The organism is Vibrio sp. 10N.286.55.E10, assembly GCF_002872555.1.
GTDB classification, from domain to species: Bacteria; Pseudomonadota; Gammaproteobacteria; order Enterobacterales; family Vibrionaceae; genus Vibrio; species Vibrio crassostreae.
Map to the genome: position 1 here is coordinate 57,672 of NZ_MCSD01000010.1, position 115,343 is coordinate 173,014.

102 protein-coding genes and 3 pseudogenes (2 of these 105 cut by a window edge) are annotated in these 115,343 nt (G+C 43.9%); 55 read left to right on the forward strand and 50 right to left on the reverse strand.

Annotated features, from left to right (window positions below):
• Positions 1 to 285, reverse strand: partial view of an ammonia-dependent NAD(+) synthetase gene (nadE, locus tag BCV39_RS07660; protein ID WP_055319374.1) — the 5' portion only. The gene continues 546 nt to the left of window position 1, outside the view; only the first 285 of its 831 coding nucleotides appear in the window; its start codon is at positions 283 to 285; its stop codon lies off the left edge, out of view.
• A 109-nt stretch (positions 286 to 394) separates the two neighbouring features.
• Between nadE and BCV39_RS07665 the strand changes: the two genes are divergently transcribed.
• Positions 395 to 916: a nicotinate-nicotinamide nucleotide adenylyltransferase gene (locus tag BCV39_RS07665; RefSeq protein ID WP_048662378.1), complete on the forward strand. Its 522-nt coding sequence runs from the start codon at positions 395 to 397 to the stop codon at positions 914 to 916.
• A gap of 22 nt (positions 917 to 938) precedes the next feature.
• Complete coding sequence (locus tag BCV39_RS07670; RefSeq protein WP_048661091.1) at positions 939 to 1,427, forward strand: hypothetical protein; 489 nt, start codon at positions 939 to 941, stop codon at positions 1,425 to 1,427.
• Between the two features lie 133 nt (positions 1,428 to 1,560).
• Here BCV39_RS07670 and BCV39_RS07675 read toward each other — a convergent pair whose 3' ends face one another.
• On the reverse strand, positions 1,561 to 2,187 hold the full coding sequence (locus BCV39_RS07675; protein WP_048661092.1) for a hypothetical protein: 627 nt from the start codon (positions 2,185 to 2,187) through the stop codon (positions 1,561 to 1,563).
• A 175-nt stretch (positions 2,188 to 2,362) separates the two neighbouring features.
• Between BCV39_RS07675 and BCV39_RS07680 the strand changes: the two genes are divergently transcribed.
• Positions 2,363 to 3,469 carry a 1-acyl-sn-glycerol-3-phosphate acyltransferase gene (locus BCV39_RS07680; protein ID WP_102433118.1) on the forward strand — a complete coding sequence of 369 codons (1,107 nt, stop codon included), beginning with the start codon at positions 2,363 to 2,365 and terminating at the stop codon, positions 3,467 to 3,469.
• 102 nt (positions 3,470 to 3,571) lie between these two features.
• Here BCV39_RS07680 and BCV39_RS07685 read toward each other — a convergent pair whose 3' ends face one another.
• Positions 3,572 to 4,171 (reverse strand): hypothetical protein, encoded by a 600-nt coding sequence (locus tag BCV39_RS07685; RefSeq protein WP_048662376.1) that lies wholly within the window; start codon positions 4,169 to 4,171, stop codon positions 3,572 to 3,574.
• Positions 4,172 to 4,272: 101 nt separating this feature from the next.
• On the opposite strand from BCV39_RS07685, the gene BCV39_RS07690 reads away from it, so the two are divergent.
• Positions 4,273 to 4,575 (forward strand): YnjH family protein, encoded by a 303-nt coding sequence (locus BCV39_RS07690; protein WP_102433066.1) that lies wholly within the window; start codon positions 4,273 to 4,275, stop codon positions 4,573 to 4,575.
• A 36-nt stretch (positions 4,576 to 4,611) separates the two neighbouring features.
• Here the strand turns inward: BCV39_RS07690 and BCV39_RS07695 are convergent, their stop codons facing one another.
• On the reverse strand, positions 4,612 to 4,911 hold the full coding sequence (locus BCV39_RS07695) for a YfcZ/YiiS family protein (RefSeq protein WP_017062761.1): 300 nt from the start codon (positions 4,909 to 4,911) through the stop codon (positions 4,612 to 4,614).
• A gap of 530 nt (positions 4,912 to 5,441) precedes the next feature.
• Between BCV39_RS07695 and BCV39_RS07700 the strand changes: the two genes are divergently transcribed.
• Complete coding sequence (locus BCV39_RS07700; protein ID WP_102433067.1) at positions 5,442 to 5,903, forward strand: TetR/AcrR family transcriptional regulator; 462 nt, start codon at positions 5,442 to 5,444, stop codon at positions 5,901 to 5,903.
• Between the two features lie 395 nt (positions 5,904 to 6,298).
• On the opposite strand, the gene BCV39_RS07705 is transcribed toward BCV39_RS07700, so the two are convergent.
• The 6 genes from BCV39_RS07705 to BCV39_RS07730 all read right to left on the reverse strand — a co-directional run bounded on the left by BCV39_RS07705 (position 6,299) and on the right by BCV39_RS07730 (position 11,190).
• Entirely contained in the window at positions 6,299 to 7,081 is a 783-nt protein-coding gene (locus tag BCV39_RS07705) for a heme ABC transporter ATP-binding protein (RefSeq protein ID WP_048661095.1), read from the reverse strand.
• Complete coding sequence (locus BCV39_RS07710; RefSeq protein WP_102433068.1) at positions 7,081 to 8,118, reverse strand: iron ABC transporter permease; 1,038 nt, start codon at positions 8,116 to 8,118, stop codon at positions 7,081 to 7,083. The genes BCV39_RS07705 and BCV39_RS07710 overlap by 1 nt, the downstream gene beginning before the upstream one ends.
• 104 nt (positions 8,119 to 8,222) lie before the next feature.
• The gene (locus BCV39_RS07715) at positions 8,223 to 9,113 is read right to left on the reverse strand and encodes an ABC transporter substrate-binding protein (RefSeq protein WP_102433069.1); all 891 of its coding nucleotides are present in this window, start codon (positions 9,111 to 9,113) and stop codon (positions 8,223 to 8,225) included.
• 150 nt (positions 9,114 to 9,263) lie between these two features.
• A complete protein-coding gene (locus tag BCV39_RS07720; protein WP_102433070.1) occupies positions 9,264 to 9,677 on the reverse strand; it encodes a biopolymer transporter ExbD in 414 nt (137 codons plus the stop codon).
• The gene (locus BCV39_RS07725) at positions 9,674 to 10,375 is read right to left on the reverse strand and encodes a MotA/TolQ/ExbB proton channel family protein (RefSeq protein ID WP_102433071.1); all 702 of its coding nucleotides are present in this window, start codon (positions 10,373 to 10,375) and stop codon (positions 9,674 to 9,676) included. Before BCV39_RS07725 ends, BCV39_RS07720 begins: the two co-directional genes overlap by 4 nt.
• Before the next feature lie 2 nt (positions 10,376 to 10,377).
• Positions 10,378 to 11,190 (reverse strand): energy transducer TonB, encoded by an 813-nt coding sequence (locus BCV39_RS07730; protein ID WP_102433072.1) that lies wholly within the window; start codon positions 11,188 to 11,190, stop codon positions 10,378 to 10,380.
• A gap of 161 nt (positions 11,191 to 11,351) precedes the next feature.
• On the opposite strand from BCV39_RS07730, the gene hutW reads away from it, so the two are divergent.
• From hutW to BCV39_RS07750, 4 genes are all read left to right on the forward strand, one after another.
• Entirely contained in the window at positions 11,352 to 12,761 is a 1,410-nt protein-coding gene (gene hutW / locus BCV39_RS07735) for a heme anaerobic degradation radical SAM methyltransferase ChuW/HutW (RefSeq protein ID WP_102433073.1), read from the forward strand.
• 58 nt (positions 12,762 to 12,819) lie between these two features.
• Positions 12,820 to 13,341: a heme utilization cystosolic carrier protein HutX gene (gene hutX / locus BCV39_RS07740; RefSeq protein WP_102433074.1), complete on the forward strand. Its 522-nt coding sequence runs from the start codon at positions 12,820 to 12,822 to the stop codon at positions 13,339 to 13,341.
• A gap of 141 nt (positions 13,342 to 13,482) precedes the next feature.
• Positions 13,483 to 14,013 carry a heme utilization protein HutZ gene (gene hutZ, locus BCV39_RS07745; RefSeq protein WP_048661102.1) on the forward strand — a complete coding sequence of 177 codons (531 nt, stop codon included), beginning with the start codon at positions 13,483 to 13,485 and terminating at the stop codon, positions 14,011 to 14,013.
• A gap of 162 nt (positions 14,014 to 14,175) precedes the next feature.
• The gene (locus BCV39_RS07750; RefSeq protein WP_102433075.1) at positions 14,176 to 14,736 is read left to right on the forward strand and encodes an ATP:cob(I)alamin adenosyltransferase; all 561 of its coding nucleotides are present in this window, start codon (positions 14,176 to 14,178) and stop codon (positions 14,734 to 14,736) included.
• 92 nt (positions 14,737 to 14,828) lie between these two features.
• Here the strand turns inward: BCV39_RS07750 and BCV39_RS07755 are convergent, their stop codons facing one another.
• Positions 14,829 to 15,743: a chemotaxis protein gene (locus BCV39_RS07755; protein WP_048662365.1), complete on the reverse strand. Its 915-nt coding sequence runs from the start codon at positions 15,741 to 15,743 to the stop codon at positions 14,829 to 14,831.
• A 281-nt stretch (positions 15,744 to 16,024) separates the two neighbouring features.
• Between BCV39_RS07755 and ppiC the strand changes: the two genes are divergently transcribed.
• Together ppiC and BCV39_RS07770 are read left to right on the forward strand one after the other, a co-directional pair.
• Positions 16,025 to 16,306 (forward strand): peptidylprolyl isomerase PpiC, encoded by a 282-nt coding sequence (gene ppiC / locus BCV39_RS07765; protein ID WP_258185064.1) that lies wholly within the window; start codon positions 16,025 to 16,027, stop codon positions 16,304 to 16,306.
• 282 nt (positions 16,307 to 16,588) lie between these two features.
• On the forward strand, positions 16,589 to 17,995 hold the full coding sequence (locus tag BCV39_RS07770; protein WP_055319368.1) for an alpha-amylase family glycosyl hydrolase: 1,407 nt from the start codon (positions 16,589 to 16,591) through the stop codon (positions 17,993 to 17,995).
• 112 nt (positions 17,996 to 18,107) lie between these two features.
• Here BCV39_RS07770 and BCV39_RS07775 read toward each other — a convergent pair whose 3' ends face one another.
• From BCV39_RS07775 to BCV39_RS07790, 4 genes are all read right to left on the reverse strand, one after another.
• A complete protein-coding gene (locus tag BCV39_RS07775; RefSeq protein WP_048661110.1) occupies positions 18,108 to 19,979 on the reverse strand; it encodes a methyl-accepting chemotaxis protein in 1,872 nt (623 codons plus the stop codon).
• 432 nt (positions 19,980 to 20,411) lie between these two features.
• Positions 20,412 to 21,782 carry a YjiH family protein gene (locus tag BCV39_RS07780; RefSeq protein ID WP_102433077.1) on the reverse strand — a complete coding sequence of 457 codons (1,371 nt, stop codon included), beginning with the start codon at positions 21,780 to 21,782 and terminating at the stop codon, positions 20,412 to 20,414.
• Positions 21,783 to 22,011: 229 nt separating this feature from the next.
• On the reverse strand, positions 22,012 to 22,686 hold the full coding sequence (locus tag BCV39_RS07785) for a YoaK family protein (protein ID WP_102433078.1): 675 nt from the start codon (positions 22,684 to 22,686) through the stop codon (positions 22,012 to 22,014).
• A gap of 150 nt (positions 22,687 to 22,836) precedes the next feature.
• A complete protein-coding gene (locus tag BCV39_RS07790; protein WP_170960871.1) occupies positions 22,837 to 23,319 on the reverse strand; it encodes a GFA family protein in 483 nt (160 codons plus the stop codon).
• Positions 23,320 to 23,351: 32 nt separating this feature from the next.
• On the opposite strand from BCV39_RS07790, the gene BCV39_RS07795 reads away from it, so the two are divergent.
• From BCV39_RS07795 to BCV39_RS07805, 3 genes are all read left to right on the forward strand, one after another.
• Complete coding sequence (locus BCV39_RS07795) at positions 23,352 to 24,005, forward strand: hypothetical protein (RefSeq protein WP_102433080.1); 654 nt, start codon at positions 23,352 to 23,354, stop codon at positions 24,003 to 24,005.
• A 126-nt stretch (positions 24,006 to 24,131) separates the two neighbouring features.
• A complete protein-coding gene (locus BCV39_RS07800) occupies positions 24,132 to 24,431 on the forward strand; it encodes an isoamylase early set domain-containing protein (protein ID WP_017630092.1) in 300 nt (99 codons plus the stop codon).
• A 277-nt stretch (positions 24,432 to 24,708) separates the two neighbouring features.
• Positions 24,709 to 26,001 (forward strand): peptidoglycan DD-metalloendopeptidase family protein, encoded by a 1,293-nt coding sequence (locus BCV39_RS07805; RefSeq protein ID WP_048662363.1) that lies wholly within the window; start codon positions 24,709 to 24,711, stop codon positions 25,999 to 26,001.
• 130 nt (positions 26,002 to 26,131) lie between these two features.
• Here the strand turns inward: BCV39_RS07805 and BCV39_RS07810 are convergent, their stop codons facing one another.
• Together BCV39_RS07810 and BCV39_RS07815 are read right to left on the reverse strand one after the other, a co-directional pair.
• Positions 26,132 to 27,976: a bifunctional diguanylate cyclase/phosphodiesterase gene (locus tag BCV39_RS07810; RefSeq protein WP_102433081.1), complete on the reverse strand. Its 1,845-nt coding sequence runs from the start codon at positions 27,974 to 27,976 to the stop codon at positions 26,132 to 26,134.
• A gap of 161 nt (positions 27,977 to 28,137) precedes the next feature.
• Positions 28,138 to 29,034: a LysR family transcriptional regulator gene (locus BCV39_RS07815; protein ID WP_102433082.1), complete on the reverse strand. Its 897-nt coding sequence runs from the start codon at positions 29,032 to 29,034 to the stop codon at positions 28,138 to 28,140.
• 108 nt (positions 29,035 to 29,142) lie between these two features.
• On the opposite strand from BCV39_RS07815, the gene BCV39_RS07820 reads away from it, so the two are divergent.
• From BCV39_RS07820 to BCV39_RS23425, 3 genes are all read left to right on the forward strand, one after another.
• Positions 29,143 to 30,348, forward strand: coding sequence for a multidrug effflux MFS transporter (locus BCV39_RS07820; RefSeq protein ID WP_102433083.1), 1,206 nt, complete (start codon positions 29,143 to 29,145; stop codon positions 30,346 to 30,348).
• A gap of 100 nt (positions 30,349 to 30,448) precedes the next feature.
• A complete protein-coding gene (locus BCV39_RS07825) occupies positions 30,449 to 30,799 on the forward strand; it encodes a hypothetical protein (protein WP_017057980.1) in 351 nt (116 codons plus the stop codon).
• Positions 30,800 to 31,084: 285 nt separating this feature from the next.
• Positions 31,085 to 31,219: a hypothetical protein gene (locus tag BCV39_RS23425; protein ID WP_004737777.1), complete on the forward strand. Its 135-nt coding sequence runs from the start codon at positions 31,085 to 31,087 to the stop codon at positions 31,217 to 31,219.
• A gap of 153 nt (positions 31,220 to 31,372) precedes the next feature.
• On the opposite strand, the gene BCV39_RS07830 is transcribed toward BCV39_RS23425, so the two are convergent.
• The 3 genes from BCV39_RS07830 to BCV39_RS07840 form a co-directional block, all read right to left on the reverse strand.
• Positions 31,373 to 31,990, reverse strand: coding sequence for a glutaredoxin (locus BCV39_RS07830; RefSeq protein ID WP_017062739.1), 618 nt, complete (start codon positions 31,988 to 31,990; stop codon positions 31,373 to 31,375).
• Between the two features lie 69 nt (positions 31,991 to 32,059).
• The gene (locus BCV39_RS07835) at positions 32,060 to 32,950 is read right to left on the reverse strand and encodes a DMT family transporter (RefSeq protein ID WP_102433084.1); all 891 of its coding nucleotides are present in this window, start codon (positions 32,948 to 32,950) and stop codon (positions 32,060 to 32,062) included.
• A 155-nt stretch (positions 32,951 to 33,105) separates the two neighbouring features.
• Positions 33,106 to 34,098 carry a porin gene (locus BCV39_RS07840; protein ID WP_102433085.1) on the reverse strand — a complete coding sequence of 331 codons (993 nt, stop codon included), beginning with the start codon at positions 34,096 to 34,098 and terminating at the stop codon, positions 33,106 to 33,108.
• Positions 34,099 to 34,475: 377 nt separating this feature from the next.
• Between BCV39_RS07840 and BCV39_RS07845 the strand changes: the two genes are divergently transcribed.
• Entirely contained in the window at positions 34,476 to 35,495 is a 1,020-nt protein-coding gene (locus BCV39_RS07845; RefSeq protein WP_102433086.1) for a succinylglutamate desuccinylase/aspartoacylase family protein, read from the forward strand.
• A gap of 315 nt (positions 35,496 to 35,810) precedes the next feature.
• On the opposite strand, the gene BCV39_RS07850 is transcribed toward BCV39_RS07845, so the two are convergent.
• The 4 genes from BCV39_RS07850 to BCV39_RS07870 form a co-directional block, all read right to left on the reverse strand.
• Complete coding sequence (locus BCV39_RS07850) at positions 35,811 to 36,530, reverse strand: DsbA family protein (RefSeq protein ID WP_102433087.1); 720 nt, start codon at positions 36,528 to 36,530, stop codon at positions 35,811 to 35,813.
• Positions 36,531 to 36,641: 111 nt separating this feature from the next.
• A complete protein-coding gene (locus BCV39_RS07855; protein WP_048661122.1) occupies positions 36,642 to 37,211 on the reverse strand; it encodes a protein disulfide oxidoreductase in 570 nt (189 codons plus the stop codon).
• Between the two features lie 3 nt (positions 37,212 to 37,214).
• Positions 37,215 to 39,278 carry a protein-disulfide reductase DsbD domain-containing protein gene (locus tag BCV39_RS07860; RefSeq protein ID WP_102433119.1) on the reverse strand — a complete coding sequence of 688 codons (2,064 nt, stop codon included), beginning with the start codon at positions 39,276 to 39,278 and terminating at the stop codon, positions 37,215 to 37,217.
• A 912-nt stretch (positions 39,279 to 40,190) separates the two neighbouring features.
• Complete coding sequence (locus BCV39_RS07870; RefSeq protein WP_017062732.1) at positions 40,191 to 40,439, reverse strand: hypothetical protein; 249 nt, start codon at positions 40,437 to 40,439, stop codon at positions 40,191 to 40,193.
• A gap of 252 nt (positions 40,440 to 40,691) precedes the next feature.
• Here BCV39_RS07870 and BCV39_RS07875 point away from each other — a divergent pair, with 252 nt between their 5' ends.
• From BCV39_RS07875 to BCV39_RS07900, 5 genes and pseudogenes are all read left to right on the forward strand, one after another.
• Positions 40,692 to 42,296, forward strand: coding sequence for a mechanosensitive ion channel family protein (locus tag BCV39_RS07875; RefSeq protein ID WP_102433088.1), 1,605 nt, complete (start codon positions 40,692 to 40,694; stop codon positions 42,294 to 42,296).
• Between the two features lie 204 nt (positions 42,297 to 42,500).
• Positions 42,501 to 43,334, forward strand: coding sequence for a RecX family transcriptional regulator (locus BCV39_RS07880; protein ID WP_102433089.1), 834 nt, complete (start codon positions 42,501 to 42,503; stop codon positions 43,332 to 43,334).
• A gap of 107 nt (positions 43,335 to 43,441) precedes the next feature.
• Positions 43,442 to 44,239 (forward strand): annotated as a pseudogene (locus tag BCV39_RS07890) (DUF3187 family protein); the annotation flags it as partial.
• A gap of 155 nt (positions 44,240 to 44,394) precedes the next feature.
• Entirely contained in the window at positions 44,395 to 45,426 is a 1,032-nt protein-coding gene (locus BCV39_RS07895; protein ID WP_102433091.1) for a porin, read from the forward strand.
• 192 nt (positions 45,427 to 45,618) lie between these two features.
• Positions 45,619 to 45,930: a hypothetical protein gene (locus tag BCV39_RS07900; RefSeq protein ID WP_102433092.1), complete on the forward strand. Its 312-nt coding sequence runs from the start codon at positions 45,619 to 45,621 to the stop codon at positions 45,928 to 45,930.
• Positions 45,931 to 46,023: 93 nt separating this feature from the next.
• Here the strand turns inward: BCV39_RS07900 and BCV39_RS07905 are convergent, their stop codons facing one another.
• On the reverse strand, positions 46,024 to 47,871 hold the full coding sequence (locus tag BCV39_RS07905) for a M3 family metallopeptidase (RefSeq protein ID WP_102433093.1): 1,848 nt from the start codon (positions 47,869 to 47,871) through the stop codon (positions 46,024 to 46,026).
• A gap of 252 nt (positions 47,872 to 48,123) precedes the next feature.
• On the opposite strand from BCV39_RS07905, the gene BCV39_RS07910 reads away from it, so the two are divergent.
• From BCV39_RS07910 to dbpA, 9 genes are all read left to right on the forward strand, one after another.
• Positions 48,124 to 57,294 carry an RTX toxin gene (locus BCV39_RS07910; RefSeq protein WP_102433094.1) on the forward strand — a complete coding sequence of 3,057 codons (9,171 nt, stop codon included), beginning with the start codon at positions 48,124 to 48,126 and terminating at the stop codon, positions 57,292 to 57,294.
• Between the two features lie 33 nt (positions 57,295 to 57,327).
• Entirely contained in the window at positions 57,328 to 59,487 is a 2,160-nt protein-coding gene (locus BCV39_RS07915; protein WP_102433095.1) for a type I secretion system permease/ATPase, read from the forward strand.
• Positions 59,480 to 60,805, forward strand: coding sequence for an HlyD family type I secretion periplasmic adaptor subunit (locus BCV39_RS07920; protein WP_102433096.1), 1,326 nt, complete (start codon positions 59,480 to 59,482; stop codon positions 60,803 to 60,805). The genes BCV39_RS07915 and BCV39_RS07920 overlap by 8 nt, the downstream gene beginning before the upstream one ends.
• A 34-nt stretch (positions 60,806 to 60,839) precedes the next feature.
• Complete coding sequence (locus tag BCV39_RS07925) at positions 60,840 to 62,153, forward strand: TolC family outer membrane protein (protein ID WP_102433097.1); 1,314 nt, start codon at positions 60,840 to 60,842, stop codon at positions 62,151 to 62,153.
• The gene (locus BCV39_RS07930; protein ID WP_102433098.1) at positions 62,153 to 62,791 is read left to right on the forward strand and encodes an OmpA family protein; all 639 of its coding nucleotides are present in this window, start codon (positions 62,153 to 62,155) and stop codon (positions 62,789 to 62,791) included. The genes BCV39_RS07925 and BCV39_RS07930 overlap by 1 nt, the downstream gene beginning before the upstream one ends.
• Positions 62,791 to 63,735, forward strand: a complete 945-nt coding sequence (locus BCV39_RS07935) for a substrate-binding domain-containing protein (RefSeq protein ID WP_102433099.1) — start codon at positions 62,791 to 62,793, stop codon at positions 63,733 to 63,735. Before BCV39_RS07930 ends, BCV39_RS07935 begins: the two co-directional genes overlap by 1 nt.
• Positions 63,736 to 63,946: 211 nt before the next feature.
• Entirely contained in the window at positions 63,947 to 64,534 is a 588-nt protein-coding gene (locus BCV39_RS07940) for a hypothetical protein (RefSeq protein ID WP_102433100.1), read from the forward strand.
• Positions 64,535 to 64,751: 217 nt separating this feature from the next.
• Positions 64,752 to 65,660, forward strand: coding sequence for an aldo/keto reductase family oxidoreductase (locus BCV39_RS07945; protein WP_102433101.1), 909 nt, complete (start codon positions 64,752 to 64,754; stop codon positions 65,658 to 65,660).
• A 148-nt stretch (positions 65,661 to 65,808) separates the two neighbouring features.
• Positions 65,809 to 67,188, forward strand: a complete 1,380-nt coding sequence (gene dbpA / locus BCV39_RS07950) for an ATP-dependent RNA helicase DbpA (protein ID WP_017064348.1) — start codon at positions 65,809 to 65,811, stop codon at positions 67,186 to 67,188.
• A 140-nt stretch (positions 67,189 to 67,328) separates the two neighbouring features.
• On the opposite strand, the gene BCV39_RS07955 is transcribed toward dbpA, so the two are convergent.
• On the reverse strand, positions 67,329 to 67,502 hold the full coding sequence (locus tag BCV39_RS07955; RefSeq protein ID WP_055319358.1) for a hypothetical protein: 174 nt from the start codon (positions 67,500 to 67,502) through the stop codon (positions 67,329 to 67,331).
• A 283-nt stretch (positions 67,503 to 67,785) separates the two neighbouring features.
• Here BCV39_RS07955 and BCV39_RS07960 point away from each other — a divergent pair, with 283 nt between their 5' ends.
• Entirely contained in the window at positions 67,786 to 68,622 is an 837-nt protein-coding gene (locus tag BCV39_RS07960; RefSeq protein WP_102433102.1) for a DUF6279 family lipoprotein, read from the forward strand.
• A gap of 85 nt (positions 68,623 to 68,707) precedes the next feature.
• On the opposite strand, the gene BCV39_RS07965 is transcribed toward BCV39_RS07960, so the two are convergent.
• The 4 genes from BCV39_RS07965 to BCV39_RS07980 all read right to left on the reverse strand — a co-directional run bounded on the left by BCV39_RS07965 (position 68,708) and on the right by BCV39_RS07980 (position 72,944).
• Positions 68,708 to 69,331 (reverse strand): 3'-5' exonuclease, encoded by a 624-nt coding sequence (locus BCV39_RS07965; RefSeq protein WP_102433103.1) that lies wholly within the window; start codon positions 69,329 to 69,331, stop codon positions 68,708 to 68,710.
• Between the two features lie 66 nt (positions 69,332 to 69,397).
• Entirely contained in the window at positions 69,398 to 69,802 is a 405-nt protein-coding gene (locus tag BCV39_RS07970; RefSeq protein ID WP_055319356.1) for a DUF296 domain-containing protein, read from the reverse strand.
• 111 nt (positions 69,803 to 69,913) lie between these two features.
• Positions 69,914 to 71,119 carry a DEAD/DEAH box helicase gene (locus tag BCV39_RS07975; RefSeq protein WP_048661141.1) on the reverse strand — a complete coding sequence of 402 codons (1,206 nt, stop codon included), beginning with the start codon at positions 71,117 to 71,119 and terminating at the stop codon, positions 69,914 to 69,916.
• A gap of 193 nt (positions 71,120 to 71,312) precedes the next feature.
• Positions 71,313 to 72,944, reverse strand: a complete 1,632-nt coding sequence (locus BCV39_RS07980) for an NAD(P)/FAD-dependent oxidoreductase (RefSeq protein WP_102433104.1) — start codon at positions 72,942 to 72,944, stop codon at positions 71,313 to 71,315.
• A 254-nt stretch (positions 72,945 to 73,198) separates the two neighbouring features.
• Here BCV39_RS07980 and fdxA point away from each other — a divergent pair, with 254 nt between their 5' ends.
• Entirely contained in the window at positions 73,199 to 73,522 is a 324-nt protein-coding gene (gene fdxA / locus BCV39_RS07985) for a ferredoxin FdxA (RefSeq protein WP_010431058.1), read from the forward strand.
• A gap of 97 nt (positions 73,523 to 73,619) precedes the next feature.
• On the opposite strand, the gene BCV39_RS07990 is transcribed toward fdxA, so the two are convergent.
• The 3 genes from BCV39_RS07990 to BCV39_RS23145 all read right to left on the reverse strand — a co-directional run bounded on the left by BCV39_RS07990 (position 73,620) and on the right by BCV39_RS23145 (position 76,078).
• Positions 73,620 to 74,354 (reverse strand): RNA methyltransferase, encoded by a 735-nt coding sequence (locus BCV39_RS07990; protein WP_102433105.1) that lies wholly within the window; start codon positions 74,352 to 74,354, stop codon positions 73,620 to 73,622.
• A gap of 184 nt (positions 74,355 to 74,538) precedes the next feature.
• Positions 74,539 to 75,591, reverse strand: coding sequence for an aldo/keto reductase (locus BCV39_RS07995; protein ID WP_102433106.1), 1,053 nt, complete (start codon positions 75,589 to 75,591; stop codon positions 74,539 to 74,541).
• A gap of 343 nt (positions 75,592 to 75,934) precedes the next feature.
• Positions 75,935 to 76,078, reverse strand: coding sequence for a hypothetical protein (locus tag BCV39_RS23145; protein WP_162884312.1), 144 nt, complete (start codon positions 76,076 to 76,078; stop codon positions 75,935 to 75,937).
• A 350-nt stretch (positions 76,079 to 76,428) separates the two neighbouring features.
• Here BCV39_RS23145 and pepT point away from each other — a divergent pair, with 350 nt between their 5' ends.
• From pepT to BCV39_RS08010, 3 genes are all read left to right on the forward strand, one after another.
• Positions 76,429 to 77,661, forward strand: coding sequence for a peptidase T (pepT, locus tag BCV39_RS08000; RefSeq protein WP_102433107.1), 1,233 nt, complete (start codon positions 76,429 to 76,431; stop codon positions 77,659 to 77,661).
• A gap of 76 nt (positions 77,662 to 77,737) precedes the next feature.
• Entirely contained in the window at positions 77,738 to 78,205 is a 468-nt protein-coding gene (locus BCV39_RS08005) for a DM13 domain-containing protein (protein WP_048662340.1), read from the forward strand.
• Positions 78,206 to 78,341: 136 nt separating this feature from the next.
• The gene (locus tag BCV39_RS08010) at positions 78,342 to 79,184 is read left to right on the forward strand and encodes a mechanosensitive ion channel family protein (RefSeq protein WP_048662339.1); all 843 of its coding nucleotides are present in this window, start codon (positions 78,342 to 78,344) and stop codon (positions 79,182 to 79,184) included.
• 90 nt (positions 79,185 to 79,274) lie between these two features.
• On the opposite strand, the gene BCV39_RS08015 is transcribed toward BCV39_RS08010, so the two are convergent.
• On the reverse strand, positions 79,275 to 79,718 hold the full coding sequence (locus BCV39_RS08015) for a cytidine/deoxycytidylate deaminase family protein (protein ID WP_004737813.1): 444 nt from the start codon (positions 79,716 to 79,718) through the stop codon (positions 79,275 to 79,277).
• 259 nt (positions 79,719 to 79,977) lie between these two features.
• Here BCV39_RS08015 and BCV39_RS08020 point away from each other — a divergent pair, with 259 nt between their 5' ends.
• The 3 genes from BCV39_RS08020 to BCV39_RS08030 all read left to right on the forward strand — a co-directional run bounded on the left by BCV39_RS08020 (position 79,978) and on the right by BCV39_RS08030 (position 85,298).
• Positions 79,978 to 81,114: an efflux RND transporter periplasmic adaptor subunit gene (locus tag BCV39_RS08020; RefSeq protein ID WP_048661148.1), complete on the forward strand. Its 1,137-nt coding sequence runs from the start codon at positions 79,978 to 79,980 to the stop codon at positions 81,112 to 81,114.
• An 11-nt stretch (positions 81,115 to 81,125) separates the two neighbouring features.
• Complete coding sequence (locus BCV39_RS08025) at positions 81,126 to 84,278, forward strand: efflux RND transporter permease subunit (RefSeq protein ID WP_102433108.1); 3,153 nt, start codon at positions 81,126 to 81,128, stop codon at positions 84,276 to 84,278.
• A gap of 333 nt (positions 84,279 to 84,611) precedes the next feature.
• Complete coding sequence (locus tag BCV39_RS08030; RefSeq protein ID WP_102433109.1) at positions 84,612 to 85,298, forward strand: MaoC family dehydratase; 687 nt, start codon at positions 84,612 to 84,614, stop codon at positions 85,296 to 85,298.
• A gap of 91 nt (positions 85,299 to 85,389) precedes the next feature.
• Here BCV39_RS08030 and BCV39_RS08035 read toward each other — a convergent pair whose 3' ends face one another.
• Complete coding sequence (locus BCV39_RS08035; RefSeq protein ID WP_102433110.1) at positions 85,390 to 86,205, reverse strand: phosphate ABC transporter substrate-binding protein; 816 nt, start codon at positions 86,203 to 86,205, stop codon at positions 85,390 to 85,392.
• 253 nt (positions 86,206 to 86,458) lie between these two features.
• On the opposite strand from BCV39_RS08035, the gene BCV39_RS08040 reads away from it, so the two are divergent.
• Positions 86,459 to 86,821: a DUF3024 domain-containing protein gene (locus BCV39_RS08040; protein ID WP_057623680.1), complete on the forward strand. Its 363-nt coding sequence runs from the start codon at positions 86,459 to 86,461 to the stop codon at positions 86,819 to 86,821.
• A gap of 112 nt (positions 86,822 to 86,933) precedes the next feature.
• Here the strand turns inward: BCV39_RS08040 and BCV39_RS08045 are convergent, their stop codons facing one another.
• Positions 86,934 to 87,764: an AraC family transcriptional regulator gene (locus BCV39_RS08045; RefSeq protein ID WP_057623678.1), complete on the reverse strand. Its 831-nt coding sequence runs from the start codon at positions 87,762 to 87,764 to the stop codon at positions 86,934 to 86,936.
• Between the two features lie 172 nt (positions 87,765 to 87,936).
• Positions 87,937 to 89,943, reverse strand: a complete 2,007-nt coding sequence (gene rnb, locus BCV39_RS08050) for an exoribonuclease II (RefSeq protein WP_102433111.1) — start codon at positions 89,941 to 89,943, stop codon at positions 87,937 to 87,939.
• A gap of 308 nt (positions 89,944 to 90,251) precedes the next feature.
• On the opposite strand from rnb, the gene BCV39_RS08055 reads away from it, so the two are divergent.
• On the forward strand, positions 90,252 to 92,312 hold the full coding sequence (locus BCV39_RS08055) for a DEAD/DEAH box helicase (protein ID WP_080967426.1): 2,061 nt from the start codon (positions 90,252 to 90,254) through the stop codon (positions 92,310 to 92,312).
• A gap of 686 nt (positions 92,313 to 92,998) precedes the next feature.
• Positions 92,999 to 94,192, forward strand: a complete 1,194-nt coding sequence (locus BCV39_RS08060; protein ID WP_048669127.1) for an acetate/propionate family kinase — start codon at positions 92,999 to 93,001, stop codon at positions 94,190 to 94,192.
• Positions 94,193 to 94,270: 78 nt separating this feature from the next.
• Here BCV39_RS08060 and BCV39_RS08065 read toward each other — a convergent pair whose 3' ends face one another.
• Positions 94,271 to 94,624: a DoxX family protein gene (locus tag BCV39_RS08065; RefSeq protein ID WP_102433112.1), complete on the reverse strand. Its 354-nt coding sequence runs from the start codon at positions 94,622 to 94,624 to the stop codon at positions 94,271 to 94,273.
• Positions 94,625 to 94,766: 142 nt separating this feature from the next.
• Complete coding sequence (locus tag BCV39_RS08070) at positions 94,767 to 95,666, reverse strand: SDR family NAD(P)-dependent oxidoreductase (RefSeq protein WP_102433113.1); 900 nt, start codon at positions 95,664 to 95,666, stop codon at positions 94,767 to 94,769.
• A gap of 98 nt (positions 95,667 to 95,764) precedes the next feature.
• Here BCV39_RS08070 and BCV39_RS08075 point away from each other — a divergent pair, with 98 nt between their 5' ends.
• Positions 95,765 to 96,655, forward strand: coding sequence for a LysR family transcriptional regulator (locus BCV39_RS08075; RefSeq protein WP_102433114.1), 891 nt, complete (start codon positions 95,765 to 95,767; stop codon positions 96,653 to 96,655).
• Between the two features lie 180 nt (positions 96,656 to 96,835).
• On the opposite strand, the gene BCV39_RS08080 is transcribed toward BCV39_RS08075, so the two are convergent.
• Positions 96,836 to 97,831 (reverse strand): AraC family transcriptional regulator, encoded by a 996-nt coding sequence (locus tag BCV39_RS08080; RefSeq protein ID WP_157933148.1) that lies wholly within the window; start codon positions 97,829 to 97,831, stop codon positions 96,836 to 96,838.
• A gap of 137 nt (positions 97,832 to 97,968) precedes the next feature.
• Here BCV39_RS08080 and BCV39_RS08085 point away from each other — a divergent pair, with 137 nt between their 5' ends.
• Positions 97,969 to 99,294 carry a membrane dipeptidase gene (locus tag BCV39_RS08085; protein ID WP_102433116.1) on the forward strand — a complete coding sequence of 442 codons (1,326 nt, stop codon included), beginning with the start codon at positions 97,969 to 97,971 and terminating at the stop codon, positions 99,292 to 99,294.
• Between the two features lie 301 nt (positions 99,295 to 99,595).
• On the opposite strand, the gene BCV39_RS08090 is transcribed toward BCV39_RS08085, so the two are convergent.
• Entirely contained in the window at positions 99,596 to 99,811 is a 216-nt protein-coding gene (locus BCV39_RS08090) for a hypothetical protein (protein ID WP_050648117.1), read from the reverse strand.
• A gap of 171 nt (positions 99,812 to 99,982) precedes the next feature.
• Between BCV39_RS08090 and BCV39_RS08095 the strand changes: the two genes are divergently transcribed.
• Entirely contained in the window at positions 99,983 to 101,032 is a 1,050-nt protein-coding gene (locus BCV39_RS08095) for a cysteine synthase A (protein WP_102433121.1), read from the forward strand.
• Positions 101,033 to 101,110: 78 nt separating this feature from the next.
• Here BCV39_RS08095 and BCV39_RS08100 read toward each other — a convergent pair.
• Positions 101,111 to 101,428, reverse strand: a pseudogene (locus BCV39_RS08100) (cupin domain-containing protein); the annotation flags it as partial.
• A 5-nt stretch (positions 101,429 to 101,433) separates the two neighbouring features.
• Here BCV39_RS08100 and BCV39_RS23335 point away from each other — a divergent pair.
• The 7 genes and pseudogenes from BCV39_RS23335 to BCV39_RS08120 form a co-directional block, all read left to right on the forward strand.
• Positions 101,434 to 101,553, forward strand: a pseudogene (locus tag BCV39_RS23335) (benzoate/H(+) symporter BenE family transporter); the annotation flags it as partial.
• A 23-nt stretch (positions 101,554 to 101,576) separates the two neighbouring features.
• Positions 101,577 to 101,873, forward strand: a complete 297-nt coding sequence (locus tag BCV39_RS08110) for a hypothetical protein (RefSeq protein WP_133146460.1) — start codon at positions 101,577 to 101,579, stop codon at positions 101,871 to 101,873.
• A gap of 192 nt (positions 101,874 to 102,065) precedes the next feature.
• Positions 102,066 to 102,236 (forward strand): hypothetical protein, encoded by a 171-nt coding sequence (locus BCV39_RS23055; RefSeq protein ID WP_157933149.1) that lies wholly within the window; start codon positions 102,066 to 102,068, stop codon positions 102,234 to 102,236.
• A 157-nt stretch (positions 102,237 to 102,393) separates the two neighbouring features.
• The gene (locus tag BCV39_RS23340; RefSeq protein WP_240698021.1) at positions 102,394 to 102,567 is read left to right on the forward strand and encodes a hypothetical protein; all 174 of its coding nucleotides are present in this window, start codon (positions 102,394 to 102,396) and stop codon (positions 102,565 to 102,567) included.
• Positions 102,568 to 102,578: 11 nt separating this feature from the next.
• On the forward strand, positions 102,579 to 102,785 hold the full coding sequence (locus tag BCV39_RS23345; protein WP_241910223.1) for a hypothetical protein: 207 nt from the start codon (positions 102,579 to 102,581) through the stop codon (positions 102,783 to 102,785).
• The gene (locus BCV39_RS23350; RefSeq protein WP_241910224.1) at positions 102,745 to 103,125 is read left to right on the forward strand and encodes an amidohydrolase family protein; all 381 of its coding nucleotides are present in this window, start codon (positions 102,745 to 102,747) and stop codon (positions 103,123 to 103,125) included. The genes BCV39_RS23345 and BCV39_RS23350 overlap by 41 nt, the downstream gene beginning before the upstream one ends.
• Positions 103,126 to 103,669: 544 nt before the next feature.
• Positions 103,670 to 104,056 carry a hypothetical protein gene (locus BCV39_RS08120; RefSeq protein WP_048606034.1) on the forward strand — a complete coding sequence of 129 codons (387 nt, stop codon included), beginning with the start codon at positions 103,670 to 103,672 and terminating at the stop codon, positions 104,054 to 104,056.
• A 104-nt stretch (positions 104,057 to 104,160) separates the two neighbouring features.
• On the opposite strand, the gene BCV39_RS08125 is transcribed toward BCV39_RS08120, so the two are convergent.
• Positions 104,161 to 105,093: a LysR family transcriptional regulator gene (locus tag BCV39_RS08125; protein WP_102433122.1), complete on the reverse strand. Its 933-nt coding sequence runs from the start codon at positions 105,091 to 105,093 to the stop codon at positions 104,161 to 104,163.
• Positions 105,094 to 105,292: 199 nt separating this feature from the next.
• Between BCV39_RS08125 and BCV39_RS08130 the strand changes: the two genes are divergently transcribed.
• Entirely contained in the window at positions 105,293 to 106,318 is a 1,026-nt protein-coding gene (locus BCV39_RS08130) for a zinc-binding alcohol dehydrogenase family protein (protein ID WP_102432965.1), read from the forward strand.
• Positions 106,319 to 106,395: 77 nt separating this feature from the next.
• On the opposite strand, the gene BCV39_RS08135 is transcribed toward BCV39_RS08130, so the two are convergent.
• From BCV39_RS08135 to BCV39_RS08165, 7 genes are all read right to left on the reverse strand, one after another.
• Positions 106,396 to 107,031 (reverse strand): CIA30 family protein, encoded by a 636-nt coding sequence (locus BCV39_RS08135; RefSeq protein WP_102432966.1) that lies wholly within the window; start codon positions 107,029 to 107,031, stop codon positions 106,396 to 106,398.
• A gap of 47 nt (positions 107,032 to 107,078) precedes the next feature.
• A complete protein-coding gene (locus BCV39_RS08140) occupies positions 107,079 to 107,345 on the reverse strand; it encodes a DUF3081 domain-containing protein (RefSeq protein WP_102432967.1) in 267 nt (88 codons plus the stop codon).
• 260 nt (positions 107,346 to 107,605) lie between these two features.
• Entirely contained in the window at positions 107,606 to 108,808 is a 1,203-nt protein-coding gene (locus BCV39_RS08145; protein WP_102432968.1) for a type III PLP-dependent enzyme, read from the reverse strand.
• A complete protein-coding gene (locus tag BCV39_RS08150; protein ID WP_102432969.1) occupies positions 108,801 to 110,666 on the reverse strand; it encodes an IucA/IucC family protein in 1,866 nt (621 codons plus the stop codon). Before BCV39_RS08150 ends, BCV39_RS08145 begins: the two co-directional genes overlap by 8 nt.
• The gene (locus BCV39_RS08155) at positions 110,638 to 111,855 is read right to left on the reverse strand and encodes an MFS transporter (RefSeq protein ID WP_102432970.1); all 1,218 of its coding nucleotides are present in this window, start codon (positions 111,853 to 111,855) and stop codon (positions 110,638 to 110,640) included. Before BCV39_RS08155 ends, BCV39_RS08150 begins: the two co-directional genes overlap by 29 nt.
• A gap of 6 nt (positions 111,856 to 111,861) precedes the next feature.
• Positions 111,862 to 113,673: an IucA/IucC family protein gene (locus tag BCV39_RS08160; protein WP_102432971.1), complete on the reverse strand. Its 1,812-nt coding sequence runs from the start codon at positions 113,671 to 113,673 to the stop codon at positions 111,862 to 111,864.
• The gene (locus BCV39_RS08165; RefSeq protein WP_102432972.1) at positions 113,670 to 114,881 is read right to left on the reverse strand and encodes a hypothetical protein; all 1,212 of its coding nucleotides are present in this window, start codon (positions 114,879 to 114,881) and stop codon (positions 113,670 to 113,672) included. The genes BCV39_RS08160 and BCV39_RS08165 overlap by 4 nt, the downstream gene beginning before the upstream one ends.
• A 241-nt stretch (positions 114,882 to 115,122) precedes the next feature.
• Between BCV39_RS08165 and BCV39_RS08170 the strand changes: the two genes are divergently transcribed.
• On the forward strand, positions 115,123 to 115,343 hold the 5' end (the start) of the coding sequence (locus BCV39_RS08170) for a TonB-dependent siderophore receptor (RefSeq protein WP_102432973.1). It continues 1,816 nt past the right edge of the window; the window shows 221 of its 2,037 coding nt (coding positions 1-221); its start codon is at positions 115,123 to 115,125; the stop codon falls past the right edge of the window.

Below are 115,343 nucleotides of genomic sequence, written 5' to 3' on the forward strand. Positions count from 1 at the left end.
CAGCGCAAGTTGCGCTTCGTCTTCATCTTTTTGTTCACCGTAAGGTAGGCGAACTGCGATGAATTGGTAGTCGTTGCTACCAGCAGTTTCATTAAGGCTATCAACGGCCATTTGTGCCAAGCGGCCACAGGTCGTTGAGTCTACACCGCCACTGATACCAAGGATCAGGGACTTGCAGCCAGACTGTTGAAGTTTCGTTTTGATAAAGTCCACACGACGAGTCACTTCGAAGTGAGGGTCAATTGAAGGTAGTACGCGCATTTCGTCACGAATTAACTGTTCCATTCGTATTCCTTTCCTGCAAGCAAATTAAAAATCTAGTGTTATCATACCTAAATCATTCGATTTAAAAACCTCTTTGCACAAGCTTAGAAAGAGAAGGCAGTAATTAATAATGGAAAAAATAGCCATTTTCGGTAGTGCGTTTAATCCGCCGAGCTTAGGGCATAAAAGTGTGATTGATTCACTGGCTCATTTCGACAAGATTCTTCTGGTTCCAAGTATTGCCCATGCTTGGGGAAAAGAGATGCTAGACTTTGATACGAGATGTCAGTTAGTTAACGCATTTATTAGTGATCTTTCACTGGATCAAGTGGAGCTTTCTTTGATCGAAAAGAGCCTATTTACCCCAGGTGAAAGCGTCACGACTTTTGCAGTGCTCAGTGAACTTCAAAAGTTACATCGTGACGCTGAACTGACGTTTGTGATTGGCCCAGATAACTTCTTTAAGTTCTCATCTTTCTATAAATCAGATGAGATTACCGAGCAGTGGTCTGTAATGGCTTGCCCTGAAAAAGTCAAAATTCGTAGTACAGACATTCGTAATGCGTTGATAAGTGGAAGCGATGTATCAAAACTGAGCACTAAGTCAGTTACAAAGATGTTGCAAGATAGTGGTCTGTATACAATAATGTAGATTCATTAATTCAAGAGGTCTGATGACTATGCTAAAGCGCGCGATACCAGCGACGTTGTTGATAACAGCATGCAGTATGCCTGCATACGCTGAATGTGACTTTTTTAGCTTAGATTCGATCATGCTGACTTCTAGTGACGATAATTGCTTGGACTTTTCTTCGAGTATCGAGTCTTTTGGCCAACGTATGATGGAAATCAGTGGGCTGAGCGATGATGAACCAGAAAGTACACCTGATTATTGGTCTGATTGGGTTCTTCAAAGTAAAGACGCACCACTACTGACACAAAGCATTGAATCAAACTATGTAGGTTTGGGGATGTGGTTTCCCGAAGATCTGGAAGACGAGCAGTATGATATGTCGACGGAAGAGTGGTTGATGAATCATGGTCTTCAACTCAGCATCGGTTTTGGTGAGAAAGTAGAAGGGCAGCCGCGTATGCGCTTTGATTATCGTTGGCATGACTCACGTGACGCCGACCTAATGATGCAGGTTGAATTGCCATTTTAGACAGGTAGTGACATAGATAGATTGCTATCTATGTAAAAACACTAAGAATTAAAAAAGCCGCAAAAACTCAGTTTTTGCGGCTTTTTAGTATCTGGCTTATTAGTTTAAATACCAACTCTCACTTACCGCCAAGCTATAAATCTTCACCAAAAACAAGCATACACAGTTGCTCGAACTCTTCCTCTTTACCTGAGAACAGATCATCAATCACAAGTGAACGTTTTTGGCCTGACTGCATACGTTTCTTTGCTTCTCGCATCACCATCACCAGAGTGTGCTCTTGTGGTAGGTTTGAATCATCAATGTTCCATTGATTGAATCGCTGAGAAAGCGCACTTTCGCAAAGCAGTGGTTTAAACGACAGCACTTCTTGCTTCAATACAGAAAGCATATCTTTAAACGCTTGTTCCGTATTATTGGCATTGGAAGCGCGAGCTTTGGTCTGCTCTAGCTTTTCTAATAGTGCCGAAGAGAGGTTAGTTTGCGTAATGTACCCCGCTTGTCTTGGGAATGAATCCGTCAAACGTACAGAAAAGTCGACACGGCTAATTTGAGTGTTTGGGAAGTAAGTCAACGAAGTTAAGCAGTCAAAGGGAATCCAAACGCTTTGGCCAGGTTCAACAGCGTACTCTTGCTTACCCAGTTTGATCAAAACCAAGCCACTTTGAACCGATACAAGGCTATGTTTTAGTACTTTCTTGCGTGGTGTGATCACCAAGTGTGAAAAGTAAGCCGATGTATATTCAATAGCGAAGTTCATAGATAGTACCTTAATTTTGGGGCGTCAAGATTACCGTTAATCTTAAAGAATGCCAACAATAACAGGGGATTTTCACTGTTTCTGGTCTGACCTTGTCAAAAGTATGGGCTCTGTAGCTGCGAGAAGTCAAAACAACGCGTAGAATGAGCCAGCTTTTTATTATATGAATGAAAAAATGACCTCTCCAACCGATCCATATGTTGATATTCGTCCTTACGGCGATGATGAAATTCCAGCGGCACTAAACCGTCTTATTAATGATGAAGAATTTATCAGTGCAATCTTGCACTATCGTTTTTCAAACCATGCGTCTTGGTTCAAAGCATTAATGAGCCCTATTTTACGTGTGTACTTAAAAATGAAGTGGAGCAAGCTGACCAGCGTTGAATCCATTCAAATTGAAGTGAAAAAGTACTTACGCGATACATTGGCTAAGACGACCCAAGGTGTGACATACACTGGCGTAGAGTCACTGGATGCGGATCAAGCTTACCTGTTTGTATCGAACCATCGTGACATTGCTATGGATCCTGCATTAGTAAACTACGCCCTGCATCAAAACAACCATCAGACTTGTCGTATCGCTATTGGTGATAACCTGCTGAAGAAACCATGTGCGACGGAGTTGATGCGTTTGAACAAGAGCTTCATCGTAAAGCGTTCTTTGAAAGGACCGCGTGAGATGATGAAAGCACTAGGGCAGCTGTCTTCTTACATTAAGCATTCTTTAGAAACGGGCAACTCAATCTGGATCGCTCAAAAGGAAGGTCGCGCTAAAGACGGTAACGATTTTACTGAGCCAGCAATCTTGAAAATGTTTCACGTTGAAGGACGTAAGCAAAAAATTGCTTTCCCTGAATATGTGAAGTCATTGAAGATCGTTCCTGTGGCTATTTCTTACGAGAACGACCCATGTGACACAGCTAAAGCGATAGAGCTTTTCGAAAAAGACGTAAACGGTAGTTACGAAAAGGGTGAGTTTGAAGATATCGAAAGTATCATTCAAGGCATCATCGGTAATAAAGGACGCGTTCACGTCGGCTTCGGTCAGGTTATCGACCAAGATTTTGATACGCCTGAAGCTCTTGCTGAAGAGATCGATCGTCAGATCCACGATAACTACAAGCTGTTCCCAGTTAACTTGCTAGCAGCGGAAAGAGAAGACGAGTCGATTACAGCTGCGGTTAAGCAAGAGTTTGAAGAGAAGTTATCGACTTTGCCACAAGGCGCTCGTCAATACTTGATCGATAGCTATGCGAACCCAGTGAAGAATATCGGCTAACGAGTGTTAGCAAACGAGTTCATTGATGGAACTGAAAAAGGAGCCTTAGGCTCCTTTTTTGTTGCTGACCATCTGCTTTTAAGACCTAAAGTTTGGGTTGAACTATCGAGCGACGGCGCCACCGAGTTCTAGGTTGGTTGGCCATGTGGTTACAGTGTTGCCGCCTAGATAGATGTTGCCTTTGACTGTCATGGTATCGGGAAACGTTGTGATCCCAGAACCACCTATATATAAGTCACCATCAATGATTATCCCGTTTGGTAGTTCTGTTAAAGGCGTACGAATCACGCTCAGATCGCCTTTCACTCTAAAGCCATTAGGTAGCCTCTGAAGTGGAGTATCAGTGAGGTTGATAAAACCACCCACTCTTACGCCTCTTGGCCAGCTGGTGATTTTGCTGCCAATTAAGTCGGCGTAGCCTTTTATCTTAATTCCAGTCGGAACTCGAGAGAGCTGGCTGTTAGAGCCTTTGAGGCTACCGTTAACTTCTAAGCCTTTAGGCAGGCGAGTGATCGCTGTGTTCTCTATATTTAGATTGCCATCAACAATTAACCCAGTGGGTAGTGATGTATAAGGCTTATTTCGTAGATATAAGTTTCCGTAATTGTCGAGATGGTTCAATATTTGATACTGATCGAGTGGTTCTGCAGTCACATTTGTTATGGTTAAAGAACCAATAATAAGTGCAATTATTCGGAGCATAACGAGCTTCTTATTACGATAGACGTTAACACTATAATGAAAAAATTATTCTCGCATAGTGTTTTACTCATTTGTTGGTAGGTAAATAGGAATCAGAGACAATGAAAGGTAAATCTATGATTCGAATAAAGCGTCAAATTCTGACAATTTTTGTGATTTTATCCGCGGTGCTTTGCTCAATATCAGCAAGTGCTAATGAAACAATATCAACGCCAGCAAAGGCGGCAGTCGTCGTCACTCAGAGTGGTTCACAGCAACGAGTTTGTTATTACAATGATAGGGCATATAGTGTCGGTGCTATCGTTGAGGTGTCGGGTGTTGTGATTAAATGTGCGGCTGAAAATGACTTTGAGACTAATGGTGCTCTAGGTTGGGTTGAAATAATAAAAAAAGACGAGCAATAAACTCGTCTTTTAATAGTGTGCGTGTAAGTGCTTATATTAGCGAGCTAGAGAGCGAGTCTTAAGTTCGAAAATAATCTTTTCAGCGCTTACTTCAAATTTAAAGCGTGCATGCAATTCTGTGCTTTCTTCAGTCATCTCTGACGCTTCAAATTCAACATTGCTAGACACTTGCTTTGCTAACTCAACGTACTTAGCGAATTCAGCTTCAATAAGGGCTTTAGAGTTACCGTAAACTGTTACCTCAGCAACATCGTCGCCTTCTTTGATGATGAACCCGATTTCGCCCGCGCAGCCGCAAGCTTCACATACGTCGTTGTTACCAATATCTTGGCTCATAAATAATCCTCTTACAAAATCTGAGGTTATTCTAACGAGCAATTTGAACTGTATCTACAAAAATTAAAATCTTTGAACTAATTTGCATTGGTATGCTATGTTGTTTGTTACGGGGTTAAATGAATATGTACATTCGCGCCGACAAATATGTATGTGATCTATCTCATGTTTTGTTGAAAAGCAGTGTCATTAATTTGTTAGAATATCATTCAGTTAGTTGCGTCGTGACTAATTTTATAAGACTATCTATTGCTTGATAGGTATTTATACAATGAATTTATTGTTGGGTATTTGATATTCTAAGTAGTTATTTTAGATTAACCACTTAGAGCGGTAAGGTTACTTTCGAAGAATAATTAGACAAAGTGCCCAAAGAGGCAGCACTGTAAAGTTGTTTATGCGAAGTACTGGTGGGTATTTTAATGGAAATACTTGCGAAAAAATGCCTTGCTCACATAATGCTGATAACAATTTTCATTCTGACTTCATTTGATTGAGTTAGATGGATTTACAAAGAGAAGAGCCTGAATATGCCAAAGCGTAGTAAAGAAGATACAGAAATCACAATCCAGAAGATCATGGATGCCGTTGTAGACCAGTTACTAAGGTTGGGTTACGACAAGATGTCATACACGACGTTGAGTCAACAAACAGGCGTTTCTCGTACAGGTATTAGTCATCACTTTCCAAAGAAAACGGATTTTACTGCTGCTCTAGACGGTCGTATTTTCAAGATGTTCATGGAACACATTGACTTCGAAAATGGCCTTGACGCATTTTCAGCTAGCTGGGTTGCAGCACTTGAAGACGCTGAGTTCCTAGCAATCTTACGTTTACTTTTCCATCATATCGTTACTGCTGAGAGCGCTCATGAGTTCGCTGCAAACGGTATTGATCGTCTATACAAGCTGACTGAAACTCAGTTTGGCGATTCTAGCGGTAAAGAACTTGAGTGGTTGATTGGTAAATCATTGATTCGAATGAGCCAATAATCAATACACAATGAAAGAAGCTCCTACGGGGGCTTTTTTTGTGCCTGCAATTTCATTTATCTCGCTCTTTTTCTCTTGCTCTCACACCGTTGCCGCTAACTGTATTTAGTTCCAAATGAAGTTATTTCTTTTCTTTTTAAATGCTTACGTTTGCCTCTTATATTCAATCTTAGTTGCAAAAAACTAAGCAACACTAACTGATACTGTTTATTTCTAGAGCCTCAAACGCTCGGAGTGAGACGTTGTGGGGTTCATTGCTATGGTTGCTAATAAAATTGAGTTTCAGGCGAGAGAGAGGCTATGAGCCAATAAAAAGCCTCGAGAAAATCGAGGCTTAGAATGACTTAACTGTTATTAGGAACGAATACTCAAAATGAGTGGGTTCTAAATCGAGTCTATTGGGCGGGGTGAACCTGAGGGAAGCTCATGGTTGGGTGCTTTTCTACTATACTTTTGTAGCCGTATACATCCTCAATCATTGAAGGTTGAAGTGCCTCCCAAGGGCTGCCATCACACACCAAGCTACCGTCTTTTAATACTACGAGTCGATCAGAATATTGAGCGGCTAGGTTTAGGTCGTGCAGAACCACGATAACGGCGGCATTGTGGTTGTCGGCTAGCTCTCTCGCGATCTTTAAGGTGTTGTGCTGGTGGGCAAGATCCAGTGCTGATGTGGGTTCATCAAGCATCAAGATACATTGATCGCCAGAGTGGTGGAGTTGAGTTAATACTCGAGCCAAGTGAACTCGCTGTTTTTCACCGCCAGATAGCGAAGGGTAGAGTCTTTCACTTAGGTGAGTCACATCAGCAACATCCATTTTTTGGCTAGCAATGCTGGTCAGCTTCTTGTTGGATTCTTGCAGAGGTATACCACCAAGCTCAACAACTTCATGTGCCAAAAAAGGGAAGGTCAAGGTACTGTGTTGAGGAAGCATAGCCAAATGTTTCGCCAACTTGCGTGAAGGCCACTTGTCTTTGACATGTCCAAAATACTGGATATCACCCGTGCTCGATATCTCCTGACATAAAGCTTTCAGCAGCGTGCTTTTTCCTGCGCCGTTTGGCCCAAGCAATGTGGTTACCTTTCCTGCTTCAATCTCAATAGAAACGCCATCTAATATCACTTTGCTGCCGAACTTCACTTCGATGTCGGTTGCTTTTAACGCTGCAGGAAACATTAAAGGATTCTCCCTTTCTGTTGGAATAGTAGATACAAGAAGAATGGAGCGCCGATGATAGCTGTGACAATACCCACTGGCAGCTCTGCTGGTGCCAGTACAACGCGTGAGAACATGTCTGCGGCTGTTAACAACAATGCGCCTAGTACCGCAGATAGTGGTAGAAGAACTCGGTGGTCAGGCCCTGCCAACATACGACCTAAATGAGGTATCACTAGGCCAATAAAACCAATCATGCCAGACAGGCTCACCGTGATACCAACGCCTGCGGCAGTCAGTAGAATCAGCTGTCGTTTCAGTTTTTGAACTGGAATGCCTAGGTGTTGCGCTTCTGATTCACCTAAGAGTAAGGCATTCAAAGACATTGCTTGGCGGTAAAAAACGACAAACAGACCAACGAGAGTAACTGCAGCGAGCAAGATACCCGACCACTTGGCACCTGCCAGAGAACCCATCGACCATAGCGACAGGTCACGTAGCATTTGATCATCTGCGATGAAGTTTAAGAAGCCAATCCCTGCACCTGAAAGTGCGCTGATCGCCACACCTGCTAATAGCATGATAGTTACTGAGGTGCCGAATTTGCCAGTACCAAGTTTGTAAACCAGCAATGTGGTTAGAGCGCCGCCCAAAAAGGCAAACACAGGCACTGCGGCAAAGTTCATGAATGCCGGGTATTGAAGTGAAAGCTCAGAAAACAAAACAATAGCTAGCGCTGCCCCTAAGGCCGCACCCGCAGATACGCCAATGATGCCAGGCTCGGCAAGTGGGTTTCTAAATAACCCCTGCATGACCGCGCCACATAAGGCGAGGATTGCACCAATCAACATGCACAAAATGGTTCTAGGTAAGCGGATCTCTTGGATCACTAAGTTGATGTGGGGGGCTAAGTCATTGTTTCGGTTAATTAAGCTTGTAGCGCTGTCCGCCAAGCTGATGTTCATTGGCCCAACAGTGATTGAGTACAGCGCGACAAAGGCTAGGGTTGCACCTAGGCCTAACATCGATGTTTTCAGTGGGACAGATCGTAACAACATAAAGGGCCTCAATATCTATCGCTAACTTTAATTCCTTGTACCAACAACGTGAGTCTGTGGATAAAGGGAAGTGGGATAGCGATAGCAGAAATAGGGTAGTCGAGTTATAGCGGATAGATAAGTGCGTTTAATCGCTTAGCTTCTGAGAGGCTTTCCAGACCAAGTCCGCCAACCAAAGCACTGCCATTTACGGTAATGATTTGCTTGTTCATGCCTGCTGGAGTCGACGCTAACATAGGTAATGATTTAAGGATGGCATCCGCGCCGCCCATTTTTTGGTAGCTACGACCACTGACTAAGATCACATCCGGCTGCATTTCTACCAGTGATTCCATTGAAAGCGGCTTGTAAGACGTTAGGCTCTGAGCGGCAGGGTTGATACCACCAGCTAACTCGATGATTGCGTTTGTCGAAGTCTCACCACCGGCAACGTTCGCAGGGCGACCTTCATGCAACAACAGGAAAAGCACCTTCTTCGTTTCGTTGCTTGATACTTGGTTCGCTTTCAGTGCAGTAATCTTCTGATTTACTTCAGCTTTAACTTGCTGTGACTGTTCTTCGGTATGGGTAATCTTGGCGATTTGGTCGATACGCTTTAACAGCCCTTCAACGTTTGCTTCAGTATTCACAATCTCGACATCAACGCCTGCCGATTTTAATTGAGAGATCGCGTTGTCTGGTCCCATTTCATCAGAACCAATCAGTGTGGTTGGCTCTAGGGCAAGTAAACCTTCCGCAGACAGGTTTCTGTGGTAGCCAATCTTTGGTAGGTTTTCAGACTGAGGGAAGCGACTGGTTACATCAATACCCACCAACTGTTCTTCTGCGCCAAGGGCTAAAACTAATTCTGTAACGGCACTGCCAGCACTGATGATGCGAGGTTGTTCAGCGTCGTTGGCCATTGTGGGTGATGCGCTAAGTGCCAGGCTGATTGCTGCTAATGAAAGGAAGAGTGTCTTGGTCTTTAATTTATTGAGCACGTTTAAGTTGTTCATAATATTTATCTTTATATTTTCTTCTTGTATCGCGAAGATACTCAGTGAGCAGTCCGTTCGCATTGTGAGTTCGAATCGATAGAGAGGTTTAGTTCTGGCTTTTTAGTCTCACCAATCAATAGCTAAACCTTCTGAAAATTGAGTGTTGTTCTAGCCATCGTCAGTGAGCAATTGAGTCGCTGGTATTCCGTTCTCTTGAAGGAATGAAAGCAACTTCACTAGGTTCTCCACGTTGGCAGCTTTATCTGCGCCAATGATGATCGGCTTTTTATCCGCAGAACCTGTCTCTTCTAACAAGGCTATCTTGAAATTTTCCCAGTCGATGTACTCTTGGCCGTTAATCGCCCAGTAGGGTTCGTGGTCTAAAATATTGACACTAATGGAATCTTTGTGGACTTCAGAAACGTTTTTGACATCCGAGCTTGGCAGCTCAACTTCTAGCGATTCCAGCTTTACCGATGCAGTAAGCAATAGGAAAACCATCACGATAAAAATGATGTCGAGTAACGGCGTTAAGTCAGGAGCCAGGCTCTGTGTGTTCGATGAGTGGGGCGTTTTAATCATGCTTGGCTCACATCACCGATAGAGGTTTTGTTGTCAGGCTTACCTTGAGTATCATCGGATTGATTCGTTTGAATCGACATGCCTTCTAGCCACACATTCACATAGTTCAGAGTATGTTCTAACTGAGCAAGCACTCGGTCAGCCCAAAGGCCTAATAGTTGTGCACCTGAAATAGCAGGAAGTGCAATCATCAAGCCTGCGGCAGTCGTTCTCATTGCTAATCCAAGACCGTCTGCCAAATCATTGGGCGTGATGCTGCCTGTTGTCGCGGCAACACCTTTGAACATTTCAATAAGGCCAAGTACCGTGCCAAGCAAGCCGATGAGTGGGCTGATCACGCCGATCAAACCAAGCAGTCTTAAACCTGCATGAAGCTGGTGGCGTTTTTCTTGTAGCCAAATGCCAGCAGCATCTTCACGCAACCCTTTTGAGAAAGAGTGGTGAGCAAGCAACATTGACACGCCCTTGTACAGTAGCGGGCGTTTATCTGAAATCGACTGAGCAAGCGCTTCAATCTCTTTACTGTTGGTTGGTGAGATTTGGTTTAGCTCACGACGAATGGCTCGTTTGCCCACACCAATGCTGAGCATGACTTGGAATACACGCTCTGCGATGATCATTGCTGTTAGTGCTGAACAGATAAGAAGAGGCCAAGCCATTAAGCCCAGCTGATCTTGTAAGTAACTGATTTGTTGCATGATTAATCCAACCTAAAACGAACAGGTATTTGTACTCGGTGAGCAATCGCTCGACCATTGACAGTATGAGGTGAGAATTTCCATTGTTTAATGGCGTCTAAAGCGGCGTTATCGAGCATTAGTGCGCCTGATGAATTTACTAATGCTTGTTTAATTTGTTTGCCTTCTGCGTCTAACCAGATCTCATAAGTTGCAACACCTTCAACGCCACGACGTCTGGCTTGGCGAGGATAATTCGGCGGTGTAGGGCGTGCAGAAAAAGAAGGCTTAGTGATTAGCACTGGCTCTTGGTTTGATACGCCTTGGTTTACTTCCTGAGGTTGGTTGGCAGACTCGTCCATATTCTTATCGACTTTCTTGTCGGCCAACTTCTCTGCTTGAGTGGCTGGTTTCAGCTCTGGGTGTTCTCTTTTAACTACCTTTTTCTCAGTCACTGGTTTCTTTTGAACTAGCTTTTTCTCGACGACCTTCTTCTCAATTACTTTTTTCTCAACTTTCTTTGACTGAGGCTTATTGGTGAGTGCTTTTTTCTTTGGGGTTGGCTTAGCTTGCTTTGGCTCAACCGTTTTTGGTTCGACTGGTTTAGGTTCGGCTTGCGAGACTGTTTCTTTTACTGGCTCTGGTTCAACAGGTTCTGTGATTGTTTTTTGCTGAGCTTGTGAAGGAATGCTCTTAGGAGTGAAGTTGATCGATACCGTGCTCGATTGGCTACCTGCAGGCATCGCAAATACTTTGGATTCTTGAGCGACAAACAACAACGCTGCATGAATCACTAACGATGCTCCGCCTGCAATAACATATCTAGGAACGTTCACAGTCAATCCTTTACCAAATCAAAATTCTGTATCGGATTATTGCTTAGAATCTAAATAAGATCAATTATCAATTGCATTATCATTTGCGTGTATCTATGCTTCTCTCAGTTTTTAGCGAATAGTCTTCCAGGCTTTGCTATGTAAGTGTTTAGAGAGATTATATGAGTCTTGATATTTATAAATTTGACGAATCAATCTTGGGTGTTTCTAGCCCTGATCCGCTTCGTTTTGCGTTTGCCAAAAAGCATTCTGCACACGCCGGAGGAAGTTCAATTCCGGTCGACCCCAGTAAGAAGTTAGAACTCTTTGATGAACTGATGCTAAGCGAAGGGGAAAAACAGGATAAACGTTGCCTGTATATCCACATTCCTTTCTGCCGTGTGCGCTGTACGTTCTGTAACTTCTTCCAAAATGCTGCAAGCCGAAAATTAGTGGATGAGTACTTCGATGCTCTGATGGTTGAGTTAAAGCAGAAAGCCAAAACGCCTTGGGCTCAGTCTGGATTATTTCATGCTGTTTATATCGGCGGGGGAACCCCAACCGATTTATCGCCTAAACAAGTCGAGTTATTAGGCAAGGCTATCCGCCAACACTTCCCACTCGCCAATGATGTGGAAATGACCTTAGAAGGGCGCATCAATCGATTTGGCGACGAGATGTTTGATCGTGCGCTTGAAGGTGGCTTCAATCGTTTCTCATTCGGTATTCAAAGTTTCAATACTCAAGTTCGACGCAGTGCTAAACGCCTAGATGACCGAGAGGTTGTGCTAGAACGTATCAGTTCACTAAGCCGTACTGAGCAAGCACCAATCGTTCTTGATTTGCTATACGGATTACCACACCAATCTATGGAAGTGTTCCAACAAGATTTAGAAGACTACATGTCTACTGGCGCACACGGCATTGACCTCTACCAACTGATTGTTGCGGGCAATGCACCTATGCTTAATCTTGTTGAGAAAGGAAAAATCCCACCGCCTGCGAATACGCCAGATAAGGCGAGTATGTACTTGGCGGGTGTGGAGTTCATGGCAAAAAATAAGGTCAAGCAACTGAGCGTAAACCACTGGACTCGTGATAACCGCGAACGCAGCATTTACAACAGCTTAGCGAAAACTTATGCCGAGGTTCTACCCATTGGTTGTGGCGCTGGTGGCAACATCGGCGGTCATGGTGTGATGCAGCATCGAACTTTAGACAGCTACATGGAGTCTATAAAGCAAGGTCAATTACCTATTGCCATGATGACGAAACAAAGCTCATTAGAGCCTATCTTCTCAACATTAAAGGCAGGTTTCGATTCTGGTGTTGTTAGAAGAAGTACGTTGCCGACCTTTATGGGACAAGACACGTTCGATTACTTGAAGCCTCTGTTCTCACATTGGGAAAAGAATGGCTTGGTTGAGCTTTCGGTAGATTATCTGAGCCTGACTGTTGCTGGCAGCTTCTGGGCAGTAAGCCTCGCTCAGAGTGTGATTCAAGTGCTTAACGCTGAATATCAAGCGATGCACCCAGCGCCGAAAGCGTCAGGTTCGGGCGTTCACCCGCATGCAAGCTTGAAGCACGCTTAATATCGAATTTTAAATTTAAAACTTACGTAAATTACTCGTTTATACGGAAATATATTCAATGACAGATACAACATTAGAAATGACAGAAACTCTAGAACAACGTGTCGCTCGCATTCTAGAAGAAGAACCAAAACTGCTTCCTACTGCGATTGCTGAGAAGCTAGGTGTTTCAGAAGTTGAAGTGGTAGCTGCTTTTCCAAACGACATGGCAGTGATGCTAGATGGCAGCCGTGCTCAAGAAATTCTAGAAGGATTAGTGGGTTGGGGCCCTGTGACCACAATCGTGCATTCATTCGGCTCAATCTTTGAAGTAAAAGCGCCGTTCCCTAAAGGTAAAGTAGCGCGTGGTTACTACAATCTGATGGGCAAAGAAGGCGAGCTTCATGGTCACCTGAAACTCGACAATGTCAAACAGATCGGTTTAGTGAGCAAAGCGTTCATGGGTCGTGAAAGTCATTACTTCGGTTTCTTCAGTGAAACGGGCGAGAATATTTTTAAGATTTACCTAGGCCGCAACGAAAAGCGTGAGCTGATTGCCGACCAAGTAGAACGCTTCAAAGCGCTAAAAGAACAAGCTTAAGCACAGTTAACGGCAAGCTTAACTAAGGTTGCCAACTGGCTTAAACAAGACATCAATGCTCGAGGATCGTTTAGTTCGCTAATGATCGCTCAACCTCGGGCAAAAATAATAAATCAGAGAAAGTGAATAAAGGAATTACCCATGGAACAGCAAGTAAAACAAGAACGTCTACAAGGTCGCCTAGGTCCAGAAATTAAAGAGTTTCGCCAAGAGCGCCGTACCCTTCAACTTGCAACGGTTGATGAAGAAGGCCGCCCAAACGTAAGTTACGCACCTTTCGTTCAGAACCAAGAAGGTTACTTTGTTCTAATTTCTGATATCGCTCGTCATGCTCGTAACTTGAAAGCAAACCCTCAAGTGTCTTTGATGATGATTGAAGACGAAGAGAGCTCGAAGCAGCTTTACGCACGTAAGCGTCTAACGTTTGATGCGCAAGCGAGCGTTGTAGAACGTGAAACGGAGCTTTGGACTCAAGTTATCGGCCAGATGCAAGAGCGTTTCGGCGAGATCATCGATGGTTTGAGCCAGCTTCAAGATTTCTCTCTGTTCAACCTTAAAGCAGATAACGGACTGTTCGTGAAAGGTTTTGGTCAAGCATATCAAGTATCAGGCGACGATTTGGTGGATTTCGTTCACCTGCAAGAAGGCCACAAAAAAGTGTCTAACGAGTAATCTCGTTTAACCTACTTCTTCAGGAGCCCTCCAATGTGAGGGCTTTTTGCTATCTCATTATCAAGCAGGGAAACTGCGGGTCTTTTAGCTAATAAACTCAGACTCAATCAAAGAGTTTGGTATATTGGCGTTTGATGATTATTTATGTGTAAGGATCGGTACGTGAAACCAGTAAGTCGAGATTGGGACGAGTTCTGTTACCCATTTATCTATGAAGACAGTCCTATCTGTGATTTTGAGATTTTGTCGGATGAACTTTGTTGCCGAGTTGGGCTGGTGTTGTCTTTAGAGCTAGAGCCTCAGGTTCGCGAGATCCTGCAACGCTTGCAGCCAAACATCTATCACTTGAATGGCTCTGTGCGCGGTAAGCTTGCCATCACCGAATTTGAATTGGTCGAGCTCAAGCAAGACTATCACCGTATCCGTGAGCAGCTAGAAGGTGGTTTTAAAGGCTTTGTTTTACCCGGTGGGCACCGAGTGTCTAGCGAGCTTCACTTGTGTCGTTGTCAGGCTAAAAAGGTCGTGCGAGCGCTAGTCAGTATTGAGCATCATGAAAGCAAAAAGTCACCAGACCCGATTCTTTTTAAATACGCAAACCTAGTCGCGAACACTCTCTATGCGTTGGCCTCTTTTACCAATCATGTCAATGAAGTCGAGGAAGTGGAATTTGTGAGTAAGAGCTATTCTATGCCAAAGAAGTCTATGCCAGAAAACAAAGACTAACGGTTGGCTCTATTCTCATTCAGGTTGGAATAAATAACAGACAAAGAAGCTAAACAACGAGTTGATACTTGGTTTAGCTTCTAAAACAGAGCCTAAGCAGCCGTAGAGGCGTCGTTTAATACTTTTGCGCCGCGTAACATGGCTTCGATTAATTCGCCCGCGTTAAACTTCTCAAGCGCTTCATGTGCCCCCACCTGATTGGCACGGTCAACACAGATTTCACTGGACAATGATGTGTGCAAAATACAGTAAGCATGACTCAATGCGCTGTCGTTCTGCACTTCAAACGCAAGCTCATAACCATCTAAACCTGGCATCTCGATATCACTCACCAGAAGGTCAATGGCATTGCCAGCGCTGGCTTGGCGTCGCATTAGGTCGATGGCGTCTAAGCCGTTGTTACAAATGCTGTAAGGGATGTTGATGCTGTCTAAGGCATCAGATAACTGTTTACGCGCAATCAAAGAGTCATCCACCAATAAGATGTTCAATGCTTTGAGGCGTTCTCTCTCTACATCGGTCAGCATCGGGATATGCGCATTTTCATAATCTGGGTAGATCTTAGAAAGCAGCAGTTCCACGTCGAGCATTTGTACAATACGGTCTTCAAAACGCGTAATACCCGTTACAAAAACATTGCGACCCACACTGGTGGGTGGAGATTCAATACTCTTCCAGTCGCATTCAATGATCTTATCAATCGAACGAACCAAGAACGCCACAACGGTTCTTAAACAGTCGGTGACGATGAGTACGCAATCTTGGTATTCAGCGGGTGTTATCGGACGGAAGCCAATCGCAGCGGACATATCAATCACAGGAACCGTAAGGTCGCGGATAGTCACTGTACCAATCACGTGATGATGAGAGTAGGGGATCTGAGTCATCGGCTGAAAAGGGACGATCTCTCTGACCTTAAGCGTGCCAATCGCAAAACTTTGAGTGAGGGATAACTTGAACATCAACATTCCCTGTGACTGACTCGCTTTACTGATCGGTTTGGCCATAAGTGGCTCCTACTTAATACGCGCTTAATTTATAAGGATTAATTTAAAGGGAAATGGAAGCCGCAGCAAGTCGCGATGCGGTTTTTAGTGGCCTTTAAGGCAGTTGTTTTCGCTTATAGAGTGAAGAATAGCGGTTCTTGGGTTAAAATCACGCTAAACGCTGGCTGTCGATGGATTTATGTCGATAAGCCGTTAGCGGCAAACAGATTTACAACAGTCAGTTCATTAGCGATGTTCAAAGCAACCGTCGAAAGTAAACTGGCAGCAACAAACTGAGAATTATCATGGCAAGAACAGCAGCAGCGCTTCATATTTTGGTGAAGCATAAAGAACTAGCAGAAGACATCATGACGCAGCTTAAAAAGGGCGCTAAATTTCAAACGCTAGCGAAGAAACATTCAACCTGTCCATCAGGTAAAAAGGGCGGCGACCTAGGCGAGTTCAAAAAAGGTCAAATGGTGCCTCAGTTTGATAAGGTTTGTTTCTCTGGCGAGACGCTAGTACCACACCTTGTGAAAACAAAATTTGGTTGGCATGTGGTTAAGGTTCTTTACAGAACTTAGCAATAAATATGTGATAGATTGAATAAAAGGAGCGTATATACGCTCCTTTTTTGTGACTTTTTTGCGCGTTTTAAAGCAATACGGTTGAGTGTTCATCCCAGACGTTATGCGATAATTAGCGCTACGCCCTTAACTATCCGCCGTGACTAATCGTTGGGAGGAGGAGGGTTTTTAATGAGTAACTCATATAATAAATGCCATTCTTAAGGAAATTTATGCAGCTTTGCCTTTTAGCCTTTGCCTTTTCTAAAAAGCTGTAAACGAGTTTGGTAGGAGAACACCATGGAGAGTTCAGCTATGTTAAGCAACCCAGCGACAGATGTCATATTGCATGCCTTTGACTGGTGCTACGCTGACGTAATGAAGAACGCCCCACTGATCCAAGAGTTGGGTTATAAATCTGTTTTAGTTTCACCAGCAATGAAGTCATTACGTGGTCCTAAAGGCTGCGATCGAGATTCTGGTACTCAATGGTGGCAACGCTATCAGCCGCAAGACTATCGTGTGATTGATAATCAGTTGGGTGACACACAAGATTTTAAAGCGATGGTCGACACGTTAAAGCAACATGGGCTTCGTACCTATGTAGACGTCGTGTTTAACCACATGGCCAACGAATCGGGCATCCGCGGCGATTTAACGTACCCCAACCAGCAAGACATGACGTCTTATCAAAAAGATGCTGACTATTACGAATCGATCCGCTTGTTTGGTGATCTTTCTAAGCCTTTATTTGATGAAAACGACTTCGTGGAAGCGTTTGGTATCAAGAACTGGAAAGACACTTGGGAAGTGCAAAACGGACGTATTACCGGTGGCGCTAGCGATCCTGGCCTGCCAACGCTGTTGGATAACGATAATGTGGTTGCGCAACAGCGAGCGTATCTAAAAGCCTTGAAAGCGATTGGTGTGAAAGGATTTCGCATTGATGCGGCAAAGCACATGACACTAGCACACCTACGTAAGGTGTGGACTGATGACATCTGCGAAGAAATGCACATCTTCGGTGAGATCATTACCGATGGCGGTGCGACAGAAGAAGAGTATGAGCTTTTCCTTGAGCCATACCTTAAACACACTCGTTTAGGGGCGTACGATTTCCCGTTGTTCAACACCATCTTCAAAGCATTTGAAGAGCAGGGCAGCTTTAAGTCTTTGATTAACCCTTACTGTTTTGGTCAAGCTCTGTCGAACATGCGAGCTATCACGTTTGCAGTAACTCATGATATTCCAAACAACGAGGTGTTTTTGGAGCATGTGATGGAGGAAGTGGACGAGCGATTGGCTCATGCTTTCATTCTTGGTCGAGATGGCGGTGTGCCACTGGTTTACAGTGAATTAAGCACCAGCGGTATTTTAGATGAGAATGGTCAGCCTCGTTGGCTTAACGATTGGCAAGCACCTTACATGAAAAACATGATTCAATTTCATAACCATGTTCATGGCGAAGCGATGCGTGTGGTTGAAGCGAATGATGATTTGCTGGTGTTTGTTCGTGGTGATAAAGGCATTGTGGTGATCAACAAGTCGAAACGAAGCAAAACAGCCTCATTAAATTGGACTGGTGCAGTGACCGATTTATTGTCTGGAAAAGTGTTCGACTGTGTTGGTAAGGACTTAACTATTAAGGTTGAACCCAACCAGTGCATGATGTTGACGACGAACGAATTGAAGCCTGTCATGAGTTAACTCGGATAGGCTAGAAAGAGAAGCCCCGCTTACTGGTAATCAGTAAGCGGGGCTTTTTATTTGAAGCTGTTTATTAGTTACTAAACAGAGTGCTAGTTTAACGGTAAGACGGTTAAACCGTAAACTTGTTCAATAGCTCGTCTTGTTGGCGAACATTGTCCGTTTGAACCTGCATTGCTGTGTTCGCTTCTTGAGCCGCGTTTGACACTTGTGTTGAAAGGTCTTTGATCTTAACTGTGTTGTTATTGATCTCTTCCGCTACCAAGCTCTGCTCTTCTGCTGCTGAAGCAATCTGAATGTTCATATCTGAGATGCGTTGAATCGCGTCACGGATGCGGTCAAGTGAAGAGTTGGCTTGCTGAGCGCGTTCAACGGCGTCAGTTGCGGTATCTTTACTTTGGTTCATCGCGTTCGATACCGAACTTGCACCCGCTTGGAGCTGCTCAATCATGTTGCGGATTTCAGTGGTCGATTCTTGAGTACGCTGCGCCAGTGTACGAACTTCATCGGCTACGACTGCGAAACCACGGCCTGATTCACCAGCACGAGCCGCTTCTATCGCTGCGTTCAATGCCAGTAGGTTGGTTTGGTCTGCAATATCATTGATTACCTTGAGAATCGTTTCGATGTTTGCTGTTGCTGATTCAAGTACTTGTACTTCAGCAACTGCTTGGTCGATGCGCTCAGATAGGTTATCAATCGCTTGAGTGGTGTCACTAACTACAGAAGTGCCGTCTAGCGTTGCTTCGTCAGCTTCACGAGCAGCCGCCGCCGCACCTTGAGCATTGTTGGCGACTTCTGTTGCCGTAACTGCCATCTCGTTCATTGCGGTTGCTAGTTGTTCAAGCTCTTGTAGTTGCGTATTCATCGCGTTTGCTGATTCGCCTGCACCTTTAACGGTGATTTCAGTGCCACGCTTAATCTCAACACCAATCGCTTTCGATTGAATGATTTGATTTTGCAGGTTTTCAGTAAAGGTGTTGAAGCCTTTCGCCAGATCAGAGAACTCTTGGTCGGTATTGGTATCTAGGCGCTTAGTTAGGTCGCCTTGTCCGCTCGCGACATCTTGAATTGCTTGGTTAAGCGCATCAAGTGGACGCATTAATACACGAATCAGAACAGTCAGGGCGATGATGCTAAGAATAACGGCAATCAATGAATAGATCATTGAGCTGTTTTTCAAGTCTTCAACGGTTTGGTAAGCGATCTCTTCGTCAAGGATGGCACCTATGTACCAATCTTCACTCGGAATGTGCGTGAAATTAACCAAGAACATTTTACCATCGACTTCAATTTCCTGAGAGCCTTCACGAATAGTCGCTTGAGGCATGTAGCTTGAAAGCGATTCACCGTTGTTTTTCGCATTCGGGTGAGCAATCGTGGTGCCGTCAGCAGTGACTAGGAATAGGTAACCCGCGTCAAACAAGTTTACTTGGTTGACTAAGGTCGCAAGGTTGGTCAGTTCTAGGTCGTAGAACATACCTGCAGTAAAGCGGCCGTTGTCTTTAACTGGCGTACCTACTGAGATGATGACTTTTTTGCTTGATGCATCCACGTAAGGAGCGGTCACGACTAAACTGTTTTTGGATTTAGCATCAATGTACCAAGGACGGATTCGCGGGTCGTAATCTGGACCTGCATCCCAACCATCGTCATTCTCAATAACGAAACCGTTTGCTTCATAACCAAAACCAACCGCTAGGAAGCTGTTTTTAAGCTTTGGCTTTTCTAAGATTTCTTTAACGTAAGCGCGATCTTCAGGGTTGATCTCGATGACTTCAGTCGTCGATTGAGCCAAGGCTTTCTTGGCGTTCATCTCTGATTCGACGGTGTTTTTAACGCCGGAGACCATCTCTTTTAGGCTCGCATTGACGTGGTTTTCTACAGCGCTTCTTACGGTGTAAAGTTGTTGTATTGAAAGCAATGATACTGTCACTAGCAGCAAGGCTGATGATGCAGCAACCACCTTATGGCTAAATTTCATTGAGTTTTCCCCTTCTTACAGGCTTTGCGAAGACTAAAGTTAATTGTGTTTTTGTAATTATATATATCGACTAGATTGAATTTTACTTGAATGTAATTTCACAAAATAGACTACAAAAATACAACAACCTAAACAATACAAAATTCACTAAATCACATATTGGTTACTTTTAGTATTTGGTTCAATGGGTTGAAGAATTGATCTGTCTGGAGGTGGAAGAAATTAATAATGTATTAATTTTGTGTTTATGTATGTAGTTCTCGATTTAAAAGAGGCCGGGGTAAAATTGATATGAAATCGAGTGATATGCCAGCTTTATATATTTCTGAGGTTTTGAGTTGACGTGTGAATGTATTCCGTACAAAAAAAAGCCCCACAAAAGTGAGGCTTATAATTCTTTCTGCTTATTTACTTATATAAGTAGCATCTAATTTAGAATATTAGGTGAGCTACACCAGCGATAACTGGAAGCGTAATTAACGTACGCAGAATAAAGATAATAAACAGTTCCAAGATGTTCACTGGGATCTTACTGCCTAGAAGTAGAGCGCCTACTTCGGACATGTAGATTAGTTGAGTTACCGACATTGCTGCAATAACAAAGCGAGTCATCTCGTTGTCAATAGAAGCTGCAAGGATAGCTGGGATAAACATATCCGCAAAACCAACAACAATAGTCTCCGATGCAGCAACGGCTTCAGGTACACCAAGTAACTCTAGGAATGGAATGAAAGGCTGGCCTAGGAACGAGAATACAGAAGTGTATTCCGCAATCACCAACGCCATGGTACCTAGACCCATAACCACAGGCAGTACACCAAAGACCATATCTACAGCATTGCGAACGCCTTCGCCAAATACAGATTTAGCCGACTTAACTTGTGATGCTTTGTTTACCGCTAGCTCAAGACCCCAAGAGAATGTTGAGTGACCCGCTGGGATTGCATCAGCGTCTTTGTGCGGCTTGCTACCGTCAATGAAGGTGTCTTTCTTCATGCTTAGTGGTGGAAGACGAGGGATGATTACCGCTGCCACAATACCCGCTAGACAGATTGCTGCGTAGAAAGGTAGGAACAAGTGCTCTAACTCTACTTGTGCAATTACCACAAGGCTAAATGTAATCGATACTGCCGAGAAAGTCGTACCAACAACTGCAGCTTCACGCTGAGTGTAGAACTTCTTCTCGTACTGTTTGCTGGTAAGAAGGATCCCAACGCTGCCATCACCTAACCAAGAAGCCATACAGTCGATAGCACTACGACCTGGTAGGTTGAAGATAGGGCGCATGATTTTACTTAATAGGGTGCCAAACAGCTCTAACAAACCGAAGTTAAGCAGCAGTGGCAGTAGTAAGCCAGCAAAAATAAATACTGAAAATAGAGTCGGTAGTAGCCCTTCTAAAACTAAGCCACCAGTGTTCTCTTCCCAAATAAATTCAGGGCCGACTTGGAAGAACGCCATGAACGCGGCTGCACCGCCAATTAAACGAACTAACAACCATAGTGGAGACGGGTTGAAAAGACCGTTTAAGAATGAATTCGATGTAATGAATGCAGGCTTGAAAATGGTGCTTAAAACGGAAGCTACAGACATGAAGGCAACGATTGCAGTGATAATAGCAACTAGAGACTCACCGAAAACCGCTTGAATTGATTTGGCTAGAATAGCGACAGGGATCGTTAGATCACCTTGGTAGCTGATTGGTGCCATGAAAAGGAATAAACCAATCAGAGATGGGATTAAGAAAACCCACAAACTGCCTTTAGATTTCTCTGGTTGAGCAGTATTCGTGTTGTTAGACATGTTAATTGTTCTCGTATTTCTACATGTAAAAAAGCCACATCCTTGGCGTTTTTATTCTCTAAACATCCGTATTTTCTCACTGGCTGCAAGATTACCCAGTATTGATAGCGCTTGCAATACTATTCATCAAATATCGCTAACTATTCACACTGGTTATTCTGCAACTCATTAAGAGTTTAGAATAAAGTGTTGCGAATGTTACGTAGTTTGAGGATATATTGCCAGATATTTATAAATTGATTGAAGTTTCAGTTCGATAAGTCAGGTAGAACCAGTAGCTAAGTGCGATAATGAAGGCGAAAGAGGCAGGGAAGGCCAGTGCCAAAATTTCGAAGCGTTGGAACAGACAAGCGCCACTTAAGCCGCCAAATAGGAAGCCAACGACAATGAACATCAGCAGTTTGGCCTTACGGCGGTCAAAAGGCATTCCTTTTAAGCGAGCGCCAATCATGATCCCAAGATCGGTAATGATCCCACTCATGTGTGTTGTTCGAATGATCGCCCCGCTGTAAGTGGTGATCATCGCGTTCTGCAGACCACACGCGGCTGAAGCGAAATACTGGCCTGAAGTGTAGCCTTGCAACAGTGCCCACAGCGCCAAGAACAGTAATCCACCCTCTATACATAAAGCAACACCGTAACGGCGGCCTAGCTTCAGGGCTTGGTTTTCAATAAAGAACCCACTGAAAGCTGCACCTAACATAAAGCTCATGATCACCAATAGGAGATGAATAGAAGCCGAAGTCGGTGTGAGCAAGCTACTGCCTAGTAAAGACATGGTGCCCGAGATGTGGGAAATGGCTTGATGCTGGAAACCAAGTAACCCAATAGCATTTACGCTACCAGCAAGGCCTGCTAACAGTAAGGCGCCGTATTCAACCCAGCGAGGTAGCTTAGAAATCATGTGGTTCACCCTGGGTTAGAAAGAGGAGCAGATTATAACGCTAGCGAAAAGATACGCTAGCGTTGTGGGGCGTTGATATTTGATCTTAGGCAACAGTATTGCAGTTTGCTCTAATACTGTTGCTATATAAAGATAACGGTCAATAACGAACTAGTTGTAATGGCTCATTTGGTGGTCGAACTTAACCCATCCATGTTTGCGTTCTTCATAAACCGAAAAGCTTGGCAGTGGGAAGTCTTGCTCTTTAAATAATCCGAGCGGGACGATATAAAAATCGGCGGCGGCAACCGACTGCAAAAGCATGGTGGTGCCACACTTGGGGCAAAACTGATAGGTGACTTCATTACCTGTATCGCTAATGCGTGAGAAAGAGGTCACTTCACCGCTGAGTGTGATTTGCTCCATTGGAAACCGAGCCTGAACACCGAATACACTTCCGGTGCGTTTCTGACACTCATAGCAATGACACATAGAGGTGCGTTGAGGTTCGCCTCGGCATACTAGGTTGACTGCTCCACAGCGGCATTCGCAACTTCTGATATTTCTATCTTTAATATGATTGATATCCATCCATGCTCCACTTCTGGTTAACCCTGTATTGATAATTATACTAAAGCCCTTTATGGTCTGCACAACTGGATGAAAACAAAAGAATATAATTGCTCATGAAAAAGAAAATCTTACCTATTCCTCTGATTCTACTGATTCCAATTGTCATGTTGTTTGTGGTGATAGTAGCGGGTATTTATCGCTTTAGCTTAAGTGATGAAGAGATCTTGGCGAAGTTTCCTTCTTCTCAAGTGAGTTATGACCCAGTTGTAGAAAACGTTTTTGATTTGAAGACGACCAACCCATGGACAATTAAAGTTCCAGAAACTAACGCCTACGCTTTTATCAATGAAGTCGATGAACCTAGAGCAATCGCGTTTGGACGCTATGACTCAGGGGTTGAGCGCGGTGTGATAACGGTAGACACCAATAACCTTTCAGCCGTCACGCTGGGCAAAGCGAGTTTCTTTGTCGCGCCGATGTGGATATCTAACCAAGGCAGTGGCGTATTCTATTACCTTGGTTTGTTTAAACATGATCAGCAACGAAGCCGTGTCGTGTTAGTTGACCAGCTTTTCTTAGGCGATCGCGTGCAAATTCAGACTTTGGATGTCACTCAACAGCCACATTCGCAATCACAGAAAAAACTCACAGGGGAAGGTTTTATCGGCTTTACTCAGCATTCTGCGGAACAATCCTTTGCAGAAGCCCCTTCTGAAAAGGTGTTGATGAGCTTTTCTTTTGATACTAAATCAATTGGTAAGCAATAGCGTTTTCGTTAGTGCAAGGATTTGTTGTTTATGTGAGCCAAATTACATATTATCTTAATAAGATGAATGAAATTTAGACACTTTTTTATGCTTGTGTCTGCTTACTTTTACAAATGGAGCTTGCGAATGATTAATAAACGTTTTTTTAAGACGAAAGATGAAGTGGAAGTGACCTTCGAGCTAGAAGCTCAAGAAGCGAACTCTGTATCCATTGTTGCTGACTTCCTTGACTGGAAAGCTACCCCAATGAAAAAACTGGCGAAAGGGAAGGTTTACAAGTTTAAAACTCGTCTACCTAAAGATGGCGAGTTTCAATTCCGCTACCTAGTTGATGATCAACAATGGGTAAACGATTCGAATGCCGACCGTTATATTCCAAATGAATTTGGTGAAGACAACTGCCTAGTGTCGACGGTTAACGCTTAACCACTTTATAATAATTAGCGACTAATTCGCTTTGTGTATTAATTAGTCGAAATGGAATAACGCCAACCTATCGAAAGCAGAAATTAGCCGTTTCTGCTTTTTTATTTTTAAATTTAGCGGTTAATTTTATTTCTCGTTAAATGGTACTACATCTACGGCAACTCAATGACTTAACCTGTTTTGGGCAGATTCACATCATATTATGACAATGCATTGATGATTTATGCGTTTGAAAAGCATATCCTATGCCTTTATATCGTAGAAAGACCTGTTTACCGTGTATTCAAAAATATTTTCCTCTCCGTTTGCCGAGCTTTCACCTGTAAAAAAAGTAGCTATTTTAGGACTGCCGCTTATTGCAGCGATTGGAGTTGCTCTGCAATCTTCACAATCAAATTTGACGAAAACGATCGAGCTTGATCTACCAGACTCAACGGTTATTGAGTCAATTCTGTCACCTTCTTCTGTTACCGTTATTGAGCCGCCGACATTTGAGTATCAAATTCAATCTGGTGATAACTTGAGTAGCATCTTCACTCAACTTGGATTTTCTTATAAATCGATGATGAGCGTGATGGAAACCGATTTGAACTTCCTTGCTTTAGATACGCTTCGTCCGGGTAATACATTACGCTTTTGGCGTGATGAAGCGACCGGCGACCTTTCTAAAATGGAACTTCAATTTAGCGTCGCGGACAAAGTGGTTTATCGACTGCTTGATGACGGCAGCTACGAATTCGAAGACATCTCTATTCCGGGTGAATGGAAGCAAAAGCCTTTAGTCGGTGATATTCAAGGCAGTTTTTCGATGTCAGCGAACAAGGTTGGCCTCAACAGTCTTGAGATTGACCATATTGTGACGCTTCTTAAAGACAAGTTGAACTTTAGCCGAGATCTGCGCGCTGGCGATCAGTTTGAAGTGCTTCAAAAAGCTCAATATGTTGATGGTGTTGCAACCGGCAAACGTGAAATTGAAGCGATTAAAATCATGAATCGTAACCGCGTTGTTTCTGCGTACTTACATACTGATGGGCAATATTACGATGCCAATGGCGATAGCTTACAACGTGCTTTCCAACGTTACCCTGTGAGCAGTGGTTGGCGTCAAAGTTCTCAGTTTAATCCTAAGCGATTACACCCTGTGACAGGTCGAATTTCACCGCACAACGGTACAGATTTTGCGACGCCAGTTGGTACGCCGGTTCAAGCAACGGGTGACGGTAAAGTAATTATGACGCGTAAGCACCCATATGCGGGTAACTACGTGGTAATTCAGCACGGTAGTACTTATAAAACACGTTACCTACATTTGAGTAAAATCCTCGTGCGTAAAGGGCAAACGGTATCTCGTGGGCAGCGTATTGGTTTGTCTGGTAAAACTGGCCGAGTGACAGGCGCGCATTTGCACTATGAGCTGATTGAACGTGGTCGTCCTGTCAATGCAATGACAGCAAATATCCCGATGGCAGATTCTGTGCCTAAAAAGGAAAAAGCGACGTTTGTAGCTGCAAGAGATGAAGCTGACAAGCTGTTAAAGGTCGCTTTAGAAGCCCAACCTAATAACAGCTAGTTAGGCTCTTTGAGATAACCCTGAATAAGGCTGTTATTTATCAAGCGCTAATTAAAACCGCGAGAGCATCACTCGGAGTAGAGTCATGTTCTCGCGGTTTTTTGATCCTAGCTCAATTAAAGGGAGCGCTTTAAGCCAAAGGCTCCGAATGAGTAACATAACTGACGATAGCTTCAGGTCGCATTGGTGGCGAGTAGAGGTATCCTTGGATCTTGTCACATCCCATTGCGTGCAGCTTTTCTAATTGCTCACGCTTCTCTACGCCTTCCGCAACCAATGACACATCGAGCCTATGAGCAAGCTGGATAATCAGCCAAACAACGCTCTCTGAGGTTGAGTTGGTTAACAAATTACGGATAAAGGTGGCATCAATTTTAATGCAATCTATAGGGTAGCTGTGAATGTAATTCAAACTGGAGTAACCCGTACCGAAATCATCGAGCGCAATGGTGAAGCCTTGTCCTCTAAGGAAGTTAAGTGCCGATTTTGTCTCTTGGGTTGGAGATAACAGGACCGTTTCGGTTAACTCAATAACAAACTCATCAGCTTTAAAGTGATGTTGTTCAATGGTTCGAGTCAGATAGGAAATATAGCGCTTAGAGTCGGTAAGCTCATGAGCAGAACAGTTTATCCCAAGCTTAACCTTGTAACCTAAGCCTTGTTCTAATGCGGTTTTCGCGCGGCACACTAATTCAATAATACGCTCACCAAGCTCGACAATTAGCCCAGACTCTTCAGCCACTTGAATGAACTCTACTGGCGATATGTCACCGTGTCTGGCGGTCTTCCAGCGAGTCAGTACCTCGAAATATTCCCATTGCGTCTCGCCTTGGCCCACAATGGGTTGCACAACTACGTACATTCCATTGCTATCGGGGATATAGCTTTGTGAAATCGGATTTTCCAGTTCACTTCGCAGCGCAGCGACTAGCTCGGTTTTTCTTTGGTAGCGAACTCTTAAGTGAGTGTCATAACATTGGATATGGGTATCTTGGCTGTGTTTGCACTCTTTAAGCGCCAAACTGGTGTTGAAAATGATTTGCTCAACGTCCTTGTTATCCCCATCTGAGCGGGCAATGCCGATACTAACGTCGAAATCGATTTTGATATCAACGTTACTATAACCTTGCTTTATCTTGTCCAGTATTTGCTCGCAAACGGCTATCGGGTCTGAATGATAGGTAATGAAAGCGAACTCATTGCCAGCAGTCCGGAAAGTCAGGTTGCTTTCAGGCAAGGTTCGACGCAAAGTCTCTGCTACATATTGGAGAACCTTATCGCCAATATAGTTGCCGTGCATGTCATTGATGGCCTTGAAGCTATTGATGTCGAGCAGAGCGAGTGAGAATGGAGTGACGCTCTGTTGAGTGATCGACTCTAGCGTATCCGATAAACAGCTTCGGTTTAGTAACCCCGTTAAACTGTCGTGTGACACTTCGTAACTGAGTTGATTCACCAGTTGCTCAGAACGGTCGTTGAACCACATTTCACGCAAGGTGTGGATGATGATATCGGCGAATAATTGGTGGTGTTTTATCACGGCTTGTTGTTGGTCTGGACTAAGAGGCGAGCTAAACGTAGAGAACAACACGCCCATCACTTCACCACTTTGGGTACGAGTAGGAATAGCGATCGAGTTCTGCGAGGTTACTTCCTGCCTAAATGCTGATGTCGGTAATGACTGGACGACGTACTGAGCGAAAGAGCAATCTGGGTGTCTTTGATTAACCGCTTGCTGGTAGATATGCCCATGACGAGCATTGATTTTGTCGTGCAGTACATGGTCCGAATGAGCAATTACCAGAGGAACAACTTGGTCTGGAAAGTATTTTTTCTCAATGATACTGGTGTATTGAGTACCAAAGGCTTGGTGCAAAGTAAGTACAGCCGACTCTAAAAGGTCGATACCTTCCAACTTCAGTAAACGTCCGATGCGCTCAGTGTCTATCATGCTGTTGTGCGTATGTTGAGTCATAGTCACCATCCCTAGTTAACCAGATTCAGTGTATAAGCCGTATGTGTATGCTCTTGTTTGTACGATCTTGTAACTGCGCAGTATTAAGTTTTACTATCAATATGCGTCTAGTTTATTATTGGTCGTGTTGTATAACTTTTCAAATTAAAATGTGACTTATTTCACAGAGCCTGAGTGCTGCGCTCTTTGTCCAATCTATCTTTCAAATGGTCCAAAAACAGCTTGGTTCGTGTATGTGAGTAGTCAAGCTTAGGGTAGTACGCGTAAACCATCACTTCGTCGGCTGTTATATTTGGTAATACTGGAACCAGTGTCCCTTGTTTAAGATCCTCTTTGATCATTGCTTTGATGGTTAACAGTACGCCCATTCCTTGCTTCGCGGCATGAAACAAAGCCTCAGGGTTGGTGGTCGCAAAGTTACCGTTCAAAGTGATGCGTTGTCCTTTAGTTAGTGTGACTTCACGGGTTGGACGCTCTCCCCAGATCAAGGAGTTGTGTTGTTCTAAGTCCTGTTCGCTTGTGGGGTAACCATGTTTGGCCAGATAACTCGGCGCAGCATAGAAACTGGCCTTGTGTTCAAACAGCGGTGTCTTCTTGAAGCTTAACGAGTTGAGTTGTTCCAGTTCACGACTGATCACCAGATCTAAGCCCAGTTCTGGTAATTGTCCTGGAGTGGTCGTGATCAGCTGCACCTTAATGTCTGGATACTTTTCTAAGAAGTCGTCCATGTATTGCACGAGAAACTTAGAGCCAACCGCAATTGTCGCACCTATCTTTAATAAGCCTGCAGGGGTTTGGTTAACCGAGCGAGTCTCATCAATAATGGACTGCCAATTGTCGAGCTGATCTTTGGCTCTCAGGTAAAAGAGCGCACCGGCTTCGGTTTGGCTAATTGAGCGTGTGGTGCGCTTTAAAAGTTGAGTGCCAATGCGCTCTTCCAACCAGTTTACTCTTTTGCTGATCGCTGAGCTGGTGGTATTGAGTTTACGTGCAGCGCCATTGAAACTGCCTTCTTCTACAACTCTAACGTAGCTCTTTACGTTGAGGATCCAATCCATATTGTTTCCTGTTAGGACTTAATTAAATTCCAATTTGGTTAATTATCAATTACTAGTTTTGAATATAAACTTATATCATGAATAAATATCACACGAATAGGGAATTTTTTGAGCCAATCGACCTTTAAAAAAACGCCGTTACTCTTAGCAATGATGATTATTGCCACGGGACAGGTGGGTGTGAGCATCTACTTGCCGTCATTGCCGTTAATTGCTGCTGACTTAAGTGTTACCCAAGTGGATGTGCAACTGCTCGTTACGCTGTTTCTTGTGGGTTTTGGCTTGTCTCAGCTATTTTACGGACCGATGTCCGATGCAGTGGGAAGACGACCTATTTTCTTGTTAGGTCAGGGTGTTTATTTGATTGGTACTGTCGTTTGTGTCGTGTTTTCTGACAATATGACGGCGCTAGAGGTTGGCCGCTTGTTGCAAGGTTTAGGGGCGGGCAGTGCCTCGGTGTTAGGACGAAGTGTGCTTCGCGACAGTTATGATGGCTCTCAGCTTACCAAGGCGCTGTCTTATATCTCGATCACCGCTTCGATCATGCCGATCATCGCGCCAGTATTTGGTGGTTGGATTTCATTTCACCTCGGTTGGCAGGCGGTGTTCCTGTTCGTTCTGATGTACTTATTGGCGATATTTACGCTAGGTTACTTTGTTCTTCATGAAACTTTACCATACGGAAAGAGTCGCTTTGATGCCTGCCAAGTGGTGAAGAACTACGGACGTTTGTTGACCAATCGCCAAGTGTTAACCAGCGCCAGTTACAACTGGATGAGCTATATGGCGAGTTTGGTTTCGTTGTCGTTGTTTCCATTCTTAATGCAAGAGCAATTAGGGCTGACCGCCGCTGAATATGGCTCATTGATGATTGTTCCTTCGGCGGGCTTATTGATCGGTAGCGTCGCTTTAAACTTACTCAATCGTAGGTTTAGTACGCCTCAATTGATGAGCCTAGCTATCTTGATCATCTTGGCTTCAGGAGCTTGGCTTCTTACTCATGAATTATCCATTTTTAACTTAGTTTGGGCGTTTACTTGGTTGGCGATAGCACAAGGGATTTCGTTCCCTCTATCGATCAGCATGTTATTAGAGCCTCATAAGAAGCAAGCGGGCGCCGTCTCTGCGTTGTCAGGCTCAATTCAGATGTGTTTGGCGGGTTTACTCGGTGGGTATTTAGTAGAGAGTTGGGTGACGACTCATCTACAGTTAGGCGCGTTCTACCTCATTATTGGTGCAGCTATGGGGGGAGTGCTTTGGTCTTCAACCAAAATGAACAAGAAAGGCGATACTGTTGAAATGAAATATAGCTAAATGTCAAATTCACTATCGTCTAACGCACCATCGTTAATACGTTGTATTTGTGCTGATGGTTTTCTACAATGCTTCGGTCCATTGAATAGGTAAAAACAAAATGCAGCAAAATGAATTTGAAGTACTGGTAAAAGCTATCTGCGCGCTAGATGGCCTGCCTCAAGCGCTTGAGCTATTGAAATCCAATGAGGATACAGAAGTCGCAGAGGCTGCTGCATCACTGACTGGTCAATTTGCACTAGCTGAAGTGGAAGGCGAAAAGCGTATTTACCACGTGACGCTTCAAGAAAATGAACAAGGCGAAGAGCAAGAGTACATCGAACATGTCATGAATGAAGGCGATGACTTAATCAAATTTGCAGCTTGGTTCTTTGAAACGATGTTTGAATTGAAGCAAAAAGACACATACCAAATTGCCGGTAAGACTTACAGACAGCCAAAGCGCAGCTAGGTTTCTCAGTAAAGTATTTTAGAAAGCAGCTCTCTTGAGCTGCTTTTTTTATGACTGTCTAGACCAATGTTTTGGATTGTTCATAGGGATAGAGCATTAAGGCCAAACCGGGCTTCACGTTAACTCATTGATATACTGATATAATCCCGGTCTGCGCAAAGACAAAAACAGGCTCACTGCAACTGCATTGATTATTTTGCAATAAAGTGTGATTTGGATCTTGTTTTTGGGCGTTTTAAGTGTAAAATCCGCGCTAAAGAAAGTTGATTAAGTGCGGAGATAAGCATGAATTACGAACTAGGCCACGCATACTTGGGTCAAATGGCAGCAAAAAACATGATGCACGAAGCAATGTACGGCAAGTCAAAGCCTAAAAAAGCATCATTTATCAAGCGAATGATGAAGAAAATGGCTAAATAAGCATTTTCAGAAACGGAATTTTAAAAGGCCTTAAACTCGATGAAGTTTAAGGCCTTTTTCGTTTTAGCGATTGGTGAAAGGTATCGCTTTGTTTTGTTGTGGATGGACACAAAAAACACAAATTACGCTTCTGACTAATGGCTATTAATTAATTCAGCCTGCAGATTGATTGGACAGGTCGACCACATTATTAGGAATGCTATCTAAGCCATTCTCTTTCATCCATGCTTCCAAGTTATCAGCCCCGCCGATGTACTTACCATCAAGCCAGATTTGAGGAACGGTGACCGGTGTTTTCTCACCGATGTGCGCTTTTACCTCTGGAATCATGCGATACAAAGCTGCGCTGTCTTTTACGACATCGTGGTATTGGTATTCGACACCCGCTTCATCAAGCATTTTCTTCGCCTTAACGCAGAATGGGCAGGTTGCTTTACCATAAACAATATTGCCTTTTAGGCTGTCTCTTTTGGTCCACTCTTTAATGACCGATTGAATCAGAACACCGCGATTTAGAGCTTCGCCTTGGCTTACTACCTTGCCTTCAACAACAAGGATCGGAGCATGCCAAGAACCCAGCTTTAAAGGTTCCCACCAGTGAGATAACCAATCTTTCACTTCTAGTTCGACATCAACGTCAGCCAATTCATTCTCAAAAGTGTCCTTAAGAATGTCTTTGGTAAGGGTACATTCTCCACATGGGATATTTACTTTAAATGGACCCCAGCTGCCTGCCCAACGGTATAGTGTAATCTTGACTGGTTTCTTCATGGTTACGACCTCGCTTAAAATTCTCTTATCAATATAGAACGGACAGTAGAACTATTTATTTCATCGACTCTAAACTTTCTTAACTTTCGCCGGTTTTTTTGTTTCCCAATGGGTAATGAACGCAACTGACGCAATGATAATCGCAGCCCCTAGCCATAAACGACCTGGTGGAACCCAACTGAATACCAGCCAACCAGCCAAGACATTTAGAGGTAATTTCGCGTGATCAAACGGTTGAACGAAAGAGGCATCTGCCACCGAGTATGCTTTTACAATAGCCCACTGAGCCAGTGCTGTCATAATACCGATAACGATTAAGATAGCCCAAATAGTTCCGCCACTTGGCATTTGCCAATCAGGAACGGCCAGCAAGATGTTAAATGGCGTAATCAATAGCAGAAGGTAAACCACCATGGTGGAAGGGCTGTCTTGTGAAGAAAGCTTTTTCACCATCAGTGAGTAGCATGCCCAAAAGAAAGCCGCACCAACGGGTAACAACGTCGCCCAGCTAAAGTCTTCAGCCCATGGCTCTAGAATCACCATAGCACCTGCGAAGCCTGCTAAGGTTGCACCCCAACGAGCTGCGCCCACTTTCTCTTTTAGGAAAAGACCAGAACCTATGGTTGCAAACAGTGGCGAAGTCATAAGAAGGGCTATGCCTTGCCAAATCGGCACAGGGTAAGCCAGCGCCCAAATCCAAAGTTGGATACCAATAACCGATAGGAAGACACGGAATACGTGTAGCTTGAGATTATCAGTTTTTAGTGCTCGTCGAATTCCCAATGTTTTTAGATAAGGAAGAATAGCGAACAATGCAATTGAATACTGAATGACGGCAACGGTAGTAGAAGTCAGTCCGAAATGAATGCTAGCGATTTGAGTTAGGCTGTTGATCAAAGCAAAGGCTAAACCAGCGGTTAGCATCCAGCTAGCGCCTTGAATCGGATGGTGTTGTGACATGATGCTTCTAATTATTTGATGTGGTTCACCTATGATACGGATTTAGCACAATGAAACCAGAAAAAGCATTGATGAAGTTAGTCAGAATATTTGAATATGAAAAAAGGTTGAGCCATTGCCCAACCTTTTTAGCCTTCATCTAAAGTAAATTTAGATTAGAAGTCGTAGCGTACACCTAGGCGAAGCGTATCTTCACCTTCAGTTGTTAGTCCTGTAGTTACGTCTTTCACTTCATCTAAGCCATTGATGTAGTAAGAAAGGTATGTACGGAAGTTGCTGTTTAGTTTGTAGTAGCCAACAAGCTCGATACCATCTACAGAGTCGGCTGTAGAACCGTTTGCCGCTTCATTTTCTTGGTATGTGTATACTGCTGCAGCAGAAACTTGCTTAGTGATTTTATATTGTGCTGCGAATTCCATTGCAGTGAATGACTCAGCGATAGGGCCAACGGCTTTATCGTTTAAGTCACCCGTTGAGTAAGTTGCTGCTAGGTAAAGGTTATCTAGTGAATATGCTAGGCCAGCAAGGATTTGGTTTGCGCTTCCGTTACCTGCACCTAGATCTTGACCAGAGTATGCAAGACCAAGGTCTAGACCGATTGGCAATGAATAAACACCAGAGATGCCGTAGCCATCAGTGTCTTTTGCACTGTTTGCTTGGTAAGTTGCTTCTAACTGAAGAGCATCAAAGCCACCGCGGTATGCAAATACGCTATCTTCTTTATCCGAAGCTGCATCGATTAATTGTTGAACACCAGAGAACTCAGTGATATCTGTAAAGTCAGATACGATGACTGAAGCCATGTCTTGGCGACCTACAGAGACTGCTTGTCCATCGAAATCCACACCAGCGTACATGTAACGGTTATCAAACTCGCTATCGCCAGTGCTTTGCTCTGCTTCGTAGAAACCGAATGCAGTAACAGTATCGGTAAGTTCTGTTTTACCGCCAAGGTTTAAACGGAAACGAGTTTTATCTTCCATTGTACCTTCAACTTCGGCACCACCTGAACCGATGAAGTCGCCACGGAATTCCGCACGACCGCCAATCTTAAGCTCAGTGCCGTCAGAGCTGTAAACTGTTGCTGCTAGAGAAGAACCTGAAACTAGTGCTGCTACCACTGAAGAAGCTAGAACTGCCTTTTTCATAATCACTTACCTTGTATTTTAAAATCCGTGAGCAATGCGCTCTCCGTTTCGATATGAAGCTAATTTAGAGCAGATAAATTAAGCTTTCATTTCCATAAAATTACATTTCCGTGAATAGGGAACTTATTTAGGCGTTGATTTTATTGCACTTCTATTTCATTTGGCTGAGAGGTTTTTGAATGATTATCTAAATTGGAAGTTTTAGAACAGCTATCTGTACGAGTTTTACTTTGAAAGAGATGAGGAAGTTATGAGTGAGTTCTATGGGCCGAACTGCAGCTGTTAAATCGATTAACTGCTTGTACTGGTTAAGATATCCTCTATGATGCAAAAACTTACGAGAGAATAGATTGTGCTCAACAAGATGGAGTGGTTGGATGAAAACAGAGTACTTAGGCGATGTTTTACAAGGTAGGCAGGTTATTGGCTCCTTGAATGTTGAAGACTTACAGGTAGGAGAGCATCAGTTTTGGTTTCAAGTGACCAGTGATGGACTCGGACAACCTAAAAACATGCCAGTTTCTGTTTTCAAAGGCAGCCAAGATGGTCCTAAGTTGATGATCACGGCCGGTATTCATGGCGATGAACTGAACGGTGTATTGGCTGCTCAGCAAATTATCAGAGACTTAGTCGGTAAAACTCTCAAAGGCACAGTAACCATTGTGCCCACAGTGAATCTGTCTGGTTTGCTAAACCATAGCCGTGACTTTATTTCTTCGGATCCGGGTTCTTGTCCTGCCAATCTCAATCGACTCTTTCCGGGTGATGAGAATGGTTTAGCGGCGGAACGCTTTGTTTCGTCTTTGTGGGAGCGTTTGCTTAAGCATAATGCCACCTTCGCCGTTGACCTCCACACTCAAACTCGTGGCGCAGTCTACCCACTTTATGTATTTGCTGATTATCGCATAGAGCAATGTTTGGATATGGCGAGGCTGATGCAACCCGATTGTGTGCTTAATGATCCTGGCGATCCTGGGATTCTTGAAACGGTTTGGAATCGCAGTGGTATACCGAGCATCACTGTCGAAGTAGGGATGGGTAAGTTTACTCAACCTGACATGATTCAAAGAGCGGTAGACGGTGTTTTGAACATGCTTTCCTATTATGAAATGCTTGAGGTCGATGGACAAGATCCGTTAGAAGTAAAGCAACTGCCAAGCATGGATTGGATTGAAGGCAACAACGTCGTGTCTATTCGTGCTGATATTGGTGGTTTTGTTCTGCCTCAGGTCGAGCTTTTGCAAAGCGTGGAGCAAGGTGATTTGTTAGCCATCCAATATGATGCTTTTGGTAATGAATGCCGCCGTTATCACGCACCGTCTGCTGGACGTGTCCTTAGCTATAACGTGGATGCGTTAAGGGAACCGGGTGCACTTGTTTGTCGCTTGCTAAGTTAGGGGGGCAGTCGGTTGGACGTTTCCGTATTAATACAGCGTGTCACCATCTAAAACACGCAAAAAAAGACCGAGCAGGGCTCGGTCAAAGGACAGTTGTCTAGAGTAAGCACGTCTTGGACTCATCGAGAAAACTGCTTTTAGAGTAGCGAGGCTAGATTAAGAATCTATTGCAAGATAGTGACACTTCGACTGCTTTTCTGTTTCAAAAATAATATTGAAAACATTATCTTAAGCTCATGAAAAAGCCTACTTCGAGTTTGCGTGAGTAGGCAATATAAACTTCACTTAAGAGGTTCTATTTCTTTCTAAGCTCGATTAAAAGGCGTCATCTACGATGTCTTTTAGTCGGTCGTAAGGTACATAACCTGGTAAAACATTTCCATTCATCATCATGGTTGGAGTGCCCGTTAAGCCGAGTGCACTGAACGTTTGATGGTTAGTGGTTAGAACTTGGTTTTGTTCTTGAGTTGTTTTTAGTTCCGTCTCTGTTCCTGTCTTCTTGGCAACCGCTTCTAATGAACTCTTTGTGTGAATACCGCTTTTTGCCATCAATAATCTATTAACCTCAGGGAACGCTTCTGGCTTGTCTTGCCATACTTTCATCGCATATAAAGCGGCATTGGTGTTGAGGCCGTCGACTTGCTGCTGTTTAAATGATAAGTACACATTGATCACTTTAATGTCGCTATTTTCAGAGACTAATTGAGCCAAACCTTTCTCTAAGCGCTTACAGTAAGGACAGTTATAGTCGGTGAAATTGATGATTACCGACTTGCCATCCGGGTTTCCTGTTATTGGATGAGCGTCATTGTTGTATAACCAATCATGGCTTTCTGCTTGGGCTTTCTTTGCTTGAGCTTGGCCCGCTACATATTGCTCTAAGCTGGTGTGTAACCCCGAAATACTTGAAGGGTTCTCTTTCAGAAACTGGTTAATTTCCTCAAGTTGTTGGGTTTGTTCTTTGCTTAGTTCTGCGAAGGCGTTGGTGCTCATTAGTGAGCCTAAAATTAGTGTGCTTATCAGAAGCTTTTTCATGTTATTTATCTCGAATTCTTAGTAATGGTGAGCGATAATTTGGTGGCGCTCGCACTAGTGTTCTTTGTTTAGTGGATTTGAAACGACTTACTTGCCCTGTTTTCCAATAGGCTAGGCAAAGTAAGTTCTCAACCACAGCCCTATAGGAGAAGTAACGCCTGTCGCGATACTGCTTATCTCTCCATCTTTAATGATGACAATGCTGGGTGTGACATTGATTCCCCAGTCTCTACTGATATGCCCTGAAAGATCATTGATCACCGGGAAGTCATACTCTTTGGCGTCCAAGTAGCGTTGCACTCGCTCATCTGGTCCTGATGAAAGGGCGACCGTAACGACTTGGTGAGAGTCATTGAAGCTATTGATGGTTGGGCTCACGAATTTGCACGCACCACACCAAGTTGCCCAAAAATAGACAATGACAGGCTTACCGTTTTTACTGAGCTCGATAACATCAATATCTTCGCCTTGTATTGACTGTCCAACGATTGGAACCGCATCTCCTTGAGGCATGCTTCTGCTGTGATAAAAATCCATCGCAAATGAAACCACACCAACGATCAGTATCATTGAAACGAGTTCCTTTCCCCATTTTTTAAGGCGACTTGGCTTTTTAGCCTCACCCTTTATAGAGTGCTCTTTGGTCGTGTTGGGCTTCTCTTCATTGTTGGGAGTCTTCATTAGTTATCTCGCAGCATCGATGGCTTGAACGACAGTGTCACTGTTGAGAATGACAGGCAGTGGAATACCACTTTTATAGCTCGGACCGTAGACGATATTAAATGGCACACCAAATCGTCCATTACTTTGTAAGTATTGAGTGACACTTTCACTTGGAGTGGTCCAATCGCCTTTCATTAGAACGATATTCTCTTGTTGCAGATGGCTATAAACAGGGTCTTGAAGAATGACGCCGATTTTGTTGGCTTTACAGGTGATGCACCAATCAGCAGTTACATCGACAAATACTGTTTTGCCTTCATCGATCAATTTTGGAATTTGTTTCGCATCCAGCTTTTGCCAAGCAAGGTCATCAACGATAGGTGTCGCCCAGTTATCTGCAGTGACACTACCTACGATAAGCGCTGCGCCAAATACTATTGTGGTGGTTGCCAAGATAGGAGCCAGCACCTTGGTGCCGAGCTTCTTGCCAATCCAAATCAATACTGTTGCTAGGATCAAAACAGAAAGCACGATCGTTGGGAACTTTCCAATGAATGGGCTCAGCAGACTCGTTAACCATAAGCTGGTAGCGAACATCATCAAGCCGAAAATCAACTTAACAGTGAACATCCAAGGGCCTGGCTTAGGCATTAGCTTGGTTAGGCGTGGGAAGGCAGAAAAAACCAGCCAAGGTGCACTCATACCTATGCCGAGTGCGATGAAGATAGCCCATAACTCTTGATAGCTAGCACCAAGTGCATAAGCGACGGCGGTTCCTAGGAATGGTGCGCTACACGGCGTTGCCAATAGCGTCGCAAACATACCTTGAACAAAGTGGCCTGAATGTGAATCATCCCCTTTAGTTGCCATCCAAGTGTTTAAACCTGAAGGCAGTCTGAATTCGAATAGCCCAAGCAGGTTAATCGAGAACAGCAAAGTGATGATCAGCATGAATCCGATGAACCAAACATTTTGGAACTGGATTCCCCAACCAATCGCATTGCCACCCATTTTTAGAATGGTCATACCAAGGGCTAACAGAGCAAATGACGTAATGACACCAGAAGCAGACGCTAAGAATGAGAGTCGGATATGACGATTAGATGCCCCTTGGTTTTGAATGATGCTGTTTAACTTCATTCCCAATACTGGCAACACACATGGCATGATGTTGAGGATCAAACCACCAATTAAGGCAAAACCGATCATCGCAGTAAAACCGTTACTGTTTTCTTGATAAGCGATTGGTTTTGACCCAACTTGAGCTGTCATCTCTTCGGCAAAGTTTGTGTCCGATACTGTAACACTCACCGTGCGATCGGTTAGATCGACCTCGCCAAGCCAGTTACTGACATCGAATACAGCAGTCATTGTATTGTCTGTTATGTGGACGCTTGGTTGAGAGAAGAAGTCATCAATCACTTCTTGCCCGTCAATCAACACCATTGGCTTATCCCAACCATCTTTGCTTGTCAGCTGAGTAACCAATTGCTGCTTGCTCTTATCCCAAAACAAACCGTTCACCGAAGTGCGGTTAGCTTCTCGTGGCGACTGGCTCATGCCTTGGTTGAACAAGAACATCGCTTCTTCATCAAGCGCTAAAGTTTTTGGGTCAATCGGCAGTTCGATATCGTAATCGGTTAACACACAGATATTGGTACACGACGGAAAGGTAAACGAGGCCCTGAATATTGCAGGCTTTGTGTTGTCTTTCAGGGTTAACGTGACAGGAAAGCTGACGTGCTTTTTGTAACCTAACGTCATGACGTCAAGCTGCTCGTAGTACTTAGGTATCGGCCAATGCCAATCTACTGACTCAATGTTTGTTGAACCAGACCAGTCCCAGCTTGGTGGTATGCCACCTTCACCAGGGCTGCGCCAATAGGTTTTCCAGTCGCCGTCGAGCACGACATCGAGCACGGTTTGAATCTTAGAACCGTCATCTGACTGTTCACCTGTCGACATCATTCGCATTTTGACTGGCGGGTGTTCAGGCACGCTGAGCCAACCTGTAGTCTGTGCTAAAGCAGTAAATGATGTCATGACCAAAAGGGCTGTGACTAGAGTTTTAGCGCATGTACGCATGCAGAATGCCAAAGAATCGACAAACTTAGTTAGTAGTGTGTTGTACACAAATGTATCTCCAAAAAATAAATAAAAGGGTGGAATAGCCCGGTTATTTACTCTCTAAATATACAGTGCTTTAGGTGTAAGCGGTGTTTTGTTGGTCGAGTAGAGCGATGGTTGTCTCTAGATAATCTCGATATGTGGGGAGGTAAGTTAAATGCAACCGCAATAATAAGTACGAATGGGATCATCCAGCCGGTTTTTGGGGCGGCAAAGGTCAGCATTTTCGAACTCAGACTGCATGAACTTGAATTGGGTGACGTTAACATTTTTGAGGCTTCTAAGCCGAAAACACTGGCGTATAGAGTGACCATTTTTTCTGAAGAAGCGATGTCAGTTTGAGGATTACTGTTTTCTGTATGAGTTTGCGCGCCAACTAGGACTGATTGACCATTAGCGGATGCAGATAACGATACTTTCTTTACGGCCAGAGTACTCGCCAGACAAGTTACGATAACCAGTCCGGTCAGGAAGAGCGCCCAAAGCGAATGCTTTTGTCGACGATTCTGTGTAGATAAGAAAAGTAGCGGTGTGTTCAGAAAATTAGTCCGTAATTAAATCAGTTAGTCGTTAAAACGAGCTCGTTGAATTGTGGCTAGCTTAGATAAGTTCTCTTCGCGCCACAAGTCATAAAATTGTTAAAGTGAAACTAGGTATAAACGAGGGAAACCGTAGGTATACGATAAACGACGCATAAACACTAATTCTCGCGAATACGACATTGCTCTGTCACTAAAGTTCACAATAACTGGAAGTTGCCACTAATTTATTCTGTATCGAGTAGTTTATTCATTATCAGGCTATACAAAAAAGCCCAATAGCTCGTCGATGAACGTATTGGGCTTTAACCATTGGCGCTATTGAAAAGGCTTAGTGAGTGCGGCGAGGGCCGTTACGTACCAAGTCTTTACCGTTATCAAACACTTCTTTGGTGATCCAGCGAGCAAGTAGAACTTTGTGGCTGCTGTTGAATACAGCAACGAAGTGACGACCATCTGAATTATTGGTTGCCATGCCTACACCTTCAACGCCTTCAAGGCCTAAACCGCCAGCTTCCACTGAAATTAGGAATTGCTCTAGTTCTTCTAGAGACTCAATGATGTCAAGTTCGTTGTTCATTTTTATGCTCTCTTGCAGTGAACCAACATCGTACTTAAGGCGCTTTAGTGCTTACCCTAAAATTAAGATATTGGCCGTTATTCTTTGTTGGATGCGTACTCTACAGGTCATAAGAGGGGATTGGAACTCTCAAATATTAGAAGCAGGCTGATAATTTGCGAATTTTTAACATAACATACGTTTAAATGCTTGTTATCCATGTTCTTTTTACTACTATTTATAGGGTCAATTTAGACAGTAATAGGAATTAATATGATGAAGGTTTGGCGTTGTCTATTGTTAATGTTGGCGTTTGTCGCATTTGGAAGTTATGCGCAGAGCGTTGAGAAAATCGCAGAAGTACAAGATCAGTTAATGATCGATCTAACAACATTAGAAACGGCGCATGATGCTGAGAAACCCTTTCTTGAAGATATATTAAGGCGTAAGAATCAAGGGCTACGTGAGGAGATTTTTACACAACTCTCTTCAGAGAAGAAGGAAGGGCTAGATGCCATTCTGGCTCAGCAGGTTGAACTTTTACAAAAATTGCTGACATTGAATGAAGGCAAAATCGTTTCAATGAGTAAAGAAAACCGTTCAGCTGAGGGTGACGCTAAGAAACGTCTTGAATTACGCATTCAAAAACGAATCGGAATGATGGATGTTTATTATCAACAACTAGCAAAGACACTCACTTGGTCGAAAGATCGTGGGGTCGATGTCGCTGTACCTGAAACAGCTCTAAAAGTAGACTTGGTGTCTCGCTCTAAATACTTGACTAATGCCATTCTTTACACAGACACACAGCGACAAGATCTAGAAGCGCGTTTGTCTTTCGTGAATGAAGAAGAGAAAGCGACCATTAAAAAGGAGCTTGAGCGTTTCAGCGAGCGTACTAGTGTAATGGTGGCGAGCTTAGAAGAAACCATCACACTAATGGAACCGTTTGGCGTAGATGTGACTTCATACAAACGTGTTTTGCTAGCGACGACAGGCGACATTAATGCCGATGTGTTGGATGTTGATGTTGCACTGGAACTGTTGGATGGTTGGCTTCGTTCGTTCAGTTCATGGGCTTTTGAAAATACGCCTTCTTTTATCGTTAAACTCGCTCTTTTTCTCGGTATTTTGTATGTCACTCGCCTTATTGCTAACGTGGCTCGTAAGACCGTTCGTAAGAGTGTTTCGCACTCTAAAATGGACTTCAGCGTATTGATGCAGGACTTCTTTGTATCCATCGCATCGAAAGCAGTCGTGTTTATTGGTTTGCTTATTGCGCTGTCGCAAATCGGGATAGAACTAGCACCGCTATTAACTGGTTTCGGTGTCGCGGGTGTGATCATTGGTTTTGCATTGCAGGATACGCTGTCTAACTTCGCCTCGGGCTTGATGATCTTGATTTACCGTCCTTATGATGTTGGTGACATGGTTAAAGTGGCGGGCGTGCAAGGCACGGTAAAAGACATGAGCTTAGTGTCGACCACGGTACAAACTATCGATAACCAACGTTTAGTGATCCCAAACAACAAGATCTGGGGTGACGTGATCAACAATATCACGGCAGAACGTGTAAGACGTGTTGATATGGTTTTCGGTATTGGTTACTCAGATGATATCGATAAAGCGAAAGCGGTATTGAATGACATCATTGTCGCGCACCCTCTAGTACTGAAAAAACCAGAGCACATGATCAAGCTTCATACCTTGAATACGTCTTCTGTAGATTTTGTCGTAAGACCTTGGGTTAAGACAGACGATTACTGGGATGTGTATTGGGATGTGACGGAAACCGTGAAGAAACGCTTCGATGAAGAAGGCATCACGATTCCATTCCCGCAACGAGATGTGCATATTTACAATCACGAAGATAACTAAGCGAAAGAGCTAATACGAAAAAGCTAATACGAAAAAGCTAAGTGTGGCTTCGAGCCATCATTCTTAATGTGATATTAAATGGACGCTGAACAAGCGTCCATTTTTTTGGCTGCGGTTTATATTGAGCTTCATTCCTTATATCACTCCACCCATCTTAGAATTACGTTATCATGGGGCAGGCTCAGTCTGGATAGTTGAAATCGAATGGATGATTCACAGCAAAACCCAAAAACGAGAAATACAACGGTAAGAAAAGCGACGCGAATCGAAAGTGTCATGAACTCTGCGATGTGGCATTTAACCCAGAGGGACATGACGGAAAGCGAGTTGATTGCGAAGTTGAAAGTGAAAACGGACAATCAAGATTGGATCAATGAAACCTTGAGCAACTTGAAAGGTTACGGCTATCTCAAATCCGACCAAGATTTTGCTGAGCAATTCGCAGAACAAGCCTTCTTTGGCGAATTTGGCTCGCGATACATCATTGAAAAGTTGAAGAAGAAAGGGCTAACCGACTCGGTCATTTCCGATGCGATTCATAAGGTATCTGCTGATAAAAACATCGATGAACAAATGATACTGATCGATCGAATCAATCATTACTATTCAGGCTTTACTATGAGCCGTGAAAAGCTTGTCGCGACACTGCAAAAACGTGGCTTCAGCTATCAACAAGTCAAAATCGCGATCGATCAGCATCCGCAAGCTCATGAGCTTAAGAGTAATATTCAGATCAAGGCCGAGAAAGCTGATTTGGAGAAGGAAGTGCTCAAGTACGCTCGTAAAGGGAAAGGCTTAACCGCTATCCAACAAGAACTAAAACAGCGACAAATCGATACCACTGAGCTTTCATCGTTGATTGACCGATTGATCAATGAAGAGCAATTGGACTTTTACGCTTCTTGTTTAGAACAGCTTCAGAAAAAATCTTATGACCTGAACGATCACAAGGAACGCTCTAAGGCTTACGCCATGTTGAGTCGCAAAGGCTTTTCTTCAGATGAGATAAAGTTCGCTTTAAGTGAAGGTAACGAGTAGGTTACGTGCTGAATCATAAGGATGAACAGGGCTATCGAATGGTGTTTTCATCCTCAGCAATACCTAACCCATTACGTAAAGCGAACTGAACAAGCTCATTGTGATTGTTTAAATCCTCTTACACGCAGGCCAGTATATGGGCTCATACGGAAGCCTACTCTCTAGACTACTACCAAAACCAATTCAATATTGCGGTTGAGTGGCAAGCGTCTCCCATCTGGAAAACAGAGCTGGATTATCGTGTAGTCACGGCAAAAGATAATGGTTTAGACAGCTTTGTAATGGGCTTTCATGATCTTTTTAGCATTGGGCAAAACGGTCGTGATGAGGTAGCAGAAGATCAATTCATCATGGACTTTCATAATGCTGGCGTTCATGCCTCTGATTTTGAAGGTGATGACTTAACCAATGCGCTGACTTTTTACAATGAATTGTTGTTGTATTCCAGGGGGCCTATATCGCTCTCTGCTGGTGGTTCTTTGTATTACAACAACGTAAGAAGTGGACAATTTGCGAGAACAAGTTTTGAGCAAGTCGTTCAACTTAACTACAGCTTTATCACACCCAAACACAGTATTTTTTCAACCGTCGGTTTAGTGCATCGACATGGCGATAACTCCTTTGTTGGCCTAGAAGACTTAAGTTTTGAAAACGTAAGCGCGAGTTGGGCGATAGGGTATGAGTATCGACTGAATCAGCGTCATAGTTTGCTTATTGAATCTCTCAACTATCAAGGTTGGGCGAGCAACGATCCCGATTTTTCTGAACCTTCCCATGAAGTGGTCGTGGGTTACCGTTATCGCCTACATCAACTTGCGATTGAGGCCCTAATGATCGAAAACATCCGTAACATGGACAACAGTACCGACATCGGGTTTACGCTCGGCTTGCGCTTCTCAATATAAAAGCCATATCAACATATCATTATGTAATTTAATTCATCAAAGCTATAAAGTTTCAGTAAATTTACGGTATATCAATAACGTGATTTTTTGAACAATAGCGCCACTCCAAAAGGCCGGACTAACAAGGCCGAATCAATATATAGGTAGTGGTAACCATGAAAAAAACATTAGTAGCACTTGCGATTGCAAGCATTTCAACTTCAGCATTCGCTGTAAACACAAGCAGCCAAAACAGCCAGAATGAAGAGATGTTTGCTTTTGATTCTATGCACAAAGATCAATTCTCAGTAGCAGGTTCTTTCGGTGTTGGTGGTTACTACGACACAGGTTCAAAAGCATTTTACGATGACTGGGCTACTGGTCTAACACTTGCGGTAAGCTACCGTAACAACCGTTTTGTTGGTTACTTCGAAACTGACATGATGGTGAACTACACAACTGACAATAACGTTGCAGCGAACGACGCAGCAACATCTGGTTGGGTGAATGGCATTGATACAGGCCCTGCGACAGACGTTGATAAAGCGTGGTTAGGTTTCGACACTGGTTACGGTATCGCTTCATTCGGTTGGGAAAACGATACAGCACTAGATAAAGTTGATGGCGCAGGTGACAACACATACGAGTTTGGTGCTTCTGCAGGCGATGCTTCTGATGCATTCAACGTGGTTAAGTTCCAAGGCGCAACCAACGGTATTGCTTACGCAATCTCTTACTTTGAGACTGATGACGACCATAACGATGCAGAGAAAGGCGTTAACGGTTACATCGGTATCGAGCAAGAAGTATTTAGCGTATACGCTGGTTACGAAGGTCGTGACGATGAGAAAGATTACGAAGTATACACAGTAACTGGCAGCATGCAGTTAGGTTCAATGAAGCTAGGTCTTAACTCTTGGATCGATCAAAACGATGAGATGAAGAATACAGGTTTCTACTTCTCTGGTGGTTACACATTGTCTGATGATCTAACCATTGCTGCAGGTTACGCTTTCAATACTAACGAAGAAGATAACCTATCAGATGTAGATTCTTCATACATCAACGTTGCAGCTATGTACCGTATTGCTGATAACGCAGACATGGGTATTGATATTAAGCAAGATATCGAAGGTGCACGCTCAATCGGTAACACGCAATACGACGAAGAAACACACGTATTCGCAGCAGCTTACTACTACTTCTAAGAGTAGTGTCGAGGCTTAGGTGCGCATAGAGCCTGAGCCTTTGAAACTCAAATATCGAAACTGAACATAATGGTGTAATTGCTGCCCGGTCTTTACACCATATTCTCTTCTTTGCGCAGCTTAAGCATCCACTGTTCGACATGTGGTATGCCACTCAAGCGGTACGAGTGGATTATTATCTGGAGAAACAAAATGGTTAAGAGCATATCTGGCAAGGGGGTCATTTATGGCAATGAGACTCTGTTTACGTGCAAACCTAATCGAAATGGATTGTTCGAATTGGCACGTAAACATGGAAGAGCTGCTGGTACTCGTCCACAAGACTCACAAAACAAAGTCTACGCAGAATCTTTAGATGAAGCATGGAATTTACTGAAAACTGAAAAGTTTTATATTGTTTTGACGGGGCAGGTATTCGGCATTCATCGAAAATCACTAAGAAGTGTTGATTCTGTTGATGTTGAGTTTAATAGCAAAATTCGCTCAGCATGTTTCACTATATAGATCCTAAGCTGAATCTAAAAAGGACGATAACTTATCGTCCTTTTTTCATTTTAGTTTTGAACTCAATTTTTGTTACAGAGGCTCAAACACAATCTATCGACCGTATTGCCCAACGATAAAGTGCTCAAACTCATCACACATCTGATGGTTTGATTTATCATTATTCGCCAACTCGGTTGACCCATCAACGATCGATATCTTCGCATTCAAATCAGCAACTGGTGCACGCTCTCTTGTCGACAGTTGTTTGATTTTTTGCTCTTCAATAGCCCATGCTTCCTCTGGCGATAAGTTGCACTCGTCAGCGAGGTATTTAGCATTAAAACCTTCTCCAGTAAGGCTTTCGATTGTCCCATTATGATTCACGCTATTGCCTTGGTACCAATAGTGCTTAGCTAACAAAGGGCCGATCTCTGGGTTATCCGTTAAGTAGCCAAATTTATCGGTAAAAAACGCACGAGTTTGATACACCGCCATATGAGCCAACAGGTAACCTTGATACGCGCAAGACGCTTCATCCGACAATAGATGTGGGATTGCCATTAATGGGCGAGGGCTACAAGCCAATCCAAGAATCGTTTTCTCACTATTACGAGCGAGAGCGGTGATCTTTTCAGGCGTCAGATCTTCATCTGCCAATTCGTAAAGTGCTCGCTCGAAATAGGGAACCACTAAAATGCTGCGTTCTTGATAAGCTCTGAAGGGTTGCTTGTTATCGATGATTGCTTTGATTAACTCGTCAGGTACTGCTTGGCCATCAGCATTAAGCGCGTATTGTTTGAGCCAGTCTGCGTCATTCAACAAGCTGTCACAGAACATAGACTGGGTTTCCGCATAAGCCATCGACGTAGGTGCAAACTCTTGAGAGAAACACGGCGCGTTCATTTTCACGTTAGCAAAGTGCGCAGCGTGACCACCTTCGTGAAACAGTGTGTTGATCCCATCATAGCCGCTGCCTACTTGATCGGGCTTAGCATTACTTGTGAAGTTGACTTGAGCAGGCACCCAAGTGTTTTGATCGTAGAAAGAAGGAATAGGGCCGTGACAAAAACCATTTGGGTATTTTCCTTTGCGATCAAGCAGATCCAACTTCAGTGTGGCTTGAGAGTATTCGATGTTGAGGCGACCAAAGGATTCAATCCAGCGTCTCAATGACTTTGAGAATGGAACATAAGGGTCCAAGTCATTCATCACGTCACCTGCAAAAGAGTAGGTAAAGTTATGGGCTTGGAGCGCATTCTCGCCTTTCTGCTCTGCCAAATGGGTTAGGCTTTGCTGATGGCTATCACGTGTACGTGCTTCGAAGTCGTCCAGAATCGTGAACAGTTGCTCTGTCGTCATCTGTTCGGTTTTAACCACCGAGTAATCAAAGAAGGTTTTAAAACCCAGTGATTGAGCAAATTGATTACGTTTTTTGATGAGCTCAATAAATCCGTTAGCCAGTAGCCATTGCTCTAAATCTAATAGTGCTTGGTGTGCAGAAAGCCTGACTTGTTCGTTGTTATTGCTTCTTACTGCTGAACCTAAAACTGGCAGTGATCCTTCTGTTTCATCACCCGTTTCATTTACGTAAGTCATCACATGGTTTTGTTTTTTCTCAAACAGTTCAGCTTCAAACTTGATGAGGTCTGCTTTTAGCGCCTGAGATTGTTGGGATTCGATAGCGTGAGATTTAAAGGTCGCTAACCAGCCATTTAGCCCTGTTAACGTGCTCTCTTTTTCTTGAGGATCTTGAATCTGGTCGATGGTATCTAATTGAGCTTCGATTGCCGCAATCTGTTCAGCTGAACTTAAAAACTCGGTCCACTGAGTTTGCGCTAGGGTTGAACCATCGTGGTCGTCACTGATGCCCATGTAGGTATCCCAAAAGAAGTCTTCTTTGGTTTTGTGAGTTACAAGATACTTGTGATTCAGTTGGTTGAGGTAGTTCGTTGCCGTCATGACATTCCTTGAAAATTAACCAGTAATTTCAACATTATGACACATTCACTAAATGTATTTTGTGACGTTAAATATAACTGAATGAAAGTCACAGCTTATCGGTTTACTTTACAGCGTATCAATGGTAGTTAATTAACTGTTAATGATTTGTTGTTTGCTAGTATTTATTAGAGTTTTTCTGCTGATTTTTTAGTCTTTTATTGAGCGTGTTGATGCCCTCAATGTCAGCGTTTTGTGAGGAAGAGGTTTAGGATGGATCCTATTTTATATATCGAAGTTGGCGGGGTAACTTGGCAGGTATTTCCTGACGGTACTTGGCAGCCATTACCTGCTACGCAAGCGAAGGTCGATGGTGTGCAAGTTGTGAGTATTGAACCTCAGAGCTTGGAGCAGACTCAACCTCTGACAGAACCGCAAATAGAAGCGGTAGAACAACAGTTGGAAGAGGTTGTTCAACAGCTTGTAAACAACATTGAAAGCTCGCCAGAACAGCCGAGTGCTTCAAACGGCCAACCTAGCGCTAGTGCCTCTTTTATTGCCTATGTCCGATCTACACTCGACGAAACCCTGGCAGAAGCCGGTTTTGATACTCGACCAACAGAATATTTTGAAGACGACACAACTTCCAATGAAGGCAACCTCGACATACTTTTACCGAGTGCCGCGTTAACCGTAGATATTTTAGATGGTGGTGATGGTTACGAAAACCAGTTCGAAGTACCTTCAGTCACGATAACGGGGACCGCTGTTGATGTTCGAGACGGACGTACCGTTCTTCTAACGATCACTGACATTAATGGTAATACGGTAACCACAACGGCAATCACAAGCGATGAAACTTATGTGGTAAACGGAGTCGATCTCTCTTCACTGGCTGAGGGGGATCTTAACGTCGACGCGATCATCGCCGATGACTTTGGTAACAGCATTGCGGCCAACGACTCTACAATCAAAGACACCCTAGCCACAATCGATGTCGACTTTGATGGTTTTGGTGACGAGTTTTACAACCAATTTGAAATTGCCAACGGAGCGCTAGTCGGCACCGTTGCCAATGTTGAAGATGGTCAGACGATAAGCATTTCCATTACTGATAGCCAAGGCCTCACCCAAGAATACACAACGACCGTATCGGGTGGTACATGGACACTAGTTTCTCAAGATTATTCTAGCTTTGCAGAAGGTGATCTCACTGTCGTTGCTAGTACTGTTGATATTGCAGGAAACCCTACAACAGCGACCGATACCATCGTTAAGGACACGCTGGCGAGTATTACAGCAAGTGTTGATGATGGCGGGGATGGTGTTCTCAACAGTTTCGAAATCCAATCTGCAAAATTCTTTGGTACTGTACAAAATGTTGAGGATGGCCAAACGGTCAACATCCGAATTTCAGATAGCACCACCAACGTGATCGTTCTAACGGCAACGGTTGTGAATGGTGCTTGGTCTGTCGAAGGCGTCGATTTAACGAGCTTTGCAGATGGCAGTATTTCCATTGAGGCTGACACTATTGATATCGCAGGTAACCCAGCGAATGCAGTAAATAGTGCAGGGGGCATTGTTATTGATACTGTTTCGCCAGTTATTGATATTGATACGTTAGATGGCTTTAGTATTTTGGCATTCCGTAGTGGCCAACTTACCACCATGCAGGGTACAACCAATGTTGCAGAAGGGCTCCCAGTTTACATTGAAGTAAGCGATGGGACTCAGACCCTAGTCTTTGAAGGTATTGTTGATTCTGCGGGTAACTGGCTGGTAGAGAATATTGATATTTCTGCCCTAGATTCATCTTCGGAATGGATGATTGACGCAAAAGTTTTCAATACCGTCGGCAACGAAGCCATCGATGACATGCCAACGATTATTCTTCCTGAGTCTGTAGTGTTTTCGGAAAACGTCATCGGTATTTTTGGCGATGAAACACAAACATCCGATATCCGTATCGATTTTGCAGATTTGTCATTTGGTGATGATCAAAGTTTAGCTGAGTCATTAACTTCTCAAGGCTTAACGATCACTGTCGTGGTATCGGCTGACAAGCAAAGCTTGGTTGGAACACGAAGCGATGGCCAAGTTGTATTTGATGCCGCGATTTCCGGCAGTAACGTAAACATCAACTTCTATCAGGCGATCGATCAAGAGGCTGGTTTAGACTCAATTCAGACCGCTCTGGTCATTGAGGGTTTACAAACGGATGCGGATGGTACCACAGAGCTCGTTATTGGCCATTTACCTATTGTTATTAAAGATTCTGACCCACTCATTTTTGATGAATCTTATGAAGTTATTGAAGGTGAAGTGGTATCTGGCAATGTACTCAATAACGACATCGATCTTGATACACAGCTAACCATAAAAAGCGTTGAAGTTGATGGGTTGACACAAACAATATCAGGCAGTGCCCCTGTATCATTTACTCTTGATGAAGGTGTTTTAACCGTCTTTGCAAATGGTCACTGGACGTTTGTCGCCAACAGAAACTTAGATCACACCGTAGCTCAAAACATCACTTTCAACTATGTCGCAGGCGATAGCAGTAATGATTTCGGAACTGGTACGGCAGTCATCGATATTTTTGATGGTGATGCGGGGTTAGTTGTCGATGGGACAACGACCAGCTCTGAAGGTGACGTATCTGATGGAGTCCAAACTGTCGTCGGTCAGTTTACTGTTTCCGCAGGCTCAGATAATCCAGATCCCGCCTCGATTGTCTTTAATACCAATACCTTAGTGCAGCTAGACGCCTTGGGCTTAACGACTGGAGATGAGGAGTTCCCACTAACTTACACGTTAGCCAATGATGGTAAAACGATTACCGCACAAGCAAATGGTGAAACGATATTCACACTAACGTTGAGTGCGGTTGCTAGTGGTATTGATGTTCTCGCAGATGTCACATTAGTTCTAGAGCAGCCTATAAACCACCTGATCAGCAACGATTCTATTACCCTGCCACTTATCATTGATGGAGAAGACTTAGATGGTACTGCTTTAGAACAAGGGCAGTTTGATTGGATTATCCAGGATGGGGTCGATCCGGTACTAACTTCAACTAGCAATGCTGCTGTGGACGAATCTGATCTTATTAATGGCAGTGTTTCTGATACTGGTATGTTTAATCTCAACGTCGGGAGTGACTTTGTCGAGTCCGTATTTTTCGGTGCTGCAGATCAGCCGCAGTTATTTAGTGGCGGTGTACAGATCATTTATGTGGTCTCTGCGGATGGAAGTGAACTTACTGGCTATGTTGGTTCTGAAAGTGCTGACAATAAAGCATTCACCTTGAGCTTTATCTCTCCTTCAGGTGAGGCGGATACTGATGTTACTTATACTTTTGAACTCTTTAAGGGGCTTGACCAAGATAACATTACAGACCAACTTCCATTCGTTGTTACCGCCAAAGATGATGACAATGATGTAACCAAATTAACCTTGAATGTATCAGTGACTGATGGCGGTGAACCAACGATTGGTTCAGGAACGGTTGAACTGAGTGAAATTCCTGTTGCTGATAGCACACCGTCGGGAGTTGGCTCAATAGCAAACGTGAGCTTAGCCGTTACCGCAGGGAATGATCCACTGGTTTTCTTAGGTTTGGATGTGACTACGGGCCAAGCTGTTCTTGATAGCGATGGTATAGCGGTAACCAGCAATGGTGAAGCGCTGACTTGGCGTGATAACGGTAATGGTACCTTTGATGCGGTTCTTGGCAATGGTGATGCTGTTTTCAGAGTCAAATTACCAGATAGCTTCAGCCTTGAAGCCAATGGCTCAACAAGCGTTGATGTCGTTATTGAGCTGTATCAGTCCATTGATCATGGCTCAGGTTCTAAAGACACCGAGCTGACGATTCCAGCTTCTATCGTCACCATTGATTCCGATGGTTCTAGAGACTCGCAAGCGTCTGATATAAAAATCTATGACGGTAAAGATCCTGAAATTTCGGTGACTGGAGGCATCTCAGTTGATGAAGATGGTTTGCTAGGAGATGGTCAGCAAGTTGGAGTAGAAGATAGCAGCCCATCTTTGGGTATTATTGAGGGCTCTGATGATGTTGTCTCTGTCACTGTTAACACCGCTGCATTTGATGCACTAAGCTACACTAGCGCTGGGAAAGCGATCTCTCTTCAAGCTGTTGATTCTGATGGTTGGTATTACGGGCAAGATACTGACGGCAATAACGTATTTAGGATTCGCTTTAATACTGACGGGACCACTGAATTTGATCTCTATGCGCCACTAGATCATGCATATGGTAATAATGGTGAGAATAACTTAGCTCTTAATTTTGAGTTAGTGGTGAACGATGCGGATGGAGACAGCTCAGATCCTGCTACTTATTCCGTCAACGTAAAAGATGATGTGCCGACTGCTCGAGATGGTTCTATTGAAATGGTTGAGGGTGACAACCTTACTGGGCAATTCTTAACCGAAGAGTTCGCAGGTGCAGACGGCGCCGTCATTATTAGTTTTGACTATCGAGATGATACCTACACTTTTACCGATTCAATTACGTCAATCGAGATTGATTTGATTAATAGTTTTGATGGTTCCGTGTATGGTCAATTTACGCTTTATTCAGATGGCCGCTATGAATTAACTACAAACCCTGATGTAGCTACGAATCCAGATGATCCTAAGCTAGTAGATGAGATTAAGTATCGAGTCCGAGATACCGATGGTGATGAAGTCGATAGTACTGCGACACTTGTCCTCGATGATAACGAAGGTTTTATTCGTTATGAAGATTCTGAAACCACAGAAGATAACGATGCGATTATTGTAGTCAGTGTCTCAACGGGTGATATTGACCAAAGTGAAACCGTTACCGCTATCGAGTTTTCTGAAGCATCATTAAATGGCGGTAGTTTGTATCTTGATGGGGTATTGCTTCAAGTTGTAGACGGCAAGGTCACCTTATCTGGAAGCCAGCTGACGATGATTGATAGTCAGTTTACGGGGCCGAACGGGCAGTTAACCTATCGCCCTGCGCTTCATGAATCTAATACTACGTCGACGGTTATTTTGGCAATCAATGCCATCATTAGTACCGACACGGTACCAAAAGAGCTTACCGCTGATATTGCTGTTTCTGTTTTGCCTGTAGCCGATGCGCCGGATTGGTCAGACTCGGTCTTCACTTATCAATCTGTAGAAGATGACGCTGACCCTATTAAGCTTGATATTACCGCTCAACTCGTCGACCAAGACTCCTCTGAAGCACTGTCCTACACCATTAGTGGTATTCCCGATGGGTTAAATATCACCTTGAATGGAGCCTCAATTAAAGAGGGTAAAGCGTACACGCAGAACCAAATCGATAAAATGGAAATCAGAGCCGATGAAAACCTAGCGGGTCGATTTGAATTCGAAATTACTGCGATTGCCACTGAATCCGGAAACTCCTTCGCTGATCCTGCCGATAAAACGGCTGATAATGTTCATACTGTCATCGTAGAGATCTCTCCTGATGCGGATAAACCGATTCTATCTGTTAAAGATTACAAAGGTCTTGAAGATCAAAACATCTTCTTAAAGAATGTAATCAGTGGTGCGTTGACTGATGATTCTGAGTCGTTAAGTTATCAAATTGAAGTACAAGACGGGTGGGCGATTCAAGGTGGATTATTTGATCTAATTGGTCCCAACACATACCTGGTATCCGCTGAAGCGATCGAGAACGGTACTGCTTATCTAATACCAAAAGAAGACATCAGTTCATTTACAGAAGACCTATTCATTAACGTGACTGCTGTTTCTTATGAGTCGACCATTGACTCGTTAGACCCTGTTAATGTGACTGCGCTTAGCGATACTAAAACCATCAATATATTCCTTAGAGGTGTGGTGGATGAGCCGATCGTTGTGGATGGGGGCAATGCGCACTGGGAATACGATAGCGATACTAAAGTTATCAGCAATCAATCGGTGCTTAACGAAGATGGTTTAATTCGACTGGATTTTGTGGTCCAAACTTCGGACGACGATGTGTCAGAAGAGATCAACATACTGCTCACTAACATCCCTGAAGGCACTTTGCTGGTGGATGCGTTGGGTCAGCCCGTATCGCTAACGATTGCGTATGTGGATGATGTCACTGGGCCGGTATTCCAAGTCTCTAACGCCCAACTGAATGGCTTGTATCTCAAGCCAGTACCTGACTTCAGTGGTGAATTGGAGCTCACTGTTATTGCTATCTCAACGGAACCTGATGGTGATTCGGGCGAATTCCCGATGACCTTAAAGGTAGAGTTAGCACCTGTCGTTGATCAAGAAGATGGTCAAGTCGTTAGCACTCAAGGCATTGAGGATAGCCAAATTGGATTGAATCTAGAGCCATCAGTGAATCAAGATGTTGATGGAAGTGAGTCTTTAACGGGTTATGTGATTGACAGCCTTCCTGCTGATCTGACTCTTTATTTTGATGGCAGTGTAATTGATGTGCCGGTTTCAGGGTTAGATTTAGAAAGCTTATTAGACTCTACGACGCCAACACTGTCCGAGCTTTTAAGTAGCGGAAGACTGTCAGTCACCGCTACTGAAGATTTGAGCGGTACATTTTCGATCCCAATTACCTATGAAGTTACCGATACTTCGCCGACAGGCGCGACTGATGTAAAGGATATTTCAGGATCAATCAGTGTCACCGTAGATGCAAGGGTCGAGTCAGATACTCGTTTGGAGAGTTCTGGTCAGCTATACATTAGTGATGACGGTTCTCCAGTCAACGTGTCGGATGCGGTTACTTTTGTTGACGCAGATATGGATGGCTCAGAGTACTTGGATTATATCTTGATCGATGTGCCTGATGGCTATTCGCTGATTATCGACCACCCGAACGGAGCCGCTCAAGATATTTCAGGAAACTGGATTATCTCTGCAAACGGCCTGACGAGTGATTCTATCCAAGAACTGGCTCAAGAAATCTTAAGTGGCATGACGATCTCCAGCCCAAGCGACACCCCTGTGTTAGATATTGTGGTGCGTGCTCGTGTTATTGATGGCGAAGATTCGAAATATATTGATACCTCATTCCAAATTCAGATTACAGGCCATGACGGCGGGGGCGGTTCTTGTGACCCTGTTGGGCCTCCAAGTCCAATCCAACCAGATGGTGATATTAAAACGCCAGAAGGTGAAGATATCGACTTAACGGGCTTGCTAAATACCGATGTGGCGAGTGACCCTGACAATGAAATTTCTTTCTATATTCCAGCAGACTCACTGCCAGAAGGCGTAGAAATTTCTGGTGATGGTGTGATTGCAGAATACGACGCATCAGGTGAAATTGTTGGTTACTCGATTACTGCTGATGGCTTGTCAAAGTTAACCTTAACCGGGTTAGATGAAGATTTTGCTGGGTGCATCGACTTTACGATAGAGACTATTGAAACCTCGCCATGTAACGGTCAGACCGTCACCACAGAACAGACCATTAGCATTCAAGTTCTACCTGTTGTTGATGACATTACGGTGGAAGCTGACTCCACTACAATTAAAGAAGATACAGCGACAGACCTTAACCTTGAGCTTGTGTTAGGTGACAGTGTCGAAGACGGTCAGCTAATCACTGGTGAGGGCAACAGTGCGACCGGTAAAGAGACCGTTAACTCTTTAACCATTACGGTATCAAACGGAGGAACTCTATCGGAGAGCCCTTCCGATACAGGTTTGTTGGTTGATAATGGTAACGGTACATGGACGGTTACAGACCCTAGCCGATTGAGTGATGTGTTAGTCACACCTCCTGAACATTACAGTGGTGAGATTACCCTGACTGTGACAGCCAATATTACCGATGAGGCTGATTGTGTTACTGAAACCGATACGCAAGATAAAACCACAGTGGTGACTATCACTGTTGAGCCAGTCGCGGATGAGGCTAATTTGGTCACACAAGACATTATTGGTGATGAAGACACTTATATCTCATTGTCCTCACTCAGTGCAGAACTGATTGACCAAGATGGCTCTGAAAATATGTCTTTGGCACTAAAAGGTGTGCCTGAAGGGGCTGTCGTTGCGATAAAAGTGGGGGACTCATATGAGTTGGTTCCAAATAACGGCGCAGATGGCGGTACCTTCAACGGCAACCCTACTTATGAGTGGCAATTAGATCCAAGCCAGTTGGCTAACTTAGTGATTATGCCGCCAAGAGATTTCAGTGGTGATATGGACCTTGTGCTTGAGGCCATCACTCAAGAAATCGGCACCACTGAAATCCGCTATACCGAATCTGACTTTACCGTTGGTGTGAACCCAATTGGTGATAAGGTGGAATTCTTCGACTTACCTGAACAGATGACTGGCAGTGAAGATGAAGGCATTGTTATTCCACTTGATGCTAATAGCTTCGAGACCAACAGTGATGAGTTCTTATTAATTACAGTCACAGTGAATGGGACTTCTGATCCTTCGGGTTTAATTGGGCTTGATAGAATTCGTATTGGCTCTGAAACAAGCTCTTTCACTAATGTTGGCGGCATCATACAGGCTACGATCCTCGTTAAAGCAAGTTCTGTTGATGAGCTTGAGTTCTTTGCCGGAGACGCTTGGGGTAACCTCGATATTACGATCACTGGTCAAACGGTTGACCAAAATACGGTGCTTGGTAATTTGGTCACAGATACTGGCGAACCAAGTTCACAAGATATGACTTTGGTAATTACACCTGAGCCCGATGCTCCTTTGCTAAGCCTTGAATACCCATCAATTGTCGCTGAAGCGAGCGGCTCGATTCCTCTTGGTTTAGACCTTTCTCTCGTTAATCCTGCTGATTCCGAAGAGGGTTTTATTACCATCTATGACATCCCAGCAGGTTTAACTTTCTCGCATGGTTCTATGGTCGATGGTCAGTATGTCGTGGAATTAGCGGATGTGCCTAATTTAGCGATTACCGGGGGCTACAACAGTGGTGATCAGTTTGATCTAACGATTGAGCCATCAGCCGAAATCGGCAATAACCAAGCAGTAGGGCTCCCGCAAACCGTATCGGTTGAATTTGTGGCGGAAGGTGACTCTACGATTACCGCGACAGACGATAACGACTTGTTGATTGGCGGTACCGGCTCTGACAATTTTGTGTTTGAATCATCAGGTTTGGGCAGTGCTGGGGCACCAAGTTACGATGTGATTCAAGATTTTGATGCGTCGCCAGACACTGATGCGATTGACCTGACGAGTATTCTAGGTAGCTTGGATCTTAGTACTGGAGTACAAGCTCGCAATTACTTAGACCTTGAGGAGTCGGGCGAAGGCGTAACCATTTCTATCAAGCCTAATGGTGACGAAGATGTTCAACAAAACACCTTGTTGGCTGATGTCACGTACGACGATTTGTATCAAGGTGATAGCAGCAGTGTTTTAGAAGCACAAATTTTACAAAAAATGATAGATGACAACAACTTAACGCTGTAAGTTAGATGTACGGTCTATAAAAGGATGTTTAGATTGGTAGAACAAAAAGACAGCTGGCTAGGTTGTGTAGAGTGGTTATGTGAGCATTTTAATGTTCGAAGCCATCCTTCCAAAATAGTGTCTGGCCTACCTTTAGTCGAAGGAAGGCTCAATGAGTCCCTTTTCCCAAGAGCGATTGAGAAATCAGGCTTGACTCTGAGTCATGTAAAAAAAGAGTTGCTGACTCAATGTCAGTTTCCGGTTGTTGCCGTTAATTCTGCGACAGGGATGCCTCTTGTCGTCACCCAAAGTTCCGGTGTTGACTTTCATGTATTGGATTGCGGAACCAATTCAAGCCAACAAACCCTCTTAAAAGATTTGGTTACTCAAGTGGAACCGTATGTGTGGCAAGTGGGTGCTCAAGCGCTTGATGATGCTCGTGTACAATCCCATGAACGCAGTGACAGTAAATCCAACACTCGTTGGTTATGGCGTGTCGTCAAAGAAGTGAAACCTTGGTACCGAGACCTGTTTATCGCTTCGTTCTTGATTAACGTATTGGCGCTAGTCGTTCCGCTCTTTACCATGAACGTATACGACCGTGTGGTACCAAACCAAGCGTTCAACACTCTTTGGGTACTGGCCGCCGGTGTGGGTATTGTTGTTGTTTTTGATTGGGTATTGAGAAGCTCACGAAGCTCTGTGACTGATATGGCGGGGCGCTATATAGACAACAAGTTGTCTTCTCAACTGTTCTCTAAAGTACTCGGTATGAAGTTGGAAAATCGACCTCAATCGGTAGGTGCATTTGCCAGACAGCTTCAAGACTTCGACAGCGTGAAAGACTTCTTCACTTCCATCTCTTTGGTCACGTTAGTCGACTTACCGTTCACCTTGTTGTTCCTGTTCCTTATCGGTTGGCTCGGTGGGGCGATGATGTTCATCCCAGTTGCCATCATGTTGGTGCTGATTGTGTTGAGCATAGCGATGAAAGGCAAAGTCGAGAAAACATTCGATGAAACCGCGCGTTTATCAACACAAAGACAAGCGCAGCTGTTTGATTGTTTAACGACCCTTCCGGACATCAAACAAAACAACGCGGAAGGTATTACTCAAAAGCGTTGGGAGCAGACTATTTCATCGCTTTCTCAATGGCAGACTCAATCTCGTCATTACTCAAATATCGTGACGCACTCTATTCAATCCAGTCAGCAGATTGTCACCATTACTCTGATCATCTTCGGTGTGTATCAAATCTCAGAGGGCTTGCTAAGTATGGGTGGGTTAATTGCTGTCGTGATGTTGAGTGGACGCGCTGCAAGCTCGGTGAATCAACTTTCTCTTTTAATGCTGAGATTCCAACAAACACGATCGGCTGTTGAAGGCCTAAATCAGATCATGGAGCTACCTCAGGAAGAGTCTAAGCACCAAGTGATCGATAAGGGCGACTTTGATGGCGGGGTTAGGTTGGATGAAGTCACATTTACCTATCCAGAAACTCAAAGCCCAGCGTTAAAGGAAATCTCTCTTGAGATAAAACCAGGTGAACGTGTTGGCCTTGTTGGTGCAGCAGGTGCGGGCAAAACAACCCTACTATCGATTGTTGCTCGTCAGTATTTACCCACAACAGGTCAAGCTTTCTATCAAGAAATCGATGGGCAATTATGGCCAACCAGTGTCTTGCGCAGTGGCATGGGCTGGGTAGGGCAAACCACTAATCTTATCTTTGGCAGTGTTTACGACAACGTCACGCTTGGTGCGACTAACGTTGATGAAGAGAAGCTAAGGCAAGCTCTACAACAGTCGGGTTTGAATGGTTATATGGGACGCTTAAGCAATGGCTTAGAAACGCCAGTTGGTGAAGGTGGCCGATTGCTTTCAGGAGGCCAACGCCAAGCTGTGGCTATCGCAAGGGCGCTTTATCGTTGTCCAAAGCTATTGATCATGGATGAGCCGACCAGCGCACTTGATAATCAAGCCGAGATACAGTTCTTCAATGCACTACAAAGCATGCCTAGAGAAACTTCAATGTTAATCAGTTCGCATAAATCTTCGTTCTTGATGATGTGTGATCGAGTGGTTGTGTTGGATAAAGGTCAGATCGTAGCTGAGGGGGAACCAAAAGATATCCTCTCTCTACAGAAGAAAAGCGCTCCCAAAGGAACAAGTCGTTTTAAGACGGTTTCAGTGGTGAAGGGAGGTCGTCATGAGTAATGATATTCAGTGGACCAACAATCACTTGGCATTCCGTTCTCGTAAGCTGATCTGGCTCAGTGCATTATTGATTGTGTCTATCATCGGTTGGGCGACATGGGCAACCCTTGAAGAGGTCGTAATCGGTGAAGGCAAAGTTGTACCTAGCCTATCAGTACAAACCATTCAGAGCTTAGAAGGCGGCCTTGTTCAAGAGATCATGGTAAGGCAAGGTCAATCTGTGGTGAAAGGTCAGCCTCTGGCTAAGTTGGAAGACACGCGTTTTAAAGCCGCTTTTTTAGAGTCGGCTCAACAAGCGGATACCTTGCTTGCTCAGCAATTAAGGTTAAAGGCTGAATTGTCGACGGTTGTTTTAAATAACGATGCGAAAGAGTGGTATGAGCGAGTGGTCTTGGTGCCACAAGATATCGCTGTTGATGTATCAAGTCATCCCGCGTTAATGAACGCAAAAGCGAACTACCGAGAGCGTTTAGGTCAGTTGAAATCGGAGCTCGAAGAGGCAGCACTTCGCATCGAGCAACAAGACCAAGCGCGTGTCGATACGCTAAATAATATCCAGACCTTAGAAAGTAGTCTCGATATCGTTATTCGTGAGCGCAACATGCTCAAAGACGTGGTCGCGAGCGGTGCGGTTGCTGAGGTTGAACTGCTGAAATTGAACCGCGATGTGGTGAAGCTAAAGGGTGATATAGCCAGCTCAAAAGTAGCGGCTCAAAAACAGATAGCCGCTTACTCAGAATCGATAGCTGACCATCGCAGCATCGCACTCGATTTTCGTGCCAAGGTACAAGGTCAATTAAATGAGGTGGCCAGTAAAATCGCGCAATTGAATGAAAGCCAACAGGCTATTGCCGACCAGCTGAAACGAACGGAAATTTTAGCGCCCGTCGATGGCACGGTGAAAGAAATATTTGTTCGCACTATTGGCGGTGTGGTGAGGCCGGGTGAACCAATTATTGAGCTAATTCCGTCGAACAGTCAGTTGATTGTTGAAGCCAGAATCTCGCCACAGGATATTGCATTTGTGCATAAAGGTTTGGGCGCCACGATTAAATTCTCAGCTTATGATTTTGTCATTTATGGCGGGCTTAAAGGCGAGGTGACTTATGTCAGTGCTGATGCTCTGCAAACAGAAGATGGTAACGCCTATTACCGAGCCCATATTCAGTTAAACGAAGACCAGCAACAAAACTCTGCCTTTAGCATTATCCCAGGGATGCAAGTCGCGGTTGATATCTTGACCGGCGAAAAAACAGTATTGAGTTATTGGTTAAAACCTATTTTACGAGCTAAGGAAAACTCACTTCGCGAGCGATGAAGTGGGTTAAAGCATAAATATAAAAGGAAGTGTAATGCATTCAAAATTCTTACTCTCTTCTTGCTTACTGATGAGCGGGCTGTCTCAAGCAGCCTCATTGGAAGAGTCCGTGGCCTTTGCCATAGACTATAGCCCAGAGATCTTGGCGCAGTACTCCCGATACCAATCGGTGATAAGAGACGGTGACGCTGCAGGCGGTTTGTATATGCCGCAAGTCAATTTGTACGCGGCGGCAGGTTATGAAGAGACGCGTTATAACAGTGGTAGCAAACTCGACACCGATGACCGTGGTCTAACGCGAACGGAAATCGGCGTTAAAGTTTCCCAGTTACTATTCGATGGTTTTAAAACAACGTCGAATGTTGACCGACTCACGTTCGAAGCCGAAGCAGAACGTTTAACCCTGATTTCACGTGCTGAAAATGTTTCGTTAGATGTGGTGAGAAACTACCTCGAAATTCTGAAAGCTGAGACGCTGCTTGAACTGTCTAAGCGTAACGTAAAAGAGCACCAAGAAATCTATCAAGACATCCAAGACAAAAAGAGCAAAGGCCTGAGTAGTAACTCGGATCTGGCTCAAATATCTGCTCGTGTTGCGACGGCGCAATCTTCATTGATAGCAGCTCAGAACAACCTGTTTGATTTGCAAACTCAGTACCTACGTTTAGTGGGCAAGCCTGCTGTGAACTTGGTTTATCCCCGTTTTGATTACGCTCTATTACCAAGCTCAGCACAGGTCGCACTTGAACAAGCTGTCGAGAATCACCCAGAAATCAAAGCCTCTTTGCTTGATATCGATGCCGCTCGTAAAGAGATGCGTAGAGAAAAAGGTGATTACTATCCAGAAGTAAAACTGGAACTTCATGCTAATAAAAATGACAACGTGTCTAACCCACCGGGTGGTGTTGATGAAGACGCGAAAATCATGCTCACCATGGATTATGATCTGTTTAACGGCTTCTCTACCGACTCTCGAGTGGAGTCGTCAGCGTGGCGTGTTGAAGAGGCAAGAGCGATTCGCGTGAGAACCGAGCGTGAAGTGAAAGAGGGTACCCAACTTGCTTGGAACGCCTACAAGATGCTTGAACAACAAAAGTCTCTACTTCAACAGAATGTGGACGCGGCCAAAATTGCAGAACTGGGTTACATCCAACAATTTAATGTAGGCAGACGAAGCCTATTGGATGTGCTGGATGCAAAAGTGGAAGTGTTCTTAGCTCGAAGAAACTTCATCAGCACAGAATATGATCAAACGTTAGCAGCATACCGCGTACTGAACGCGATGGGCATGTTGACCTACGCATTAAGGGTTGAACACCCAGAAGAGTGGCAAGGGGAGAACAAGTAATGAGATATTTTAAACTAGCGCTACTTAGTTCTATCTTGCTAATGGGTTGTGCAGAAACGCCCGACACGACAATGACTCGCCATCAAATTGATGATCTAGCGGATGATGACCGTGATGGGGTGATTAACCAACGCGATCTTTGTGCTGATACTCCAGAAGGCGTGACGGTAGACATTAAAGGCTGTGCCAATTGGAAAATCGTCGAAGATGTTGAAGTGTTAAGCGTGGCATTTGATTTCGATAAGCATGACCTTAAACCTGAACATACTGCGGTACTCAATGAACTTGTTCGTTTACTGGGTGAACAGCCAGATGCATCGGTGACTTTAGTTGGCGATACCAGTTCAGAAGGTACAAACACTTATAACAAGGCACTGGCGAAGAAAAGGACTGGCGTGATTCGAGATGCACTGATCGACAGAGGCATCGATGGTGAGCGAATTTTCGAACAAGAATTTACTCAGATAACCAGCTTAACTCAGCATCTTCATAAGCGTAAGCGCAGGACCATTGCAGTGTTAAAAACAGAAAGCATGGAAGTGAATCCATCTTGGAATATCTTCACCTCAGAGATGCAGCTCGACAGTAACAGCGATGTGGAATCCAAGACATCGATTGATCCAGTAGGAGGCCAGTAATGAAACGTCTATCTAATAAACCGGGCTTACTGCTTGCTGCTGTACCTATGTTGTTCTCGGCATCGACGTTTGCGAATGATGCCAGTGAAATTGGTTTGGTCGCGATTGAGCCGAATATGCAGGGTCTTGTTGAAGACTTACTCAAGAGCCAAGAGATTGACCTAGAGATCTTGTTGAGTGACAGCGTACCAGAGCAGATGATCATGCAACGCTCACGTGTTGGTATTACTTCCAAAAAGTGGACTGACAAAGAAATGGCTAGGTTCGACATGCGCTACGGCTATAGACCGACAGAGCTGATGTTTACCGCTGACGTGATTGCGATTCTAGCGAATGAGAATAACCCAGCAACATCCATCAGTGTTGCCGAACTTATCGATGTGTTTGGTTGTTCTAACGACCCTAAACATCCCAAATGGTCACCAAGCAGTGATATCCGTAATGGTGAAAGCCTAGATACTCATATGCTGCCCTTCGCAATTGATCATAACCTGAAGGGGCATAACACCTTTTCAAGTTGGGTCGAGTGTGGAACGGAGGGAGAATATGCCCATACTCAGTTCTTAGCGGATTTACCTGATCTGATTAACAAGATTGAAGACGAAGATGCCGCGATTGGTTACACCGTCTACTCAGATCAAATCTCGGATGTGAAATGGCTGAGTGTGGTTGATAATCTTGGGGTGAACTACGACTTAAACAAAGAGACGATTCTCTCTGGTCGTTACCCATTAGCCACGGTTTATTACATGTACCTGAATATTCCAGCGCATCGTAAAGGGTTTACTGAGCAAGAGAAGTTCTTTGTTGGACTGACTTTGTCGGAAGAGCATCAAAGCGTGTTGAACCAATACGGCTTCATCAGTTTGCCGCCAGAAGCCATTCAACGTAATAAAGTAAGACTATCGCTTGAAGAGCCTGTAATAGAAGGTGGCTATAAATAATTGGTATGATGTGTTGTATGTAAATCGTCGGGATGGTACTGTTAGTCCCGTAATGGTTCTCGACGTGACGGATTACGTTATTCGGCGATAGAATTTATCTAGCGGGCATGTATGCCCGTTTTTTTTCGCCTAAAATTTGTCGGTCAGGCGTTTGTTTGTTGATTGGTCACGTATAATGAACGCCTCATGTCGCACGAGATAAGCACAATTAATGAGAACTCTTCCTGTCTTAATCCTACCTTTTTTATTGGTTTTGAATGCCATTGCATTTTCTACGCAAGCAACCGAAAGCTGGTGGCTCCGAACGGTATTCAACACAAGTTCAGATCAACCAAGTTCTCAAAACTATATCAACGATGTCGATCTTATGGATTGTGGTGATGTAGAAGGTACTCTGCTGTGCAGTGACCAAACCAAATATTACGATCTGGATGTTTATGTTGAATTGGAGCTAGGTGAATCAAGCATTGAAGTGGTTCGCTTAACCTTGCCATATTCGAACTTAAGTTATACCAAGCTTCAGGCTTACCTTCGTCAAGATGGCTTTGCTCTGAGTTCAATTCGTATTGGGGAAGATGAGTTCGATGTCGTCGCTCAACTCGAACACGCAAAACGTGAGGGCGTTGGTTTTGATGAGGTAGATAAGCAGCTCGTAGAATTTATTAATGCACCACACCATTCATCTGATCAAGTGAGTTTATGGAACGTTCCTAACTCATCATCTGCTAGTTCGTCTTCTCCTTGGGTTCAGTTACAGAGTGATGGTGATAACTTAACGGTTGAACTAAATCGCTTTTAATTGCTCAAATTTATAGATGCTTTCGTAATTCATTAGAGAGAACAAGCCTTTTGGAATAACGGTTCACGGGCAGACAGCAAGTTATTATTCATTTAAGTGTTCGTTTTTCTGTGGCTCTCACATTTTTGGCAAGCGTTTACTTTTGCCATTTGTTATACGTTGAGCCTTCGGCAAAACGAGCTTAGGATACGTTCAGTATTGATAAAGGAGACAACCCATGGTTGCAAGAGTAACGACAGCGCCACAAGGCCCAGAACTTTCTGAGTTGGTGCAAGGATACTGGCGTACAGCTGAATGGGGCATGACCCCGCAACAACGCCTGACTTTCCTTAAGCAGCACATTGATCTTGGCATCACAACTGTTGATCACGCGGATATCTACGGTAACTACCAATGTGAAAAGTTGTTTGGTGAAGCATTAGCGCTTGAGCCAAGCCTTCGTGATGATATTCAAATTGTCACCAAGTGCGATATCAACTTGTGTGGTGACCACACTCCTGATCGTAAGATCAATCACTATGACACCAGCGCACACCACATTTACCAATCAGTAAATAACTCACTAGAGCGTTTAGGTGTAGCCGAACTGGATGTATTGCTTATTCACCGTCCAGATGTACTGATGGATGCGGATGAAGTGGCAGAAGCGTTCGCAGAATTACACAAAGTCGGTAAAGTTAAGCACTTTGGTGTTTCTAACTTTTCACCGCGTCAGTTCGAGTTGCTTCAATCTCGCCTAGGTAAGCCACTCGTCACCAACCAAGTTGAAATTAACCCACTGAACTTCGAAGTTGCCCATGATGGTACGTTAGATCAACTGCAGATGAACCGCATTCGCCCAATGGCGTGGTCTTGTCTCGGTGGTGGTAGCATCTTTAGTGGCGATTCAGCGCAAGCGATTCGCGTTCGTGATGAGCTAGAAGCGATTCGTCAAGAAGTGGGGGCCGACAGTATTGATCAAGTGATTTACGCTTGGGTTCGCCGTTTACCGTCTAATCCAATTGCCATTATTGGCTCTGGTAAGATTGAGCGCGTTAAGACAGCTGTTGATGCACTGAAAATTGAACTGACTCGCGAGCAGTGGTACCGCGTATGGGTTGCATCTAAAGGTCACGGTGTGCCATAGAAAGCAATTCTTATAGAAGTAAAAGCCAGCTAACAAAGCTGGCTTTTTTGTGTTCGCCTAACCTATTTCTTCAAAACTGTGATTAAGGTGGAATAATTTTCAAAAACACTCATAATGCACTCTGTTTTTCACCAGTTGGATATTTCCATTGAGCACTTCAAAATTCTCTTCAATCGCCCTTAAACCAGAGCTTCTAAATACGTTAGATTCTCTTGGTTATACTGAAATGACGCCGATCCAAGCGTTAAGTCTTCCTACTATCCTAAATGGCAAGGACGTTATCGGTCAGGGTAAAACGGGTTCAGGTAAAACAGCTGCTTTTGGTTTAGGCGTGCTGCAGAACCTACGCGTTAAGCGTTTCCGTGTTCAGTCTTTAGTGTTATGTCCGACTCGTGAGCTTGCAGACCAAGTAGCAAAAGAGATCCGTACTCTTGCTCGTGGTATTCACAATATTAAAGTGCTGACACTATGTGGCGGTATGCCAATGGGCCCACAGATTGGTTCATTAGAGCATGGCGCACACATTCTTGTGGGCACTCCTGGTCGTATTCTTGACCACCTAGAGAAAGGCCGTATTGACCTGTCTGAGCTGAACACACTTGTGTTAGATGAAGCGGATCGCATGCTAGAGATGGGTTTTCAAGACGCTTTGGACGCAGTGATTGAAGCGGCGCCAAAAGAACGCCAAACTCTGCTATTCAGTGCAACTTTCCCCAAACAGATCAAATCTGTTGCAGACCGCATTATGCGCAACCCAGAAATGGTGAAGGTTGAGTCAACGCACGACCACTCAAGCATCCAGCAACACTTCTACAAGCTAGAAGGTTCTGAAGCTCGTGATGATGCTCTAGAGTTGCTGCTACTTCATCACCAACCGGAATCTGCGGTTGTGTTCTGTAACACTAAGAAAGAAGTGCAGAACGTAAACGATGAGCTAAGCCACCGTGGTTTCAGTGTTATCGAACTTCATGGCGACATGGAACAGCGTGAACGTGACCAAGCTTTGGTTCAGTTCTCAAATAAAACCATCTCGATTCTAGTGGCGACAGACGTTGCGGCTCGTGGTCTTGATGTTGATAACCTAGATGCTGTATTCAACTTTGAATTGTCTCGTGACCCTGAAGTTCACGTACACCGCATTGGTCGTACTGGCCGTGCAGGAAGCAAGGGCGTTGCTATCAGCTTCTTTAGTGAGAAAGAGATGTACCGTGTTGCTCAAATTGATGAGTACATGGATATGCCGATTGAGCCATCTGAGCTTCCAGCAAAACCCATTGCTAAGCCGTACTACTCAAACATGGTAACCATTCAGATTGATGGCGGTAAGAAAGCTAAGCTTCGTGCAGGTGATATTCTTGGTGCATTGACTGGTCAAGGTGGTATTGATGGTAAATCAGTAGGTAAGATCAACTTGTTCGCAATGCGCGCTTACGTTGCTGTAGAACGCTCTGTCGCTAAGAAAGCACTGAACAAGATCGAATCAGGTAAAATGAAGGGTCGTCAATTCCGCGCCCGAATCTTGAAGTAATTCGAGATTGAACCCCTTTGCTGCGATATGTCTAATTAATGATATTGCTAACTAATGACATTGCAGTAAAGGGTGTTCCACAAAATGCCACTCAAGTTTCTTTGTTTAGGTTTATCGACCTAGTCCTCTATATCAAAGCATTATTCATCGGGTCTTATCGAATAAAGATCGTTGATATGTTTTCCTTCGTTAATATACCAATTCATCGCTTCCTGTCGATTGTGAACGAATATCGTAATTGTGGTTATTGAACCATCGTCAAAATAACAAAGCTCATATTCTAAATCGCTTGGGTGCTCAGGAATAGCGGCCATAGCTTGCCTCCCAAATATCAATCATTTGAAAACACGCTACCCCGTTTCTTTTATAGAGTTCGTATTAGGTCAAATGAGTAATAAAAATCAAGTTATATCACTGCCGTTAATTATTTTTAGTTTAATCATTTGCCTAAATAGACGGTTTAGCAAGGTGAAGTCTCAATTTATCTGAAAGTTTTTACGATCAGCTGCTTTTATAGCTAATGTTATAAGATCAAGGGTGAATCTGATAAATCTGTTTACAGGTTCGCTGATCAGTAAAGGGTTGTGAGAGGGTGAAATGAGAAAATGCCGTTGGTTAGTGACATTGGTGTGCTTTCTATTTGCTGGGTGTGGGACGAAATTCGCCTATAACAATATCAGTTGGTTTGCGGTCAGCTATATCGAGGACTTTGTTTCGTTATCCAATAACCAAGAGTCCGAGTTAGAAGCCCGTTTAGACTCATTGCAAGCTTGGCATAAAGAAACTCAACTTCCTCAGTATATTTCTCAATTAGAAGCGATTCAAAGTATTGCTCGTGCCGATATGAATTCTGCGTTTATCGTCGACCAAAGTGAGCAAATTAAGAATCATATTCGTGCGATCGTTAATAAGTTTGCACCCGATGTTTACGCGTTAAGTATGCAACTTAGCCCTAAGCAAGATAGCGAGTTCTTAAAAAACTTTAGAGAAAAACAGCAACACTATTACGAAGAAAGATTGTCGTTGAATGACGAAGACTCCAGAGAGCGATATCGAAATCGCATAGAAGAGAGACTAGAGCGATGGCTAGGATCGGTGTCGAAACAACAAAAGCAGATTATTTATACTTGGTCTCAAGAGTGGGTAAACACCAACGATAACTGGCGCCAATATCAAAATAATACCTACCAAGATCTCACAACACTGATGGAAAAGAAGAGTGATCTACATATCGCTCAGCCAATTATTATGAACTTGCTTATGAATAACGAAGCTTATTATCCAGACGAATTGGAATCTGAGCTTAATAAGAATATGCAGACATCAGCCAAATTTTTGGTGGATATCGCCGCAATCAGTAGTGATAAGCAATGGTCTTATTTCCTGAATGAATTAGACAGTCTCAAGTCAACGCTAGTGACACTGCAGGAGTAGGGCACGAGTAAGCTTCGTTAATAACTAAAAAGGCTGATTGTGTTAAACCAATCAGCCTTTCAAACATTATCGTATGGTAAGGATTTTAACCTCGATTACTCATCAGCAACTTTGGAATAGAGCCTTTCGCTGTCTTCGATATTTTTTGCATCAGTTGAAAGCTTGGTTGCTGAATACCGTGGTCGCTTTGCAGCTCATCAATCATCAATAACCACAGTCTAGCTGTCATTTCTGAATCGGCTAACGCTCTGTGGAAGGTGCCGTCGTTGTCGATATTCTTGAAACGCACAAGGTCGCCTAGCTTATGAGTCGGTGCGTCTTGGATTAGGCGGCGAGCAATCAGCATTGAGCAGGCAAATTGTCCATTGTAATCACGACCAATGTTATCTAACTCTGCATCAAGAAAGCGTTTATCAAATGAGGCATTGTGAGCGACAAGTTGGCTGTCTTGAATGAAGTCTGCAAATTCATCCATCACTTCACTGCAACTGGCCGCTGTGCTTAACATGCGGTTACTGATTCCGGTATAGCCTTCAATGAATCCACTGACACGAAACCCTGGGTTCATGAGTTGTTGGAAGGTGTCGACGACTTCGCCATTAACGAGTTTCACCGCACCGATTTCAATCGCTCGGTCACCCATATTTGGTGATAAGCCTGTGGTTTCGAAATCGAGAACGATAACGGAGTCTGCGGAGTGTGTAGCCATCGTGTTTCCTAATTGCTATTGGGTGGTATCGTTTTATATGAGGCGTTTGGTGCTGCTATTAATAAGTTATTGATTATTGCTGCTGATAGTGAGCTCAGTGTAACCCGTCGAATCATCATGCTCTCTGTGGAAGGTCAAAGTATCGTAACGGTGAACAATCAATTCAGCGGTGGTGGCGATAATCGTTCCCTCCAGCAGATGCCCGCCAATCACATCGCCATTCTCATCAGCAACGGATATATGAACGTGCTGATGGTTAGGCGTTAACGTTGCCATCACAGATACGATTTCGAACGGAGCTTGAACTAGCTTGGTGTTGTTGGCATTAGCTAAGCGAATATTGAGTTGAGAAACACATCCTACACAAGACGCAATAGAGCCCGCGGAGATATTGTGTGCTGTCACTAGCCTCTGGATCTCAAGCTTTAGGTCTTGGCCTCGGGTTAATCTCGTTGCGATAGGAGTAATCATCTCAATACCTCTGTTTTATCTGTGTATCAAAGAACAAAACGAAGCCACAGAGGGCTTCGTTTAAGTAATACGCCGGCTAACACGTTATCGCTGCTAGTTAAGCTTTGATAGTTACTTGCCTTCTTTCTCTTGCTGTTCTCTTTTCTTCTTAGGAACGAAGTTCAATACTGAAATTGGTACTTCTTTGCGTGGTTCGAAACCTTCAACAACGCGACGTTCAATCAAGTGACCGAGACGCTTTTCAATAATGCACAGGTTCTTGAAGTTATCTTTCGATAGGAAAGAGATCGCTTCGCCAGACGCATCAGCACGGCCTGTACGACCAATACGGTGAACATAGTCATCAGCAGGGAAAGGCATGTCGTAGTTTACCACGCGGCTTAGGTTGTCGATATCGATACCACGAGCAGCAACGCCAGTCGCTACCAAGTACTTTAGACGACCTTTCTTGAAGTCAGCCAAGATCTTTTCACGGATCGCTTGGCTGCGTCCACTGTGGAAAGCTTCTGCCTGAATGCCACGCTTTTCAAGTTGAGCCACTAACTTAGCCGCGCCATGTTTAGTTTCGATAAAGATAAGCGCTTGATCCCAATTACCTTCGGTAATCATGTGGCTCAATAGTGCTGACTTACGGTCTTTATCTACCGTTACCAACCATTGCTCAATGTTCGCTTTAGACGCGTCAGTTTTCGCAATTGAAATCTCTTCCGCTTCACTGATAGCACTTTTCGCTAGCGCACGAACTGGCGTTGAAAGCGTTGCCGAGAACAGTAGGTTTTGGATGTCTTGTGGTAAACGCGCAATGATCTTGTTGATGTCTTCAATGAAACCCATGTCTAGCATGCGGTCTGCTTCATCAAGAACCAATACTTCAACTTCATCAAAGTGAACGGCACGTTGTCCGTACATGTCGATCAAACGACCTGGAGTTGCAACCAGAATATCAACACCTTCAATCAGACGATCTTTTTGATGTTGGTAAGACACGCCACCGTACATCGCTAATGAAGTTAGGTTTAGGAACTTAGCGTACTTAGTGATGTTCTGTTCAACCTGAACAGCCAGCTCACGAGTCGGTGTAAGAATCACGGCGCGAATACGTTTTTTACGCTGCGTTTCACCTTTGCTTAGCATTTCTAAGATAGGGAGAACAAAGCTCGCAGTTTTACCTGTACCCGTTTGTGCTGCCGCAATAAGGTTCTTACCAGAAAGTACAATCGGAATTGCTTTTTCTTGAATAGAGGTTGGCTTTTCATAGCCTTGTTTTGCAACGGCTTTAACAATAGGTGAGCTTAATCCAAGCTTGGAAAATGGCATAAGTTTCTCGGTATGATTTGGCTAAATAGCGATGGAAAGGTTTAACAATCTTATACAAGGATAAGATTAATGGCGGCATTCTACCATGTTGCTTGTGTACTGCTAGTCACATGCAATAAAAAATCCAGTGTCGACAAGACACTGGATTTTAGTTTTGGTTGATTGCGATCTAGCTTTGCTTTATTGAAAATGCTTAAGCGATCTCAATCTTCTCAGCTTGGTTCAGCTCTACCATTGATAGTGCTAGCGCTTCTGCAGCCTTAATCCCATCAATACCAGCAGAAAGGATACCGCCTGCGTAGCCCGCACCTTCACCTGCAGGGAAGAAGCCCTTTAAGTTGATGCTTTGGAAGTCTTTGCCACGTTTGATGCATACAGGAGAAGAGGTACGAGTCTCAACACCGGTTAGTAGGCCGTCTGGCGTAGAGAAACCTTTGATCTTCTTCTCGAACGCTGGGATTGCTTCACGAATCGCTTCGATAGCAAAATCAGGCAGCGCTTTTGAAATGTCTGTTAGGTGGATACCCGGCGTGAAAGACGGTTGTACTTCACCGATTGCACTTGGATCGCGACCTTTCAGGAAGTCACCGATTTTCTGTGCTGGTGCATCGTAGTTTTCGCCACCAAGAACATAAGCACCGCTTTCTAGTTCTCGCTGTAAACGGATACCAGCCAGTGCATCACCTGGGTAATCACGTTCTGGGTCGATACCTACAACGATTGCGCTGTTTGCGTTACGTTCTGCACGAGAGTATTGGCTCATGCCGTTAGTTACTACGCGACCTTCTTCAGATGTTGCAGCTACTACAGTGCCACCTGGGCACATACAGAAGCTGTACACAGTGCGGCCATTCTTACAGTGGTGAACGAGTTTGTAGTCCGCAGCACCTAGGATTGGGTTGCCTGCGTTCTTACCGAAACGAGCTTCATCGATCATCGATTGCTTGTGTTCGATACGGAAACCAACAGAGAAAGGCTTCGCTTCCATGTAAACGCCACGATCGTACAGCATTTCAAACGTGTCACGAGCACTGTGGCCAACAGCCAATACCACGTGACGAGATTTGATCTCTTCACCGTTAGAAAGCGTTAGGCCAGTGATTTGACCGTCTTCCATGTGAACGTCGTCTACACGAGTGCTGAAGCGGATTTCGCCACCTAGTTCAATGATAGAAGCACGCATCTTTTCGATCATGGTAACCAGTTTGAAGGTACCGATGTGCGGCTTGCTTACGTATAGAATTTCTTCTGGTGCGCCAGCTGCAACGAACTCTTCGATTACTTTACGGCCGTAGTGTTTTGGATCTTTCACTTGGCTGTATAGCTTACCGTCAGAGAAGGTACCTGCGCCGCCTTCACCAAACTGCACGTTTGATTCAGTGTTTAGAGTGCGCTTACGCCAGAAACCAAAGGTATCTTTCGTACGTTCACGAACTTCTTTACCACGCTCAACAATGATTGGGTTGAAGCCCATTTGAGCAAGTACTAGGCCAGCGAACAGACCACAAGGGCCAAAACCGATAACCACAGGGCGCTCAGTTTGGTTCTCAACCGCTTTAGCAACAAACTTGTACTCCATATCAGGAGTCACTTTTACGTGCGGGTCGCTGATGAATTGTTCTAACAACTCAGCTTCGTTTTCAACGAGAACATCAAGCGTGTAGATAAGTAAGATCTTTGATTTCTTACGAGCATCGTAGCCACGTTTAAAGATATTAAAAGAGAGTACCTGATCAGAGTTAATACTAAGTTTCGCTTCAATAGCGTCTTGAATAGCAGACTCTTCATGGTCTAGTGGGAGTTTAATTTCGGTTAAACGTATCATTTCGATGTCTCGTTTTTTATAGGTGTCTTAGCTAGATCGTTTATTAGTACAGAGTTTGATGAAAACGCTGATGCTCAAAGAAACGATAAGCTCACAATGGCGCGCATTTTACGAGAAATTGATTTATCTGTCATACTAATTTGGAAACATGGAGCAAATAGACACAATATTAGAGCCGTATGATGTTGAATTTTGCTTTGGGATGAGTATTATCCCCATTCTTCAATTTTGACTAACTTATAGAGCAGAGCATCATGGCATTTGTCGTAGGCGATAATTGTATTCAATGTAAATACACAGACTGTGTGGCCGTGTGCCCCGCAGATGCGTTCCATGAAGGCCCAAATTTCATGGTAATCAACCCAATCGAATGTATTGATTGTGGCTTGTGTGTACCTGAATGTGATGCTCAAGCGATCTTCCAAGAAGATGAGTTACCAGAAGACCAAAAGATCTTCATTGAAGTGAACGCAGAGCTCGCTGAGATTTGGCCTGTGCAAACGGAAGTAAAAGCACCAATGGATGACGCTGAAAAGTGGAATGGTGTTGCTGACAAGTTGGCAATGCTAGAAAAGTAATTGCTAAAAAGAACTCAAATAAAAAGGCGTACTGATTTAATCAATACGCCTTTTTTAATATTTGAACGCTGTCGACTGGATTGCTAGCTTATGAGATCTAGCTATGCTGACGACGCATGTTATCGAGGATGATACCTGTCGCCATCGCCACGTTTAAAGATTCTGCGCCACCGAATGCTGGAATCGTAATCTTGTCTGTCACGAATTTAGCCGCATGTTCACGGATACCGTGAGACTCGCTACCCATCAGCAAAATGCCGTTGGCAGTGAAATCAGTCTTATGAACACTTTCACCTTCTAAAAACGCGCCGTAAACCGGCAGGTTCGCTTGCTCTAAGTAAGCAGGTAAGTCCGTTTGGCTTACGTGTACTCGGCCAAAGCTACCCATAGTCGCGCTGATCGTTTTAGGGTTGTATGGGTCTGCGCAATCGCTGCTCGCGACAATATGCTTGATACCATACCAGTCTGCTACGCGAATGATCGTACCTAGGTTGCCCGGGTCAGATACGCCATCAAGCGCGATCATCAAACCTGTCGCTTCCGGTAATTCAACCTTTGGAATCTCAACCACGGCAATTGCCGCATTGTTACTGACCAAAGTACTCGCTTTGGTTAGATCATCCTGCGAGGCTTCAACACAATCAAACTCAATCAGTGAAGCGTGATTTTCAGATAAGAAATCAGCGGTAGCAAAGACGTTCTTCACGACTAAGTCACTATTGAACAGCTCAAGAACGTTCTTTTCACCTTGAACTAGAAACAGGCCGTGGGCTTTACGTTGTTTCTTTTGGCCCAAAGCACGAAGGAGTTTTAATTGGTTTTTTGAAATCATGTTTTTATCCTAGATATAAGCCCGCGCATTATAGAGCAAAGGTTAGATAACCAAAAGCGTGATGACTCAATGCTATCCATATAAAAAGCAAAAGCGACCCACTTAAAAAACAAAAGCGCACTAAATAGCGCGCTCTTATAGGATTTACTCAAGCTGAACAGAGCTGGTAAAGCTCAACCAAAGATCAATACGGCACAGGATAGCGCTTAAAGACGGTATTGATATCAGTCAGGATCTCTTCTGACAGCGGTTTGCTGAATGCGGCTACGTTCTCTTTTAGCTGCTCCATAGTGGTTGCACCAATGATGGTGGAAGTCACCCCATCAACTTGATTACACCAAGCCAATGCCAGCTGGCTCGGAGTGAACCCGTGATCATTTGCCACTTCAACATAGCCTTTAACCGCTTCGTTGGCAGATTCTGTGTCACGGAAAATGCCTTTGCGCTGCATGTAAGTCCAACGACTGCCTTCTGGTCTTGCGCCATCGATGTACTTTCCACTCAACATGCCTGCAGCCAAAGGCGACCATGGCAGGTAAGCGACATCTTCATGCACACAGTTCTCAATCAGATATGGCCAGTCTTTTGCGTGCAGTAGGCTAAATTCATTCTGAATAGAGACCATGCGTGGCAAATCGTGCATCTCACTCAGCTTAAGGTACGTGTTAATGCCCCAAGTGGTGTCATCAGAAAGGCCTACATGACGAATCTTACCCAACTTAATGCAACTCGCTAATGCTTGAAGGATCTCCAACATCTCAGCTTCATGCTGTTGTCGGTCGATGTCGCTAAAACGAATCTGATTAGGGAAATGTTTACCGAAGTGAGGTGTTGTGCGATTTGGCCAGTGAAGTTGGTACAGATCGATGTAATCCGTTTGCAAGCGCTTTAGTGATGCATCAACAGCGGCGATCACCGCTTCACCTGTGATAGGGCCACCGTTACGAACCCAAGGCAATCCAGGACCAGCAATCTTACTGGCAATGATCAACTCTTGGCGACGCTGTGGATTGCGTGACAACCAGTTACCGATAATCGCTTCGGTTTTGCCATAGGTATCTGGAGAAGGCGGAACCGCGTACATTTCTGCCGTATCAATAAAGTTAATACCTTGGCTTAGTGCGTATTCGATCTGTTGGTCGGCTTGCTGTTGCGTATTTTGCAGCCCCCAAGTCATGCTACCAAGACAGATTCGGGAAACGGGAATTTGACTACTTCCTAACTTTGAATATTCCATTGAATTCAGGATTCCTGTTGTTGGGTTCTCTGGTACTCGCATTATAGTTTTGAAAAGAGGGCGAGTGAGGAATGAAAACGAATATGAATTATTAGCACAAAATGGTAAGACAAGGTATGGCTTGAGGTACTTTAATGAGTCATTTCTCAGCGCTGTGATCAGCAAGCATTAGTTGTGAAAATGGTATGCAAGAAGGGATTAGTGGAAAAGGTAATGTAACCACAGTTTTAGCGCATTCGAACGCCGAATAATGAGTACTGCATTAGAAATAAAAAAGCTCTACCGGATAGTGAGTAGAGCGTTTTTATAGGGGTCTTAATGGTACTAGAGATCCATTCAGTTACTAGGCTGCGTTTGTATCGAACCCACCTTGGGTCTGCGCCTGCTTTAGAGCTTCCTGCCTTTGAACTTCTTTCTCAGTTAATACTGGCTGAAGTGTTTCCTCAGAGGCTTGAGGATAGAAAATGAAATATTTATTAATCGTCATAACTATATCTCCGTGTAACGTATGACAGATTCTGCATCAAGGATAAACTGTGATCATCATCCACTTTGTACTTTTTTTAGGCTGAGAGCGAAGGGCGTAGAATGCGTACAAAGCGACCGCTTATCATCCGTATGCAATATTGGAACTGACGAAACCCTCTGTTTTCAAGTATAGGAAGCCTATCTAATTTCACACAATAATGATTTAGAGCAAATACATAGATGGTCAGGGGCGTAAGATGAAAAACCTCGCTACTGACTTAGCATAGGTAATTCTCTAACAATAAATTACTTATCTATATTACATATTAAGTCAGTAAATTAATTACTTAATCCATGGTGAGATGAATTATGGAAAAGCTAGTAGAACGTTTTCTGAATTACGTTACTTTTGATACCAAATCCGATCCTTCTAACCAGCAATGCCCAAGTTCACCGGGTCAAATCACCTTTGCTGAAGCCTTAAAGTCAGAATTGATCGCATTAGAGTTAGTTGATGTCTCTTTAGATGAAAATGGATATTTGATGGCGAAACTGCCGTCGAACGTCGACTACCCAGTACCTGCGATTGGCTTTGTCGCACACATGGATACCGCTCCTGACGCATCAGGTACCAACGTGAAACCACAAGTGATTAAAGATTACCGAGGTGGAACGATTGAATTAGGTGAAAGTGGCGAGAGTTTGAGCCCAAGCCAATACCCAGACCTTGATTCTTTACATGGTCACGACCTTATTACGACTGACGGCACGACTTTGCTTGGTGCCGACAACAAAGCGGGCATCGCTGAAATCATCAGCGCGATTGCTTACCTGAGAGCGAATCCATACATCAAACACGGCGACATCTGCATTGGTTTCACACCGGATGAAGAGATTGGCCGCGGGGCGAACCTGTTTGACGTTGAAAAGTTTGGTGCCGAGTGGGCGTACACCATCGATGGTGGTCCAGTAGGGGAGTTGGAATTTGAGAACTTCAATGCCACAAGTGCTGACGTTATTTGCCATGGCGTCAACGTTCACCCGGGTACCGCAAAAGGTAAAATGGTGAACTCGATGAATATTGCGGCGCAATTCCAATTGATGATGCCTGCGCAAGAAACACCAGAGTGCACAGAAGGTTATGAAGGCTTTTACCACCTGAAGTCGGCTGAAATGGGTGTAGCTCGCTCTGAATTGGGTTACATCATCCGTGATTTTGAACGTGAATGTGTAGAAGCGCGTAAGGCATTCATGCAACAGAAAGTGGATGAGTTGAATGAGCGTCTTGAGAAAGGCCGTGTTGAGTTGGTGTTAACTGATAGCTACTTCAACATGAAGGAGATGGTTGAACCGCATCAACATATTATTGAATTAGCAAAGCAAGCGATGATTGAGTGCGATGTTGAGCCAATGATCAAGCCTATCCGAGGTGGTACAGATGGTGCTCGCCTATCGTTCATGGGGCTACCATGTCCGAATATCTTTACTGGTGGCTACAACTTCCACGGTATTCATGAGTTCATTACCATTCAAGGCATGGAGCAAGCGGTAAAAGTGATTGTCGAATTGTCTCAACGTACAGCGACGCATTACCAAAAATAGAACATCAGAGCGTTATATCTCTTTGTATTTTTGAGAGTATTCAATAATACTCTCTTTAAGCATAAGGGAGTACGCGATGAAAAAGTTAGTTTTACTTTGCACCCACATAGCCGTGGGTGCTTTTGGTTTTGGGCTTGGTGTCTATTCATTACCTATCTTGATTGAACCTGATTCCCCATCTTCGAGTTCAGTTGAAGCGGTCTCACAACAGGCTATTTATACGGGCAAGTTCAGCAAAGATCGCCAAGACAGTGATTTCTTACATTGGGGCGAGGGCATCGTATCTGTGTCTGAAAGTGCGATAGCTTTTGAAGGTGAGTTGGCGCCGGGACCTGATTACAAGGTTTACCTCTCGCCTAAGTTTATTGAAACCGAGCAAGCTTTCAATGACAGCAAGAACGAGTTACTGAGAGTCGGAGATGTGAAAACATTCGACCGTTTTATGGTTGCTCTTCCCGAAGGCACTGATCTTAATCGATTTAATACCGTTGTGATTTGGTGTGAAACTTTTGGTCAATTTATTACTTCAGCCAAGATAAAATGATAGCCTTAGCTAGGTTAATATCAGAATGAACACGAGCGCTCAGGAGTTGAGCGCTTTTTCATAGCACTGATATTAGCGGCTTTCTTGTAAAGCTAACCGTTGTAAAGCTAACTGTTGTAATGCTAAGGAATAAGTAATGGAAAAGTTGTGGCAAGTAATTGATTTTCTACTCGCTCATAAGTTTATTTTTAGTGCGTTGATTATCACTATTATCTTAATCATTCGCCGAATCACCTTGTCTCAAATAAGAGGTGATGTTGCTTTCCTTAGCGAAGACCAACGTAACTGGATGTCACGAACCAAAAACGGCACGTTTGCGATTATTGTTGTGACGTTATTTGTGTTGTGGAAATCCGAAATCAGCGAATTTGCACTGTCAGTTACGGCTATTGCTGTTGCTATCGTCGTTGCGTCTAAAGAGATCATTTTGTGTTTCACTGGTTCTATTCAACGTGCGAGTTCTCGCTCATTTAGAATTGGTGACTGGATTGAGGTGGGTAAAATCAGCGGTGAGGTGATTGAGCACAATTTGATGGCGACTGTGATACAAGAAATCGATTTGTATCATGGGCAGTATCACTTCACTGGCAAGACTGCCACGCTGCCCAACAGCATGTTCTTCACTTATCCGGTAAAGAACCTAAACTTCATGAAGCGCTATGTTTATCATAACTTTTTTGTGACGGTGAAAGACTTTGTAAACCTATACCCTATGGTTCCGAGTCTTATTGTAAAAATTGAAGAGCATTGCGAAGAGTTTATCGATGTTGCCCGCCGTTACAACGGCGTGATCGAAAAGCACGCTGGCGTTGACTTACCGGGTTCTGAGCCTCACATCCATATCACGAGCAGTTCGACGGGTGAGCAAGAAGTACATTTTATGATTTTCTGCCCGACCGAAAAAGCGATTCATTTAGAGCAAGACATTCGCAAAGACTTTATGGAAGCATACGCTGAAGCGTTTCCTGCCAGCACTTAATTCTGCAGTCCGCTGAGTCCTAAACAAAAGAAAGCCGAGAGCGATAATATCGACTCTCGGCTTTTTTGTTCTTGTTATCTATTTCTGAGATTAGTCTAGATCAGCGAGTGGTAACCAATCCACTTGTACACCCGCTTGCTCAAACATATCTTGGCTAACTTTAATTTTGTCGCCCCAGCGAGAAAGGAAGTCTTCACTTTGCTCTGGGCAGTGAACCGCAGAAATACCGGTTTGGATGATTTTCGCTGCGCAGTTTGGACAAGGGAAGTGAGTTACCCAGATTTCACAACTGTCCAAATCACGCTTGGCGAATAAAATTGCATTTTCTTCAGCGTGAAGCGTCTTGAGGTACTTCATTTCTCTGTCATCAGTATCCGCACTATCAGACACGCCATGTGGGTAGCCATTAAAACCAACGGAAACAATACGGTTGTGCTTAGTGATTACGGCGCCGACTTGAGTTGAAGGATCTTTACTCCAAGAACCGACCAATTCCGCCATTTGATAGAAACGTTTAGCCCATTTTGAAATCATGAGAATTCCTTAACAATTAAATGTGAATGCTTATCTGTCTGACAATACATTATGTTAGACAATATCCATAGAGAACAAAAGCTGAGAGATTGATTTACTTAGGAATTGTAGCGTGTTTGTAATGACTTTATAAGCACTTGGTTTCAATTAACATATTGATACACTTTTGCGAGTTATAATTGATATTCCTCGGACATTTGAAGCAATTGTGTTACGTAACTTTTATGCTGTTCAATTTCTCATAAGTGACGGTATAACCATGCGTAAAAAGTTAATCCTTACGGCTCTTGCAAGCTCTCTTATTCTTGCTGGATGTGGGCAAGATGCTCAAAATACTAAGCAAGCGCCTTTACCTCTCGTAGCTGTACAGGATGTTAGCGTTGTTTCTCACCAACAAAGTAAGTCGTACATCGGTCGTATTGAAGCCGTTGAAGACACGGCTATCACAGCGCAAGTTTCAGGCTATTTACAAAGCCGTCATTTCAATGAAGGTCAAATGGTCGAAAAGGGCCAGTTACTTTACTCCATTGAACCATCTTCATTTGAAGCAGAAGTAGCAAGCGCGAAAGCGGCTGTTGCTCAAGCGAATGCCAACCTTAAAAAAGCCGAACTTGATTTTAACCGCGGTAAGAACCTGCTTCCAAAGGGCAGTATTTCGCAGTCGGAGTTTGATGCATTGACGGCAAACTTATTAGGTTCGCAAGCACAGCTTGAAGCAAGCCAAGCACAGCTAAATGCCGCGAATGTTCAGCTTTCTCATACCAAAATCATCGCGCCTTTCTCTGGAAGAATCAGTGACACGAAAGTAAGTAAAGGTGACCTAGTTTCACCGTCTTCAGGTGTGTTGACAACTTTGGTTAGCCTAGACCCAATCCATGCGTCGTTTAGTATCAGTGAGCGTGAGCGTATTGAGTTAGGTATGGACCGCATTGAAGGTGACGGCAGCAGTGATTCTGATCGTGTTGAAGTTCAGATCATGCTTGAGAATGGTGAAGCATTCGAACACCTAGGCCAACTGGATTTCTTAGGTAACCGAATCAATCTTAATACAGGCACAATCGCAATGCGTGCGATTGCCGATAATCCAGATCAGCAACTACTTCCGGGCCAGCACGTTCGTGTGGACCTAAGAGAGAAGCAATCTATTGATGTTGTGACTATCCCGCGCCGCGCGGTTCAAACTGACCTTGAAGGTGACTTTGTGATGGTTTTGGTTGAAGGCGAGAGTGCGCCTGTCGCTGAGCGTAGAAACATCGAGATGGGTAGACAAGTTGAAGGTGGTGTGATTGTTCACTCTGGACTAGAGAAGGATGACGCAGTTATCACTCAAGGCTTACAGCGTGTGCGTAATGGTATGTCTGTTCGCATTCAACCTACTGCTGAACAAGCTGAGTAAGGGGCTTATTTATGTTGAGTCGTTTCTTTATTCAAAGGCCTAAGTTTGCCCTTGTAATATCCATAATTTTAACGCTGGCGGGGGCTATCTCTCTCGCTATCTTGCCAGTGGCGGAATATCCAAAAATTAGTCCGCCTTCTGTTAGTGTTACCGCGTTCTATACTGGTGCAAGTGCTGAAGTAGTAGAGCAGGCGATAGCCGACCCCATAGAAACGTCGGTTAACGGCGTTGAAGATATGATTTACATGTCTTCTAAGAGTGCTAATGATGGTTCCTACAACCTTAATGTGACCTTTGATGTTGGAACTGATCCAGATATGGCTCAGGTCAACGTTCAGAACCGAGTTGCTCAAATCGAATCAAAGCTTCCTCAGGAAGTTAGAATGGTGGGCGTCACCGTTAAAAAGCGCTCACCTGACCTTTTGATGGTATTGAACTTCTATTCGCCAAACGGTGAGTACGACGATCAATTCCTGATCAACTACGTGAACTTAAACATTAAAGACCAATTGGCTCGTGTAAAGGGCATTAGTGAAGTTAACGTTTTGGGTGGTGGTGAATACGCGATGCGTGTTTGGTTAGATCCCGAGAAAATGGCTAACCTGAATATAACCACCTCTGACGTGAATCGCGCGTTGGCGGAGCAGAACGTTCAAGTTGCTGCAGGTCGTATTGGAGCAGCACCTTATAACGACGCACAAGAGGTACAGTTCAACTTGGTAACAAAAGGTCGACTAGAAACGGCTGATGAGTTTGAAAATGTTGTGCTTCGTGCAAATCAAGACGGTTCAACGGTTTACCTAAAAGACATTGCACGTGTTGAGCTTGGTAAAAAGTTCTACGATGGTAATGGCAAATACCGTGGTCAAGACGCTTCAATCGTAACGCTGTCACTTCAGTCAGACGCTAACGCGCTGGAAAGTGGTAAAGCGGTCATGGCGATGCTCGACAACCTAAGCAAGAACTTCCCTGAAGGCGTTGCTTATGAAGCGAGTTATGACACCACACTCTTCGTTGCAGAGTCGATCAAAGGCGTAGTAAAAACGCTAATCGAAGCTATTTTGCTGGTTATCGCAGTTACCTACTTGTTCTTGGGTAGTGCACGTGCAACCTTGATTCCTGTAGTCGCGATTCCAGTATCTTTGATCGGTACGTTTGCCATCATGCAGATGACGGGTTTTACCATCAATACGGTAACCTTGTTCGGTTTGATATTGGCGATTGGTATTGTAGTAGATGATGCGATCTTGGTTATCGAGAACGTTGATACCACGATGGCCAAAGATCCAACGATTTCACCGTGTAAAGCCACGCTTATCGCGATGAAAGAAGTAACCGGTCCGATCGTTACGTCTACCTTGGTTCTACTTGCGGTATTCATCCCAGTAGCGATGCTGCCAGGTATTACCGGCATCATGTATCGTCAGTTCGCCCTGACTATTTGTATCGCAGTTGTTATCTCTTCGATTAACGCACTAACGTTGTCACCAGCATTGTGTTCACTGGTTCTTAAACAGGGCGGTGGTAACACAGCACGTTGGTACCAAGCGTTTAACCGTGGTCTTGAATCAGTAACCAACAAATACGGTCAAATTGCAGGCTTCCTTGTGAAAAAGGGCGTTCTACTATTTACCTTCTTTGTTGTGGCACTAGCAGCGGTAACTTACTTCGCGAAAACCACCTCTACGGCGTTTGTACCTCAAGAAGATAAGGGCATCTTGCTGGTCAATGTGCAGCTTCCTGATGCGGCATCACTGTCTCGTACCGAGGATGTGACTAAGCAATTATTAGAGATGGTTGAGCAAGAGCCGGGTGTTGATGGCGTGACGCTGGTCAACGGCTACGCATTCATGACTGGCGCTTCTGCATCGAATGGTGCGTCGATGTTCATCAAACTCCACGATTGGGATATGCGTAACGCACTGGACGGTCAGCATTCGGCGCAAGCTATTTCTCAGCGTATTAATGGTCGAGCAGCAACAGAACTGCCTCAAGCGATTGTATTTGCAATGGGACCTCCAGCAGTTCCGGGTATGGGTGCAGCGTCTGGTTTTGAGTTTGTTCTCGAAGATACATTAGGCCGTAGCCGTACTGACCTAGCGATGGTTATGAATGACGTGATTGCAGAGGCGACCAAGCAGCCTGAGATTTCACACACATTCAGTACCTTCCGTGCAAATGTGCCGCACTACTATGTCGACATTGATCGTGAGAAAGCGCAACAACTTGGAATTCCGTTGTCGGAAATCTTCCAAACACTACAAGGCAACCTTGGTTCGTTGTACGTGAATGATTTCACCATGTTTGGTAAGAACTTCCGCGTAACCATGCAAGCAGACAGTGAACACCGTAGCAGCATGGATGATCTCCAACGATTCCACGTGCGTTCGTCTAATGGTGAGATGATCCCGTTAAGTACATTAGTGACTTACGATCAGATCTTCGAACCAGATGTAGCATGGCGTTACAACATGTACCGCAGTGCAGTGATCCAAGGCCAACCTGCGCCGGGTTACTCAAGTGGTGATGCGATTGCGGCAATGGAACGTGTCGCGGCTGACGTGCTGCCTCAGGGCTACCAGTACGAATGGACCGGCATGGCTTACCAAGAAGTACTCGCAGGTAACCAAGCGATCTTCGCGTTCGCATTGGCACTGATCTTCATCTACTTGTTCATGGTGGCTCAATACGAGAGTTGGACCATACCGATTGCGATTATCTTAGTAGTACCGGTCGCAACCTTAGGTTCCTTCTTGGCGTTGAACCTAACAGGCACACCGCTGAACCTATATGCACAGATTGGTTTAGTTCTCTTGATAGCCTTGGCCGCGAAGAACGCAATCTTGATTGTAGAATTCGCGAAAGTTGAGCGTGAAGAGAAAGACGCACCAATCGAAGATGCGGCAGTGAAGGGCGGTACGCTACGTTTCCGTGCTGTGAACATGACGTCTTGGTCGTTCATCTTGGGTATTTTCCCGCTTATCTTCGCTGCGGGCGCAGGTCATGTGAGTCAGAACTCTCTGGGTATTTCACTGATTGGCGGCCTGTTATGTGTGTTACTGGCGGGTACGTTCTTAATCCCTGGCTTCTACGCATTCGTTCAGCGTAAACGTGAGAAAGCACACGGCGGTAATACCAAGTTGGTCCCGCTTGATGATGAGTAGGGAACTGATCGTCCTGTAGGGTTAATCCCTTACAAGACCAACCTTCGGAAAATTAATTCCTTATAAAAACTGAGGCTTAGCATTGCGCTAAGCCTTTTTTATTCCACTTATGAATAAAAACGCTTTTTATATAAGCAAATGTTTATTATGTGATGGAGCTAACACTCTAATTTGGGTTTTGTAATAAAATGATGTTTTATTGGTAAGTGTCTGTTTATTCTAAAAATAGAAAGGTTCAGCTAACGGGTGTATGCTCGAAAACATTTGCACAATAGTGTGAAGTGTTTCAAAATTACGAAGTTATATTGAAATTTTTTGTGCATTGAGGTTCTTATGAAAGTCATTGATTTATTTAAACACCGAGGCGATAGCGTGTCTTCGCAACACTCAGAGTTTATGCAATGGATGTCTCCAGCTCTTAGAGATTACTGGGGCGACTTTCTTAATCGCACGCAAAATAGCCATTTCTTTGCGTGGGTTCGTGATCACCACAAACCTGCTGTCAATGAAGATGCACCAGAGATGCCGGTGGAGCAACCGATCGTACTTAAGCCAGAAGCACAACTTGTGTTTGATGAGCTTAATCAGCAGATCGGTGAAGTCATCCATACTGGCGACTGGATCAATGTAAGTCAAGACCGTATCAACCAGTTCGGCCTTGTGACTGAAGATATGCAGTGGATCCACACCGAGCCTGAAAAAGCGGAAATAGACTCTCCGTTCAAAACAACCATCGCACATGGTTTTTTGACTTTATCTCTGCTTCCTCGATTGACTGACAGCGTTGATCCTGACAAGTCTCAATTCCCAACAGCGAAGATGGTTGTAAACATTGGTCTTAACCAAGTACGCTTTCCATATCCTGTAAAATCGGGCAGTAACGTTCGTGCTAAAAGTACGCTAACAAAAGTAACGCCAATCAAGAAAGGCCTAGAGATAGAGCGCGAAATCCGCGTAGAAATCGAAGGTATTCGCCGTCCTGGTGCTGTTATCGTTTCGGTGATTCAACTTCACTTCTAAGTGGTTTGTAAAGAAGCGATTTATAAAGATTCAAAAAAAGAGAGAGCATAGTGCTCTCTCTTTTTGTTTACATTAGATAAAACTATCCCACTTATTTAATGCGAGTGTAGCCGTATTCCTCAATAAGGTCTTGGCCTTGTTTGGATTTCACGAACTTGATGAAGTCTTTGCTCTCGTCAGAAACAGAGTCTGTCTTATGCAGTAATAAGAATGGGCGAGCCAGTTCATAGCTGTGGTTGGCAATGTTTTTAGATGTTGGCTCTACGCCTTCAAATGTAATTGCTTTAATCGAACGGTCGATCGAACCAACAGAGATAAAACCAATCGCGTGCGGGTTATGGTTAACTATCGTTTTAACCATACTATTGCTGTTTACAACCAAGTTATTTGGGTTGATGTCAGACACTAGACGGTCATTAATGATTTTCGTTAAACCAAGCAAGCTTTCGAAGCTGTAGCGTGAACCAGAAGACGCTTCGCGAGTCACCACTGCGATAGGCTGGTCTGCACCACCTATTGCTTTCCAGTTTGTGATTTTGCCCTTGTAGATATCAAATAACTGTTCGCGAGTGACGTTACTTACACCGTTCGAACGGTTGGTTACGACAGCTAGGCCATCAAAAGCAATCGGGAACACTTTCAGCTTGTCGTTCTGTTCGCGGTCGGTCAAATAACGTGAGCTCATACCGATATCAGAGACACCTTTATTAACCATGGTAATACCCGCGGTAGAACCAATGCCCTGAACGGCAATGTAGTTATCAGGGTGAGCCTTGTTGTACTCCTCAGCTAATACATCCATCACTCGTGATACTGAAGTGGAGCCCGAAATAGTGGTTTCTTGTGCAAAAGCAGCATGAGAAGACAGGGCTAAGGATAAAAGAGAGGCAAGCGCGACTCGTAACATAAACAACTCCTAGTTAATAACATTTGCCGCATATGATAGGTCGGTTATATGACACTTTTGTGAAATTCTATACGCTTGATTTATAGCTGTTAGCTTGATGAGTGAGAGTTTTCTGGGTTTACGAAAGCAGGATTCGTTTCTGGGAGCTGGGCGGGTATTTTGTTTGCGCTTGTTCGCTAAAATGTTTGTTGAGTCCTAAGCTAAGTAGAGGAATTCACTACTTAGAAGTTTCTATGAAGTTACAAGGGGTGTTATGTCCGTCATTCATATCGAACTGAATCGTCTTTTAATTGGTGCTGAGAGGCTCTGTACATCTCGAAATCGCAGTTTACCTGTCGAGCTAGGCAAATCCCTATATGAAGAGTGTGAGGGTGGTGTGCTGTTTTCTCAGGCGCATTACCTGCTCGACTCATCTCATAGCGATTATACAAACGAGATTGCCTGCGTGACTTTTGATGAGTCGTTATCTTGTTGGTTAGTGATGGTGCCACTTGAAGGTGATGTTGAAACCGACTCTGTAAATTGGGGTCCGTATCCGTACCTGCCTAAATCAAAGGATCTTGATGTTATCTTGGCTGAGATAGAAAAAGACCCTAAATCGTATTTCTGGTCATAGTCACTCAGTGTTTACGTTGCTGGTGGCGTGCTCCCAAAGCTAAACAGCTTAGCCTCAAAGCCAAATAGCTTGCATCAGCTACCAGCTCACACATCACATCAATCTATTTACTTCAAACTTCCGGTTTAATGCTTTGTTGTTGAGCTTGTGCAATTAACGAACGGAAGTCTTTTGGTGTCTTACCATGATAAGTTTTGAAGGCAGTACTAAAGTGAGCAGCACTTTTAAAACCGGATTCATAGGCTATTTGAGTGATCGACTTGCTCGAGGTTCTTAGCTGTGTAGCCGCATGAGCAATACGCTTTATTTTCAGAAGGTTTGAGAACGACAAGTCTTCAGCAGATAAGCGGCGTTTAAGCGTTGCGGGTGACATTCCCATATAACTGGCTAGTGTATCTAAAGAGATATTATTTTCGATGTTTTGTTCGATGTAATGAATGACCTTTTGTGTCACGGTTAATCTAGAAGCTCGAGCAATAATGACTAATAAAGCTGGATGCTGTTCTACCATTAGCGACAACAATCCTAAGCCAAGTTGAGTGAGTGCGTAGTCATTCTGAGGCGAAGAACTAACAAGTGACATGATGAGCTCTTTCAACTGGCAGATCTCGGTGTCGGTTTGATTGAACTTTATGTACTTGTCTGGAATTCTTGTGGATTCTAGATCGCTGAATTGGTTGATAAACTTCTGAAAAATAGCCAAATCGAAATCTAAGCAGGTTGCGCTAAATTCGCCATTTTCAGTGTTAACTGTGATGTCTTTAATCTGACCAGAATTGTAAAGTGTGAAATCGCCCGCTTGTAACGAGGCTTCAGTGCCATTGGGTAGCACGAACGAAATGCTGCCCTTCGATACCATGAAGATACCGTTTTTAGAGGCAGGATAACGTTCTCGTCTCCTGGGAATGAAGTTTCTGAATTGAGTAACTGTAATTGATGACATAGTGCGCTTCTTTGACGTTGTAAATTGATTGCTTATTGATTGTTTTTTTTAAGTATTGTTTAAGCATGAGACATTTACAAAAAAGGCGCTAATAATTAGCGCCTTTAGAAGTGAACCTTTGAAGCTTTTAACCTTGAAAGCTCTAACCTTACAAGCCTAACCTTTAAAGGTTTTAAGCTTCAGTTTCGTTTGTCGTTTCAGGCTCGCTAGGCAAGTCCGCAAATACTTGAGTAGGTTTTGCTACTAAGTTGCGGTTTTCCTGATTAACTTCGGAGAGAACTACTTCTAAAACGTCTCCCAGTTTGTATACCATTTCTTTATCGATAGATACAGTACCCATATCTCCGTTGCACTCTATTCTTTCTTTATTATCAAGAATGAGAGAACCAGGGATAAATGCAGCAGCACCATTTTCAAGTAAACGTACACGCATACCTGCACGGTTAATATCGAAGATCTCTGCTTGAAAGCGAGTTTCTTCCGCTGGAGCATTCGCTAGAGTACGAGCATACAACCAATCGCCAACATTACGCTCAGCCATACCGTGGTGACGGCGGTGTAGGGCAAGTTCATCACCAATGGTTTCATCTGGTGTTTGAATTGGCGCTTTACCTAGGATGTGCGCTTTTAGCATACGGTGGTTAATCATGTCGCCGTATTTACGAATTGGAGAAGTCCAAGTTGCGTAAATATCTAAACCCATCGCGTAGTGTGGTGCTGGCTCATTGCTGATCTCGCTATACGCTTGGAATTTACGGATACGATTGTCGTAGTAGCTGTTATCGAAAGAACCTAACCAACGGCGCAGAGTAGCAAAGCCTTCTAGAGAAACTATTTGCTCTTCAGTGAACGGTGTTTCCGCTTGCGGGTTTACCAGTTCAAGAACGTCAGATACTTTCTCAGCCTTGAAACCAGAGTGGCAGTTAAACACACCTTGGTTGAAGCTTTCTTTGAGTACTCGGCCCGCACAGATGTTCGCGCTGATCATTGATTCTTCAACCAGCTTGTTTGCGCTACGACGCATGTCTGCGTGGATAGCGACAACATCGTTATCTTCGCTAAGTTCAAAGCGGTAGTCAGGGCGATCTGGGAACACAACAGCGTTTGCTGAGCGCCATGCTGAACGTGCTTGAGCGAATTGGTGAAGATCAGAAACAATCGCAGCAATCTCTTCTGATGGTTGCCATTTTTCTGATGCACCTGTTTCTAGCCAGTCTGATACGTTATCGTAAGCAAGACGAGCATGAGATTTGATGTTCGCAGCGAAGAAGTTAATGTCATCACCAATAACGCCATCTTTAGATACCGTTACTGTGCAGCAAAGTGCCGGACGAACTTCATTCTCGATCAGTGAACATAGGTTGTCAGCAAGATCACGAGGCAACATCGGGATGTTACGACCCGGGAGGTAGATAGTGAAACCGCGCTCGCGTGCTACTTTATCCATCGCATCATCTGGAGAGATGTAAGCCGTTGGATCAGCAATTGCGATAGTCAGTTCAAAATCACCGTTCTCTTTCTTCTTCGCGTAAAGCGCATCGTCCATATCTTTTGTGCTTTCACCATCGATAGTCACAAAAGGGACGTGCGTCATGTCTACACGTTCAAGATCGGCGTCATCGTTGATTAGCCAGTTGTCGATACCTTCAGGCTCACTGTTTGGTAGGTCGTTTTGTGCCAGCGTTACCCACCAAGGTGCAATCTTGTCGTCAGCGTCTGTGATTTTCTCAGAGATCTGAGCCAAGAAGCCATTGTCACCTTTTAATGGGTGTTGAACGATATGAGCAACAACCCAGTCACCTTCTTTAAGCGTTTCAGGGTTTAGGCCCTTCTTTGCTTTCGCTTTAAGTTGCAGTTTTTTCAGTTGCGGGTGATCAGGAACAACGTTCAATCGGCCTTTGAAAAGCTTAACTCGCGCAATAAAGCGAGTAAGACCTTGTTCAACCAATTCCTCAGGCTCTGCTACTTCGCGCTCTTTCTCGGTGCGAATGATGGCAATCACCTTGTCACCGTGAACACATTTTTTCATGTACGGAGGCGGGATAAAGAAGCTTGTTTTGCTATCAACTTCGAGAAAACCAAAACCTTTTTCAGTGGCTTTGATAGTACCTTCCTTTTTAGGGAGGGTTTCTTGGATTTGCTGCTTGAGCTGAGCGAGTAGAGGATTATCTTGAAACATCTTACTTTTATCTAACGAGAACAATTGAGCACACTATAATCATTGCGAGGCCCGATTACTACTTAAAGCCGAAGTGAGCGTAAATTAATTGCCCTCTTATTTAACTCTACCAATTTGGTCGAACTCTATTGCCTTGACGAGATATCCATCAAGTTTTGACGATATGATAGCCAGTATTGATAGAAAACCGAAAAATATGTGATGTATTTCAATTTTTTCTGGCTTTTTTTATGCATTTAGGGAATAATCCGCCTCCCTTAGACGTCCCTAATGGCTTGAAGTGTTTTATTACTGCTTCGTAACTCTGAATGGAATCAGTATCTGATTGGATCAGTATTGGAATTGATAGAGCTCCCGGGACCTTTTGTTTACTTATATATAGTGGGATCCCAATGTCCGAATCTGTAATTCAATTTAATGAATTAGCCCTAAACGATAACATTCTTTCAGCTCTTGATAGCATGGGTTTCGTTTCTCCGACTCCAATCCAAGCAGCAGCTATTCCTCTTCTTCTTGAAGGCCGTGACGCACTAGGTAAAGCACAGACTGGTACTGGTAAAACAGCAGCATTCTCTCTGCCTTTACTTAACAAAATCAACCTAAACCAACACAAACCACAAGCAATCATCATGGCTCCTACTCGTGAGCTAGCGATCCAAGTTGCTGCGGAAATCAAAAACCTTGGCCGTGATATCAAAGGTCTTAAGGTTATTGAAATCTACGGTGGTGCTTCAATTGTTGACCAAATGCGTGCTCTAAGCCGCGGTGCTCACATTGTTGTTGGTACTCCAGGTCGTGTTAAAGACTTACTAACTCGTGACCGTCTACACCTAGATGAAGCACACACATTTGTTCTTGATGAAGCAGATGAAATGCTAAAAATGGGCTTCGTAGATGACGTTACTTGGATCCTAGAGCAAGCTCCAGAATCTGCACAACGTGTACTTTTCTCTGCAACTATGCCTCCAATGGTTAAGACTATTGTTGACCGTTACCTACGTAACCCGGCTAAAGTTGACGTTGCTGGTACTAACCACACAGTTGATAAAGTAGCGCAGAACTTCTGGGTTGTTAAAGGCGTAGAAAAAGACGAAGCAATGTCTCGTCTTCTAGAAACTGAAGAAACTGACGCGTCAATCGTATTCGTACGTACTCGTCAAGATACTGAGCGTCTAGCTGATTGGCTATCTGCACGTGGCTTCAAAGCTGCTGCACTGCACGGTGATATTCCTCAGTCTCTACGTGAGCGCACTGTTGATCACATCAAACAAGGTGTTATCGACATTCTAGTTGCAACTGACGTTGTAGCACGTGGTCTTGATGTTCCACGTATCACTCACGTATTTAACTACGACATCCCATTCGATGTTGAATCTTACATCCACCGTATTGGTCGTACTGGCCGTGCTGGACGTAAAGGTAAAGCGATCCTACTAGTTCGCACTAACCAAATTCGCATGCTTCGTACAATCGAGCGCGTAACTAAGTCATCTATGGAAGAAATTCAACTTCCTCTACGTGACCAAGTTGCTGCTGCACGTGTTGCTAAGCTTGGCGCTGAACTTGAAACAGAGAAAGAAAGCAAAGCTCTAGAAAACTTTGCAGGTCTTATCTCTACACTTCAAGAGTCTCTAGAAGTTGATGCTGCTACTCTAGCTGCAATGCTTCTTAAGCGTCAGCAAGGTAAGAGCCCACTATTCTACGTTGGCGAAGACCCAATGATCGCTGCTATTGAGCGTGACAAAAACCGTCGCAAAGAGCGTCGTGAAGACCGTGAAAATGGTCGTGGCGATCGCAACTTCAATACGCAAGATTGGGATACTTACCAACTACAAGTTGGCCGTGAGCAAGGCGTTCAGGTTAAAGACATCGTTGGCGCACTAGCAAACGAACTTGGCCTAACTAAAGGCTCTATCGGTGCTATCAAGCTAGACCAAGGTTCTACTTACGTTCAACTGCCAAAAGCAATGAACTCTGAAACTGCGGGTAAGCTAAGCAAACTACGTATTCGTCAAAAAGAAGCTGGCGCTGTTGTTGTTGATTTCAACGACTTCCGTGAGCCTCGTCGTGGCGGCGGCGGTCGTGATGGCAACCGTGGCGGCGGTCGTGGCGGTCGTGATGGTGGCGGCTACCGTGGTAACCGTGATGGTAACCGCGAAGGTGGCAACCGTGAAGGCGGTCGTGGTGGATACCGTGGCAACCGTGATGGTGCACGCGATGGTAACCGTGAAGGCGGCCGTGATGGCGAGCGTCGTTTCGACCGTAACCGTGGTGGCGATCACCGTGGTAACTTCCGTGGCGAACGTGGCCATGGTAACGGCAATGGCGGTGGTAACCGTGGTCGTCGTCCAGAGCGCAACGAAGGTTAATCAACCTTTCGCTTAGACGCTTAGTCTAGACACTGAATTTAAAAGCCGAGCGTAATGCTCGGCTTTTTTGTGCCTGCTATTTGAACTTAAGCTTTGGTTGGCTCGATATATGTAGTCAGCTTACTTCAACTAAGCTTCACGCCTAAACTTAGCTGTATCGCGTTCTAAGTCTATACAGCGAGAACGTGCTACAAGATACTAAAACAAAGAGTGAAGGCTATCTCAGCGACGTTACAGTGCATTTATTCGAAGGGTTGTGCTCGAAGGCAATCAAAAGAAGATCGGCTCTGTCGTTCATTATTCTCAACACACCTGTGATATTTTTGATGTAAGCACTGAGAAATCGAGTAAAAAGTTATCGGTAATGATAAGCAGACGAAAGGGAAGGGCGGTTGTTTTCTAGGCGGATTGACTGCATCTGTTCGAGTCGCTCTAATTAACTCAATCAAGTTAAAAATAACGTGAGCATTCGTTTGCGTCACCTGTTCGCTAACTTTCTTATTCAACTATTTTTTAATTTCGCTCTCGAAATAAATGGTTTAATGACTAAGATCAACTTAATTGTGTTCATTTAGTGATTTTTTCAAAACAAAAGTTGAAAGATTCAAAAATTATTGAATAATGGGCTTAACTAAAATTGAAGTAAATACTTCATCCAATTCGTACTGAAACAGGATCCATATCCAATGTCTAATTCGTTTGTTCTGGTTATTAACTCGGGTAGTTCATCCCTAAAATTTGCTGTCATTGATTCTGTTTCTGGTGAAGCAGTATTGAGTGGCCTAGGGGAGTGTTTTGGTCTTGAAGATGCTCGCATGAGCTGGAAATATCAAGGCGAGAAAACTGAAATTGCCATTCAAGGTGAGGGTAACCACCACAAAATTGCCATTGGCAAACTAGTTGGCCTGATGGAAGATCTAGGCTTCACTGCTGATATCGTTGCTATCGGTCACCGTATCGTTCACGGCGGTGAGAAGTTCACTCAAACCGTTCGTATTACTGAAGAAGTAACGAACGAAATTGAAAGTCTATCTGACCTAGCTCCACTTCATAACCCTGCAGGTGCTATCGGCATCCGTGCTGCGATTGAAGCTTTCCCTTCTCTACCTCAATTTGCTGTATTTGATACGGCTTTCCACCAAACAATGCCACAGCGTGCATTCACTGGTGCAATCGCAAAAGAACTATACACAGACTTTGGTGTTCGTCGTTACGGTTTCCACGGTACGAGCCACTACTTCGTTAGCCGTGAAGCTGCGAAAATGGTAAACAAGCCAGTTGAAGAAGCGAGTTTCATCTCTGTTCACCTAGGTAACGGTGCGTCTGTATGTGCTATCAAAGACGGTAACAGTGTTGATACATCAATGGGCTTCACACCGCTTTCTGGCCTTATGATGGGCACACGTTGTGGCGACTTAGACCCGGGCATCATCGAGTACCTACTTAAGAAAGGTTGGTCACAAGAGCAAGTCTTCAACTCTCTAAACAAGGAGTCTGGCTTCCTTGGCGTGTCTGGCCTTACGAGCGATGCTCGTGGCATCTTAGAAGCAATGGAAGAGGGCCATGAAGGCGCTAAGCTTGCATTTGAGGTGTTTACTTACCGTGTAGCTAAATACGTTGCTTCTTACCTTGCAACGCTAGACTCTTTAGATGGCATCATCTTCACTGGTGGTATCGGTGAGAACTCTCTACCAATTCGTCGTGAGATCCTAAGCAACCTTAAGATTTTAGGTTTTGTTGAAGATGTAGCGGGTAACGAAGCGGCTCGCTTTGGTGCTGAAGGCATCATCGCTAAGTCTGAAATGCTAGACGCAGTAGCTATGGTTATCCCAACCAACGAAGAATTTGTGATTGCTCAACAGTCGGTAGAACTTCTGTAATCTAAGTAACCGCTTAAGCAAATATAGATGATTTGAGAGCGAGCCCAAGTGGCTCGCTTTTTTGTTTTATATGTATGGTTAAAGCATCTCTAATTGTGGTGAAAAAATCAGAACAGAAAGAAGAAGCGTCACTGTCGACGGTATTGCATCTTTCCAAGTGTCAAAACGGAAATGAAAGAATATTGCGCCTACTGAAGTAAAAGCAATGAAACTTGCACCAACGGCGCTTAACAATGAGTCTTCAGTAATCATACCAGCTAACATCACTATCGCACCTGTTGTTTCAACCACTCCCACCGCAAACATCGCCGCACGATTAAGTCCGTAACGGTGAAAAAAAGCTAATTGCGGTTCATAGATTTTATTTAGCCAACCAAAGATTTTGATTGAGCTTGCAAATAAGAAAAACGCAATGAGTAACCCTGAATAAATAACATTGTTTAACCTCTCAACGAACAGTGACGGTAGTTAGGTCGTTGTTCGATACCATCTTAATGGTCGGTATATTTAGAAATAGTATTCAGATTTTATTTCATGAACGAGTCTATTTCGCTTAGTAAAGATGATCATACAGTCATTCACTATTAGCGCCACTGAGTGTAGCCATTTGACGTATGAGGCTCGTCCCTACTTGTTCATCAAGAGCCTCTGGATCCGGATGAACGAGTCCTGCCTTACCTTTCATTTCCTTAAACCCTGTGGGGCCGTAAAACTCTCCCATGTTTCCAATTGTTGAGGCTAAATAAAGTGGCTTTGCTGCCTCTGCTGGGGTTGCTGCGAATAATTTACCATATACCCAAATGGCAACACGCTGCATAAATGTAGGGTTACCCTTATGCTGAATACCCGTAATAGAAACGCCTGGATGCGCCGCAATTACCTTAATATTGAATCCGTCTTTTGCAAATTGTCTTCCCATCGCGTGACTCAGTGCCAGCCCTGCAAATTTACTACGAGCGTAAGCGATTGTGTTGCCCTTTTGTTCAAAATCTTCCGCCATTTGAAGATCACTAAGATCCAATTCAGCCCCGTGATGTTCAGTAGAACACATGGTGATCACTCGTGAGTCACGAGTTTCTTTTAGTAGTGGTAGTAACTGCATTGTTAACGCATACGGGCCAACAACATGGACCGCAACATTTAGCTCGATTCCATCCTCAGATTCTCGACGCTTGTTATCAAAAAAGTAGACACCCGCGTTGTGAGCGAGTACATCAATCCGAGTATATTTTTGGGTTACCTGTTTAGAAAACGCCTTAATTGACGATAGGCTACTCATATCCACCGTTAGCACATCGATTAAAGCGTCCGGATGAGATTTGAGCAGTTCTTCACGTACCAATTCTCCTGCGGACGCATTACGCACAGCCATAACTAATTGATATCCATCGTCGAGCATCATACGAGTGTAATTTTTTCCAATGCCACCGTTAGCGCCTGTAACTATCGCAATGGGTTGTGATTTAGTATTCATTAATAGACTCCTCTAGTGTGATGCCGTTATTAAATCATTCCATTTAGGGGTGTTGAATAGTAAAATCGGTATACCATCCATTCCTACATGGAATCCAAATGGACAAGATCAACTGCATGAGAGTATTCATTCGGACGGCTTACTTAGGAAATTTTACGGCTGTTGCCGATGAGATGAACGTCACGCAAAGTTCTATCAGCAAAAAAATTGCCTGGTTGGAGCGTGATATCAGCTTTTCATTGTTCTATCGTAATAGTCGAAGAATTGAACTCACAAAACAGGGCTGTAGCTATCTGGCTTATTGTGAGCGAGTCATAGAAGAAATGGAGTCCACAGAAGCGGAGTTAAAAGGCGAACTCTCCGAGGTGGTTGGAGAGCTAACGTTGTCAGTACCGAGTGCGATGGCGACACGATTGCTTGCTAAACCTATTGGACAGTTTATGACTAAGCATCCAAAGGTATTGATCAATTTATCGGTAAATGACAAACAAATTAACCTTATTGAAAGTGGTATTGACATCGCTATGCGTGTCTCTGTCCTCGAAGATTCTGATTACAAAGCCCGTTTTTTGTTTAACAACCAGTTGGTATATTTTGCTTCTCCAGACTATTTGAGAACCCGATCTACCCCGAAACTCACTAGCGACTTAAAACATCATGATTGCCTTACGTACTCTCTTTCCTCCCCATCAAACACTTGGGTATTTGAACAAGAGTTGGCCCCACAACTAAAGGTCAAGGTGAAAGAAGTCTTTAAAAGCGATAGTTCAGACATGCTGTTGGCTATGGCATTAGCGGGACATGGAATTGGAGCATTACCAAGTTGGATGGTTCAACCGTACTTTGAAAATGAACAATTGGTGCCGTTGTTTGAGCACTACACCGCGGCAAGTTTACCCATGCATGCGGTCTATAAGTCGGGTGAATATCAACCTTATCGAATACGTGCCTTTATTGATTTTCTGGTTGAGTACTTTAAGGGGAATTAGAAATCCAACGATGATAAAAACTCTCTCTAATGGGGCGCTACAGCAAAGCCAAAATTGCCAATAAGAGATATTTACCTGGTAGTCAAAACAGTTATTGCTTCTGAGTGATAACTGAGAATATACATGTATCTAAGATTTGGCTCTAAATCGAAGAGTCGAACATCGGTATTCTTTCGCCCCTTAGCTCCCAAGTTGTTCATTGAACAAATGCTGTTTGTACGCGCGTGGAGACATGCCCGTAATGCGTTTAATGCTTCTCGAAAACTGAGTGATAGAAGAGTAGCCAAGTTGCGTCGCAATAGTCGATAAATTCGACTGATTCTGTAGTATTAGCCATTTCGCATTGTGTTGTATCACTTCATCTTTCAACTTCTGATACGTAACACCATGTGCTTCTAAATTGTATTGAAACTGACGGACGCTTACACCTAGCACGCCGGCAATTCTATCAATACTGTAGTTTTCAGTTCCAAGATAACTGTCCATCGCATGTTTGACCGAATCTAAAAAATCAATCGGCTCTAATCTCGATTGTAGATTTTCAAAATACTCATTAGGTAAGGTCGTTTCTCGTTCTAATAACGAAGTTAACAAGCCAACGCTAGTGAACCCCTTTTGATAATGAATATCCGTTTGAGGGTTAGTCACTGTTAATGTCCCAAGTGTAAATAGCGACTTTGAAGGGGTGTGAATTTTATGTATTTTCACTGCCTTGCCCAACATGGTGTTGATCCATAACTGAACAAAGAGAACGAATACAAAGTCAGAGGGTGTGTCATCCAATCCATGAATCACTTGGGTTCTTTTTAGCCAAAATACGTCGCTATTTTCTTCTAACGTAATCTGAGCGGACGGCGCTTGTATCCGAGAAATCTCTATCATCTTCTGCAAAGAATCTCTTACATTGGTAGGCTTACTCGAACACTGGGCCAAGTAATGAGGAATAGCAAAGTTATTGATTATATATGTATAAAAATCAACGAGTTGTTTTGTGCTCAAAGTATGGTGTAAGAAGTTAAGAAAAACGATGAGTGGTTTAGACGGAAAGTAATATGAGTTTTGTTCATAGATATGATAGCTAAGGCCAAAGGCTTCTATATCTACTGTCTTTCCGAGTACTTTTTGATAACCACTCAAAATGGCTTTCACTAATTGGGCACTGACTAATGGAATCACTCTTAACTCCAACTTAACGTGATTTCTTATAATATACTCCCTTTGCATAAAAAGGTAAGTAGTTGCAGATATGAATAAATTAAGATGGCTATAACAATCTGTTTACTATTTAGATTCACTTTAATCAGGAAGCGCATATGAAATATTCAATACTGGCACTCACATGTTTAACCGTAGCAACTGGCGCGGTTTCTTCTGAAGTTACACTCTCTGAAGATATTAATGCTAAATATTGGAATGCGCTTGATCACGAGGGTAATGTAAAACCAGCCGATCAAATAAAGCAGCGTATTGATATTTTAGTGGATGCTGCTGCGCCATACACTGACGAGGATCGCGCTAAGTTTCGTAAAAAGTATAAGGCAAAGTATGCTGATCGCATTGTTATCGATGGCACTGCTGTCGGTGGGATTGGTTCAGATGGGAAAGGCTTCCCTGCAATGACGGCTGAACAGTTTGATATGCTCGCGATTGCTGGTAAGGAGGATTACGATGTTTATTCAACCACGCTATCAAATGGCACCGATAAAACCATCGAAGAAATTTATGATCGAGTGCCTGCTACAAAAAAATATTTGGCCGAAAAACATGGCCAAAAACACGTGACAACCGTTGAAGAAATCGAGGCAAACAAAGCTGTAGGTGTCACCTCAGTTATCTTTAATTTTCAGGCAATCACCCCCATGGGTGAAGATATAACTCATATTGACCGATTTAGCCAAGACGTTAAGCTCATGTCATTCACTTACAATAAAAACAATCAGTTTTCTGGCTCTGGTGAATCTGTAAAGGGAGGCGTAGGAAATGGTGAGGGGCTGACAAAATTAGGATTAGCCGCATTAAAGCACATGAACAAAAATGGTGTGGTACCGGATTGCTCGCACGACTCAAACCAAACATGTATTGATATAGCTAAATACTCTACAACCCCTGTAGTGGCTTCACATTCAAATGCTGCTGCACTCATGCCAATTTCTAGAAATATCAATGATGAAGCAATATTAGCGATCGCTAAGACTGATGGTCTAATAGGCGTTAATTTTGTTGGCGGCTTCCTGAACAAGGAGTCCGATGCATCGGGCGAATCAGTTGCCGGACACATTGTCTATATTTCTGATTTAATTGAGCGTGAACTTGGTGTCGATGGTAAGCGTCATGTCGCCGTTGCTGTTGATTACCTACACAACCTTAAAGATTCACTTACAATGATTTCCTCGAATCCACAAAACTACCCACCAGCATTAGGGTATGGATCCATCTCTGAGATTGGGCATCCTGCCGATATTTGGGCCGTGGTCGATGCTTTGGAAACAACACATGGTTGGACGAAAGATGAAGTTTCTCTATTCCTAGGTGAAAACTGGATGCGAGTATATGCAGCTAACTGGAAAGGAGGAAATGACGTAAGGATCCAACCAGTAGTTGAAGATCTAAGACATCTAGACACTAAAAAGTCTAACTAAGGCATTTAAACTTATTTAACGATTTGTCCAACACGACCTAGCGATTACTTGTCCAAATCCGTGTTAGTAGTTGCGATTCTAATAGCTTGCTAGCCAACGAAGAGCTCGTGATTATTTAACCGTTGGTAGAACTATCTGTAATAGATTCTAAGAAAATCAGATAATGAAAAGCGAGCCCAAGTGGCTCGCTTTTTGGTGTCTAGTTAAGGTGCGTCTGAATGTTTTAGCAGGGGCTATAGCCTACAAGGCGCTTGTCAAACACCTTTAGAACAGAGTTTCTGGTGCTCCGGAATCGCTTAGGTTATTTAGTCCCTGAGCGGTAGTTTGGATCTGTCCAGCATCTAGGTAACTCTTCACCTGACATAAACATCAGTTCGGACTTTTTAAAAATCTCAGGGTCTTGCTGCTCTTCACCAGCTTGAAACCGACCTTCGATACTGTCCTGGAATAAGTTGGTTAATTTGGTCATTTCAGTAACATCTACGAGGTCACCGCTCTTTTTCTCTTTTAGAAACATCTTATTTACCCTCAATCTAATCGATCACCCCTAATTATAATTGTTATTTGGAAAATGAAAGTGTTTTCAATTCCGGCACTTCTTGACTAAGCAGGTCTCAGAGCTACGCTTATGATCATCGACAAACCAATCGAAGAACAAACCTATCCTCAACAAATAAACGGAGTCGCGATGTCATCTGCCCATATTGCAAACAATCTCAGCGAACTGATTGGCGATACCGATCTTGTTAGAATCAACAGTCTTTCAGAGATATCAGGTTGTGAGATTCTTCTTAAGTGCGAACACCAGAACCCGGGTGGTTCGATTAAAGATAGAGCAGCTCTTCAGCTTGTTAAGGATGCCGTAGAAGCTGGCAAGCTTAAGCCTGGGATGACAATCGTTGAAGGTACCGCAGGAAATACGGGGATCGGCCTTGCTCTAGTGGCTAAATCTCTCGGTTACAAAATGTTGGTGGTGATGCCAAAAGGGCAGGCACAAGAGAAAGAGCGTATGATCTCGCTTTATAACGCTGAACTGTTATTGGTCGACCCTTGTCCGTTTGCAAACCCTGAACACTTTTACCACACGGCCAAGCGGATTGGCGTTGAAAATGAGAATTATTGGTGGGCAGATCAGTTCGAAAATCTCAGTAATTATCGAGCGCACTATTTAAATACGGGACCGGAGATCTGGCAGCAAACACAAGGTAATATTGATGCTCTAGTTTCAGTGGTGGGGACGGGGGGAACCATTGCTGGAAACTCACACTATCTATCTGAGCAGCAACCCAATCTCGAAACTTGGTTAGTTGACCCAAATGGGTCCGGCATTTATTCATTTCTCCGTAATGGACACTATCAATCAACGGGAAGCTCGTTCACGGAAGGCATAGGGATCATGCGGACGGTTGAAAATTTCAGGCAGGCAAAAATCAATCGTGCAATCACTCTACCCGATCAGGATTTAGTTACAATATCTCGCCTTGTTGCGGAGCATGACGGTATTCTTCTAGGAAGCAGTTCGTCATTGAACGTAGCTGGGGCGCTATACGCTGCGGCTAGAATGGGGGAAGGGAAAACCATCGTTACATTTAGCTGTGACCTTGCTGAGCGCTCGTATTCGAAGCTGCACAACGAAGTTTTTCTGAAAGAAAAAGAGATACAGCTCAATAAAGAAAACCTCTCTCAACTATGGGCTCGTTATCAAGCCGAAGATGGCAGCATGGTCGTCAACGTATAGTCGTTCAAAAGTAATACTGGTCAGTGGTTTGACAGCTCTTTCGTTAGCGCTAAACATCCGTTAGCGGTAAATCTGGCACTATTGCTTGTTATTAGGGTAGTGAATTACATTATGGAACACCGCATTGTCTCCACCGATATTTTTGTAGCCATGGTTCTGGTTAGCATTGAAGCGAACTGCTTGCCCTGCTCGTAACGTATGCCACTCACCACCAAACACCGCGGCCGTCTCTCCTGAAATACATAAGCTATGCTCAGTGACGCCTGCGTTATGTGGTGCGGATTCATGCTGGTAATCGGGTGCTAGGGTGAGTTCGAATATTTCAAACCCTAGTGCTTCCTCAAAAGGAAACAACTAACTGACGAAAAAGCCAATGTTGTATTCTTCATGTCTTAGGTACCACGTTGATGAATTGCCTTTCCTTATCAATGGCAGACAATCACTACCGAGAACCCGCACTGCTTACTTTCTTATTCACGGTGTCTGGTACTAATTTACTGGGAATCGGTAGTACATTTTTTTTTTTGGGGGGGGGGGGCATCAAATGGCGGGGTCTGTCGCCGGTATATTTAGTGTTGAAGCCAAAAAAGATACAACCGGATTGGAGTACAACCCAGGAGCGGTACATGGTAAGTGCCGTATGCCTTTGTCTGAGAAAATGAGCGCAGAGTTAGATTTCGGTTTAGCGTATGAATCTATGGGGGACAACTATCTTGTTAGCCACGAGTTTTATGTAGGATACATGGGAGAGTCTGGCCTAGAGCCGTATCTGATGCTCAAAGATATGGAAAATGAAGCGAGTTACGATGTGATCCTTGGTTTCTATTATCGTTTTGATTAGAAACAGTAAAGACTATTCAAAAGCGAGCCCAAGTGGCTCGCTTTTTTACTGAGTAGATTCATTCAACTATATCGAGGGCAAATAATAAAAATGACAATAGATGAAAATTTGTTTTATAGCGTGGATTGTCAATAAACGGACGATGAATAAGCTTTATAAAGACTACATTACTAATTAATAAGGAATGCAGTGATGAGTTTTTATTTTAAATTGTTCGTTGTGATTATGATGGCGGCATTATTGAGTTTGTTCATTATCTTAGAGCTATCGACCTTTACTTTTAACCCCGAGATTGAGTATGAGTACCCAATCGGCAGTTTTGAAGTTCATTCCTTTTTTGAACAGCACTGGCACTCCTTATAGCTAAAAACTCATATAAATCATAATCTTTACCTTTTTTTAGATCGCTATTTTATTTCATCATTTTATTTCACTTTTAAATTCTCGAAACGAAATCCAGGTTAAGACAAGTTGAAGACGAACAAAAATACAATACACCTTACACATTTGGAGTTTAACAATGAGAACTAAAACAGCTCTTAAGCCTGGTGTTCAATACAATGAAGAAACCGTCCTATACACCGGCCATTTTATTACAATGAATGCAGATATTCCAAAGGCTTCGGCAACCGTTGTACGAGGTGGGAAAATACTATTCACAGGTACGATAGAGCAGGCTGGAAAAGCGAGTTGATGGTTAAATCTATGGGGTTAGATCCATTATTGATGGCAGATGACACGGTTGTGAATCGTTATTTCTTAGATTCAGTGATTGGTGACTCTCCAGTGTTTTTTATGCACGCAAGCTGCCACCTTGCTGGTCTGAATACATTAGCGCTTGAAAAGTCAGGCTTTAGCTTAGATGACAACCTTGAATTTGTATTATGCGAAAACGGTCGCTTTTCAGTGTGACGATGGTGTAACTCAGGTTAATCCGCTGTTTATGATGTGGGGGGCAATGAATCGCAAGTGTATTTTTTCTGGCAATGTGTACGGTGAGAAGGAGTGCTTACCCGCAGAACAAGCTCTCCATGCGGTTACACTAGGTGCTGCTTACTTAATGGGGCATGAGGACAATAAGGGCTCGATTTGTGGAGGGAAATTAGCTGATTTTGCTGTGTTAAACGCAAACCCATTAGAGACACCCAAGCTAGAAATCAAAGACATTCGCGTACATGCAACAGTGTTAGGTGGCGATGTTACCGTGCATAAGAATGCAACAACGTCAGTGAAAGAACCAGAAATGGCTTAATCATAAAAATAGACTTTCACGTAACTCCAAAGAGCACGCCAGTGCTCTTTTTTTATGCCGGTCAAAGGTATTGATGCCTTGATCGAATTGAACCTTCCCCCATAATGCTAACGGAGCTCCTACGAGTGATTGATCGAGTATGCAAAAGGGAAAATCGAAAGCTAAAACCTCGAACTGGAGACAATAGAAACGCGTACCTTGTAAGTATGGGGAGGTTACTTTTGGGGTTGAAGATACAGAACGAAGCTTTGGTCGCTACAGGAAGGGAGCTTAACTTTACCTACCGCTACTATTTCTTAAATACTGATGTGTAAACTCCAACGGGTTGTCGCTTTATCTGGAGCGGTTCGTATTTAGCTTTGTTGTGAGTTTGTGATACGGATAGGTCGACTAGAAAAAGCATTTTTGTTACGTCATCTCATTAATTTGTTTACTCTTAGTACAAATAACTAGCGGCTATTCTGCCTCCAATGTTGATTGAGATAGTAATTTGCTACAAAACGCGCATAATCTCGCTATACAACATTTAAAGAAGAATTTACCTATGACTACCTTTCAATACTACTTTCACCAACTGCCTTGCTTCGACTGTAAAAAAACGACAGTAAGTACTGATCTTGGTTGGTTAACGCCTGCGATGAAAGATGATGCTATCGCACAAGTGACAGCGACACTTGCACAAGGCGAGGTTACACCCGATCTTTCAGCAGACGTTGTTTGCACGAAAGAAGAAGCTCGCGAGTACTTACTGCTTAACTTCTTTGGTTATTCAGAAGAAGAGTTAGAAAGTGGAATCGAAGCGGATGATGAAAAAGAAGTGGCAGACGAAATCGCAGAGCTAGTAGAAGAAGGTAAAGACACCATCACCTTCGAACATGAGATTGCTCTTCAGTGCTGTGCTGACTGTGACGTTGAAGACGAGTCAAACTAAGCACTCGTATTAGACGATACATCTATCAATATGGTGTGATGTTCAAATGATGAAAGGCGTTAGTGGCTTAAAAGTTCACTAACGCCTTTTTTATCTCTAGGTCGCTAAGACTTTTGAGTATCTATAATGCCTTGCTCGCTCAGTTGCGAAAGGATCTCTGCGGTCTTCTCTCTGAATAAATCTCTCAGTAGACGCACAGTCGGAGTGATGGATTGACGACTTGGACACACTAACCACAACTCGGTAGGTGTCGGCTTAAATTCAGGCATAATTTTAATAACTTCACCTGAAAGCAGATGAGGTGACATGTCTAGACAAGATTTTATTGCCACTCCTTTACTTGCGATACACCAACGCCTTACAAGGTCTGCGTCGTTGGAAGCGCGATTTCCTTTTAGTTTCACTTTATGATCTTGAGCACCATCGTTAAACACCCACTCGTCTTGCAACATGTCGTGGAGTTGATAAAGCAAACCATTGTGCTGAGCTAAGTCACTCGGATGTTTTGGTGTTCCCATTTCAGCCAAGTATTCAGGGGCCGCACATAATATTCTGGGTACATCACAGATTTTAAAGCCATACATATTGGCATCGGTCGGGGAGCCATAACGCAACGCAATATCGACGGAATCTCGGTAGAAGTCGATATTGCTATCGCTGATGCTAGTACGAAGCGTCGCCTTTGGGTATTCAAGCAAGAACTCATCTAACCAAGGTGTGATTAGGTTGCGTCCTAGATCCGATGAAAGCGCAATTCGAATTTCACCGTCAAGAATACCGAGCTCTTCGCGCATGTTGAGCTTTGCTTGCTCCAACATCTTTAAGGCTTGTTCGCATTCCGGTAAATAACGCTCGCCTGCAGAAGAGAGCCTTAGGTGGCGCGTGGTTCTTACAAATAACTCAGCACCGAGTGCCGCTTCAACACGTTTTACTGCTGCACTTGCTGTGGCAGTGCGCATATTTAGGTTGGTGGCTGCAGCGGTGATACTGCGAAACTCCGCCACTTTCAAAATGACCTGTAAGTCTTCAAGAAGCATTTCGTTTCCCTGTTCTGAACCTTGAATCGGTTGTTCGGTTACCCATAAATTAGGCATTTTCAAATTGCTAATCTTAGTATTTTTCCTGCGCATATACATCTTATTATCAAAAATCATTTGATAATAATTCAAATATTAGGCTGTTTATCTAAAGCGAGAATTCTCTAAGATTCAATTATCGAATTTAAGGAGAAGTATCATGTCATTACCATTAACAATGAAAGCAATCGGATTTACTCAATCACTTGCGATTACAGAACAAGACAGTTTATTTGAGTTTGAAACGAGTCTTCCCGAACTAAAAAATAATGACTTGCTGGTAAAAGTGAGCGCGACTTCTATCAACCCTGCTGACGCAAAAATTCGTATTCGTAATGCCAAAGACAAAACTCTTGAGCTGCCAAAAGTGTTGGGCTATGACGCAGTCGGTGAAGTTGTTGGCAAAGGTGCTGACGTTGAAGGCTTTGAAGTCGGTGACCGAGTGTACTATGCGGGTGACGTAACACGCATGGGTGCTAACGCAGAATACCAAGCTGTGGATTACCGTATTACGGCTAAAGCGCCTAAGAGCCTTTCTGATGAGGCTGCAGCAGTGATGCCACTAGCAACACTTACCGCTTGGGAAGCATTGTTTGACCGCCTGCGAGTTCGTCTTGAAGAGAAAAAATCTATCCTGATCATTGGTGGTGCGGGCGGCGTTGGTTCAATTACGATTCAACTGGCTAAGCAACTGACCAACCTCAATGTTATCGCGACAGCTTCAAGACCTGAAACGGAACAGTGGGTAAGGGATATGGGAGCGGACTATGTGGTGAACCACCGTAACCTTGTCGAATCTGTGCGAGAGCAAGGCATTCAACATGTCGACTACATTTTCAATGTTGCTGATACAAAAGGGCACTGGGATGCGATGGTTGAGTTGATCGCACCGCAAGGCATGATCAGTTCGATTGTTGAATTTGACGGTGGCGTTGACTTATCAGCGCTGCAAGGCAAATCAGCGGGCTTTGTTTGGGAGCTGATGTTTACACGTTCGCTGTTTAATACCGACGATATTCAGAAGCAGCAAGACATCCTATTCCAAGCTGCGAATCTGATTGATGCGGGCCGTATTAAAACGACGCTTACCACGACCCTAAATGGCTTTAGTGTGGATACAATCAAAGATGCACATCAACGTATTGAAAGCAGTGCCTCGATTGGTAAAACGGCCATCAAATACTAATCGTTGACGGTTTAAATAGAAGAAGCCCGTGATATCTGATTGCTAGTCAAAAGGTATCACGGGCTTTTGTTTGCGGATTAGTCAGCTTCTGGTGATGTGATAGGTTGCGATGTTTTGAAGTGAAACTGTATTAGGTCCAGCTCAAAAGGAGAGGGCTGCTTGTCTGCAATCAAAAAGCCGATTTGTTTGATGTCTTGTGCCTTAAGTTCCGGCGCATCGCTCAGTAGCCGACCTCTGAACACCGCTTGAAAATCATGGAAGTGGAACACCTTGCTAAATTGCTCTCCCTTAATGGTATCGAAATCGTGTTTGTATTGAACGCGATGACCGTCCTTCGATGTTGTGAACCTCAGTTGGTAGGTGCGTCCATCACCAAAGAATATTAGCTCTGCACTATCTATTTCATAGGCAGGTGATTCAATGGAGCGCTTTATGGAACTGAATCCACCATTATTTTCTAACGATAGCTCTCCCCTAAATCGACTCATATTATCAAGATAAATGAGCTCGCCTGTTGAGATGCCACCCATTACATTGTCGTTGGTCACTGTCCAGTTTTGATGCTCACTCGCTTGTGTAAAGTCGATCATGTTTGTCCCTGTTGCATCTGCCTTAAGAATTAACGAATGTAGGCTGAGTAGAAGGAGTAAAGGTGTGGTTAGCCTAAGGGGTAACCGCTTTTTACAATGGGTTCCGTTCATCATTTTCTCCACTGCTTCCTCGTAGGCTATGCGTTATTCGCTCTATAGCGATGCATAGTTTAAGGAGAGGGTTCAGTTTCAAGCATAGCTAAACAACGCTTGATGAAGTCTTCATAGTTCGATGCTTTGTCGTATTCGATCTTCAATGAGCCGTGGAACATCAGGGTCACGGTAACGTCTCGGTAGTTTAACCAACAGGTGTAACCATCGTAATCATGCCAAGCTACCATCTCGCCCAATTGATATTTGCTATCCAATTGCTTGCCCGAGGAGCGAATGCAATCGAACACTCTGAGAAACTCTAAAATGGTGATTCTGTTGTCCATGTACCATTCCCTCTACGCAGTCGATGAAAAATGCTAAGTGCTTGTATTTAAATTAACTACGGTTTGGTTCTGCATTGCGATCACTGTGGGGATTCGGTTACTCAATCGCCGTAGTTGTTTGGTAAAAGAGTAAGATAAACATAAGAAAGGCGTTAGTAGACCTGAGTTTACTAACGCCTTTTTCATTTAGTGTCTTTAGCTGGCTCTATGGATGTTCAACTCAAACCGTCAGTTAGAAATCATAGAGCACAGCGGGGTGCCTAGAAATAATGAAACACCGGAGGTTCATGCATTAAGAAGTTTTGATGCGAGATGTTCCAAGCATAAGCGCCTGCTAGGGTGAACACCACATAGTCACCGATATCGACCTGGTCGATATGTTGATTTCGTGCCATCACATCTTTTGGAGTGCAAAGTTGTCCAACTAGTGTGGCTGTAGCATGGCTTATCGGATGTGAAATGGTGGGTTGTTGATTACTTTTCACGATAACAAAAGGGTGGTCATGGTTCTGTGCCGCAGGTGTACGGAAATGATGTGTTCCACCACGAGCAATCACGAAGTTCTCACCAAGGTTTTGCTTAATATCCAGTACCTCCATCACGTAATAACCGCACGGTGCAGAGATGTAGCGACCACATTCGAAACGCAGCTTCCAATCTTGTAAATGTTCCTTGGAAATGAGGAACTCCAATTTGTCGCAGAACTCCATCCAAGGGAAATGTTGTTTAGGGTTATGGTAATTGATTCCCATACCTCCACCGAGGTTGATGATCAACTCATCGAGTGAGAAGGTTTTTTTCCACTCTTTGACCACTTGGAAATAGCGTTGCATCAAGGCGAGGTGGCGATCAACGTCGAGTTGATGTGACATCAAATGGAAGTGAAAGCCTTTCAGCTTTATTAAGGGGAAATCGCGTAGGTACATCAAGGCATTACTTAACTCACTCTCATCTAGGCCAAACGGGGTTGGCTTTCCTCCCATGGCTAATTTGCTCAGTGTGATATCACCAATGTCTATGTTCATACGCAGGAAGATCGAAGCAGGTCGATTCAACCTCTGAGTTAAAGCACCAATGCGTTGTAATTCAGTGAGGCTCTCTACATGAATTGCATCAACATCGAGTTCCATTGCTTGCTCTAATTCACTTGGCATTTTCCCGGGGCCACCAAAGATCAGTGGTTTATTGAGTTGTTGCTGGTGGAGGTGTGTAAGCTCTCCGCCTGATGCCGCTTCGAAACCATCAACATAAGGAGCTAAAGTGCGCAGTATCGGCGCTGAAGGATTCGCTTTCGCGGCGTAAAATAGCTCTACGTTTTTTGGTAATACATGGCGCATCTGCTTAATGTGCTGCTTCAATGCATCGAGATCATAAAGATAAGCACATAATGGTTGAGTTTGTTGCTTGGCCAATTGGTGGATTTCTTGATGGATGTTCTCAGGAAGTTGAGGCGAATTAAGCATGTTGAGCTCCTCTTTTGTGAGTCGGCCAAGGTGCAGCAACTAGTGTGTACCCAGACTCTTTATCGGCATTTTTCATCAAACGGGTTGTGAAGTTATTTTTACTTGGGAAGTGGCCATTGTTAATCAATGCCATCAGTTCTGGTTGCTGACCATTGATCGACTGCCAGCGGACGATAGCGTCTTTTAAAGTTCCCCATAACGTATTCTCAAGTGCCGAGTCCCCCTCAGCGATAAAGAAAATAGCTTCACTAACATTGTTAATGAAGGTGCAGTAACCTATGCGGTTCCAACCTTGCTCACGGCTGTAGTACACCGATTGACGAGCACGCTCTGAAAGTTGCTGAAGTGTCTCTGATGGCCAAAATTCGGGTAGCAGCTTAGTGCCTTCTAAGTCTCGAATCCATACACAGCATGGCATGTCTTTTTCAAAACCAATCAGCGTGTTTTGTAGGTGAGGTTCAAACGCAACTCCGTGTTTGAAGTAGTAGTTAAAGACACCAGGAATCAAACAATGCAGATAGCGTTCAAACCACAGCGTGGCGATATTTGCATATTGGCTTTGTGTTGTTTGTGCTTTTTGATTGAGTTGAGTGGCGATGCAACTGTTCCCGTCAGTGTCGTAAGCAAAGAGCGCACCCGCTAACGTTGGTTGCAAAATATCGGTTTCACTTAAACTGAAATTCTCTCGATATAAAATACCAAATGATTCTCGAGCCTTAATAACATCCGCATGTTCTTGTTCAGCCACAGACTCTAGATTCAATGTTGTGGCGTAAGGTTCTGTCATTACCTTGAATACTGGATTACGTAGCTGTTCACTCTCTTTGATTGGATGAAGAATTGAGGTTAATTGAACGGCACTATCGAGTTCATACCATGCGTTTTTACGTACACAGTTGGTTAAACGTACATTGATAGAGAACTTAGCAAACCAATCCATATCTGGGTGATACAGAGTGCGCACGGATGAAGTAGGTAAGAGTTTTTTCCCCCCTAATCCAAGAGGCATGATTTTGCCTTGTTCAATGGCCATTTTGACCACCGGGTTTTGCAAAAGCGTGTAACTTTCCCATGGGTGGCAAGGGTAAAGCATGGTAGTTGCTGAATTGTTCTCGTCTGGCGCAAGTTGTTCAAGCATGGTCGTTGGTGAAGTTCGGTCATCTGAACTCAAGACGTCGAACAACGCAGTATCCACCTTAAACCAATACAGAGGAACTTTCGCTCCAACCTCAGGGGAACACGCTAGCAGATCATCTATGCTTACGCCTGATCGACTCTTTGGCGTTGGGTGAAAAGTATGTCCCCAAAGTAACGATTGTTCTGATGCGATAAACGCATTGTGATACTGAGGTGATCTGTCTGAGTTTAGGAACTGTTCGGTGATCAACAAACTGTTTTCCATTTGCTCGATCAATTCGTGATTGAATGGAATCGTCAGCACTTGTTTTAGGTAACTGAGTAGAAGCGTCAGGGTTTGCGTTGCGTCCAACTTACACCAAGCTGCACCGGGCATTTTGGCCCAAGGTGTATCGCTGAGTTTCACTTTTCCCAGCTTACTGGTGTACTCAATAGGTAAAACCATCAGCCCATTTTTCTGAGGCTGATTTTGGTGAAGCAGGTGAATAGCCACTCGCTGGTGAGCATTGTAGTTTCTTTTCAAAGTTTGAGGCAGAGAGGAAGAACTGTAGTACCAATCAACCTGCTCATTGGGTATCGCGTATTCACGTAAGTAACAGTTCACCACGCCCATGATGGTATTGAGTTGGGCTTTTTCTCGATTTAGCAGTACTTTTTTACGATTTTGAAGAACTTGGTCTTCAGCGGAATATTCACTTGGAGATAATTGAGTCTGTAACATGTTGATGTCCAAATTTTGAATGGATGATCAGCGCGATAGCAGCAATGCCACTGACCAACATAGAAAGTATGAAAGGAACCTCAAGCCAGCCCAGGCTTGATATCAAAGACGCGCTCAATCCAGCCGCAACGCCACCCCATTTAGACATAGCGTCAAAGCGCGAAAATACTTTGCCGCTTTGTCGTCGATCAATTTGGTTTGCCAATGCTTGATGCAAGCCGTGATAACAGCAAACCATGCCAAGTCCGAAAACAATACGAGCAATAATCAACACTTCTTGATATAGCGTGAGATGCATTGTTGCACTGAGTGAAAGCAAACCAAAGCCTAGCCATAAAGTACGCTGCGCTTGATTGTGTTCAAGCTGGTGGCGATCAACCCATTCAGAGAACAGATGAACTTTCCCTGCAAAGAGCAGATAAACACCATGTGGGAGGGCATATAGAAATCCAATCCACGCTTGATTTGTCACGCCATATTGCTGCACATAAGGCGAGAAATAGGGGAACGTGACGACCATGGCGAAAGCAAAGCTGAACTGCGCGCCAAACACCCAGTAAAGCGTATTTAACGAATTGACTTGGCTGCATTGAGCTTTCTTCGATGCCTGATCTTTTACAATTCCCTTAGATTTCGCTAAGCCATCAATGGGTAATGTTAAGGTGATCACTAGCGCGAATAGCGGCAAAGCGGACAGCCACAGGTACGCGTTCAGCGGGTTTGTTGCTGATAAACTCCAGCCAAGCCCTATCGGAGCAATAATTAGCGCCAGACGGGCAGAAAGCTGAGTTTTATTGAGTGATTTACCGAGTGCTTTCGCATCGTTGATTTGACTGGATAAGTAGCTGTTTGAGGCGGCCATGGTGCCACCAAAGGTTCCTTGAACGACAAGACCAAACACAAACATGGATAGATTATCGGCTAAGCCACACAGCGCGAAGCCTGCTGCAAGCCCGAGTTGAGCTCGTAATAGAGATCGACGTCTGCCATATTTATCAGCAAACTGTCCCCAAAAACGTGCCGCAACGGCAGTGCAAAAGGTGGGTAAAATGAACAGTATCCCTGCCCAGTCCGCAGTAATGTTTGCATCCAATGTCGGCAATACCATTGGCAAAAACAACGGCATTCCTAAAGCTGCAAACGCGGCGATAAAGTGGCTTAAAAGCACGCAATAGATGAGTTTGGTCATGACGGGTTAACTCACGCTCTGCTTGATGTTTTCAAGGTAAGCGTGTTGTGCTTCTTCGCTGGTTAGCAATAAAAAGTTAGGTGCTGATAAGCCATAAAATTTATTGATATCGCTTGCGCCAGACGCCTCTTTAGACAATAAGCTCCCCGAGCTCAATAGATATTTAGCGTACAGGTTGGGTGACTCAAACAACATCTCGTTTGCGATCTTGATGTCGTGTCCTTGTTTCTCCAATTGGCTAAGTTGTTGTGAGAGGCTATTGGCGACCACTTCATACAGATAAGCTGACGTGGCGATTCTTCTCGTCGCCATTGCTTCCACAATCGCGGCTATGTCTAACTGCAAAGTAATGGTGGTAAACATCTGACCAAGAGCAAGCTCGCTATCTACAGTGATGCGTTGGTCTAAAAGATGATCGCATTTTACGGGTGATTGTTGCTCAAACGTTTGGAAACGCTCTGGCCAAATACGTGCAGCATCGTTGTCTTTCATGGCTAAGGTCATCTTGCCTTGCTCATCGAATGCGATGATGGCGTTTTGTTGGTTAGACTCCAAAGCGATACCGTAACGAATCCACAATGTAAGGTGCACTTTGCAAAGTAGATCAACGTAATCTTTAAACCAAGTCAGCGTGTTTTTCTGATAATACTGTTCGGCGAGGTGTTCCAAGAACAAACGTTCATCAGGCATTGGACTGGCAAGGGCAGCCACAGGCACCAGTGCTTTGTCTTGGAAGTAACTCACTGGGTATTCACGCACAATGTAAGCAAAGGTTTTATCGTCTCCAACATGCCCGCCATGTTTCTCATTGCAATGGAAAAGCGTGCCGTGTAAGTCTTGATCTGTTTGCTCTAAGTGCGTCAATAAACGTTCAAACCAATGCCCATCATAGAGCGTGGAGGGTTTGATTAGGCGAATGTTTTTAGTACCCAAAGATCGCATGATCAGCGGCACCTTGATGTGGACCTGTGGTGCTTGATTCACGACCACTGTGCGCACTGACAGGGTAGGAGTCACCTCAAGATAAGCACCCGGCGCTTCAATGACGCAATCAGGGAGGCTTTCAAGGCTTTGAAGGGTTAATGGATGTGCAGGAAATAACTCATGGCTAAGAGCAAAATCGGCGGGCAGGCCCACTTGCTCCATCGTCGGCCAACATTCCGGCTGCGGGCTGGTCAATGTAACGAGTGACTTCTCGATTGCGAGCCAACGAAGTTCAAAGCTTTGTGCAAATTCTGGCGCGAATTTCTCTAGATCGTGATCGCTTAAACCGAATTTAGCACGTGCTGTCGGGTAGTAAGGGTGGTCAAGATAGGATGCGATTTGATCGGCAAGTAATAGCTTTTGCTCCCAACGTTCTAGTTGAGAAATCGGCAGCATGAGTGCTTCCGAGTGCTGGCTGAAGGCGCTATCACACAATCCTTTGTGTTTTTCTGCGCATTCGAGTTCTTGCAAATAACCATCTAATAACGAATGCGAGCTTTCGTGAGCACTTGCTTTCAATAATTCAATCCAATCTTGATAGTGTTGCTGGGTTTCAACGACACCATTTCTCTCGATGAACCAACCATCACCTTTCGAGCCATCTGATTGGCCGTATACCCAACTCTGCATGTAATAGCTCGGAGTAACGGGCAAGTAGAGTGTAAAGTCTGAACTCGCAAAAATAGCCCAAATTTGATTACGAGGATAAGAAGATAGTTTGAGTTCACTCGGGAGCTGAGATTTAAATAGGCTTTGAGAAACCAATCCAAACAAGTCTTCACGCAAACACGTATCGACTAATCGCTGAGTGAGGTATAACGCGTTTTCATTCATGCTGTTACCTCGTTTTTTGCTGTTAGATTGAAGCGAGAGATTGCCTGTTGTAGCGCGGGTTCTAGAGTTTGACCAGAAGGAGAAACGACCGAAATTCTCGCTAGGTAATCCTTGTTGGAGAAACTTTGTTGGAACGTCTCACCAACCTTCTTAAGCACTTGCTGTTGAGTGACAATATCGCCCTCTTGGTGAATGAAAGAGGTTGATGACCCTTCAATCAAACCGCTTTGTTGCGCCACTACATAGTGCACATGGGCGTTGCCATCAATGCGAAATGTAGGGTCAAGTTTGTGACCCAAGTGAAGGCTTAAGATGGTATTGAACCAATTCCCGCCACTGAGGTTATCAAGCAAAAATTCCCGGCCATCACCAATACTTCGATAGTTGATCTCGACCAGTACCGGCCCCGAATCTGTGATGATGAATTCGCTATGACAGACACCAAACCCCACCCCGAATTCTTGAAGCTGACGTATACATTCATCACGGTAGTGCACGCTGTTAATACCATTCCAACTCGCCGCTGTTTCGATGAAGTAAGGTGGCGCCGAGAGTTCCACATCGAACCCCCCAAGTGCGACTAAATTTTCCCCGTCGCCAATGGTTTCGACAGTGATAAGCGGACCTTGTAAAAACGCCTCAACCAAAATGGGAGTCGTAGGGTGCTTTTGCCAAAACGTATCGCAATAGTTATCCAGCTCAGCTGCAGACTCGCAGCGCTGCACGTCTAAACTAGCGACGCCTTCCTTGGGCTTCGCAACGACAGGAAAATCGAAATCGAATACAGGAGCGCTCTCTCGACTTAACAAAACACTTTGAGTATTAGGTAACGATTTTTCGTTGAGAACCTGACGAGTTAAGTATTTGTTTTTCGCCTTAAGCGTCACATTCCAATCTTTAGCAGGCACACCAAAGAACTGTGCACAGATTGCGGTGGAGGTTTGTAAATGGTCGCTGTTACTGAATACAGCAACGGGTTTTAGGTCTCGTTCTGTGATGGTCTCGATAAGATCAAGAGGATTAAAAACATCACATTCTAAAATTTCATCGGGATTAAAGCGGTCGTCATCAGTGGCCAGTTTTAAGTGGTTGAGTTTGTGGTCTGTGATCAAAACGACGTGGAGACCCATCGCTTTTGCTGTCGGTACAAAGCCGTGAGTGATCGCATCATTCACGACGTGACTGACGATGATTATCGTAGATTTCATGGGGCTTTCCTAATTTTCAAAACGTTGTTGTCGCCTGCTCACAACTCGCTTTCAAGTGCTCTCTTTCGGGTATATAAGAAAGAGAATTTTCCTATCTTATTGTTTTTATTGACTCTTATGTCATTAGTGGTGTTGCATATTGCAAGGCAAATATAGATCAAAAAATATATATTGCAAATATAAATGATATTTGTTTTCATTCGCACTATTGTGATTTTATAAACTAAAATGGAATTAGATAATGAACATTAGATTGGCCTTGTCCCCACTCGCTTTGGCAATTGGAGGTGCATTAACAGCAGTATCTATTGTGCCAAATGTTATGGCAGCAGAAGGTGTAGCTGTGGATGAAACTCTGCAAGTTATTGGTCATCAGTACGAAGGTTACGCGGAGCATATGCCTCAGTCGGGTACCAAAACTGATGTCGAATGGTTGGATGTACCGCAGGCAGTATCTGTTGT

Coding starts and splice junctions, on each gene's coding strand:
- BCV39_RS08140 (WP_102432967.1), bottom strand. CDS start 107,345: ATGGACAACAGAATCACCATTTTAGAGTTTCTCAGAGTGTTCGATTGC.
- BCV39_RS07685 (WP_048662376.1), bottom strand. CDS start 4,171: ATGCTCCGAATAATTGCACTTATTATTGGTTCTTTAACCATAACAAAT.
- BCV39_RS08045 (WP_057623678.1), bottom strand. CDS start 87,764: ATGTCATCAATTACAGTTACTCAATTCAGAAACTTCATTCCCAGGAGA.
- BCV39_RS08010 (WP_048662339.1), top strand. CDS start 78,342: ATGGAAAAGTTGTGGCAAGTAATTGATTTTCTACTCGCTCATAAGTTT.
- BCV39_RS07795 (WP_102433080.1), top strand. CDS start 23,352: ATGAAAAAGAAAATCTTACCTATTCCTCTGATTCTACTGATTCCAATT.
- BCV39_RS07675 (WP_048661092.1), bottom strand. CDS start 2,187: ATGAACTTCGCTATTGAATATACATCGGCTTACTTTTCACACTTGGTG.
- BCV39_RS07775 (WP_048661110.1), bottom strand. CDS start 19,979: ATGAAATTTAGCCATAAGGTGGTTGCTGCATCATCAGCCTTGCTGCTA.
- BCV39_RS07715 (WP_102433069.1), bottom strand. CDS start 9,113: ATGAACAACTTAAACGTGCTCAATAAATTAAAGACCAAGACACTCTTC.
- hutW (WP_102433073.1), top strand. CDS start 11,352: ATGAGTCTTGATATTTATAAATTTGACGAATCAATCTTGGGTGTTTCT.
- BCV39_RS07930 (WP_102433098.1), top strand. CDS start 62,153: ATGAGATATTTTAAACTAGCGCTACTTAGTTCTATCTTGCTAATGGGT.
- BCV39_RS07810 (WP_102433081.1), bottom strand. CDS start 27,976: ATGACTCAACATACGCACAACAGCATGATAGACACTGAGCGCATCGGA.
- BCV39_RS07670 (WP_048661091.1), top strand. CDS start 939: ATGACTATGCTAAAGCGCGCGATACCAGCGACGTTGTTGATAACAGCA.
- BCV39_RS07905 (WP_102433093.1), bottom strand. CDS start 47,871: ATGACGGCAACGAACTACCTCAACCAACTGAATCACAAGTATCTTGTA.
- BCV39_RS08090 (WP_050648117.1), bottom strand. CDS start 99,811: ATGTTTCTAAAAGAGAAAAAGAGCGGTGACCTCGTAGATGTTACTGAA.
- BCV39_RS07970 (WP_055319356.1), bottom strand. CDS start 69,802: ATGATTACTCCTATCGCAACGAGATTAACCCGAGGCCAAGACCTAAAG.
- BCV39_RS08155 (WP_102432970.1), bottom strand. CDS start 111,855: ATGACCAAACTCATCTATTGCGTGCTTTTAAGCCACTTTATCGCCGCG.
- BCV39_RS07785 (WP_102433078.1), bottom strand. CDS start 22,686: ATGATTTCTAAGCTACCTCGCTGGGTTGAATACGGCGCCTTACTGTTA.
- BCV39_RS08025 (WP_102433108.1), top strand. CDS start 81,126: ATGTTGAGTCGTTTCTTTATTCAAAGGCCTAAGTTTGCCCTTGTAATA.
- BCV39_RS08150 (WP_102432969.1), bottom strand. CDS start 110,666: ATGTTACAGACTCAATTATCTCCAAGTGAATATTCCGCTGAAGACCAA.
- BCV39_RS07880 (WP_102433089.1), top strand. CDS start 42,501: ATGGATGATTCACAGCAAAACCCAAAAACGAGAAATACAACGGTAAGA.
- BCV39_RS08020 (WP_048661148.1), top strand. CDS start 79,978: ATGCGTAAAAAGTTAATCCTTACGGCTCTTGCAAGCTCTCTTATTCTT.
- BCV39_RS07995 (WP_102433106.1), bottom strand. CDS start 75,591: ATGGAATATTCAAAGTTAGGAAGTAGTCAAATTCCCGTTTCCCGAATC.
- BCV39_RS07690 (WP_102433066.1), top strand. CDS start 4,273: ATGAAAGGTAAATCTATGATTCGAATAAAGCGTCAAATTCTGACAATT.
- BCV39_RS07860 (WP_102433119.1), bottom strand. CDS start 39,278: ATGCGTACATGCGCTAAAACTCTAGTCACAGCCCTTTTGGTCATGACA.
- BCV39_RS08015 (WP_004737813.1), bottom strand. CDS start 79,718: ATGATTTCAAAATGGGCTAAACGTTTCTATCAAATGGCGGAATTGGTC.
- BCV39_RS07755 (WP_048662365.1), bottom strand. CDS start 15,743: ATGGCCAAACCGATCAGTAAAGCGAGTCAGTCACAGGGAATGTTGATG.
- BCV39_RS07910 (WP_102433094.1), top strand. CDS start 48,124: ATGGATCCTATTTTATATATCGAAGTTGGCGGGGTAACTTGGCAGGTA.
- rnb (WP_102433111.1), bottom strand. CDS start 89,943: ATGTTTCAAGATAATCCTCTACTCGCTCAGCTCAAGCAGCAAATCCAA.
- BCV39_RS07705 (WP_048661095.1), bottom strand. CDS start 7,081: ATGTTTCCTGCAGCGTTAAAAGCAACCGACATCGAAGTGAAGTTCGGC.
- BCV39_RS23425 (WP_004737777.1), top strand. CDS start 31,085: ATGAATTACGAACTAGGCCACGCATACTTGGGTCAAATGGCAGCAAAA.
- BCV39_RS07700 (WP_102433067.1), top strand. CDS start 5,442: ATGCCAAAGCGTAGTAAAGAAGATACAGAAATCACAATCCAGAAGATC.
- BCV39_RS07855 (WP_048661122.1), bottom strand. CDS start 37,211: ATGAAGACTCCCAACAATGAAGAGAAGCCCAACACGACCAAAGAGCAC.
- BCV39_RS07770 (WP_055319368.1), top strand. CDS start 16,589: ATGGAGAGTTCAGCTATGTTAAGCAACCCAGCGACAGATGTCATATTG.
- BCV39_RS08055 (WP_080967426.1), top strand. CDS start 90,252: ATGGAATCAGTATCTGATTGGATCAGTATTGGAATTGATAGAGCTCCC.
- BCV39_RS08035 (WP_102433110.1), bottom strand. CDS start 86,205: ATGTTACGAGTCGCGCTTGCCTCTCTTTTATCCTTAGCCCTGTCTTCT.
- BCV39_RS07825 (WP_017057980.1), top strand. CDS start 30,449: ATGCAGCAAAATGAATTTGAAGTACTGGTAAAAGCTATCTGCGCGCTA.
- BCV39_RS08165 (WP_102432972.1), bottom strand. CDS start 114,881: ATGAAATCTACGATAATCATCGTCAGTCACGTCGTGAATGATGCGATC.
- BCV39_RS08040 (WP_057623680.1), top strand. CDS start 86,459: ATGTCCGTCATTCATATCGAACTGAATCGTCTTTTAATTGGTGCTGAG.
- BCV39_RS23340 (WP_240698021.1), top strand. CDS start 102,394: ATGAGAACTAAAACAGCTCTTAAGCCTGGTGTTCAATACAATGAAGAA.
- BCV39_RS07840 (WP_102433085.1), bottom strand. CDS start 34,098: ATGAAAAAGGCAGTTCTAGCTTCTTCAGTGGTAGCAGCACTAGTTTCA.
- BCV39_RS07850 (WP_102433087.1), bottom strand. CDS start 36,530: ATGAAAAAGCTTCTGATAAGCACACTAATTTTAGGCTCACTAATGAGC.
- BCV39_RS08030 (WP_102433109.1), top strand. CDS start 84,612: ATGAAAGTCATTGATTTATTTAAACACCGAGGCGATAGCGTGTCTTCG.
- BCV39_RS07845 (WP_102433086.1), top strand. CDS start 34,476: ATGAAAACAGAGTACTTAGGCGATGTTTTACAAGGTAGGCAGGTTATT.
- BCV39_RS07680 (WP_102433118.1), top strand. CDS start 2,363: ATGACCTCTCCAACCGATCCATATGTTGATATTCGTCCTTACGGCGAT.
- BCV39_RS07895 (WP_102433091.1), top strand. CDS start 44,395: ATGAAAAAAACATTAGTAGCACTTGCGATTGCAAGCATTTCAACTTCA.
- BCV39_RS07990 (WP_102433105.1), bottom strand. CDS start 74,354: ATGATTTCAAAAAACCAATTAAAACTCCTTCGTGCTTTGGGCCAAAAG.
- BCV39_RS08110 (WP_133146460.1), top strand. CDS start 101,577: ATGGCGGGGTCTGTCGCCGGTATATTTAGTGTTGAAGCCAAAAAAGAT.
- BCV39_RS08070 (WP_102433113.1), bottom strand. CDS start 95,666: ATGAATACTAAATCACAACCCATTGCGATAGTTACAGGCGCTAACGGT.
- BCV39_RS08125 (WP_102433122.1), bottom strand. CDS start 105,093: ATGCTTCTTGAAGACTTACAGGTCATTTTGAAAGTGGCGGAGTTTCGC.
- BCV39_RS07920 (WP_102433096.1), top strand. CDS start 59,480: ATGAGTAATGATATTCAGTGGACCAACAATCACTTGGCATTCCGTTCT.
- hutX (WP_102433074.1), top strand. CDS start 12,820: ATGACAGATACAACATTAGAAATGACAGAAACTCTAGAACAACGTGTC.
- BCV39_RS07800 (WP_017630092.1), top strand. CDS start 24,132: ATGATTAATAAACGTTTTTTTAAGACGAAAGATGAAGTGGAAGTGACC.
- BCV39_RS07695 (WP_017062761.1), bottom strand. CDS start 4,911: ATGAGCCAAGATATTGGTAACAACGACGTATGTGAAGCTTGCGGCTGC.
- BCV39_RS07870 (WP_017062732.1), bottom strand. CDS start 40,439: ATGAACAACGAACTTGACATCATTGAGTCTCTAGAAGAACTAGAGCAA.
- BCV39_RS07925 (WP_102433097.1), top strand. CDS start 60,840: ATGCATTCAAAATTCTTACTCTCTTCTTGCTTACTGATGAGCGGGCTG.
- BCV39_RS07815 (WP_102433082.1), bottom strand. CDS start 29,034: ATGGATTGGATCCTCAACGTAAAGAGCTACGTTAGAGTTGTAGAAGAA.
- BCV39_RS08095 (WP_102433121.1), top strand. CDS start 99,983: ATGTCATCTGCCCATATTGCAAACAATCTCAGCGAACTGATTGGCGAT.
- BCV39_RS23345 (WP_241910223.1), top strand. CDS start 102,579: ATGGGGTTAGATCCATTATTGATGGCAGATGACACGGTTGTGAATCGT.
- BCV39_RS07780 (WP_102433077.1), bottom strand. CDS start 21,782: ATGTCTAACAACACGAATACTGCTCAACCAGAGAAATCTAAAGGCAGT.
- BCV39_RS07940 (WP_102433100.1), top strand. CDS start 63,947: ATGAGAACTCTTCCTGTCTTAATCCTACCTTTTTTATTGGTTTTGAAT.
- BCV39_RS07830 (WP_017062739.1), bottom strand. CDS start 31,990: ATGAAGAAACCAGTCAAGATTACACTATACCGTTGGGCAGGCAGCTGG.
- BCV39_RS07835 (WP_102433084.1), bottom strand. CDS start 32,950: ATGTCACAACACCATCCGATTCAAGGCGCTAGCTGGATGCTAACCGCT.
- BCV39_RS07710 (WP_102433068.1), bottom strand. CDS start 8,118: ATGTTGTTACGATCTGTCCCACTGAAAACATCGATGTTAGGCCTAGGT.
- BCV39_RS08145 (WP_102432968.1), bottom strand. CDS start 108,808: ATGCTTAATTCGCCTCAACTTCCTGAGAACATCCATCAAGAAATCCAC.
- BCV39_RS08075 (WP_102433114.1), top strand. CDS start 95,765: ATGGACAAGATCAACTGCATGAGAGTATTCATTCGGACGGCTTACTTA.
- BCV39_RS07980 (WP_102433104.1), bottom strand. CDS start 72,944: ATGATACGTTTAACCGAAATTAAACTCCCACTAGACCATGAAGAGTCT.
- BCV39_RS08160 (WP_102432971.1), bottom strand. CDS start 113,673: ATGAATGAAAACGCGTTATACCTCACTCAGCGATTAGTCGATACGTGT.
- hutZ (WP_048661102.1), top strand. CDS start 13,483: ATGGAACAGCAAGTAAAACAAGAACGTCTACAAGGTCGCCTAGGTCCA.
- pepT (WP_102433107.1), top strand. CDS start 76,429: ATGGAAAAGCTAGTAGAACGTTTTCTGAATTACGTTACTTTTGATACC.
- BCV39_RS07935 (WP_102433099.1), top strand. CDS start 62,791: ATGAAACGTCTATCTAATAAACCGGGCTTACTGCTTGCTGCTGTACCT.
- BCV39_RS07945 (WP_102433101.1), top strand. CDS start 64,752: ATGGTTGCAAGAGTAACGACAGCGCCACAAGGCCCAGAACTTTCTGAG.
- BCV39_RS08005 (WP_048662340.1), top strand. CDS start 77,738: ATGAAAAAGTTAGTTTTACTTTGCACCCACATAGCCGTGGGTGCTTTT.
- BCV39_RS07975 (WP_048661141.1), bottom strand. CDS start 71,119: ATGCCATTTTCCAAGCTTGGATTAAGCTCACCTATTGTTAAAGCCGTT.
- BCV39_RS07900 (WP_102433092.1), top strand. CDS start 45,619: ATGGTTAAGAGCATATCTGGCAAGGGGGTCATTTATGGCAATGAGACT.
- BCV39_RS08120 (WP_048606034.1), top strand. CDS start 103,670: ATGACTACCTTTCAATACTACTTTCACCAACTGCCTTGCTTCGACTGT.
- BCV39_RS08130 (WP_102432965.1), top strand. CDS start 105,293: ATGTCATTACCATTAACAATGAAAGCAATCGGATTTACTCAATCACTT.
- BCV39_RS07720 (WP_102433070.1), bottom strand. CDS start 9,677: ATGATTAAAACGCCCCACTCATCGAACACACAGAGCCTGGCTCCTGAC.
- BCV39_RS08060 (WP_048669127.1), top strand. CDS start 92,999: ATGTCTAATTCGTTTGTTCTGGTTATTAACTCGGGTAGTTCATCCCTA.
- fdxA (WP_010431058.1), top strand. CDS start 73,199: ATGGCATTTGTCGTAGGCGATAATTGTATTCAATGTAAATACACAGAC.
- BCV39_RS07665 (WP_048662378.1), top strand. CDS start 395: ATGGAAAAAATAGCCATTTTCGGTAGTGCGTTTAATCCGCCGAGCTTA.
- BCV39_RS07875 (WP_102433088.1), top strand. CDS start 40,692: ATGATGAAGGTTTGGCGTTGTCTATTGTTAATGTTGGCGTTTGTCGCA.
- BCV39_RS07725 (WP_102433071.1), bottom strand. CDS start 10,375: ATGCAACAAATCAGTTACTTACAAGATCAGCTGGGCTTAATGGCTTGG.
- BCV39_RS23145 (WP_162884312.1), bottom strand. CDS start 76,078: ATGACGATTAATAAATATTTCATTTTCTATCCTCAAGCCTCTGAGGAA.
- BCV39_RS07965 (WP_102433103.1), bottom strand. CDS start 69,331: ATGGCTACACACTCCGCAGACTCCGTTATCGTTCTCGATTTCGAAACC.
- BCV39_RS07960 (WP_102433102.1), top strand. CDS start 67,786: ATGAGAAAATGCCGTTGGTTAGTGACATTGGTGTGCTTTCTATTTGCT.
- BCV39_RS08085 (WP_102433116.1), top strand. CDS start 97,969: ATGAAATATTCAATACTGGCACTCACATGTTTAACCGTAGCAACTGGC.
- BCV39_RS07955 (WP_055319358.1), bottom strand. CDS start 67,502: ATGGCCGCTATTCCTGAGCACCCAAGCGATTTAGAATATGAGCTTTGT.
- BCV39_RS23055 (WP_157933149.1), top strand. CDS start 102,066: ATGAGTTTTTATTTTAAATTGTTCGTTGTGATTATGATGGCGGCATTA.